Source organism: Undibacterium sp. Ji49W (assembly GCF_049340205.1).
GTDB lineage: Bacteria > Pseudomonadota > Gammaproteobacteria > Burkholderiales > Burkholderiaceae_D > Undibacterium.
This window is the reverse complement of sequence record NZ_JBMPOW010000003.1, coordinates 173,015-288,357: the sequence shown is the minus strand read 5'-3', so window position 1 is coordinate 288,357 and position 115,343 is coordinate 173,015. Positions and strand designations below refer to the sequence as shown.

General features: G+C 51.5%; 96 protein-coding genes, 4 tRNA genes and 1 pseudogene (2 of these 101 running past the window's edge). 34 read left to right on the top strand and 67 right to left on the bottom strand.

Features of this window, described 5'->3' with window-relative positions:
- The 3 genes from ACO0LK_RS05495 to lhgO all read right to left on the bottom strand — a co-directional run.
- Positions 1-438, bottom strand: partial view of an acyl-CoA thioesterase gene (locus ACO0LK_RS05495; RefSeq protein ID WP_422972925.1) — the 5' portion only. 57 nt of this gene lie to the left of the window's left edge; only the first 438 of its 495 coding nucleotides appear in the window; the start codon lies at positions 436-438; the stop codon falls past the left edge of the window.
- Positions 439-687: 249 nt separating this feature from the next.
- Positions 688-2,001: an MFS transporter gene (locus tag ACO0LK_RS05490; protein ID WP_422972923.1), complete on the bottom strand. Its 1,314-nt coding sequence runs from the start codon at positions 1,999-2,001 to the stop codon at positions 688-690.
- Between the two features lie 104 nt (positions 2,002-2,105).
- The gene (gene lhgO / locus ACO0LK_RS05485) at positions 2,106-3,314 is read right to left on the bottom strand and encodes an L-2-hydroxyglutarate oxidase (protein WP_422972921.1); all 1,209 of its coding nucleotides are present in this window, start codon (positions 3,312-3,314) and stop codon (positions 2,106-2,108) included.
- A 167-nt stretch (positions 3,315-3,481) separates the two neighbouring features.
- Here lhgO and ACO0LK_RS05480 point away from each other — a divergent pair, with 167 nt between their 5' ends.
- Positions 3,482-4,381: a LysR family transcriptional regulator gene (locus ACO0LK_RS05480; protein WP_422973049.1), complete on the top strand. Its 900-nt coding sequence runs from the start codon at positions 3,482-3,484 to the stop codon at positions 4,379-4,381.
- A gap of 194 nt (positions 4,382-4,575) precedes the next feature.
- Here the strand turns inward: ACO0LK_RS05480 and ACO0LK_RS05475 are convergent.
- Positions 4,576-4,956, bottom strand: a pseudogene (locus ACO0LK_RS05475) (DUF3363 domain-containing protein); the annotation flags it as partial.
- Positions 4,957-5,285: 329 nt separating this feature from the next.
- Positions 5,286-7,883, bottom strand: a complete 2,598-nt coding sequence (gene clpB / locus ACO0LK_RS05470) for an ATP-dependent chaperone ClpB (RefSeq protein ID WP_422972919.1) — start codon at positions 7,881-7,883, stop codon at positions 5,286-5,288.
- A gap of 110 nt (positions 7,884-7,993) precedes the next feature.
- On the opposite strand from clpB, the gene ACO0LK_RS05465 reads away from it, so the two are divergent.
- Complete coding sequence (locus tag ACO0LK_RS05465; RefSeq protein ID WP_422972917.1) at positions 7,994-8,551, top strand: hypothetical protein; 558 nt, start codon at positions 7,994-7,996, stop codon at positions 8,549-8,551.
- A 26-nt stretch (positions 8,552-8,577) separates the two neighbouring features.
- Here the strand turns inward: ACO0LK_RS05465 and pip are convergent, their stop codons facing one another.
- Complete coding sequence (gene pip / locus ACO0LK_RS05460) at positions 8,578-9,543, bottom strand: prolyl aminopeptidase (protein ID WP_422972916.1); 966 nt, start codon at positions 9,541-9,543, stop codon at positions 8,578-8,580.
- 121 nt (positions 9,544-9,664) lie between these two features.
- Between pip and ACO0LK_RS05455 the strand changes: the two genes are divergently transcribed.
- On the top strand, positions 9,665-10,702 hold the full coding sequence (locus ACO0LK_RS05455) for a phytanoyl-CoA dioxygenase family protein (RefSeq protein ID WP_422972914.1): 1,038 nt from the start codon (positions 9,665-9,667) through the stop codon (positions 10,700-10,702).
- A 4-nt stretch (positions 10,703-10,706) separates the two neighbouring features.
- On the opposite strand, the gene crcB is transcribed toward ACO0LK_RS05455, so the two are convergent.
- The 21 genes from crcB to ACO0LK_RS05350 all read right to left on the bottom strand — a co-directional run bounded on the left by crcB (position 10,707) and on the right by ACO0LK_RS05350 (position 36,627).
- Positions 10,707-11,090, bottom strand: coding sequence for a fluoride efflux transporter CrcB (gene crcB / locus ACO0LK_RS05450; RefSeq protein ID WP_422972912.1), 384 nt, complete (start codon positions 11,088-11,090; stop codon positions 10,707-10,709).
- On the bottom strand, positions 11,087-11,569 hold the full coding sequence (gene moaE, locus ACO0LK_RS05445) for a molybdopterin synthase catalytic subunit MoaE (RefSeq protein ID WP_422972910.1): 483 nt from the start codon (positions 11,567-11,569) through the stop codon (positions 11,087-11,089). Before moaE ends, crcB begins: the two co-directional genes overlap by 4 nt.
- A gap of 1 nt (position 11,570) precedes the next feature.
- Positions 11,571-11,828: a molybdopterin converting factor subunit 1 gene (moaD, locus tag ACO0LK_RS05440; RefSeq protein WP_422972908.1), complete on the bottom strand. Its 258-nt coding sequence runs from the start codon at positions 11,826-11,828 to the stop codon at positions 11,571-11,573.
- Positions 11,829-11,845: 17 nt separating this feature from the next.
- Positions 11,846-13,039, bottom strand: a complete 1,194-nt coding sequence (glp, locus tag ACO0LK_RS05435; protein ID WP_422973047.1) for a gephyrin-like molybdotransferase Glp — start codon at positions 13,037-13,039, stop codon at positions 11,846-11,848.
- Between the two features lie 280 nt (positions 13,040-13,319).
- Positions 13,320-13,868, bottom strand: coding sequence for a glycine zipper 2TM domain-containing protein (locus ACO0LK_RS05430; protein ID WP_422972907.1), 549 nt, complete (start codon positions 13,866-13,868; stop codon positions 13,320-13,322).
- Between the two features lie 176 nt (positions 13,869-14,044).
- Positions 14,045-15,394 (bottom strand): DUF3422 family protein, encoded by a 1,350-nt coding sequence (locus tag ACO0LK_RS05425; protein WP_422972905.1) that lies wholly within the window; start codon positions 15,392-15,394, stop codon positions 14,045-14,047.
- A 57-nt stretch (positions 15,395-15,451) separates the two neighbouring features.
- Positions 15,452-16,393 carry a LysR family transcriptional regulator gene (locus ACO0LK_RS05420; protein WP_422972903.1) on the bottom strand — a complete coding sequence of 314 codons (942 nt, stop codon included), beginning with the start codon at positions 16,391-16,393 and terminating at the stop codon, positions 15,452-15,454.
- Between the two features lie 270 nt (positions 16,394-16,663).
- The gene (gene yjfF, locus ACO0LK_RS05415) at positions 16,664-17,680 is read right to left on the bottom strand and encodes a galactofuranose ABC transporter, permease protein YjfF (RefSeq protein ID WP_422972901.1); all 1,017 of its coding nucleotides are present in this window, start codon (positions 17,678-17,680) and stop codon (positions 16,664-16,666) included.
- A 20-nt stretch (positions 17,681-17,700) separates the two neighbouring features.
- Positions 17,701-18,747: an ABC transporter permease gene (locus ACO0LK_RS05410; protein WP_422973044.1), complete on the bottom strand. Its 1,047-nt coding sequence runs from the start codon at positions 18,745-18,747 to the stop codon at positions 17,701-17,703.
- Positions 18,748-18,818: 71 nt separating this feature from the next.
- A complete protein-coding gene (locus ACO0LK_RS05405) occupies positions 18,819-20,366 on the bottom strand; it encodes a sugar ABC transporter ATP-binding protein (RefSeq protein WP_422973042.1) in 1,548 nt (515 codons plus the stop codon).
- Positions 20,367-20,491: 125 nt separating this feature from the next.
- Entirely contained in the window at positions 20,492-21,469 is a 978-nt protein-coding gene (locus ACO0LK_RS05400) for an ABC transporter substrate-binding protein (RefSeq protein WP_422972899.1), read from the bottom strand.
- Positions 21,470-21,719: 250 nt separating this feature from the next.
- Entirely contained in the window at positions 21,720-22,814 is a 1,095-nt protein-coding gene (locus ACO0LK_RS05395; protein WP_422972897.1) for an SGNH/GDSL hydrolase family protein, read from the bottom strand.
- Positions 22,815-22,905: 91 nt separating this feature from the next.
- On the bottom strand, positions 22,906-25,293 hold the full coding sequence (locus ACO0LK_RS05390) for a beta-L-arabinofuranosidase domain-containing protein (RefSeq protein ID WP_422973040.1): 2,388 nt from the start codon (positions 25,291-25,293) through the stop codon (positions 22,906-22,908).
- A 40-nt stretch (positions 25,294-25,333) separates the two neighbouring features.
- On the bottom strand, positions 25,334-26,368 hold the full coding sequence (locus tag ACO0LK_RS05385) for an arabinan endo-1,5-alpha-L-arabinosidase (protein ID WP_422972895.1): 1,035 nt from the start codon (positions 26,366-26,368) through the stop codon (positions 25,334-25,336).
- Positions 26,369-26,431: 63 nt separating this feature from the next.
- Complete coding sequence (locus tag ACO0LK_RS05380) at positions 26,432-28,003, bottom strand: alpha-N-arabinofuranosidase (protein WP_422972893.1); 1,572 nt, start codon at positions 28,001-28,003, stop codon at positions 26,432-26,434.
- Positions 28,004-28,042: 39 nt separating this feature from the next.
- Positions 28,043-29,992 carry a glycoside hydrolase family 97 catalytic domain-containing protein gene (locus tag ACO0LK_RS05375; RefSeq protein ID WP_422972891.1) on the bottom strand — a complete coding sequence of 650 codons (1,950 nt, stop codon included), beginning with the start codon at positions 29,990-29,992 and terminating at the stop codon, positions 28,043-28,045.
- A 157-nt stretch (positions 29,993-30,149) separates the two neighbouring features.
- A complete protein-coding gene (locus tag ACO0LK_RS05370; protein WP_422972889.1) occupies positions 30,150-30,917 on the bottom strand; it encodes an SDR family NAD(P)-dependent oxidoreductase in 768 nt (255 codons plus the stop codon).
- A 91-nt stretch (positions 30,918-31,008) separates the two neighbouring features.
- On the bottom strand, positions 31,009-32,580 hold the full coding sequence (locus tag ACO0LK_RS05365) for an aldehyde dehydrogenase (NADP(+)) (RefSeq protein ID WP_422972887.1): 1,572 nt from the start codon (positions 32,578-32,580) through the stop codon (positions 31,009-31,011).
- Positions 32,577-33,569, bottom strand: a complete 993-nt coding sequence (gene araD1, locus ACO0LK_RS05360; protein ID WP_422972885.1) for an AraD1 family protein — start codon at positions 33,567-33,569, stop codon at positions 32,577-32,579. Before araD1 ends, ACO0LK_RS05365 begins: the two co-directional genes overlap by 4 nt.
- Before the next feature lie 55 nt (positions 33,570-33,624).
- Positions 33,625-35,367, bottom strand: a complete 1,743-nt coding sequence (locus tag ACO0LK_RS05355; protein ID WP_186946683.1) for an IlvD/Edd family dehydratase — start codon at positions 35,365-35,367, stop codon at positions 33,625-33,627.
- Positions 35,368-35,523: 156 nt separating this feature from the next.
- Positions 35,524-36,627 (bottom strand): aldose epimerase family protein, encoded by a 1,104-nt coding sequence (locus ACO0LK_RS05350; RefSeq protein WP_422972883.1) that lies wholly within the window; start codon positions 36,625-36,627, stop codon positions 35,524-35,526.
- Positions 36,628-36,961: 334 nt separating this feature from the next.
- On the opposite strand from ACO0LK_RS05350, the gene ACO0LK_RS05345 reads away from it, so the two are divergent.
- Positions 36,962-37,051, top strand: a tRNA-Ser gene (locus ACO0LK_RS05345).
- 386 nt (positions 37,052-37,437) lie between these two features.
- Entirely contained in the window at positions 37,438-37,926 is a 489-nt protein-coding gene (locus ACO0LK_RS05340) for a hypothetical protein (RefSeq protein WP_422972881.1), read from the top strand.
- A 93-nt stretch (positions 37,927-38,019) separates the two neighbouring features.
- Here ACO0LK_RS05340 and ACO0LK_RS05335 read toward each other — a convergent pair whose 3' ends face one another.
- A complete protein-coding gene (locus tag ACO0LK_RS05335) occupies positions 38,020-38,496 on the bottom strand; it encodes a hypothetical protein (RefSeq protein ID WP_422972879.1) in 477 nt (158 codons plus the stop codon).
- A 310-nt stretch (positions 38,497-38,806) separates the two neighbouring features.
- Positions 38,807-40,195, bottom strand: a complete 1,389-nt coding sequence (locus ACO0LK_RS05330; RefSeq protein ID WP_422972877.1) for a hypothetical protein — start codon at positions 40,193-40,195, stop codon at positions 38,807-38,809.
- Positions 40,196-40,815: 620 nt separating this feature from the next.
- Here ACO0LK_RS05330 and ACO0LK_RS05325 point away from each other — a divergent pair.
- The gene (locus ACO0LK_RS05325) at positions 40,816-42,591 is read left to right on the top strand and encodes a GGDEF domain-containing protein (protein ID WP_422973038.1); all 1,776 of its coding nucleotides are present in this window, start codon (positions 40,816-40,818) and stop codon (positions 42,589-42,591) included.
- Positions 42,592-42,678: 87 nt separating this feature from the next.
- On the opposite strand, the gene serS is transcribed toward ACO0LK_RS05325, so the two are convergent.
- The 7 genes from serS to ACO0LK_RS05290 all read right to left on the bottom strand — a co-directional run bounded on the left by serS (position 42,679) and on the right by ACO0LK_RS05290 (position 53,987).
- Positions 42,679-43,974, bottom strand: coding sequence for a serine--tRNA ligase (serS, locus tag ACO0LK_RS05320; protein WP_422972875.1), 1,296 nt, complete (start codon positions 43,972-43,974; stop codon positions 42,679-42,681).
- 158 nt (positions 43,975-44,132) lie between these two features.
- A complete protein-coding gene (locus ACO0LK_RS05315) occupies positions 44,133-46,136 on the bottom strand; it encodes a hypothetical protein (protein ID WP_422972873.1) in 2,004 nt (667 codons plus the stop codon).
- Positions 46,137-46,139: 3 nt separating this feature from the next.
- Entirely contained in the window at positions 46,140-47,867 is a 1,728-nt protein-coding gene (locus ACO0LK_RS05310; protein WP_422972871.1) for an Hsp70 family protein, read from the bottom strand.
- A gap of 185 nt (positions 47,868-48,052) precedes the next feature.
- Entirely contained in the window at positions 48,053-49,540 is a 1,488-nt protein-coding gene (locus tag ACO0LK_RS05305; RefSeq protein WP_422972869.1) for a DUF4139 domain-containing protein, read from the bottom strand.
- Between the two features lie 58 nt (positions 49,541-49,598).
- Positions 49,599-50,906, bottom strand: coding sequence for a replication-associated recombination protein A (locus ACO0LK_RS05300; RefSeq protein WP_422972868.1), 1,308 nt, complete (start codon positions 50,904-50,906; stop codon positions 49,599-49,601).
- Positions 50,907-51,560, bottom strand: a complete 654-nt coding sequence (gene lolA / locus ACO0LK_RS05295) for an outer membrane lipoprotein chaperone LolA (RefSeq protein WP_422972866.1) — start codon at positions 51,558-51,560, stop codon at positions 50,907-50,909.
- A gap of 87 nt (positions 51,561-51,647) precedes the next feature.
- Positions 51,648-53,987 (bottom strand): DNA translocase FtsK, encoded by a 2,340-nt coding sequence (locus ACO0LK_RS05290; RefSeq protein ID WP_422972864.1) that lies wholly within the window; start codon positions 53,985-53,987, stop codon positions 51,648-51,650.
- 298 nt (positions 53,988-54,285) lie between these two features.
- Between ACO0LK_RS05290 and trxB the strand changes: the two genes are divergently transcribed.
- Positions 54,286-55,230: a thioredoxin-disulfide reductase gene (trxB, locus tag ACO0LK_RS05285; protein WP_186946698.1), complete on the top strand. Its 945-nt coding sequence runs from the start codon at positions 54,286-54,288 to the stop codon at positions 55,228-55,230.
- A gap of 27 nt (positions 55,231-55,257) precedes the next feature.
- Positions 55,258-55,893 (top strand): Smr/MutS family protein, encoded by a 636-nt coding sequence (locus ACO0LK_RS05280; protein ID WP_422972862.1) that lies wholly within the window; start codon positions 55,258-55,260, stop codon positions 55,891-55,893.
- Between the two features lie 59 nt (positions 55,894-55,952).
- Here ACO0LK_RS05280 and ACO0LK_RS05275 read toward each other — a convergent pair whose 3' ends face one another.
- The 3 genes from ACO0LK_RS05275 to ACO0LK_RS05265 all read right to left on the bottom strand — a co-directional run bounded on the left by ACO0LK_RS05275 (position 55,953) and on the right by ACO0LK_RS05265 (position 59,225).
- Positions 55,953-57,050, bottom strand: a complete 1,098-nt coding sequence (locus ACO0LK_RS05275; protein ID WP_422973036.1) for an ABC transporter substrate-binding protein — start codon at positions 57,048-57,050, stop codon at positions 55,953-55,955.
- Between the two features lie 100 nt (positions 57,051-57,150).
- Positions 57,151-57,489, bottom strand: coding sequence for a P-II family nitrogen regulator (locus ACO0LK_RS05270; RefSeq protein ID WP_186946701.1), 339 nt, complete (start codon positions 57,487-57,489; stop codon positions 57,151-57,153).
- A 122-nt stretch (positions 57,490-57,611) separates the two neighbouring features.
- On the bottom strand, positions 57,612-59,225 hold the full coding sequence (locus ACO0LK_RS05265; RefSeq protein WP_422972859.1) for an NAD+ synthase: 1,614 nt from the start codon (positions 59,223-59,225) through the stop codon (positions 57,612-57,614).
- A gap of 25 nt (positions 59,226-59,250) precedes the next feature.
- Between ACO0LK_RS05265 and ACO0LK_RS05260 the strand changes: the two genes are divergently transcribed.
- Positions 59,251-60,432, top strand: a complete 1,182-nt coding sequence (locus tag ACO0LK_RS05260; RefSeq protein WP_422972857.1) for a GNAT family N-acetyltransferase — start codon at positions 59,251-59,253, stop codon at positions 60,430-60,432.
- A gap of 31 nt (positions 60,433-60,463) precedes the next feature.
- The gene (locus tag ACO0LK_RS05255) at positions 60,464-61,513 is read left to right on the top strand and encodes a serine/threonine protein kinase (RefSeq protein WP_422972855.1); all 1,050 of its coding nucleotides are present in this window, start codon (positions 60,464-60,466) and stop codon (positions 61,511-61,513) included.
- 108 nt (positions 61,514-61,621) lie between these two features.
- On the opposite strand, the gene ppa is transcribed toward ACO0LK_RS05255, so the two are convergent.
- The 5 genes from ppa to hemC form a co-directional block, all read right to left on the bottom strand.
- Entirely contained in the window at positions 61,622-62,158 is a 537-nt protein-coding gene (gene ppa, locus ACO0LK_RS05250) for an inorganic diphosphatase (RefSeq protein WP_186946705.1), read from the bottom strand.
- A 96-nt stretch (positions 62,159-62,254) separates the two neighbouring features.
- Positions 62,255-63,451 (bottom strand): heme biosynthesis HemY N-terminal domain-containing protein, encoded by a 1,197-nt coding sequence (locus ACO0LK_RS05245; protein WP_422972853.1) that lies wholly within the window; start codon positions 63,449-63,451, stop codon positions 62,255-62,257.
- A 4-nt stretch (positions 63,452-63,455) separates the two neighbouring features.
- Positions 63,456-64,595 (bottom strand): uroporphyrinogen-III C-methyltransferase, encoded by a 1,140-nt coding sequence (locus tag ACO0LK_RS05240; protein WP_422972851.1) that lies wholly within the window; start codon positions 64,593-64,595, stop codon positions 63,456-63,458.
- A gap of 29 nt (positions 64,596-64,624) precedes the next feature.
- Positions 64,625-65,422, bottom strand: a complete 798-nt coding sequence (locus tag ACO0LK_RS05235; RefSeq protein WP_422972849.1) for a uroporphyrinogen-III synthase — start codon at positions 65,420-65,422, stop codon at positions 64,625-64,627.
- 24 nt (positions 65,423-65,446) lie between these two features.
- Positions 65,447-66,406, bottom strand: coding sequence for a hydroxymethylbilane synthase (hemC, locus tag ACO0LK_RS05230; protein WP_422972847.1), 960 nt, complete (start codon positions 66,404-66,406; stop codon positions 65,447-65,449).
- Between the two features lie 342 nt (positions 66,407-66,748).
- Between hemC and trpS the strand changes: the two genes are divergently transcribed.
- From trpS to ACO0LK_RS05180, 10 genes are all read left to right on the top strand, one after another.
- Positions 66,749-67,768: a tryptophan--tRNA ligase gene (gene trpS / locus ACO0LK_RS05225; protein WP_422972845.1), complete on the top strand. Its 1,020-nt coding sequence runs from the start codon at positions 66,749-66,751 to the stop codon at positions 67,766-67,768.
- Between the two features lie 51 nt (positions 67,769-67,819).
- Positions 67,820-69,046: a winged helix-turn-helix domain-containing protein gene (locus ACO0LK_RS05220; protein ID WP_422972843.1), complete on the top strand. Its 1,227-nt coding sequence runs from the start codon at positions 67,820-67,822 to the stop codon at positions 69,044-69,046.
- Positions 69,047-69,949 carry a dienelactone hydrolase family protein gene (locus ACO0LK_RS05215; RefSeq protein WP_422972841.1) on the top strand — a complete coding sequence of 301 codons (903 nt, stop codon included), beginning with the start codon at positions 69,047-69,049 and terminating at the stop codon, positions 69,947-69,949. It begins immediately after the preceding gene.
- A gap of 129 nt (positions 69,950-70,078) precedes the next feature.
- Complete coding sequence (locus ACO0LK_RS05210) at positions 70,079-70,534, top strand: universal stress protein (protein ID WP_422972839.1); 456 nt, start codon at positions 70,079-70,081, stop codon at positions 70,532-70,534.
- A 98-nt stretch (positions 70,535-70,632) separates the two neighbouring features.
- Positions 70,633-71,274 carry a response regulator gene (locus ACO0LK_RS05205; protein ID WP_422972837.1) on the top strand — a complete coding sequence of 214 codons (642 nt, stop codon included), beginning with the start codon at positions 70,633-70,635 and terminating at the stop codon, positions 71,272-71,274.
- Between the two features lie 210 nt (positions 71,275-71,484).
- Positions 71,485-71,868, top strand: a complete 384-nt coding sequence (locus tag ACO0LK_RS05200; protein WP_422972835.1) for a response regulator — start codon at positions 71,485-71,487, stop codon at positions 71,866-71,868.
- A 25-nt stretch (positions 71,869-71,893) separates the two neighbouring features.
- Entirely contained in the window at positions 71,894-72,787 is an 894-nt protein-coding gene (locus ACO0LK_RS05195) for a helix-turn-helix domain-containing protein (RefSeq protein WP_422972833.1), read from the top strand.
- Positions 72,788-72,896: 109 nt separating this feature from the next.
- Positions 72,897-73,736, top strand: coding sequence for a universal stress protein (locus ACO0LK_RS05190; protein WP_422972831.1), 840 nt, complete (start codon positions 72,897-72,899; stop codon positions 73,734-73,736).
- A gap of 211 nt (positions 73,737-73,947) precedes the next feature.
- Positions 73,948-75,894: an MASE3 domain-containing protein gene (locus tag ACO0LK_RS05185; RefSeq protein WP_422972829.1), complete on the top strand. Its 1,947-nt coding sequence runs from the start codon at positions 73,948-73,950 to the stop codon at positions 75,892-75,894.
- 84 nt (positions 75,895-75,978) lie between these two features.
- Complete coding sequence (locus tag ACO0LK_RS05180; RefSeq protein WP_422972827.1) at positions 75,979-76,311, top strand: flagellar basal body rod C-terminal domain-containing protein; 333 nt, start codon at positions 75,979-75,981, stop codon at positions 76,309-76,311.
- A 37-nt stretch (positions 76,312-76,348) separates the two neighbouring features.
- Here ACO0LK_RS05180 and ACO0LK_RS05175 read toward each other — a convergent pair whose 3' ends face one another.
- From ACO0LK_RS05175 to ACO0LK_RS05115, 13 genes are all read right to left on the bottom strand, one after another.
- Positions 76,349-77,140: a sulfite exporter TauE/SafE family protein gene (locus ACO0LK_RS05175; protein WP_422972825.1), complete on the bottom strand. Its 792-nt coding sequence runs from the start codon at positions 77,138-77,140 to the stop codon at positions 76,349-76,351.
- Position 77,141: 1 nt separating this feature from the next.
- The gene (hemN, locus tag ACO0LK_RS05170) at positions 77,142-78,545 is read right to left on the bottom strand and encodes an oxygen-independent coproporphyrinogen III oxidase (protein WP_422972823.1); all 1,404 of its coding nucleotides are present in this window, start codon (positions 78,543-78,545) and stop codon (positions 77,142-77,144) included.
- A gap of 11 nt (positions 78,546-78,556) precedes the next feature.
- Positions 78,557-78,814 (bottom strand): hypothetical protein, encoded by a 258-nt coding sequence (locus ACO0LK_RS05165; RefSeq protein ID WP_422972821.1) that lies wholly within the window; start codon positions 78,812-78,814, stop codon positions 78,557-78,559.
- 59 nt (positions 78,815-78,873) lie between these two features.
- Positions 78,874-79,419 (bottom strand): FixH family protein, encoded by a 546-nt coding sequence (locus ACO0LK_RS05160; protein ID WP_422972819.1) that lies wholly within the window; start codon positions 79,417-79,419, stop codon positions 78,874-78,876.
- 9 nt (positions 79,420-79,428) lie between these two features.
- The gene (gene ccoG / locus ACO0LK_RS05155) at positions 79,429-80,841 is read right to left on the bottom strand and encodes a cytochrome c oxidase accessory protein CcoG (protein WP_422972817.1); all 1,413 of its coding nucleotides are present in this window, start codon (positions 80,839-80,841) and stop codon (positions 79,429-79,431) included.
- 60 nt (positions 80,842-80,901) lie between these two features.
- A complete protein-coding gene (ccoP, locus tag ACO0LK_RS05150) occupies positions 80,902-81,945 on the bottom strand; it encodes a cytochrome-c oxidase, cbb3-type subunit III (protein WP_422972815.1) in 1,044 nt (347 codons plus the stop codon).
- Between the two features lie 2 nt (positions 81,946-81,947).
- Positions 81,948-82,094, bottom strand: coding sequence for a cbb3-type cytochrome oxidase subunit 3 (locus ACO0LK_RS05145; protein WP_422972813.1), 147 nt, complete (start codon positions 82,092-82,094; stop codon positions 81,948-81,950).
- Between the two features lie 48 nt (positions 82,095-82,142).
- Positions 82,143-82,760 (bottom strand): cytochrome-c oxidase, cbb3-type subunit II, encoded by a 618-nt coding sequence (gene ccoO / locus ACO0LK_RS05140; RefSeq protein ID WP_422972811.1) that lies wholly within the window; start codon positions 82,758-82,760, stop codon positions 82,143-82,145.
- A 35-nt stretch (positions 82,761-82,795) separates the two neighbouring features.
- Positions 82,796-84,235 carry a cytochrome-c oxidase, cbb3-type subunit I gene (gene ccoN / locus ACO0LK_RS05135; protein WP_422972809.1) on the bottom strand — a complete coding sequence of 480 codons (1,440 nt, stop codon included), beginning with the start codon at positions 84,233-84,235 and terminating at the stop codon, positions 82,796-82,798.
- Between the two features lie 226 nt (positions 84,236-84,461).
- Positions 84,462-86,384, bottom strand: coding sequence for a SurA N-terminal domain-containing protein (locus tag ACO0LK_RS05130; protein ID WP_422972807.1), 1,923 nt, complete (start codon positions 86,382-86,384; stop codon positions 84,462-84,464).
- A gap of 83 nt (positions 86,385-86,467) precedes the next feature.
- A tRNA-Asp gene (locus tag ACO0LK_RS05125) sits at positions 86,468-86,544 on the bottom strand.
- Between the two features lie 26 nt (positions 86,545-86,570).
- Positions 86,571-86,646, bottom strand: a tRNA-Val gene (locus ACO0LK_RS05120).
- A gap of 51 nt (positions 86,647-86,697) precedes the next feature.
- Positions 86,698-86,970 carry an HU family DNA-binding protein gene (locus ACO0LK_RS05115; RefSeq protein WP_186946728.1) on the bottom strand — a complete coding sequence of 91 codons (273 nt, stop codon included), beginning with the start codon at positions 86,968-86,970 and terminating at the stop codon, positions 86,698-86,700.
- A 505-nt stretch (positions 86,971-87,475) separates the two neighbouring features.
- On the opposite strand from ACO0LK_RS05115, the gene nadB reads away from it, so the two are divergent.
- The 5 genes from nadB to ACO0LK_RS05090 all read left to right on the top strand — a co-directional run bounded on the left by nadB (position 87,476) and on the right by ACO0LK_RS05090 (position 94,580).
- A complete protein-coding gene (gene nadB / locus ACO0LK_RS05110; protein ID WP_422972804.1) occupies positions 87,476-89,083 on the top strand; it encodes an L-aspartate oxidase in 1,608 nt (535 codons plus the stop codon).
- A gap of 229 nt (positions 89,084-89,312) precedes the next feature.
- Positions 89,313-89,984 carry an ABC transporter ATP-binding protein gene (locus ACO0LK_RS05105; RefSeq protein WP_422972802.1) on the top strand — a complete coding sequence of 224 codons (672 nt, stop codon included), beginning with the start codon at positions 89,313-89,315 and terminating at the stop codon, positions 89,982-89,984.
- Entirely contained in the window at positions 89,981-92,110 is a 2,130-nt protein-coding gene (locus ACO0LK_RS05100) for an HlyD family efflux transporter periplasmic adaptor subunit (protein ID WP_422972800.1), read from the top strand. Before ACO0LK_RS05105 ends, ACO0LK_RS05100 begins: the two co-directional genes overlap by 4 nt.
- A complete protein-coding gene (locus ACO0LK_RS05095; protein WP_422972798.1) occupies positions 92,107-93,348 on the top strand; it encodes an efflux RND transporter periplasmic adaptor subunit in 1,242 nt (413 codons plus the stop codon). The genes ACO0LK_RS05100 and ACO0LK_RS05095 overlap by 4 nt, the downstream gene beginning before the upstream one ends.
- Positions 93,345-94,580, top strand: a complete 1,236-nt coding sequence (locus ACO0LK_RS05090) for an ABC transporter permease (protein WP_422972796.1) — start codon at positions 93,345-93,347, stop codon at positions 94,578-94,580. The genes ACO0LK_RS05095 and ACO0LK_RS05090 overlap by 4 nt, the downstream gene beginning before the upstream one ends.
- 107 nt (positions 94,581-94,687) lie before the next feature.
- Here ACO0LK_RS05090 and nadC read toward each other — a convergent pair whose 3' ends face one another.
- The 4 genes from nadC to ACO0LK_RS05070 all read right to left on the bottom strand — a co-directional run bounded on the left by nadC (position 94,688) and on the right by ACO0LK_RS05070 (position 100,886).
- A complete protein-coding gene (gene nadC / locus ACO0LK_RS05085) occupies positions 94,688-95,554 on the bottom strand; it encodes a carboxylating nicotinate-nucleotide diphosphorylase (RefSeq protein ID WP_422972794.1) in 867 nt (288 codons plus the stop codon).
- Positions 95,555-95,595: 41 nt separating this feature from the next.
- On the bottom strand, positions 95,596-96,735 hold the full coding sequence (nadA, locus tag ACO0LK_RS05080; RefSeq protein ID WP_422972792.1) for a quinolinate synthase NadA: 1,140 nt from the start codon (positions 96,733-96,735) through the stop codon (positions 95,596-95,598).
- Between the two features lie 123 nt (positions 96,736-96,858).
- Complete coding sequence (locus ACO0LK_RS05075) at positions 96,859-98,910, bottom strand: M13 family metallopeptidase (RefSeq protein WP_422972790.1); 2,052 nt, start codon at positions 98,908-98,910, stop codon at positions 96,859-96,861.
- A gap of 38 nt (positions 98,911-98,948) precedes the next feature.
- Entirely contained in the window at positions 98,949-100,886 is a 1,938-nt protein-coding gene (locus tag ACO0LK_RS05070; protein ID WP_422972788.1) for a CocE/NonD family hydrolase, read from the bottom strand.
- 275 nt (positions 100,887-101,161) lie between these two features.
- Between ACO0LK_RS05070 and ACO0LK_RS05065 the strand changes: the two genes are divergently transcribed.
- A complete protein-coding gene (locus ACO0LK_RS05065; RefSeq protein ID WP_422972786.1) occupies positions 101,162-101,596 on the top strand; it encodes a hypothetical protein in 435 nt (144 codons plus the stop codon).
- A gap of 113 nt (positions 101,597-101,709) precedes the next feature.
- Here the strand turns inward: ACO0LK_RS05065 and ACO0LK_RS05060 are convergent, their stop codons facing one another.
- Both ACO0LK_RS05060 and ppnN read right to left on the bottom strand, forming a co-directional pair.
- On the bottom strand, positions 101,710-102,666 hold the full coding sequence (locus ACO0LK_RS05060) for a chemotaxis protein (protein WP_422972784.1): 957 nt from the start codon (positions 102,664-102,666) through the stop codon (positions 101,710-101,712).
- Positions 102,667-102,728: 62 nt separating this feature from the next.
- Entirely contained in the window at positions 102,729-104,099 is a 1,371-nt protein-coding gene (gene ppnN, locus ACO0LK_RS05055; RefSeq protein ID WP_422972782.1) for a nucleotide 5'-monophosphate nucleosidase PpnN, read from the bottom strand.
- 228 nt (positions 104,100-104,327) lie between these two features.
- Between ppnN and ACO0LK_RS05050 the strand changes: the two genes are divergently transcribed.
- Positions 104,328-104,404, top strand: a tRNA-Met gene (locus ACO0LK_RS05050).
- A gap of 170 nt (positions 104,405-104,574) precedes the next feature.
- Here the strand turns inward: ACO0LK_RS05050 and ACO0LK_RS05045 are convergent.
- Positions 104,575-104,949 (bottom strand): VOC family protein, encoded by a 375-nt coding sequence (locus ACO0LK_RS05045; protein WP_422972780.1) that lies wholly within the window; start codon positions 104,947-104,949, stop codon positions 104,575-104,577.
- 624 nt (positions 104,950-105,573) lie between these two features.
- Between ACO0LK_RS05045 and ACO0LK_RS05040 the strand changes: the two genes are divergently transcribed.
- Positions 105,574-105,801 (top strand): hypothetical protein, encoded by a 228-nt coding sequence (locus tag ACO0LK_RS05040; RefSeq protein ID WP_422972778.1) that lies wholly within the window; start codon positions 105,574-105,576, stop codon positions 105,799-105,801.
- A 41-nt stretch (positions 105,802-105,842) separates the two neighbouring features.
- Here the strand turns inward: ACO0LK_RS05040 and ACO0LK_RS05035 are convergent, their stop codons facing one another.
- On the bottom strand, positions 105,843-106,643 hold the full coding sequence (locus tag ACO0LK_RS05035; protein ID WP_422972776.1) for a LytR/AlgR family response regulator transcription factor: 801 nt from the start codon (positions 106,641-106,643) through the stop codon (positions 105,843-105,845).
- Complete coding sequence (locus tag ACO0LK_RS05030) at positions 106,640-107,677, bottom strand: sensor histidine kinase (RefSeq protein WP_422972774.1); 1,038 nt, start codon at positions 107,675-107,677, stop codon at positions 106,640-106,642. The genes ACO0LK_RS05035 and ACO0LK_RS05030 overlap by 4 nt, the downstream gene beginning before the upstream one ends.
- A gap of 197 nt (positions 107,678-107,874) precedes the next feature.
- On the opposite strand from ACO0LK_RS05030, the gene argH reads away from it, so the two are divergent.
- From argH to ACO0LK_RS05000, 6 genes are all read left to right on the top strand, one after another.
- Positions 107,875-109,269 (top strand): argininosuccinate lyase, encoded by a 1,395-nt coding sequence (gene argH, locus ACO0LK_RS05025; protein WP_422972772.1) that lies wholly within the window; start codon positions 107,875-107,877, stop codon positions 109,267-109,269.
- A 365-nt stretch (positions 109,270-109,634) separates the two neighbouring features.
- A complete protein-coding gene (locus ACO0LK_RS05020; protein ID WP_422972770.1) occupies positions 109,635-110,783 on the top strand; it encodes an ABC transporter substrate-binding protein in 1,149 nt (382 codons plus the stop codon).
- A gap of 164 nt (positions 110,784-110,947) precedes the next feature.
- Positions 110,948-111,829 (top strand): branched-chain amino acid ABC transporter permease, encoded by an 882-nt coding sequence (locus tag ACO0LK_RS05015; RefSeq protein ID WP_422973034.1) that lies wholly within the window; start codon positions 110,948-110,950, stop codon positions 111,827-111,829.
- Between the two features lie 4 nt (positions 111,830-111,833).
- Positions 111,834-112,712 (top strand): branched-chain amino acid ABC transporter permease, encoded by an 879-nt coding sequence (locus ACO0LK_RS05010; protein WP_422972768.1) that lies wholly within the window; start codon positions 111,834-111,836, stop codon positions 112,710-112,712.
- Positions 112,713-113,474, top strand: coding sequence for an ABC transporter ATP-binding protein (locus ACO0LK_RS05005; RefSeq protein ID WP_422972766.1), 762 nt, complete (start codon positions 112,713-112,715; stop codon positions 113,472-113,474).
- A gap of 8 nt (positions 113,475-113,482) precedes the next feature.
- Positions 113,483-114,196 (top strand): ABC transporter ATP-binding protein, encoded by a 714-nt coding sequence (locus ACO0LK_RS05000; RefSeq protein ID WP_422973032.1) that lies wholly within the window; start codon positions 113,483-113,485, stop codon positions 114,194-114,196.
- A gap of 97 nt (positions 114,197-114,293) precedes the next feature.
- Here ACO0LK_RS05000 and pmbA read toward each other — a convergent pair whose 3' ends face one another.
- Positions 114,294-115,343, bottom strand: the 3' portion of a protein-coding gene (gene pmbA / locus ACO0LK_RS04995) for a metalloprotease PmbA (protein WP_422972764.1). The gene runs 303 nt beyond the window's last position; 1,050 of the gene's 1,353 nt are visible here — the last part of the coding sequence; its start codon lies off the right edge, out of view — the gene reads right to left on this strand; its stop codon occupies positions 114,294-114,296.

Genomic DNA, 115,343 nt, shown 5'->3' with positions numbered 1-115,343 from the left:
ACGCAGTTCCTTTCGAACTACGGCGGCGGCATGACGCCGCTTTTGCTCAGGAGAAAACGGCCGTAGAGCGGGCACGGCAACAGGTATACGGTCGTCGTCAACCGCCACCATCGTAAAGAAACAACTGTTGGCGTGACGAAGGGCCTGAGTCCTGATGTTCTCCGCCATTACCTTGATGCCCACCTCCATGGAGGTGGTTCCAGTGTGATTGACTGAGGCAAGAAAGGTGACGAGCTCTCCAACATAAATGGGCTGTCTGAACATCACCTGATCCACAGAAAGCGTCACCACATAGCGTCCGGCATATCGACTCGCGCAAGCATAGGCAACCTGGTCGAGAAACTTCAGTACGCTTCCACCGTGAACATTCCCTGAAAAATTGGCCATATCAGGCGTCATCAGTACAGTCATTGTCAGTTCATGCGCGGGTACGTTCAATTTTTTCCTTTGTCAAGATCGGCAACACTTCCGTTGACTCAAAGATCTGCTTCGTACTTTTTGTCGGGTCCATTGCTTTTCCCATTGCCATAGTTGCACTAGGCTTAAACGTAGGCTCAAGACAACGCAACATGACTTCCATTTCGGAAATTTTTCCTTTGTGACAGGAATCGACATACAGACCGCATGCTCAGCAAACGCAGCATGCGGTGCTAAAAAATATAGCGGATATTCCTGCCACCGTTCCTATCAATTTTTGTGGCTGCCGAAGCGGTATCCTTGATCGAAAACGGAGGCAATCACCACGATTGCACCCGAAACAGCCAAGATAAGTACGACACCAATGGTTGAATGCGAGTCAGATTTCGCAACCATGGCCAGTGCCCACAGTGGTGCAAGTCCACCAGCAATAGCTGTACCAATTTCCCGACCTGTTCCAACACCTGTCGAACGGCCCTCTACCGGAAATTGACGGCTGAGAAAAGACCCCTGTGGAGCAAACATCATCGGAGCGAGAATGCCAGTTCCAATGATGATAGCCGCGTAGATCAACATGTTCTCACCGCTACTCAGCATCGCCATAAAAGGGTAAGCAAACAAAGTCGAAAGCGCACCACCGACCATAAGTAGTTTCTTACTACTATATCTGTCGCATAACCAACCGAAAATGGGAACGGCGAATATCGCAACGAGACTGGCAAGAGTCACCGAGAGTGAAGTGACACTGGCAGAAAGTCCCCCGAACTGCGTTAAATATGCAAGTGAAAATGTTTTGAAGATATAGCTCAAAGCGTTGTAGCCAATCGCGACGAAAAACACCACGAAAAGCCCCCTGAAATTGGCTGCATACAATTCCTTCAGTGGGTTTTTCCTCCGATGGCTTTCTTCTAGTGCATCGTATTCTGGCGTTTCCGGCAGACTCTTGCGAACCCAAAGTCCAACCAAGACCAAAACGAAGCTGAGTATGAAGGGAATGCGCCAGCCACCGGCGAGTATGAATGCATCCCCTTTAAGGGTAAGCAAATACACTGTCATAGAAGAAAGTAGTAACCCAAGGTTCAGCCCAAGCGCGGGCCAGGCACCCTGGCGCCCCTTCTTGTTGCTTGCCGCATGCTCATAGGATGTTACTGCTGCCCCAGCGAGTTCTGCTCCAGCTCCGAGTCCTTGAATTATTCGAATGACAACCAGTATCAGCGGTGCCCAAATCCCAATGGTGGCGTAGGTTGGAATTAGTCCAATAGCGGTGGTACATATGCCCATTAGGCAGAATGTAATGAATAGCATCTTCTTGCGTCCATACCTATCACCAAAATAGCCGAAGAATATGCCCCCAAATGGGCGAGCGACGAAACCGATAGCGAACGTGGAAAATGCCTGGAACGACGCCGTTGCCGGGTTCGAGGAATCGAAAAACACCTTGCTGAAAACGATAGAAGCCATCGTCGCATAGAGGTAAAAGTCATACCACTCCAGCATTGAGCCGACGATTGTCGCTGCCGCCACTTTTCTAAGTCGCTTGGTAGCTTGCTCCTGAGTTTCTTGTTCAGTTTTGAAAACGTTCATTGTCTGTCTCCTACTTTGATTTTTTAATTAATTTCTACTTCTGCTTACCGCTGCTATCGTGCAGACAGATGAGCAGTTTTCTGGCCGAAAATAAGTCCGATTGATTAGGGCTTGGACATAACCTCCCTAACGATGTACTCTGCGATCGCCATCGATGATGTCGCACCCGGTGACGGGGCATTTCGGATATGCGTGATATTTCCCTGCTGCGTGATCACAAAGTCATCGACCAGCGAACCATCACTTTCCATGGCTTGGGCGCGAATGCCACGTACTGCCGGCACAACACCAACATTGGCAAGTGAAGGTACGTATTTGGCCGCTTCACGTATGAAAACCGATTCGCTCAACACGGTCTTCATTTCCCGGATAGTGGCCGAAACATTGCGCAAGGCAAACTTCCAAAAACCCGGATAGGCCATGAATTCAGCGATGTCGCGAAGACTGATGCCGCTGCCGTCGTAGTTCTCGCGTCCTAGCGAGATGAATGCATTGGGGCCGATCGTCATTTGGCCGTCAATACGCTTCGTGAAGTGCACCCCGAGGAAGGGGAAGCGGGGATCAGGGACGGGATATATAAGACCTTTGACATGCATCTTAAAGGCCTCATCGATAACATAGTATTGACCGAAGAACGGTACGATCCTAGGGGTGGCCTTGTCACCGGACTGCCTAGCCAATCGGTCGGACTGAAGGCCGGAACAGGCAATGACGTAATCGAAGGAATGTGCGTATGTTTCGCCGCTTTCTAATTCGACAAGCACTTGGTTGCCCTGCTCAATCAAGCGATAGACCGGCGAGTTCAGCTGGATGGTGCCGCCCCGCTCGTCAATTTCCAGAGCAATTCGGCAGGCGATCTGACCGTAACTGACGATGGCGGTATGCGGCGAATGCAAAGCGCGAATACCAATGCAGTTCGGTTCGATCTCGCGCAGCTTGTCAGGGCCAATCAGGCATACGCCTGGTACTTGATTCGCCAGAGCCTTGTTATAGATGGCCTCCAGCCGCGGAAGCTCCTCTTCGTTGAGCGCCACGACAACCTTGCCGCATTCGTCGTAAGGAATGGCGTTTTCAGCACAATAGTTCTTGACAAGTTCGACTCCACGACGACACAGGCGGGCTTTCAGACCACCCGGCTCGTAGTACAAGCCGGCATGCACCACTCCCGAGTTGTGGCTGGACTGATGCTTTGCGACAGCTGCTTCCTTTTCGAAAACCGTCACTGATATGTCTGGGTAATCAAGCAACAGCTGCCTGGCCACCGCCAATCCGTTGATTCCGCCACCGATGATGGCATAGCATTTTTTGTTCATAAGCAACTTTTTCCATTAGGACCAGCCCCCCCCACTTTCATTGGCAATTTCATCAATTGACGATGAGCCGCGAGACAATTCGGCAATGTTAGTTAGAGGATGTGATTAAAAAAAGCGAAATTATTTATATTGACTTATTCGCTAAAAGCGAACAATATTCGAAGCCTATGACCCTTAAGCAACTGGAAGCCTTTTACTGGGCTGCAACCTGCGCAAATTTCGCCATTGCCGCCCAACGCCTACACCTCTCGGTATCTTCGTTATCCAAACGCATTGCAGAATTGGAGCAGTCGCTGGGCGTGCCCGTTTTCGACAGAAGCGGACATCGTGCAACCCTTACGGATGCTGGACATGGGTTGTTGCCACGAGCGCTGGAAGTAATCGATGCCGTCGCTAACATCCGCAGAGGATTTACACCCAACGCAGACCTTGTGGGACGTTGCACATTCGGCGTAGGCGAGCTCAGCGCCCTGACATGGCTGCCGCATTTCGTCGCTCAGGTGCGAACATTTCATCCGAGGCTGATATTGGAGCCTCATGTTGACGTCGGTGCTTCCCTGGAAGTTCAAGTCGACAAAGGTGAGATTGATTTCGCCGTCATCGCCGGACGCTCGTCCCGCCAAACCATTCTTTCCCAACCAATCACGCAGGCGCAGTTTGTTTGGATGGCGGCACCAAAACTGGTGGGTGACGGCGAAACGATGGTCAGTTTGCTTGGAAAGGGATTGCCAATCATCGCACTACCACCTTCAGCGGGTACTACCCGCCTCGTTGACGATTGGCTACTGGCCCATCAAATTGCATCTATCGAGCGGATCAGCTGCAACAACTGGGGGGCGATCGCCGGTATGCTGGTCGCATCAGTTGGCGTGGGCATTTTGCCCACTGGGTGGGCTGACAAATTGGTGACCCAGAAGAGTCTTTGCAGGGCACCGGATGACTCCACGCTAACTCCGCTTCCTTACTCTTTCCAATGGCGACGTGGAGACTCCCGTCCGCTCATCGATAGGATGCGGTTGTTGGTGGCCAATATTGCAAACTTTTCCACTGACACGCATTTGCCATAAATGCGGTTCAAAAGAAATAGTTCGATCTTCAGCATACGATATTATTTTGACAAGCATGTGATTTTGCTTTCAATCCGTTTCCGAAAATACGTCGGATTTAAAGGAGCCGCTGATTTATTCACTTTCCGAAAAATCACGACCTTAAAAATCAAGAAGTAGTATTTGCGTTAAGTGCTGCTAAATCGTTAGTTGATCTACTGCCCGCGCATTCGGCCGAACTCCCAGGATACGCCACCACCATCGCGAACGATGGCAGTCAGGGCCTGCCCCAGTCGCTGCTCAATCACTGGCTTCCACGGCACCAAACTGAAGCCCATGCCGCCGTCAAGCATGGCGAAGCGACCGCTGGCAAGTTGTACGCTGCGGCTGTAGATGCCGGTCACGCGCTCTCCATGGATCGCTGGTCGATGTATCAAACCGGTTTCCGTAGCGATGGTTTTGGCGGCAGAGTCGATATCCCGGCTTCGTAATGTTGCCAGCAGATTGCGCGCCAAGATCACACGCTGGCCGCGTCGCTCACCCAACCCCTGTTCTATCAAAAAGTCTGACCGCCGCCGCAGTGCTTCGCGCACCTCTCGGCGAGCCTCTATTCAAGAAAGTTACGGCCATTGGACTGTTTGACATCAGTGTGGTCAGCAATTCAACCGAAGACGTTGGATTCCTGGCACTGCCATCGGCGTTCTCGAAGTGTAGTAACTCAATGGTTACGGAAAGCACCGTCATATGGTGAACCCGCTTGCTCCCTAGGGAAACTCGCTGTGGCGAGTCTCAGCGAACGTCAGCCAAATTCGGTGCTAACGTCATGGTGAAATAAAAAAAGGGCAGCATTTGCATGCTGCCCCAACTTGCTTCCTACATTCAGATAGACCATAGCCTGGTCTCAAAGTTCAATATTTCTATTCAATCAGACACTGGCTTTGGTGAACACCAGTTCATGTTCTTTGGCGTCAATGGCAATCACATCCTTGGGTCCGAACTGGCCTTGCAATATCATTTTCGACAAGGGGTTTTCGATTTCCTGCTGGATCGCGCGTTTCAGCGGTCTGGCACCATACACAGGGTCGAAACCAGCCTCGGCGATTTTGTGCAAAGCGGCGTCGCTGACCTGCAAGCCCATGTCCATCTGATGCAGACGTTGTTCCAGCGTCTTCAACTGTATCTTGGCGATCGCACCGATGTTTTTGGCATCCAGTGCATGGAACACGACGATCTCATCAATACGGTTGATGAATTCCGGACGGAAATGGGTTTTGACTTCACCCATGACAGCCATCTTGATCACTTCAGGGTCACTGCCTTCCATGGCCTGTATCTGGTGCGAGCCAAGATTGGATGTCATGACGATCACCGTGTTTTTAAAGTCCACGGTACGGCCCTGTCCATCGGTCATACGCCCATCATCCAGCACCTGCAACAGTACATTGAAAACATCGTGATGGGCTTTTTCCACCTCATCGAGCAAGATCACACTATACGGCTTGCGACGTACTGCTTCGGTCAGGTAACCGCCTTCTTCATAGCCGACATAACCTGGTGGCGCACCGATCAGGCGGGCTACCGAGTGTTTTTCCATGAATTCACTCATGTCGATACGGATCAGCGATTCTTCCGTATCAAACATAAAACTTGCCAGTGCCTTGCATAGCTCGGTTTTACCCACACCGGTAGGACCCAGGAACAGGAAGGAACCATACGGACGGCCAGGGTCGCCCAGACCTGCGCGCGAACGGCGAATCGCATCAGATACGGCAACAATCGCTTCATGCTGACCGACTACACGCTGATGTAATGCATCTTCCATCTGCAAGAGTTTTTCGCGCTCGCCCTGCATCATGCGTGACACTGGAATACCAGTCGCCCGCGAGACAATTTCGGCAATTTCTTCAGCACCAACCTGGGTACGCAGCAATTTCATCTTGCCATGGTCTTGCTGGTTTTTATCTGCCTGGGTATCAGCCTGTTTCAGTTGTGCTTCCAGTTCAGGCAGGCGGCCATACTGCAATTCGGACATGGTTTGCCAGTCGCCCTTGCGTCTTGCATCATCCATTTGCAGCCGGATTTTTTCTATCTCTTCCTTGATATGGGTACTGCCCTGCACGCTGGCTTTTTCTGCCTTCCAGACTTCTTCCAGGTCAGCGTATTCGCGGGCCAGTTTGTCGATTTCTTCTTCGATCAATACCAGACGTTTTTTCGAACCTTCATCTTTCTCGCGCTTGACGGCTTCCTTTTCTATCTTCAGTTGTATCAGGCGACGGTCCAGCTTGTCCATGACTTCGGGCTTGGAGTCGATTTCTATCTTGATCTTGGCAGCAGCTTCATCAATCAGATCAATCGCCTTGTCCGGCAAGAAGCGGTCGGTGATATAGCGGTGTGACAGTTCTGCCGCAGCAACGATGGCCGGATCGGTAATATCGACACCATGATGGACTTCATATTTTTCTTGCAGGCCACGCAGGATCGCTATCGTCGCTTCGACACTCGGCTCATCCACGATGATTTTCTGAAAGCGACGTTCCAGTGCAGCATCTTTTTCTATGTATTTGCGGTATTCATCGAGGGTGGTGGCACCGACGCAATGCAGTTCACCACGCGCCAGGGCGGGTTTCAGCATATTGCCGGCATCCATCGCGCCCTCTGCCTTGCCGGCACCGACCATGGTGTGCAATTCATCGATAAAGACGATAGTCTGGCCTTCATCCATGGCGATTTCTTTCAGCACGGCTTTCAGGCGTTCTTCAAATTCACCACGGTATTTGGCACCTGCCAGCAAAGCAGCCATATCCAGCGACAAGACACGTTTGGATTTCAGGCTGTCTGGCACCTCACCATTGACGATACGCTGCGCCAGGCCTTCGACGATGGCGGTTTTACCGACTCCAGGCTCACCGATCAAGACCGGATTATTCTTGCTGCGACGCTGCAAGACCTGGATAGCACGACGGATTTCATCATCACGCCCGATCACAGGATCAAGTTTGCCCAGACGTGCGCGCTCGGTCAGATCAAGCGTATATTTTTTCAGGGCTTCACGCTGGCCTTCGGCGTCCTGGCTATCCACATTGCCGCCACCGCGCACGGCAGCAATCGCCTGTTCCAGCGCCTTGCGCGTCAGGCCGTTTTCGCGCGCCAGCTTGCCTGCTTCCGATTTGTCTTCGGTCAGGGCCAGCAAGACCATTTCACTGGCCAGGAACTGATCGCCACGTTTCTGGGATTCTTTATCAGCCAGGTTCAGCAAGCCTACCAGCTCACGACCAGCCTGGACCTGACCATCGGTACCGGATACCTTGGGCAATCTGTCCAGGGCTGACTTCAAGGCATTGCCAAGGGCGATCACATTCACGCCTGCTCTTTGCAACAGCGAACGGCTGCTGCCATCATCCTGGTTGATTAAAGCCAACAATACGTGCACAGGTTCTATGTATTGGTTATCATTGCCGACTGCCTGGCTTTGCGCGTCGGCAAGGGCTTCCTGCAATTTCGTGGTTAATTTGTCGAGCCGCATGACTCTCTCCTGAAGAATTAGTTAGTGACACAATTTGGGGCAGCAGAGCCAATTTCAAGAATATTAAAAAAACAGATGCACGCTTGTTTGCTTTACATCAAAAGAAAGACATGGAATTACAACAATTACAAATGAGTTATCTGCCCGACCAGGACAGACTGCTGATCAAATTTTCCTTTGGCGAGAAATCATCTTCGTCCAGGCAAGAAATTCACTTGCTGTTTACACGCCGCCTGACCATGCAATTCTGGCCTACCTTACTGGAAGCCATGGCCAAACAGGTAAAACTGGGCAAGCCAGGGGCAGCCCATGCCAGTGCAGAGATGGTGCAGATGGAACATGAAGCGTCTGTCGCCCAGATGAAGGATGGCGGCAATTTTGATGCACCTTTCGCCAGCAAGGCCGAAAGCTGGCCCCTGGGCGAACAGGCTTTACTGCCAGACGACATCCAGTTTCACGTGCATGCTACAGCAGCATTTCGTATGGAATTTATTGTCGCTGGCGGCAAAAAAAACTTTGAAGTCGCCATGGGCCGCCGCCTGTTACACGGTTTTTGCAAACTGTTTCAGGATGCAGTGGAAAAAGCCGATTGGGGATTTACACTGGAAATGCTGGGTAACAACAGCGGTAGCGCACCCGAAGATGCGCCACCACGCTTGCTCAATTGAAGGCGTAAACTTGTTACTCAAACTTGTTACTCAAACTTGCCAGATTGCCGGAATTGCTCGGTAGCACGTACCAGCGCTTCGGCTATGCCTGGTTCTGAACCGGAATGTCCGGCATCTGCAATCATTTGCAGACTGGCTTCCGGCCAGGCCTGATGCAGGCGGTATGCACTGACCGGTGGGCACACCACATCATAGCGCCCCTGCACGATCACGGCTGGCAGATGGCGTATGCGCTCAATGTCCTGTATCAGTTGATCTTCACGCATGAAAGCCGCATTCAGCATGTAATGCGCTTCCAGCCTGCCCAGACCTATGCAGATGGCGTCTGACTCAAAATCAGCAATGGCTTCAGGTTGCGGCTTGAGGAAAATACAAGAACCTTCATAACGGCTCCAGTTACGGGCAGCTTCGATGTAGACCGCTGGATCATCCGAAAACAGGCGCTTCATATAGGCGGTCAGCAAATCATGGCGTTCGCCTTCCGGCACTGCATCAGCAAAACGCTGATGCACTTCGGGGAAGAAAAATTTCATGCCGTTCACGAACCATTCCACTTCGGCCTTGGTGCACAGGAATATGCCCCTGAGCACAAAGCCAAGACAGCGCTCAGGATGCGCCTCACCATAGGCAAGTGCCAGGGTCGAACCCCATGATCCGCCGAAGACCAGCCACTGCTCTATCCCCAGCATGACACGGATTTTTTCTATGTCGCTGACCAGCAAGGGGGTGGTATTGTCGCGAAACTCGCCCAGGGGCAAGGATTTACCGGCACCTCGCTGATCAAACAAAACGATGCGGTAATGTGCCGGATCAAAAAAACGCCGGTGATTGGGTGAAGTGCCAGCGCCCGGGCCACCATGCAGGAACAGCACTGGCTGACCTTGCGGATTGCCACTTTCTTCCCAATACAGGGTATGGGTATCATCCACCTTCAGCATGCCGCTACGGTTAGCTTCAAGGGCCGGGAATAAGGAAAAAGTATCAGCAGTCATGGATAAAAGATGTAAGTTTATACAGAAGTCTCCTGATTATACTCAGAATGACCATGTTGATCTCAATTTGCTATTTTTTACACAGTTTGCGATCATATTTCTTTTTTTACCAGTGTTCGCCATGCCCCTGTCCGACACGTGCACAAATCCTGGCTGCCCCGATACCGAAGTGCGCATCAAGCTGCCGCATCTGAAAGATTACTGGTCACGCATGATGGCAGCGCGCCGTGGAGAAAAAATCGACCATACCACGCACTTTCACACTGACAGGTTGATGTTGCATACCCTGGGTGTGGGTCTGGAACAGGTGACGCAGTTCATCCTGAATGAAGTACCCGATTTCGCAGTTTTTGAAGCCTGGCTCATCCACACTGCGGGCATGCCGTCGACGGACAGTGTGGCGCGCATCAACGCCCTCACCCACCAGACGGCACTACCCGCCAGCATATTGGCATGGCAAGCGCAACTGGCCAGCATGCCAGATGTGCTGTCGAAAGACGATTTGCAACACTGGGATGAACAGGGTTTCGTGATACTGCGCGAAGCGGTACCGGCGCAAGATAGTGCTGCGGCAGCACAAGTGATCTGGGACACACTAAACGCCAGGGAAGATGATGTTGAATCCTGGTATCACGGTGAACATACAAACATCATGGTGCAATTATTCCAGTCCTCGGCTTTTGATGCCAACCGTAGTTCTGCGCGTATTCACAAAGCCTTTGCACAATTGTGGCAGACAACGGACTTATGGGTCAGCACCGACCGTTGCGGCTTCAATGTACCCGAAAGATCAGGGCACAGCTTTCGTGGGCCAGACCTGCATTGGGACATGAGCCTGCATCAACCCATTCCATTTGCCACACAAGGGATTTTATATCTGACAGACACACCGCCCGAACAAGGTGCGCTGACGCTGGTACCTGGCTTTCAGCATAAGCTGGATGCCTGGCTGGCCAGTCTGCCTGCTGATGCCGATCCGCGAGAACAGGACTTGCATACGCTAGGTTCCAGGCCCATAGGCGGCAAGGCGGGCGACATGGTGATATGGAATCAGTTACTGCCGCACGGCAGTCGCCCCAACCGCGGTACCAAACCCCGCATTGTGCAGTACATTAATATGCTACCCAGTACATTGCCAGTTCAAGAGATTTGGCGCTGAACAGCTATGCAAACAATGCACGGTAAGTAGCAAACCCGGCAAAACAGCAAAGGATGGACCCGACCAGATGTGCACCACTATGCATGAGCGCCCAGCCATAGTCGCCACGATGCAGCAAGCTCATGGCCTCGGCTGAAAATGTGGAAAAGGTAGTCAGGCCACCAAGAAAACCCGTCACCAGAAACAAACGCCATTCAGGCGACAACTGCGGGTTCGCAGAAAAAAAAGCAACGCACAGGCCTATGATATAGCCGCCACCAAGATTGGCGATCAAGGTACCCAATGGCAATAAGGGATAAGTGGCATTCAGCCACAAGCCCAACACCCAGCGTAGCCAAGCCCCCAAAGCAGCACCCAGCCCTACTGCCAGTGCGCCTAGCCAGGTCATGCATGGTCTCCTGCAAGCGTTTCAGTTCCTTGCATCCATTTTTGTAAAGCCTGGTCATCGGTTTCCCTGGCATCGACCCAGCGCGCACCGTCCGGCGTCTGTTCTTTTTTCCAGAAAGGTGCCTGGGTTTTGAGATAGTCCATGATGAATTCGCAGGCGGCAAAAGCCTCGCCACGGTGACGTGATGCCACAATCACCAGCACGATTTGGTCCAGCGGCAAGAGTGCACCGACCCGGTGGATGACCAGCACGTCCATCAGTTGCCAGCGCTGCCGCGCCTGCTGCTCGATCTGTTCCAGTGATTTCTCGGTCATGCCGGGATAATGTTCAAGTTCCATGGCCTGAACGGCCTGCCCCTCATTCATATCACGCACGACACCGACAAAGCTGACCAGGGCACCGATGGCCGGTTTGCCCTGACGCATTTGTGCCATCTCTGCATTCAGATCAAAGTCTGCTGTCTGCACCCTTACTGTCATGTCACCCCCCGGTTACCGGAGGAAAGAAAGCGACTTCTGCCCCTGCGCTGATGTGTTTGTCAGGCGCGCACATTTGCTGGTTGTATGCCATGCGCAAGGCACGATCCGGCGCCAGCGCCTCGGCCCAGACATCGCCACGCTGTATCAGCCATTGCCGGACATCAGCCACGGTCTGCACCTCTGGCGGCACGTCGACCTGCTCTGAAGACGAGCCCAGTTTTTCACGCACACTTGCAAAAAATCGTAATTGAATATACATAATCAATCTAAAAAAACTTAGCCCATCAGGCTGCTGAAAGGAATGAATTTGACCACATCACCCGCATGAATGCTTTGACCTGGTGCAAGGTCAATCAAACCGTCACCCCAGACTGTCGATGTCAACACGGCTGAACCCTGATTGGCAAACAGATCCAGACCACCCTCTGCATTCATGCGTGCACGCAAGAATTCATTGCGGCGGTCTGGTTTCAGCCAGTTAAAATCTGCACGCACGGTATATGACTGCGGGCTGACTTTTTGCACGCCCTGCATACGCAGCAAGAAGGGACGCACGAATAACAGGAAGGTCACGAAACTGGATACCGGATTGCCAGGCAAGCCAATAAAGAATGCCTTGCCCACTTCGCCAAAAGCCAGCGGTTTGCCTGGTTTGATGGCGATCTGCCACATATCCAGGCGGCCTTCGGCCTCGACCGCAGGTCTGACATGATCTTCTTCCCCGACCGATACACCGCCAGAGGTGATGATGACATCATGTTCCTGACTGGCCAGCCGCAGTGTGGACCGGGTGGCATCCAGCTTGTCTGGCACGATGCCATAGTCGGTGACATCGCAACCCAGGTCTTGCAACAAGGCCGTCAGGGTAAAGCGGTTGGAGTTATAAATTGCCCCCGGCTTCAAAGGGTCACCCGGCATGGCCAGTTCATCACCGGTAAAAAAGACTGCCACCTTTGGACGGCGCAACACGGGCAATTGCGCCAGCCCGACAGACGCAGCCAAACCCAGTTCCTGCGCCCTTAATCTGGTCCCTGCTGCCAGAATAGTCGATCCAGTAGCAATATCTTCGCCCTGCCTGCGTATCCATTCGCCAGCTTTGGGTTGGTGTTTGACGGTCACAAAATCACCATCAGCAACACATTGTTCCTGCATGACTACGGCATCAGCGCCAGTCGGGATGATGGCACCAGTAAATATACGTGCTGCGGTGCCAGCCTCCAGCGCTTCGCCAATATAACCGGCGGGAATACGCTGGCTGACGCGCAGGCGTGTTTCTGCATTGACACAATCAGCAGCGCGCACGGCATAACCATCCATCTGGGTATTATCCAGAGGCGGCACATCCAACAGGGAAGTCTGGGTCTGCGCCAGCAAACGACCATTGGCGGCCAGCGTAGAAACTGTTTCAATGTCCTGAATAGGACGAACAGCAGACAATAAAAATTCCAGCGCCTCAGCCACAGTGAGCATAGGTTTTGACATGAAGTATTCCCGGATTGAGCAAATTGTTATCAGGCGATATTGTAGCCTGTATGCCTCTGTCCGGTGACTGATGCAGGCATTCACAAAATACGGCACCAGACAAATAACTGTTTGACAAGAAAACGCCACGCTATTGCATAAAAATCCACAGCATACTCACAAAGCAAAACCCCCGGCACTACCTGAAGTGCCGGGGGTTTTGTATATTTTTTATATTTTTTTTATTAACTTATTTTTTATCAACTATAGATTAAGGACATGACCAGACTCAGGGAGCCAATGCCAATTGGCCGTTCTGGAAGCTAACCCTGACCCTGTCGCCCATACGATAGTAATTATTCGGCTCCACCAACAAGGTGCGTTGTTCGCCATTTTGCAGGCGCACTGTCAGTTCCAGCTTGTTTTTGGGTGTGGATGAACGCTCCATTTCATTGCCCAGCACGCCACCGGCAATCGCACCGCCTATGGTTGCCAGGTCACGCCCACTGCCCTTGCCAACCTGATGACCAAGCACACCGCCGATCAGTGCGCCGACTGCCGCACCAGCACCGGAAGAACCGCCGCTGCCGACATTAACTTCGCGTATGCCGACGATAAGGGCCGTATCCACATAGGCATTCTGATTCTGGTACTGATTTGGATAAGGTGCCTGATTTTGCCCATACCCTGGATACTGAGTTGGATATTGCTGGTACTGATTCTGATTGGGGTATTGGGTTGGATATTGCCCCTGCGTATTGGCAGGATAACGTTGCACCGCACATCCTGCCATCGAGCAAATGAGTGTAATTGAAGTCAGGATAGTAAGCTTGCGCATGATGTACTCCGAAAAAAGGTGATGTACTCAATCAACGCGACAGACAATAGTTTGTTGACTCGACGGGCGCAAAAACAACGCCTGGTAACAATCCCTTGCATTTCGAAGGTATTTCTTAGCAACCTTGCAACACCTGATATCATTTAAATTGCATCAATAGCAGCAAACCCTGCATTTCAATGCGCATGCATTTTCTTGTGCATGTGGCGCAGGCTCAGCCATACCGCACCCACCACCAGCGGCACCATGATGCCGGTAAACAGATCGGTATTCAGATTCACCCCAGTCTGCTTGATGGCTTTGCCGACGTAGGAAAACAGCCCGGTCACATAATAGGAAATGGCGGCGACCGACAAGCCCTCCACCGCCTGTTGCAGGCGCAATTGCTGGGCGGCACGGGCATTCATGGATTGCAATATCTGACGGTTCTGTGCTTCCTGCACAATGCCAACACGGGTGCGCAACAAATCATTGGTATTCGCAATTCTTTGCGCCAGCGCTTCCTGCCGGTTAAGCATGGCAACGCAGGTATTCATGGCGGGTGTCAGGCGTCTGTCCATAAATTCTTCTATGGTGGGGATACCTTCTATCCGGACTTCGCGCAATTCTTCTATGCGTGCTTCGATAATTCTGAAATACGCCTGGGAAGCAGAGAAACGGTAGCTATTGTCCAGCGCCAGTTTTTCTATGCGCGCAGCCAGACGCATGATCTGGTCCAGCAGATCATGGACTGATACGCCATCTTGTTCAGGCGCATTTTCCTTACCGGATTCACCGGCCTTGACCATGGCTGCCGACAGCGCGACCAGTTCATTTTCTATGCTGTTCAATGACGTTGCTGCCTGCTGGGCATAGGGAAGACCGAGCAGGGCCATCATGCGATAGGTTTCAATTTCCAGTATCCGCTGTACCAGACGCCCAGCCTGCATGGCGCGCATGTCAATATCACGTATCACAAAGCGACTGAAACCATCGGCCTGAATGGCAAAATCCGACCACAGCTCGCCCCCTTGCATGACATGGCTGCCCGCCAGCACATTGCCCTCAAACACCCGCGCCAGGCTGCGCGCAAACTGCTCGGTACTTTCGCCATTGCGGCACAAGGCAACATGCGCGGCCACCAGCATTTTCCCCTGTAGACGCAATAACCATTCACCCGGCAACTGGGTTACCGGCATGTCATCAAACATATCCCCCAGGGCCGGTACTTCGGTCAGGCTTTCAGCAAAGGTATAGGTGGCAAATTCGGCATGACATTCCCACTTCAGACGAAAACGTCCAAAGTCGTGATAAAAATATTTGACGGTACCAGCCGGTGCTGCCACAGCAAAATGCGCGCACAGAGCAGCCAGCAAGGCATGCTGTTCATGCGCTATGGATGTAACGGCCTTGCTTTCGGCACCGGAATACACGGCAAGGTGCGATATGCGTTCAGGCGCCTGCAATTTCAAAAAAGGACGGGAATGAATTTCCGAGGCAAGCGGAACCCGCAATTGATGATTAAGTGTGGAATAAATAATGGACATGAACGTCGGAAAAGTAAGTGTCAGCAATGATTATGAATAAGCATAGAGCATGCCAGATTAATACAACTCTGCAGCCACAGTCCGTACGGCCTGCAACAACAGGCCGGCACCGGGTGACAGCAAATGATCGCGCTGGCGGATAATGCCAAAGGCATCCATCTTGCACGGCAGTTCTATCGGCAAGATGCTTAATACATTCAGGGACGCATAGTAGCGCGCTACATCCACCGGCATGACGTGCAGGCTATCGGTCTGCTGCAATAAGGCGGTGATCAGCAGCAAAGCCGTGGTATCGACCACATTCACCGGCGGTTCCAGCCCTGCCCGCCTGAACATCATGTCGAAGCGGTGGCGCAGGACGCTGCCTTGCAGTGGCAATATCCAGGGGCAGGTATTTATATCCTGCAATTGCAGATTGGGATGTTCCAGCAAAGGGTGACCGATACGGGCCACGGCACAGGCGGGCTCTTCGGTCAGTTCTTCATAGCTCAGGCTGGCACTGTTTTCCTGATCAAGGATGCGGCCTATCATAAAATCCAGATTGCCACGTTGCAGGCGCTCCAACAGGATATTACTTTGCTCCATGTGCACGCCTATGCGCAACAGCGGGGCCTGCTGCTTGATACGGGCAATGGCCTTGGGCAGCAAGGCCATGCCAGGTGTCATGATGACACCGACCTCTACCTGCCCCAGCAAACCAGACCTGAGCGCCACGATATCGTCATGGGCAAGGGCCAGGCTGTTCAGCGCCATGCGTGCATGACGTATCATGGTTTCGCCAAAGATGGTAGGTTCCATACCGCGTGGCAGGCGATCAAACAACTGCACGTCCAGCATTTCTTCCAGGTCTTTCAGTTGCTTGGACGCTGCCGGTTGCGTCATGTGCAGGGCTTCGGATGCGCGGTGGATATTGCGGTGCTCATCAAGTGCAATCAACAGCAATAATTGCCTGGTCTTCAGACGTGCGCGCAAAAACCAGTTAGGGTTGGGTGTATCCATAGATGAGCAATGCCGTAATCAATATTGAATTCGCCGGGGCATGTTGCCACATATTTTTAGGGATTTTTGATATTCCTGAAATATATTATGCTGCGTGGACCTGTATGGACATGTATGGGCCTGAAATATGCAGGACTTATAGAAGAGTAAAACACGCATTCACAAGCCCCACATGATCATGGCGATATGTGATTCAGACTTTTGCCTTGTCTTCACTTATTACTTTCACTTCTCACATTGATTTTTCAGATACCTGTACCAGCTACGATATCAGGCCTTCCCCACAGTTGCAGACGGCACGGGGGTTTTTCCCGCACTGATCACCATGATTCTTTGCACCAGGCAGAATATAAACAATAAGCCGCCTATGACAATCTTCGTCCACCACGAGCTTAGTGTGCCATCAAAGGCAATCAGGGTTTGTATGGTGCCCAGTACCAGCACGCCAGTCAGCGCACCAGCCACATACCCGACGCCACCTGTCAGCAAGGTGCCACCGATGACCACGGCAGCAATCGCATCCAGCTCCGTGCCCTGCGCATGCAAGCCATAGCCGGACAGCATATAAAACGAAAACAATAAACCAGCCAGTGCCGCACAAAAGCCACTGAACGCATAAATCATGACCTTGGTCCGGGCGACCGGCAAGCCCATCATCAGGGCGCTTTGCTCATTCCCGCCTATGGCATATACCGCGCGTCCAAATTCGCTGTAGTGCGCCAGGTAAATGGCCAGACCCAGCATCAGCAAGGCAATCACCACACCCGGCGAAACAAACACATCAAGAAACGCCAACTGGCTTTGCGACATGCTGACAAACCACGGGTCATCAATGGTGATGGAATTGATGCTGATCAGATAGCACAGCCCACGTGCCAGGAACATGCCGGCCAGGGTAACGATAAATGCCTGCAATTTGAAAAAATGAATCATGCCCCCCATGGCAGCCCCAAACAGGCTGCCCAGCACCAATACCAGCGGCACCACCAAGATAGGCGGCCAGTGCCACATCTGCAACATCCAGGCAGTGATCATGGTACTCAGTGCCAGCACTGAACCGACCGACAAGTCGATACCGCCCGACAAAATGACAAAACTCATGCCGATGGCAATCACCAGCAAAAAAGCATTATCGATGAGCAGGTTGCAGATTACCTGCAAGGATAAAAACCCGGGATAAGCCACGCCCCCCAGTACCAGCATCAGCAACAACAGGCCAACCGTCACCAGCGAGATAAAATACGCGCTATGCGTGAGCTTGCGTAAAGTCAGAAAAAAAGGATTCATGTCGAAGCAGTCTTCGTAAGCTAGGAAGGACGTTTGACACGTGCCACGGCACGTTGCCAAATGCCTTTGAATTCGGCGGATTGGGACAGGCACACCACGAATACAACGATGGATTTGACCACCATATTCACCTCTGGCGGCACACCCATGGCATAAATCGTATACGTCAGCGTCTGTATGATGAGCGCACCTATCACGCTGCCTATCAGGCTGAACTTGCCGCCATTCAGCGATGTACCACCCAGAGTCACTGCCAGAATGGCATCCAGTTCCAGCAAGAGCCCGGCATTATTTGCATCGGCACTTTTGATATTGGCACTGATCATCAAACCGGCAACACCAGCACACAGGCTGCAAAACAGGTAAACAAAAAATATCAGGGCAGCGGTCCTGATGCCGGCCAGCCTGGCTGCTACCGGATTGACGCCGATAGCCTGTATGAACAGGCCCAGCGCCGTTTTACGCATGATCAATGCGGTCAGCAAAAACACCACGGCAACTATCGTCAATGAAAACGGCAAACCAAACAAATAGCCGCTGCCGATGAAGAAATACGGCTGGTAGTACACGGTGACGATTTGCCCATCGGTCAGTAACTGTGCCAACCCACGCCCCGCCACCATCAGTATCAGCGTCGCCACAATAGGTTGCAGGCCCAACAAGGCCACCAGCGCACCATTCCAAACGCCACACAACAGGGCCGCACCCAGCGCTGCACACAATGCCCATACCATGGGGGTGTTGCTGACGTATTCGGGTATGCCGTTTTTCATGCTCAGCGTGCCTCCTATCAGCATGGCAGCGACAGTGCCAGACAGGGCCACTACAGCACCGACAGAAATATCAATGCCGCGCGTGGCAATCACCAGTGTCATGCCCACTGCGGTCAACATTAGCGGTGCCGCACGGTTCAGGATATCAATCACGCTGCCGTACAGATGGCCATCCTGCAATCGCAAATGAAAGAAACCGGGGATCCACAGCAAATCAATGACACACAACACCAGCAATGCCAGTATGGGGCGGGACAAGGGATGTTGCAGCAGGATGGATAATCTGTTTTTCATGGACAAGGTCGGTACAGGGCCAGATGGCAATGGCGGCGCAGATGATGTATCGGCTTTTGCTGACATGGTCATCACGCACCCCCTGCTATGACTTCCAGAACCGATGTTTCATCCAGTTCGCCTTTTGCATATTCGCCGCAAATCTTGCGGTCACGCAGGACCAGCATGCGGTCGCTGCAACGCAAGACTTCCGGCAATTCGGATGAGATGAACAAGACTGCGAGGCCCTTGCGACACAGGGTGGACACGAAATCCATGATTTCCTGTTTGGCTTTCACATCAATGCCACGGGTAGGTTCATCCAGTATCAGCAAACCTGGCGATGTCAACAGCCAGCGCGCCAGCAATACCTTTTGCTGGTTACCACCAGACAGCGTGCCTATGGGCGTATCGATATCGGCAGTTTTAATGCCCAGCCTTTGTACATATTCCAGCGCCAGCGTCTGTTGTTCTTTCATCGGCAGGGCACGCAAGATACCGGTCCTGGCCTGCAAGGCCAGCATCATGTTTTCACGCACGGACAAAGACAGTATCGCGCCTTCATGTTTGCGGTCTTCAGAACAGAAAGCAATACCGGCAGCAATGGCATCCCTGGGCGATGAAAAATGTCTATCTTTGCCGCCTATACGGATATGCCCGCTATCCGCCTTGTCAGCACCAAACAGCAGGCGTGCCGCCTCGGTACGACCGGCACCCAGCAATCCACAAAATCCCAGTATCTGGCCCGCATTGATGGTCAAATCCATAGGCAGGATGGCACCCTTGCGCCCCAGGCCATGCGCCTCTAAAAAAATGGCAGCCTCACTGCCTGCAGATGTAATTCCATCGGCATCATCCATACTGGATTGCAACTGTTCAGCCTCGTCCGGTGCGCCTATCATTTTATTCACCAGCGCCAGCCGTGACAGATCCTGGCACAGGTATTCACCTTCCAGCATGCCATTGCGCAGCACCGTAATGCGATCAGAAATCGCATAGGTCTGTTCTAAAAAGTGGGTAACAAACAGGATAGCCATGCCCTGTTCACGCAAGCGCTTCAACACGCTGAACAATAACTGCACTTCGGCCTCATCCAGGCTGGAAGTCGGCTCATCCAGTATCAACACCCTGGCCGACACACTGATAGCCCGCGATATCGCCACCATTTGCTGTATCGCCAGGGAATATTGCGCCAGCGGTGCGGTCACATCGATATCAATCTGCAATTGCGCCAGTATGCCAGCCGCCTGCTCGCGCATGCTGCGCCAGTCGATGCGACCGAAACGTTTGGGATAGCGACCGATGAAAATATTTTCAGCGACCGACAGATTGGTACATAGATTCACTTCCTGATAGACGGTGCTGATACCCAGGTCTTGCGCATCAGAAGTAGATTGCGGCTGCACCGCCTTGCCATCCAGCAAAATGCTGCCACCATCCGGTGTATAGACACCAGTCAGTACCTTGATCAGGCTGGATTTTCCGGCGCCGTTTTGTCCCATCAGGGTATGCACCTCACCGGCAAACAGGCGCAAGCCAGCCTGGCTCAGCGCTTTTACGCCGGGGAAACTCTTGTCTATGCCACGCAGTTCCAGCACAGGCGTGGCAGATGCTCCGTTATCGGATACGCTCATAATCATCAACAGTTTGGGGTGCTGCAAAGGCTGAACTGTGCTGCTGCCCTAAGCCAGACATACTACCGGCAGGCGATACAAAAAGGGAGGACATCGCCTCCCCGCGCATCTTCAGCAACAGCCTGCAGGTTTCAGTATTTGCGATTAGGGAATTCTTTGGCAGCAACTTCAGCCGGGAACACGCCTTCTTCTGTCGTAATCCGCTTGGGTACAGGCTTACCTGCCAGCACATCACGCGCCACCTGCATCAGTTGCGGACCCAGCAAAGGGCTGCATTCCACCGTGACATTGAGCTTACCAGCGATCATGGCTTCGAACGCACCTTTCACACCATCAATCGAAATGATGATTATGTCAGTACCTGGCTTCATACCTGCTTCTTCTATCGCCTGTATGGCACCAATCGCCATGTCATCATTGTGCGCATACACCACGTTGATGTTCTTGCCCTGGGATTTAAGGAAGGCTTCCATGACTTCCTTACCCTTGGCACGGGTAAAGTCACCGGTCTGGGAACGGATGATTTTCAACTTGGCATTACCAGCTATTGCCTGCTCAAAACCATTCTTGCGGTCTATCGCTGGGGCAGAACCCACGGTGCCCTGAAGTTCAACGATATTCAGAGTGCGATCCGGGGTTTTCTTGGCACGTTCCAGCAACCAGCGGCCAGCACGACGACCTTCTTCAACAAAATCGGAACCAATAAAGGTCACATACAGCGATGTATCGGTCACATTGACCGCCCTGTCGGTCAGAATAACCGGTATCTTGGCAGCCTTGGCTTCACGCAACACGGTATCCCAACCCGTTTCAACCACAGGTGAGAAAGCGATGACATCGACTTTTTGGGCGATGAAGGAACGGATGGCCTTGACCTGATTTTCCTGTTTTTGCTGGGCATCCGCAAATTTGAGGTTAATGCCATCTTTTTTGGCCGCATCTTTGATGGACAAGGTATTGGCGGTACGCCATTCGCTCTCGGCACCCACTTGCGAGAAACCCATCACGACAGGTTTGGCTGCCAGAGCAGATGCGCTACCGAATCCGGCTATGGCGATAATGGCAAGCTGGATTGCATTGCCCAAGAACGATCTACGGCTGAATGTCATGCTGGTCTCCTGAGTATTTGTTTTACCCTGCTAGGTGCCCTGCTGAATCTGAATACATGAGTGCATGACTGCACAACTACAAATTCAGCGAGCCTATCTTATTTTTCTAGTGTAAAAGAAACAGCCATAGCCATCCAATGATTTATTTTTAAGTTGCGATATCTTTTTTGATATCACATCCCAAAAATAATTACCCGGGGAAATACCGTATTTACAACTTTATTCATGCCGGTCCACCATGACTACCAGATCACCAGTGCATCTTTTCCCGCAGAAATGCGCTTAGCTTGTCGGCATTGCGGATATGCTGTGCCACCCGTGGATGTGCAGCATAGCCGGTAAATTCGAAGAATATGGTATCCATCTTCTCTTCCGGATTGGCCTGTTTGAGGCGGGCCACAGCGCTGCTGACATAGCCAGGCCATTTTGAACCTGGCCTCATCGCATCCATGCTACCCAATGCACATACGATATAGGCAGACGGATAGGTGGCACGGATGGTTTTCACAAAATCCATATAAGCCTGTACCCGCTGCTCATCATCAGGTTCTGGCCGCAAGCGATGTTCACGATCAATGAGCCAGGCGTCATTCTGGAAAAGATTGATGACGACAACATCGGGCGTCCAGCTTGAAAAATCCCAGCGACTCTCATTTTTACCAACGGCACTGAGCTGATTGTAAAACTGCGGCATGGTGAAGGGAAACCAGCTGATCATCAAGCCTATGCCGCTCTGTGAAGTGACGTGCAGTTCCGCATTTAAATTACGGGCCGTAATGGCGTCATAGGTCATGAAGTTATTTTTGTCTTTGGCAAAATTGTCCGGACCATTGTCAGGGGCTTCATTACCTGCCCCAGAGGTAATAGAATCACCAAAAAATTCTATACGCCGGGTAGGCCGCGCTGGCGGTGTTAGCAACGTCTCCGACTTTGCCAGTTCCAGGCCCTTGAATGCGGTGGCCCCCTCTTCTCCTTCGGTACGCTTGGTCAGCAGGAATTTATGCGGGCCATTTGGCAGATTGGTGGCGACGGCATATTTGCGCTCCCCTTGCACGGCCCGGATAATCAGCGGATGCTCATAGTCATCGTCAATGAAGGCATTGAAATAATTATTACCAAACTGATCATCCAGCACCACCGTAAGCGACGGACCGGTAAAATTGGCAGAGATGCTGGTACCGGGCCAGCTCAGTTGTGGTGCCTGGCGGTTACTGAAATCGATACGCCCTGTATATTGCGGCCTAGTATCTGAGGCAGGGATAATGGTGTCAGCCCAAACCGCGTAAGCACTCAGCACACCAAGTAAAAACAGCGTTGTGATTTTTATTGAAGGTAATAATTTCATATAAGGCCGTTTTTCTTTTTATAGTTTTTATAGGAGCGGCTTTGAATATAGCCGACAAATCTTATATCACGACTACCGCCCCATATGAAAATCAGGGCTTACGCAATAAGCGCAAGCCATACAGACCACCCGCCATCGATCCAGGCCGTGCAACAAAGCGCACTGTCAGTTTGCCCGCTGCATTAGCCACGACATCAGCCGGAAGCGGTATGTCCAGATCATAAATATCTTCGGCATGATCGGCTGTTAATAGCAATGTCTTGAGCAAATGATCGTTGATATAGATATCAAATTTCCGCCCCGCATCGGTTCTTGCAAAACTGAGACGCAGGCTGCCAGCCTTACCCTCCTTGTCATTCAGTTCGTAACTGAACCAGCCACTGGCATGACGCCAGTGCCGCCCCAGATGGATACCGGCGTCAGCACCCTCGCCCTTGAAAAAGTGATCTGATTCAGGCTGTTGTTCGCCCGGTGCAACCTGGTCTATGGTCTGCGCATCCAGGGCCAGGCGTCCGGCTTCGGCGGCCGCTGCTTCAGACCGGCGGCTGGCAAAGTTTTCTGGACTGGTTTGTGGCCAGTAAATCGTATATCGGGCCTCATGCAGACGGAAGAATGGAAGTAAGGTAACAATCTGCTCACCTTGTACACCCTGCCCCGACATCATCACCGGCGCAGTAAATTGCAGCGACTTGCCTTTGATTGGCTTTATCTTGCGCATGAAATTATCCACGTCATCCACCAACACGGGGGCGGCTTCCAGCGGACATACCGGCCCTTTTGCAATATGCCCCATGCGGCTATCGTCGGCGAAAAAGTTCAGGTTTTCGTTGGCAAACTTATTTGCAAACAGACTGGTTCTGGCAGCCAGCACAATGGGGCCATGCAGAATCGCATAATAATTGCTGGCATCCGGCATGCGTTCCAGCGTGGTGGTCATGGGCAGGCGGATATCGATCTGATCACCTTTTTGCCAGGTCCGTTTGATCTCGATATAACTGCCCGGCGTGGCTGTTAGCTTGACAGGCACACGATTGACACGCAATTCCAACTTGCCCGCAGCCACCCATGCCGGATAGCGTATCTTGAGCGTGAAATCCTGCCCTTTATTAATAACGATGCGGGTACGTCCCTTATCCGGGAAATCTGTGCTTTGTATCAGTTCCACCTTCTTTTCACGCCAGTTCAAGGTGGAAGGAATAAACAGATTGACGTACAGACTGTCAGCATCATGGGCATAAATGAATTCACCATACTTGGCATGGCTTTCTATGCCTGAACCCACACAACACCACATCGCCTGGTCCACCTGCGAATACACGCGGTAATGGTTGGGGCGCATGGGCGTGAAATACACCAGTCCGCCCGTGTCAGGATGCTGCGATGACAAAATATGGTTGTACAACGCACGTTCGTAATAATCGCTATAACTGGCTTTGGGGTCACTCAAAAACAATAGCTCGGTCAACTTCAGCATATTGTAGGTATTGCAGGTTTCCGGCCCTTCCACTTCATTGATCATGGACGAGAAATTCTTATCGTCATGAAAATGTTCCTTGACGCTGTTGCCGCCTATCGCAACCGTGCGATTGTCATGCACCACCTGCCAGAAAAATGCCGCTGCCTGTTGCCAGTCCGCCTGCCCGCTCAAGTCACCTATGCGTTTGAAACCGATGACTTTGGGGATTTGGGTATTCGCATGCAGACCATTGAGTTTATCTTCCTTGCGCAACAGTGGCTGCAAGATCGCCTGGTGTGAAAAACGGATGGCCAGGTCCAGGTATTTTTTATCGCCCGTCATTTCAGCCACATCGGCAAAGACTTCATTCATGCCGCCATGTTCACTACGCAGCATGGTTTGCATTTGTTCCTGGTTCAGGTGTGTGGCGAGTTCGCCAGCCCAGTCTGCCAGTGCGATCAACATCTCACGCGCATCCTGATTGCCTGCATAACGATAGGCATCGCGCAAGCCGGCATAGGTTTTATGCAGGTTATACCAGGGCACCCACTTGCCATTGACCGAAAAATTATCTGCCTTCAGCTTGCCATCCGCGATGGCCTGCCAAACCGCTACACCACCGGGGATACCGCCAAGGTAACCTGTGTGTTGCGCTTGCTGGCATTTCTTCAGTTCTGCAACAAAATAATTCAGGCGATCCAGCACCTGCTTGTCACCAGTAGATGGGACCATCAGCGCCAGGGCTGACAAGTAGTGCCCGCCCATATGCCCGTCCAGCCCGCTGGATTCCCAGTTGCCATAGCTGGCAACCGGCACCGGTAAACCGGCTTCACGCCGGAACGGGGCCAGCAACTTATCCGGGTCCAGGGCCATCAGATAGTGCAGATTATTGGTTTGTGCTTTTAGAAAAGGACTCGCCGTCAGTCTTACATCGCCAAGGGGAAACAATTGCGCAGCAGATGCCCAGCCTGATGCAAAGCCCGATACCAGCATGGACAAAGTTGTCAAGGCCAGGCACTGCATCCACGTCAAGAGCAACTTCTTCAATCCATTAATTTTCATATTATTTGGCAGGCAGCTTCACGCTGCGATAAGTGTTGAGCTGGCTGGCATCTACCACCGGCCACAGGTCGGCATCCCACTGCATATCGAGAATTTTCAGTTTTTGCAGGTAGTTGTCGGCTGTTTCATAGGCATGTAATACCAGATAATCCTTGCCATCCATGTGATAGGCGCTATTGTGTCCGACCGCCTTCCAGTCCTGGTTGCCAGCTAAAAACAGCGAGCCACCACCTTTCGCCATATCCTTGCCTTCCTTGTCCAGATAAGGTCCAGTCACGGTTTTAGAACGCCCTACAACCAGATGGTAAGTGCTTTTTTCTTTTTGGCAGCACAGCCCCCAAGAAACGAACAGGTAATAATAATCGCCTCGCTTGAAAATGAAGGGTGCTTCTATTTCTGCCGGCCCGCCCGATTCATCCGGGGTAAATGCTGGCCGCGCGCGCTGCGCGATCGCATGCCATTCCTGCGGTTCTGCCAAGCCTGTCCATGCCGGATTCAGCTTCACCAGCTTGATGCCGGTCCAGAATGAACCAAAGGCCATCCAGGTCTGGTCCTTGTCATCGGTCACGATATTCGGATCGATGGCATTCCATAAATCACGTCCGGGTATGGATTGCAGGATCATGCCCTGGTCTTCCCAGCGATAGTCTGGCGAGCGTGGATTGAGTGTCTTGTTGACAGTGACTCCGATACCCGATGTCAGTTGACCAAAACCGGAGACGGAATAATACAGATAGTATTTCCCATCATGAAACTGGATGTCCGGCGCCCAGATAAACCCTCGGAAGCTAGGTGCCGCCTTGCGTGCCCAGGTCGGCTCGCCAGCAAAAATCCGTCCCTCCGGTCGCCAGTCATGCATATTGCTGGAACTGTAAAAACTGATTCCTTGCCCAGTACTGAACAGGTAATAAATTTCCCCCTCTTTCGCCATCACCGGGTCATGCACCACCACTTCCGCAGCCTTGATCTGTACATGCACAGAAAATAAAAATACGGCAAACACGGTGACAACCAGTTGGAGAAAGCGGCGCTTCATACTATACCTTACCTACTTTTAGACAATCCCCTGACGATACACCGTCAGGGGATTGCAGCTCAACTATTCAAGCGACACGACGATCACTGCCTTGGCAGGGACATTCACAGTCAGCTTGCCCGCCTTGGCAGTGGCATTAAAGCTGGCTGGTTGTATGGCCTGCGGTTGCGCAAAGGTGTTGTGTGCATCCATGGTCTTGGCTGTCAGCACGCGGCCTTTGGCGGCAGTCAGTTTTTCACCGGCGACATCAATATCAATACTGACATCCTTGTTGGGATTGGTATTGACCAGCGACAGATACAGCTTGCCATCTTGCCCACGTGCCGCAGATGCGCTGACTTCGGGGATGCTGGTGCCACCGAAACTGTATTCAGGGTTATTCGCAATCGTCAGAGGCAAGGCTGTCGCATTTTGAAATGGCACATACATTTCAAATGCATGGTAAGTCGGCGTCAGCAACATCTTGTCTTTTTCTGTCAGGATCATGGCCTGCAAGACATTCACCATCTGGGCAATATTGGTCATGCGTACACGCCCAGCATGGGAATGGAAGATATTGAAATTCAGCGCCGCCACCACTGCATCGCGCAAACTGCTTTGCTGATACAGAAAGCCAGGATTGGTGCCGGGCTCCACGTCATACCATGTACCCCATTCATCCACATCGAAAGAAATCTTGTTTTTAGGATCGTTCTTGTCCAGCTTGGCAACGTTGTTTTTGATCATCGTATCCATGCGTAAGGTGTTTTTCAGCGTGGATATCCATTGATCTTCACCAAAACCAATGGCCAGCCCTTTCTTGCTCCAGTTACCGGTTGGCAGGGTATAGTAGTGAAAACTGATGCCATCAACCCGCGTACGAATGTTTTTAGACAGGTAATCAGTCCAGGTGGTATCGTCATCATGCCCACCACTGGCGATGATTTTTGGCATGTAAGGCTTGGGGGCTTTCAGGAAACTGACGGTTTGGTTGTACAGATTGGTGTAATACTCCGCCGTCATGTTGCCGCCACAACCCCATGCTTCATTACCGACCGCAAAGAAGGCAACCTTGAACGGCTTGTCACGCCCGTTTTTGCGACGCAGTTCGGCCAGCGTCGATTTGCCGTCACCGGTCATGTATTCCATCCATTCTGCCATTTCCTGTGCCGAGCCGGAACCCAGATTGCCGTTCACATAGGCATCTGCACCCAGCAGGTCAACCAGGTCAAAAAATTCATGGGTACCGACAGCATTGCGTTCCTCCACATTGCCCCAGTTGGTATTCATCTTGACCGGACGGCTTTCACGCGCGCCTATGCCATCACGCCAGTGGTATTCATCCGCGAAACAGCCGCCTGGCCAACGTACCAGCGGTACATGCATCTTCTTCAAGGCACCGATGACATCATTGCGCCAGCCCTTGGTGTTGGGAATGGGTGAATCCGGCCCCACCCACATGCCTTCATATACGCCTGTACCCAGATGCTCGGCAAACTGTCCGTAAATATTCTTGTTGATTACAGGCCCGGCTTTTTTTGCATCAATGCTGATGCTGACTTCATTCGCTGCATAAGCCGGCATGGTCATCGCAGAAAATGCGAGGACTACCGCAGAAAATACACCCGCTTTAAAACTGGTTTTTAGTGTTTGCATTGTTGTCTCCTGGTTTTTATAAGATATTACTGTTCCAATTTACTCAAAAACTGCCACAAAGCCGCCATGGGTTTTGATCGTGATCCGGGTGTCTTTCGCGGCCTGCACAGGCTGCTGTACAAACGCCCTGCTGCTATCGCCATCGCTTATCATTTGTGCTTTCTTGTCGCCGATAAATGACAGATCCAGATTGACTGTCTTATCGCTGTCTGTCGCATTGATAGCCGCCACATACCAGGCTTTGCCGGCGCGACGGGCGATTACCACAAACTGCCCCGGGTAACCATCGACGAAACGGCTGTCGTCCCATGTCACTGGCAGGGTCTGCAAAAAGCTCTTGACATACGCGGGTACGGTGGCCATGCCTTCGGGTATTTCAGCAAAGTGCTGGATGCCAGACAAAAACAGCACCGATTCCGCCAGCTCAAAGCCATTGCGGGTCTTGCGTTCTATCTTGGGAATATCGGCAAACACCATGGGGGTAAAATCCATGGGGTCAAACAAATTACGCGCAAATGGCAGCATGGCTGCATGGGTGGCAACAGCATCCTGATCTTTTTGCCCGAATGTCGTAAATTCCAGCCCCTTGACGGCTTCCATACTCATCAAGTTAGGATAGGTACGCGCCCAGCCGCGTGGCAAGGTTGAGCCATGAAAATTCACCAGCAAACCTGCATCGGCTGCGTCTTTGAGTATGGCGATGTAATACGCCATCATGGACTGACCATCACCGGCAAAAAAATCTACCTTGACACCCTTGACGCCGATATCGCGCAAACGGGCAAATTCCTGCTTGCGCTGTGCAGCGGTCAGCAATTGGCTCTTGGGGCTGTATTTGGTCGTATTCCATGCGCCGGAAGAGTTGTACCAGACCAGCACACCGACATTCTTCGTCGCACCGTATTCCACCAGTTGCCTGAGCTTTGCGTAGCCTATTTTTTTATCCCAGTCGGCATCAATGAGGGTGTATTCCCAGTGCATGTCGGCGGCATAATCGATGAATTTTTTCTGTACATCAAAAGTCGTAAAATCATCCTTGAGCAAAGCCCAGCTCCAGGATGCATGACCAGGCTTGATGATGCTGGCATCCATTTTGATGGCGGGCGCTGCCAGGTCAGAACCCAGATTCGAATTCATGATGACTGGCAAACTGCCTACACCAATGATGCGCCAAGGTGAACGCAACAGATCCTTGCTCTCTGCCAGCAAGTTACCCACGGTCTTACCATCAGTAAATACCTCTGCCGCCATGGGCGTACCAAGCTGATAAACACCGCCAGGTGAAGCTGCCTGCAAACGCGATGCATGCCAGTTGCCATCCATATCTGCTTCGGTCAGCACAACCCAGCTATCACCGCTATTGAACAAGGCAGGAAACACCCAGCCAGCCTTCGACGGTGAGACAGTACCCACCGGGATATTCATCAGATAATGTTCTTCATAAGACGGATTGGTATTGGCAAAACCTGTCTGTGCCACGGCGATAGGTTGCAGCCATGCCCTGGCTTTATCATCCAGTGCAAATGAAGTCGTTTCCCTGACGAATTTCTTGAATTTGATGGCCGGGTCACTGACGACATAACGGAAAGCCACCCCGTCATTCGATACTCTGAACACCACATCCATTTTTTGATGATGCGCATTTTCAATCGTCACTACCTGTTCATTCGCAGCATAGTGATTGATGCGGCGCTTACCCACCAGCATTTCATAAGTATCTGTCACAGACTTGACGGGAGAGGTCTGCGCCAGCTTCAACTGTTGCGTAAAATCGGCGGCATCCAGTTGCAGGCCCAATGCTGATGGCAGTATCACTACCTGGCTATCACGCGCCACGCTATACACCAGTTGCTGCTGCGCCGACAATTCGACTTTCAATTGCAGGTGCTGGTCCGGGCTGGACAAGGTCGTCGCTGCCAGCGCGCTTGCTGCAAAGCTGGTACCAGCCAACAAACCCAACAGCATACCAAGGTTAGATCTGATTATCATATTCATTCCCATCTGAAGATAAGGCATGAGTTCACCCCGCCGCCTGTTTTTAAACAGGCGGATCACAAAAATTCGGGGGCAACAGGTATTGCTAGATGCTATACAGTCTCGGTCTGACAGCAGCGAGGATCAAACCAAGGAAATCAAATGCAATAGATCAAACCCAGCCGCCATCGACGATAAATTCCTGCGCGGTACACATGGCACCATCATCCGCCGCCAAAAACAGCACCATGGAGGCGATATGGGCAGGCATCAGCTTGCTGGGAAGACACTGGTTACGTTTGATTTCCTGCTCGCCCGCTTCATCCACCCACAAATCAATCTGGCGTTGTGTCATCACCCATCCAGGTGACACGGTATTGACCCGTATGCCATGCGCGCCAAATTCGCGCGCCAGGCCACGTGTCAAGCCAACGACGGCCGCCTTGGCGGTGGCATACACAGGGTAACCCGCACCCTTGATATGCCAGGAAATGGAGCTGACATTAATGATGGAACCCGCCCCTTTTTTCTTCATGCCCGGCAATACGGACTGGCAGGTAAAAAACATGGGGCGCTGGTTGATGGCGATACGTTCATTCCAGTATTCGACACTGACTTCTTCAGTCTGATGGCGCTGATCATTGGCCGCATTGTTGACCAGCACATCAAAATCACCGATCTCTGCCGCCAGTTCAGCCATGGTTTTTTGCAATGCCGGGATATCAGTGATATCGCAATAACGGAACAAGGGTGCTGGCAAACCGGCAGCCGCCAGTTTGCTGCACAGCGCTTCGCTGGCATCTTTGGCGATATCCACAAATGCCACCTTTGCCCCCTGATGGGCAAAAGCCGTGACCAGTTCTTCGCCGATACCGGTGCCGCCACCGGTAATAAACACTGTCCGTCCCTTGAGGCTGACGTAGTGTGCCAATTGAGTCATGCTATCTCCTGCTTCGTGTTTTATGGTGCTGCTATTTTAAATCGACTAGTGCACTTATCAAATCGAATACTGTGCCTACTTCATTTTCTATTTATTTTTTGCCTAATACACCATCATGCCGACGCCATATATTGGCGGCATTGTCATCACGCAAGCCAACTGGCAATAAAGCCTGCGGCAAGTTCTGGTAGCAAACCGGGCGCAAGAAGCGATGTATGGATGCTGTTCCCACTGAAGTACTGCGGCCATCCGACGTAGCCGGAAACGGACCCCCATGCACCATGGCCGTTGCGACTTCCACACCGGTTGGAAAACCGTTGGCCAGTATCCGACCTACCTTGCGTTCCAGCACCGGCAACAATGCGCTGGCCTGTTCAAAATCGGCTTCTTCTATCTGTATCGTGGCTGTCAGTTGCCCTTCCAGTGCTTCAGTCACGGCGCGCATCTGGTCCACATCGCGGCAAACAACCAGCAATGAGGTCGGGCCGAACACCTCGTTTTGCAATGCGTGCCGGCTCAGGAAGGCATCTGCACTGGTTACAAACATGGCGGGATTGGCTTTGCCTTCTTCGACATCGACCCTGACCAGAGTGTTGACTTCTTCTGCTTCGGCCAGGGCTTCTACCCCGCGCTGATAATTGGCTGCGATACCGGGCGTCAGCATGGGTGCGGGTGATACACCGGATATGATCTGGGTTGCTGATTTAATGAATCTGTCCAGGTCTGGACTATCTACCGCTAGCACCAGACCGGGGTTGGTGCAGAACTGACCAGCACCCAGGGTCAGTGAGGTCACGAAATCTTTGGCAATCTCTTCTGCCCTTTGCGCCAATGCCTGCGGGAACAAAAACAGTGGATTGATGCTACTCATTTCTGCATACACGGGTATAGGTTGCGGGCGCGCCGCTGCCACAGCCATCAAGGCCAGGCCCCCAAAACGTGATCCGGTAAAACCCACAGCCTGTATGGCAGGATGACGCACCAGTTCCTGACCGATTTCATTGCCTGTACCTGTCAACAAAGAAAACACACCAGCAGGCAAACCACACAACTGCAAAGCCTTGACTATGGCACGGCCAACCAACTCGGACGTACCTGGGTGAGCAGGATGCACTTTCAACACCACCGGGCAGCCTGCCGCAAAAGCTGCCGCCGTGTCACCACCGGCCACAGAAAACGCCAAAGGAAAATTGCTGGCCGCAAATACAGCAACTGGCCCCAAGCCTATCAATTGCATGCGCAAATCGGGGCGTGGTGGCTGACGCTCAGGCAAGGCGCTGTCGATACGGATATCCGGCCATGAACCTTCACGCAAAAGATCGGCAAACAATTGCAACTGGCTGATGGTACGACCGCGTTCGCTTTCCAGTCGTCCGCGCAACAAACCGGTTTCGGCCATCACACGCTCAATCAGGCGATCGCCCAAGGCCATGATCTGTTGACCTATGGTCTCCAGCAAAACCGCTCTTTGTTCGCCCGTGCAGGCACGAAACGGATCAAATGCCGCCTGCGCCATGCTGCATGCGGTATCGATTTGTTGCTTGTCCACCGTATAAAAAGCCGGGGCCATGCTGAGCATTTTGGCTGGATCAAATGCTAGGAAAGAGTTACCACTCCCCTTTTCAGCAATGCCACCTATCAGGGCTTCGCCAGTGATATTCATAGGGCTTTTACCTTGGTAAATTCTGTCTTGCTGACAGCCAGTCGATTGCGCAATGCTGGCCCGAATGCTGGCGCTTCAATTTCAAAGGTTTCGCCAGCCTTGACGCTGACGCCATCGGCAAAGCTCAGCGTCGCCGTGCCAAAGAAATGGATATGCACGTCGCCCGGGCGATTGAACAAGGAATATTTGAAGTGATGATATTCAAGATTGGCAATGGTATGCGACATGTTTTGCTCGCCACTGACAAAGCTCTTTTCCCATCTTGGTTTGCCATCCACATCATAAATGCGGGATGTACCGGCAACATGCTGTGGCAGATCACCTACCAGCAAAGCCGGACCCAAGCCGCAGGCACGCAATTTTGAATGGGCCAGATACAAATAATTCTGACGTTCAGTCACGTGATCAGAAAATTCATTGCCTATAGAAAAACCGATTCGATAAGGCTGACCGTTATCACCTATGACATACAGACCAGCAATTTCTGGCTCTTCACCGCCATCCAGCGCAAAATCAGGCATATCCAGGCTTTGGCCACTGGCGCGCACGACATAACCATCTCCTTTATAAAACCATTCAGGCTGCACGCCCGCCTCACCTTCTGCCGGTTTGCCACCTTCCACACCCAGGCGGAACATTTTCATGCTGTCGCTCAGACTTTCAACATCGCCACCAATTTTCTTGTGCATGGCATCGCGTGCATCGGCACTGCCCAGATGCGTGAGGCCGGTACCAGTAACATAGCAATGCGCATGATCGCGATGATCGAGTGGCGGCAACAGCCGCCCTTCTTTGGCGATGTCTTCGTATTGATAGACCGTGCTACCCAGTGCTGCCGTCGCCAGCTTTTCCAGACCTGTGTCAGACCGGATTGCAGTCTGCGCCAACATATAGGTACTGGCATAGCCATCTATCACACGTACCTGATCCTGTTCAAGCGCACCGACCAAACGTGTACCGGCAGCATTGGTAAATTGTACGATTAACATAATTTCTCCTGAAGCGATTTACTGACTCGATGATGGGAATGCCCGACTGCAAAACTTAATGCGAATGCTTGGGCACTTCAGCACCCCGGCTACCCACCAGGAAATCAAAATCACATCCCTGATCCGCCTGCAAGACGTGATCAATATACAGTTGCTGATATCCGGTTTTATGAGATGGTTGCTGCTTCTCCGCCCGACTGGCCAGACGTTGCTGCATTTCTTCATCGGTAACATCCAGATCCAGTTTGCCATTGCGGCAATCCAGCGTAATCATGTCACCATCCTGCACAATGCCCAGCGGGCCGCCGGCCATGGCTTCCGGTGCCACATGCAATACCACCGTGCCGTAAGCGGTGCCGCTCATGCGGGCATCTGAAATTCGCACCATGTCCTTGACACCCTGCGCCAGCAATTTAGGCGGCAAGCCCATATTGCCCACTTCCGCCATACCGGGATAGCCTTTGGGGCCGCAATTTTTCATGACCAGCACTGAATCCGCATCGACATCCAGATCAGGATCAAGTATGCGTTGCTTGTAATGTTCAAAATCTTCAAACACCACGGCCTTGCCGCGATGCTGCATCAGCGCCGGTGTGGCAGCAGACGGTTTCAATACTGCACCACGCGGCGCCAGATTGCCGCGCAAGATGCAAATGCCGCCATCGGCCAGCAAGGGGTTATCCAGTTGCCGTATGACTTCATCGTTATATACCGGTGCATCCTGGCAGTTTTCCCAGAAGCTTTTGCCATTCACCGTCAAGGCATCCTTATGCGGAACCAGGCCACCTTCGCCCAGGCGACGTACAACACCAGGCAAGCCGCCTGCGTAATAGAATTCTTCCATCAAGAAACGACCAGATGGCATCAGATCGACGATTGTGGGCGTGCCACGACCGACCGTGGTCCAGTCTTCCAGCTCCAGCGGCACGCCGATGCGGCCAGCTATCGCTTTCAAATGGATAACGGCATTGGTGGAACCACCAATCGCCGCATTCACGCGTATGGCATTTTCAAATGCTTCACGGGTCAATATTTTGGACAGGCGCAAATCTTCACGCACCATTTCAACGATGCGTATGCCTGACATGTGTGCCAGCACATAACGACGGGAATCGACTGCCGGAATCGCCGCATTATGTGGCAAGGTCGTGCCCAGCGCCTCGGCCATGCAGGCCATGGTAGATGCCGTACCCATGGTATTGCAGGTGCCGGCAGAACGCGACATGCCAGACTCTGCCGCCATGAACTGATGCATGGTGATGGAACCAGCCTTGACCGCTTCATGCAATTGCCAGACCGCAGTACCAGAACCAATATCCTTGCCATCCAGCTTGCCATTCAGCATGGGGCCGCCGCTGACAACGATGGTTGGAATGTCACAGCTTGCCGCACCCATCAGCAAGGCAGGCGTGGTCTTGTCGCAGCCGACCAGCAACACCACCGCATCCATAGGGTTGCCGCGTATGGATTCTTCCACATCCATACTGGCCAGATTGCGCGTCAGCATCGCCGTCGGGCGCAAATTGGATTCACCATTTGAAAACACCGGAAATTCGACCGGAAACCCGCCCGCTTCCAGGATGCCACGTTTGACATGTTCCGCCAGCTTGCGGAAATGGGCATTGCAGGGTGTCAGTTCAGACCAGGTATTGCAGATACCGATAATCGGTTTGCCTTCAAACTCGTGATCAGGTATGCCCTGATTCTTCATCCAGCTACGGTACATGAAACCGTTTTTATCCTGAGTTCCAAACCATTGCGCCGAGCGTAAAGTAAGCTTTTTCTTTGTTTCAGACATCCGGTATCTCCTTGTTTTTATGACGCAGGCTCGCAACCGACACACGCACCCGCGCTTAATACAGAGATACTAAAGACTACAACGATGTCTTTCCAATGACTTTTTATTTGCAATTGATACTGCAATTGATATCGCAGACATGAAAATAGTGCATCATCAAGTCTGTATCGAGAATCGATAAATGGAGCTAGAACGATATTCCTCACCAGGCCGCAATATCGTTGAAGGAAACTGTGGCTGATTCGGCGAATCAGGAAAATGCTGCGGCTCTATACAAAAACCACTATGCAGAGCATACGTCTGCCCCTTGCCGGCGAGGCTACCATCCAGAAAATTGCCGCTATAAAACTGCACGCCAGGTTCGTCCGTCCATAGTTCCAGCACGCGACCAGATACAGGCTCATGAACACGCACCGCAAGGCTGGTTTCTTTTCCCGCCGACTTGTTCAGGACAAAATTATGGTCATAACCCTGACCATGCGCCAATTGCGAATCATCATGGCCTATGCGTGCACCAATAGCAGTCGCCCGACGAAAATCAAAGGCAGTACCCGCCACCGGCACCAGCGCACCGGTTGGTATCAAACCGGCATCCACAGGTGTATAGGCATCCGCATTAATCATGACCTCATGCCCCAATATTGAGCCCTGCCCTGCCAGATTGAAGTAAGCGTGGTGAGTCAGATTGACTGGCGTTGCCTGGTCAGTGACAGCGTGATAGCGAACGTGAAACTGATTATCATCATCCAACTCGTAAGTGACCGTTACATGCAGGTTGCCGGGGTAACACTGCTCACCATCTTCACTGAAGTAACGCAGGCCAAGACCAACACTATGCCGGGTTTGAAACGGTGTCGTATCCCACTTCACCCGGTAAAAACCGCCACTACCGCCATGCAGATGATTAGCACCATTGTTGCGATCAAGCTGATACGTCTTTCCATCCAGCGCAAAGCGCCCTTGCGCAATGCGATTGCCATAACGCCCTATCAGCGCCCCAAAAAATGAAGATTCACCCAGATAAGGCTGCAAATCAGAAAACCCCAGCGTCACATCCGCCAGCACGCCGTTCCGGTCAGGCACATGCAGTTCAGTAATAATGCCACCAAAATCCATCACCTTGACCAGCATGCCCTGGCGATTGCGCAGCGTGTACAGACTAATGACCTGCCCATCATCCAGATGCCCAAAAACGCTTTGTTGAAGACTTGGCTCCTGGACTTCCTTTTGGGTTTCATTAGTGAATTGTTCAGCGGACATCATGAGAATCTTTTATATAAGACGAGGACTAAAAATCAGCTTGCCAGAAAGGCCATATACGCAGATAGTATTCGGACAGGCGAAATTGCCCTACTCCATCATAAGCTGCACCAGAAAATCCATCCAATCACTTTTTCAGTATTTTCGATATCGATTTTGGTATGGCATTTTGAGCACGTTCAAACCAAAGCCTTCCTACATGCCACGACCAAGGTCATCCAATCTGCCTGAGAGGCCTTCGGCGTTTGCGGCACAGGGGGGAAGTAGTCATTTTGATTTGAGCCATTTCTTTGCTATAATCACTGACTTCGCTTACTAAGCGAACAACCAAGCCGGAGAGGTGGCAGAGTGGTTGAATGTACCTGACTCGAAATCAGGCGTAGTAGCAATACTATCGGGGGTTCGAATCCCCCCTTCTCCGCCAAAATATGAAAAAGCCCTTGATTTTCAAGGGCTTTTTTTTCTGGAACCCATCCTCACAGTACACCTGTGTGCGTAATCCATAAAATCGACTCTAAAAGCAGACGGCTATCTTGCGCTGCCACCTCTATCATCGCCCTTAACAGGCAATCGCAGTACAAACACTCCATGAGTCATATCGCACAAACTTTCTAGTTCTTTACTTCTTCCGTGCTCACTCAATGAAACACAGTATGCAAACACCTTTTTAATTGTTAAAAGGTCTTGCACGAAATAAAGCATTGCAATTTTAATATTTAATACTTATATTATCAAAATTGAATGCAATTTAATTATTTCTATGAGGTTGTAAAGGCGCTTTAGAAAATGATTTATTCCTAGGAGATAAGAATGTCACAAATTTGTCATGTCGTTACTACCTGGATCACAACAAACGTAACCGAGCCTGTGGAAAATTGGGTATCACAACAACAAAAACAATGTAAAAAATGGCCGTGGCCTCTGAACTGGATTTGCCAAATGGTCATGGTGCTTGTTAAAGTAATTGTCTGGATAACAAAGGCTGTTACTACCGTTGTTACTACAATTGTTTGTACTGTCATCACATTAGTGATCGGTATTATTTTGTGGATATTCTCAACCCTCATAGATGCATTTTGCCAAAAATGTAATGCCACTGCCTGGGTCAAATACTGGTTTTTAACATTAGGGAAAATCAAGTACATATCTCAAGCGCCATCGCGAACCGTACCAGGTAGTGTCGACTATGTTTTTGATTGCGGCTGCAAAAGGGATGGGGGGCCGAGAATAACCGTGACAGCGACGACCGATGATGACGCTGCTGTTAAGGCAAAAGAGGCCTGCAACAAATTGTGTTAGGTGTAGCTATTCCAATCCATTGTTTCTGCTTACAAATGCAATGGATTGGCTCATACTTGCGAAGCGCCAAAATTTAAGCCACAACATTTCCCCCTAAAGGAAATTATTGTAGTCATACATATACTCCTCAGTCTCCCCGATTTGCCATATGTGCCCATCCAGTCTATCCACAGTCACAATGCCCCCACCTTCCATAGCACTTGCGCTATCAGGAGTCTCCAATTGAAAGCACCAATACATTGGATTCGTTAAGACTTCTTTTCGCGCCATTGATCTGACCGCCACATCCCTATTTCCAGCATGTTCTCTTGCGACTGCCTCTGCTTCGGCTTCAGATATCAAATTTTTGTCTTTATATTCAACTGGAACATTAACGCTTTTAATCCTGTTGTTTCTGAGATGAGTAACGATTGCAACACCAACAATTCGTCTTACGCTTAAACCCAGGAAACCGGAATAGAACTGATCTTCTTCAAACAATAATTTCGGCTCGAAAATCTTGAGTTGTTTCAAAAGACCAGAAGAACCACTTATATCTTCCAGCAAATATATGTCGCATATTTTTTGCATACTTCATCAATTTTCAAGGAAAGGTTTTTCCGCGCTAAATACTGGCAAGATCGTGCACAAGAGTAATTAACACACTAATACTGCGCCTGATCTTCCTTATTTCGGTGCATTGAAGCGCATAGCATATTGCATGCAATGCAACCCTCTCAATAAATCACGTAAACATTCATGCATTGTTTTTTTGAGTAATATTGAATTTTTACCTTCGTTACTTAAGCAGAATTTCCTTGTTTAGTTTGCCGTCAATCAACTGTGCTTGACACGATCCTCCTCCGACAAAAAGGTAAGCAGCCTAACTTCCCCTGAGTCGTCAGACCGAGGGTGGAGCGAGAGTGACACTGAGCAGATCGCCCACCTCATTTTCGTCGCACCAGAGCTCTCCATTCGAATGCCTGCGCAGCAGATGACCGTTGTCATCCGACACCAGGCAAACGATTTCGAAAGTCTGGTTGCCTACCGTAACGACAACTTTTTTCGATGAAAATGTACGTGCATTATCCCAACCATATAAGCCAACTTGCCCAGCATTACTCACGGAAAGATAACTTTCCACCCCCGGAACTTTGAAGTAGTCTTTTCCCTTGGAGCTGTACAACTCCAGTATCATCGGCGAATCGGCAGTGGGAACATTGGACACCATGGGAAGCGTCGCCACCGCCCAATCGTGCTGGCCAGCAGACATCCACCATTTGTCTGATGGTCGACTGGGCACGGACAACGCAACTTTGAATGGCGATACCGTAAACTGGACGGAAAACCCGCTCTTGAAGCTGTTGCGCTGGACGATCTGCTCCTCCAGCGAGCCCGTCCAGCCAGTGTTGCCAGTAAAGTCGATCGGGAGCACTCCCAATGGACTCCCTGTTGTATTGTGCAGATAGCCCGCGATTTCCAGGTTCACCACCTGGGCGGCGGTTCCTACGTAGGCACCTGCGGCGCGGCTGAGGAAGTTCAGATAGATTTTGTCTCCTGCCGCCTTGGTGGAAGCACGCCTCAAGTATTCTTTTACTGCTGTGGCCTTGGCTGCATTTTGCTGGTCCCAACTACCAGTGTTGTATTTCTTCCAGCCATTTTGTGTGTCGAAAATGGCATTGCCCGACGTCCCGTCTATATTGTATCCGTTCCACTCCAAACCCGACCCGGTGTTACCAGTCAAGCGCGGCCATCCAGGACGAATCAGGATGATCTTCTTGCGGCAGTCTTTCAGCGTGGGAATATTTTCGTAGAACTCCCAGTAATTGGGATCATAGAGCTTCATGAATTGGTCGCGAAACTCATGATCGGGTCTGCTTGGGAAGAGTACGATATCCTCATGCTGGACGTTCATCAATATGAATTCAAACGGATTGGCGTCCAGAAATTCGATACATGCTTTCTGGACCTGCAGGAAGTCGATGTGCTGGGGTATACCACCATGGAAGATAGGGAAATGATCAAAAATCGAGGACCCCTGGGAGGAATCGATACCCGGTAAAAATGGGGTTTTATTAAAACCAATGGGAACGTACGCATAGGCGCATCTAATGTCGAGGAAACGGATACCACGCATCAACTGGTCAGAGATGCTTAATTCCTGACATTGTGTCGGGCCTCCTCCGTATAACGCACAAGATTCATGTGTACCAGGAATGCTCATTGCCGAAATTAATGTGTTGTCGTCAATACCCTGCATCCAGTTCGTTGAGTTGAGCACGGTCGTCATTCTGATACTCCTGTGTGTATGTTTATTTGGTTGAAAACCAGGGATTAAGTAGGAAACCCCAGCAAATTTGTTGTGTAGAAGACAGAACCCAATCCCATGTGGAATTGCTCTTTGCACATGAAATATTACACTTTTTCTAGCCTAAATGACAATACAAAAAACATGCAAACTGTCTCGAGGCCGGTATTGCACCCTTGATAGAACAGCAACCCACATAGAAACCTTCATGATTCTCGCTACAGCGTGGTTACAGGCGTGGCGTAAGGACCGGAAAATTCACTATTTCAAGATAAATTACTTGAAGCGTGGATGCGACCAGATACCAGCACAGATACTTACGCAGAATTTGCATTTTTAGTTTGCCGTCAATCAACCGTCCTTGACATGAAGATGTCACAAAGCAACATTACATTTAGGTGTGTGAAGTACCGCCTGTAGATTGTGACGGCGGTGCTGGTTGTTTGCTATTGCTTGTTTTATGGGAATTCGCCTCGATGGAAAGTAGTTTAGCGGGAGATACTGTGGATTATCTGTCTACGCATACGTCTCAGTCTGATAGCCAGTCTGGCATTCAGGCCGGCTTACCTGTCAGCCAATTGGGCTCCCATACTGATGCGCTGATGCTGACGCAATTGCAGCGCATTATTGATCAGCGTTTGCTGACGGCACGTTTCCAGCCTATCGTGCAGATGCATAATGGCGATATTCTGGGTTATGAAGGTTTAATACGGGGGCCGTCTGACAGCCCTTTGCATTCGCCGGTGAATCTGTTCAAAGCCGCCTGGGAAAACAATCTGACGGTGACGGTAGAGCATTTGTGTCGCCATGTCGTGCTGGAGCAATTTGCTGCCCAAAATCTGCCGGGCAAACTGTTTTTGAATGTCAGCCCGGAATGTCTGCTGCAAAGGGATGTGCGCTATGGCGAAACGCTGGATTACATCCATGAACTGGGCATCAACCCTGAACGCGTCATCATAGAACTGACCGAATACCAGCCCACCCACGATTATGCGCTGCTGTGCGAAGCTGTTATCCATTATCGCGAGATGGGTTTTGAGATTGCCATTGATGATCTTGGTGAGGGTTTTTCCAGCCTGCGCCTGTGGTCAGAACTGAAGCCGGAATACGTCAAGATCGACATGCACTTCATTCAGGGTATAGATCATGACCCGGTGAAGGCGCAGTTTGTACGTTCCATACAAAGTATTGCCGAAAAATCCGGCACCCGTGTAGTGGCCGAGGGTATAGAAACACAGGCAGAATTGATGGCCGTGCGCGACATGGGTGTGGCCTGCGGCCAGGGTTATCATATTGCCCGCCCGCACCCGACACCGGCGCGTGCGGTATCTGCCGAAGTGGCACGCATTCTGACCAGCAATCAGTACCAGGCGGGGCGCCGCTCCCTCAGCACGTTTGAACAAACCGCCACCGTTGAAAAAATACTGAAAACCCCGCCAACGATTTCTTCACGCATGTTGAACAATCAGGTGGATGACGTTTTTTTGCAAAACCCGAAACTGCAGATCGTGCCGGTGGTGGATGACGGCATGCCGGTGGGCATAATCAACCGTTACCACATGATCGATCGCTTCGCCCGCCCCTATCAGCGTGAACTGTATGGCAAAAAGCCTTGCACGGTGTTTATGGATGCGCACCCTATCATCGTCGATAAAAATACCAGCATGCAGGATGTCAGCCACATCATTGTGGAAGCCAATCCTGATCATCTGATCAACGGTATCATCATCACTGATCAGGGCCGTTATATAGGCCTTGGCACGGGCCCAGACCTGATGCGCGAGATCACGCAAATGCAGATCAATGCGGCACGCTATGCCAATCCGCTGACGCAATTACCGGGTAATGTACCCATCAATGAACATATTGATCAGTTGCTGCAAAAGGAACAGGCATTCTGTGCCTGCTATTGCGACCTTGATCATTTCAAGCCCTTCAATGACGTATATGGCTATCGTCGCGGCGACGACATCATACAGATGACCAGTGAAGTGTTGAAACAGCATTGTGATCCGCAGATGGATTTTATCGGTCACATTGGTGGCGATGATTTCATTATTCTGTTCCGCAGTGAAGACTGGGAAGTGCGCTGCCAGGGCATACTGCACAGCTTTGCGCAGGCCATCTTTGATTTTTACAGCAATGAAGACCGTGAAAGAGGCGGTTATCTCAGTGAAGACCGTCAGGGTAAAAAAGTATTTTATCCGCTGGTCAGCCTGTCGCTGGGTGTAGTGAAGTCACGGGCGAATAAATATTATTCACACCACCAGATTTCTATCGCCGCGTCAGATGCCAAGAAGCAGGCGAAAAAGATACATGGTAACAGCCTGTTTGTAGATAGGCGTTCCGAGATGGAATTATTGCTGGCGCAAGCCTGAAGGCGTTCTGAAACAAGCTTAAAACCCCGGCATTAAAAAACCCGCATGGTCAAAAAGACGATGCGGGTTTTTTATCGGCTTGCAGAATCAGACAGCGATCTGCAATTTTTCTATGCCGCCCATGTAAGGGCGCAAGGCTGTCGGGATGACGACAGAACCATCAGCCTGCTGGTAGTTTTCCAGCACAGCAACCAGTGTACGGCCAACTGCCAGGGCAGAACCATTCAGGGTATGTACCAGTTCCGGCTTGCCCTGGGCATTGCGGAAACGCGCCTGCATGCGGCGTGCCTGGAAATCAAACATATTCGAGATGGATGAAATCTCACGATAGGTATTTTGTGCCGGCAACCAGACTTCCAGATCGAAAGTCTTGCAGGCGCCAAAACCCATGTCGCCGGTACACAGGCTCAGCACGCGGTATGGCAGTTCCAGTTTTTGCAGCACGGCTTCAGCATGGCCTACCATTTCATCCAGGGCTTCCATGGATTTTTCCGGGTGGACGATCTGTACCATTTCCACTTTGTCGAACTGATGCTGACGTATCATGCCGCGTGTATCACGGCCATAGCTGCCCGCTTCAGAGCGGAAGCATGGTGTGTGTGCTGTCAGTTTCAATGGCAGTACATCAGCCGCCAGAATTTCATCGCGCACGGTATTGGTCAAGGTCACTTCAGAGGTAGGGATCAGGTACAGGGTTTCGCCCTCGCCTTCCTGGCCACCTTTTTTAACGGCAAACAGGTCTTCTTCAAACTTTGGCAACTGGCCAGTACCACGCATGGAATCGGCATTCACCATGTAGGGCGTATAGACTTCGGTATAACCATGTTCCTGTGTCTGCATGTCGAGCATGAACTGGGCCAGTGCGCGATGCAAGCGAGCCATGCCGCCCTTCATGACAGAAAAACGGGAACCAGTCAGCTTGACGGCTGTATCAAAATCCAGGCCCAGGGCAGAACCGATATCGACGTGGTCCTTGATTTCAAAATCAAAGCTGCGTGGCGTGCCAGATTTGCGCACTTCAACGTTACCGCTTTCATCATTACCAACCGGCACCGATTCATGCGGCACATTGGGAATGGTTTGCAGGAAGGCTGTCATTTTTGTCTGTATTTCAGACAGACGCACTTCTGATGCTTTCAACTCTTCTGGAATGCTGGCAACTTCAGCCATGATTGCGGAAGCATCTTCGCCCTTGCTTTTGAGATTGCCGATCTGTTTGGACAAGGTATTGCGCTTGCCTTGCAGTTCTTCTGTGCGGGACTGGATTTGCTTGCGTTCTGCTTCCAGTGCGTTAAAGCTGTCCACATCCAGCTGAAATTTACGGGTAGCCAGGCGTGCTGCCACGTTGGCGATGTCTTTGCGCAGGAGTTGAATATCTATCATGGTCTGAATACGGGTTAAATACTGATTGAATGCTGATTGAATGCCGAAACAACAGGCTAGTCAGCTATTGTATCAAGGGACGGGCATTTTCCCTAAAATTAGCCCATTGCAAAATGGAAAAGCCTGGGTTTATCAGCTACAAAGGATCAATAAAGCAATCAAATAGCCGATGTACAAGCTGGCAACTTTTCCTTGTCGCAGAGTTGCTGCAACCAGATTTTGGCCTGTTTATTATAGTTTTTGGTGGCTTTTTTATACCATTCCACCGCAATTGAAGGCTGCTTGTTGAGGCCGCCCACACCAAGTTCATAAGCTCGCCCGTAAAGGCCCTGTGCCGTACCATTGCCTTTTTGTGCGGCTCTGGAAAGCCACAAGACAGCCTTGTCTTCGTCTTTTTTCAAGCCGAACTGACCAAACCAATATAACTGGCCAAGGGTACTTTCTGCCCCAACCTGCCCCTGTTCTGCCGACAAGGTCAGCATTTTGACGGCTTCGGCCTTGTTTGCTTTTACACCTATGCCTTTTTCATACAGGGTTGCCAGTTTAAGCTGGGCGATGCTGCTGCCCTTGTCTGCGGCTTTTTTATACCAGTTAAAGGCTTCTACGGAATTTTTAGCTACCCCTTCGCCATTGAGCAAATCGTCACCTACCAGTACCACTGCACTTTCCTTGCCTTGCTCTGCCGCAAGCGAAAACCAGCTGTGGGCTTTGGTCGCATTTTTTTCTACTTTATTACCAACAAAGTAAAGCCAGCCCAGTTGATATGAGGCTTCCTTGTCACCTTTGTCTGATGCCTGCGTCCACAGTTTGATGGCTTCATCCACATTTACCTGCAAGCCATTACGGCCCAGGAAATAATCCGTGGCGTGTTGTGACAGACCCGCGGCCTTGCTATGGTCATAGCCCGGCTTCTGTGGCGTGTATTGCGTATAGTTATTGGTCGACAAAGCCCCGCTAAATACAGACAACAGCTTAATGATCGCAAAAAGCAGGAAGAAGGAAATGGCCTTGTTGTCCATTAGCCAGTTGGATGCAGGTGCTGGCGGCTTACCGATGACGCTACCTATGCTTTTTGGCTGTCCATCATCCGATACGGCAGACACGTCACGGTACTGGGTCATTTCGTTGTAGGTTTTACGCCAGTCACGAATATTACCAACCTTGGTCACCAGCGACATCCAGTTTGGAAACAGTGTGAGCATCTGTTCCATCTGTGGCAAATTAATCTGCAGATAATCGACACCAGGAAATTCATCCGACCTGGCCTTGCGGATAAGGGCTAACTGTTTATTCTGGATTTTTTTACTTTTTTCATCAAAAACAGCCATTTCCGTCAGGGCACGATCCAGAGTGAAAGCACGTGGATCCAGGCTAAACAGGCGCTGCTTGTCCTTGTTCCATTCAAACTGACGCAAGGCAGCGTCAAACAATTCGCCATCACCGGCATGCCAACCGGCCAGAATATAACGGGCCATGTTGCATTCAAACAGATGGCGCGCCTCTACCTGTATCAGGCGCTCATCATTCAATGCTGCTTCCAGCGCAACGCTGGCATGGTCTGCTGTAGCTGCGGTATCAAGCAATTGCTGACGCATTTGCTCAAACACGGCTTGCGCCATGGCATCGGGGCTGGGCAAGGCAGGCGTATTGGCTTGTGCTGCTGCTTTGATGCGTGCCAGCGCCTCTGCGTCTGGCCATGGTTTGATGTCTGTATCTGGCTGATCTGGTTCTGGTTCGCTTACTTCAGGCGAAAGTCTGGTTGCCGGTTCAGCTTTCTGTTCTGCCAAGACCGGCTGAGGGACTGACGATACAGGCTGTTCGGATACCGGTATGACAGGCGGCTCATGAATGAATGTCTCTATGTTTTCATGTGCAGTAGCATCTTCAGTGTCAACCTCAGTGTCAACCTCATTGCCAACTATAAGCTCTCCTTCAGCCTCGCTTTCAATTTCGTCCTCAACACTTTCCCATCGCGCATACATGCTTTTGTTTTGCAGCCACTGCAAGGCATGTTCATAGGATTCGCGCAGCGCCTGAAAACCGGCAGGATCATTCTCCTGGTCGATTTTTTTTAGCGCTTTGGCATAGGCACGTTTGACATCACGCTCCTCTGCGTCGCGGGTAAGTTCATATTGCTTGAAAAAAGAAGGCAGATACGACATGGCTTAATTCGGTTGCGGGTCAAAGTCGGTATGCAAATGCGTATCCTTTTCGATCTGATGCAAGAGCTCGGAGAATTTTTTCAATGCCGGGTCAATCAGGCGCGAGTTCTGGCTTTCAATTACGCCTTCAAATTCACTGATCTGCACCGCCAGCCAGTTGCGTGCATTGCCGCGCAAGGTTTCGTAAATACGGTCGGCGCGTGCCAGTGCAGTACGCACTTCCAGCGTATCGCGCGGGTGCATCTTGATTTTTTCCAGTTCAGCAAAACGTCGCTTGATTTCTTCATCAGTCAACATGCCGGGGTTACCCTGAATGACGATGGAATGGGTTTCCTGGGTCTTGACCAGCGTTGCCTGCACTTCCAGCAAGCCGTTGACATCATAGGTAAAACGCACGTCAACACCGTTTTCATCACGCGGCAAGGGTGCCAGCTTCAGGTTCAGTGTCCCCAGATGGATATTGTCCTTCACCAGACGAGACTCACCCTGGTAAATTTCCAGCGTCAGCCTGACCTGCCTGTCTTCGATGGGAAAGAAGCGCTGTACACGACTGACCGGCACCGCGGTATTGCGTTCGATCACAGGTGAAAAATGTCCCTTGGCATTACGGCCATCTGCCAGAGAAATAGCGACTTCCACGCCGAGCGAATAGGGTGAAACATCCGTCATCACCACTTCATCCAGCGCGGCATCTTTCATCTTCAGGCCAGCCTGTACGGCGGCACCCATGGCCACCACTTCATCGGGATTGATGTCACTGGCAGGGAAACGGCCAAACATCAGCGTCACCAGGCGCTTGATGATGGGCATACGGGTGGCGCCACCGGCCAGCACGATGCTGTCCAGTTGATTGCTGCGTAGATTGGTGTCACGCAGGGCGCGCTCTACCGGATCACGCATACGCTTGAGCAAGGGCGCGCAGATTTTATCCAGCGCAGCTTCATCCAGCTCCAGTTCCAGGTCACGCTGGTCTACATGTATTTTGACTTTGGCAGTCTGCTCTGTAGTCATGGCACGCTTGGCATTTTCAGCCGCTGCGGTCAGTCGCTGCATGAAGGCGGCGTCATTACGTTTTTCCGCATTCAGATCATGGCGCTGGAAGAACAGGTCAACGATGGCATTGGTAATGTCTTCACCACCGAGGTAATTATCACCTGCCGACGCCCTCACTTCCATGACGCCTTCAAACAGTTCGAGTATGGAAACATCAAAGGTACCGCCACCCAGATCGAATACCAGAAAGCGTGATTCACCATCTATCTGATGCATGCCATAGGCCAAAGCCGCCGCCGTTGGTTCATTGAGCAGGCGATCAACCTTCAGCCCGGCCAACTGCCCTGCGGCCCTGGTCGCCTTGCGTTGCGCGTCTGAAAAATAGGCGGGAACGGTGATGATGGCTTCGGTTACTGGTTCACCCAAGAAGGCTTCTGCATCCGCCTTCAGCGCTTTCAAAACGAAGGCGGACAACTCTTCAGCACGAAACTCGCGCTTGCCCAGTTGTATTTTCTTGTCGCTACCCATGTAGCGTTTAAACACCGCCACCGATTTATCAGGATGTGTTTGCAAACGCTCTCTTGCGGCCTTGCCGACCAGTATAGTCCCATCCTGATCCAGGCTGACGCAGGAAGGTGTCAGAGTATCGCCCAAACCATTTGCTATCAATTGCGCCTTGCCATCACGCCAGACAGCAACCAGGCTGTTGGTGGTTCCCAAATCGATACCAATGATCATACGCAATCAACTCCAAAGAAGTAAAACGTGTCTGTGCCAAACCGACAAAGCCTGAACAACTCGTCAAAGCTTCATAAAATAAACCAGAATCCCTGTTTGTGGCAAACAAAACAAGCAAACGGGGTCCATTTCTGCCTTATCCTAAGGCAGAAATGGACCCCGTTGAATAACAAAACTAAGATTTATCAGTAACGAACGACGCTACGGTAAACCAGCTTGGTGCTGCCTTCGGCCGGTACGCTGATCTTCCAGACTGCGGCGTTGCTGGCCGCTTTGACATAAGGATGGCTGCTACTCAACACTTGCCAGTCACCTGGCATAGGCTCTTGCACAGTCACGACGACGGCTTCTTTCTTGGCGTTTTTCAACACCAATTCATACGCGCTTTCGAATACATAATTGTATTTCCCTGTGCCAGAGAGCTTCTTGAAGTCTGTCTGTTTCTTGTCTGCCGTCACATCAAAAGCCTCACCCAGTTTCAGGCGTACTTTTTCATTCTTGGGCGTGTGGTCAACACTATCTTCACCGATGAACTGGGCATTGCCTGAAGCGTCTTTTTTATACACGCGCACGATGCCTTTTGGCAGTGGCATACCCAGTTGCGAAGCTTCTTTATTGTCGAACTCAACAAAGACACCTATCTTCATTTTCTGGCCAAGGTCACCGTAGCTGCTTTGGTAGTAATAATCATTGCCGGCCAGTAGCAATTCCTTGCGTGCCGGGACGCCGGATGCAGTCAGCAAGGCGACCTGCTTGGTCTGGTTTTCTGCGATCGTGGTTGGCCGGTCCAGAGTATACAAATGATACTCAAACAAAGACTCTTCGGCCATCGCCTTTCTTGCCAATAATGGCTTGGCGCTATCCATTCTGACTGCACTACCTGCTACTTCCACCCTTTGTGTCACTTGATTGACGTCACCAGCCACCAGTTGCAATTTTGCATTGCTATAAGTCGTGCCACTGGTATTACCCAAGGTAACCCAACCCGAGATATCGAGCTTGTCATCTGCGGGATTGAGCTCCACCACATAATCAGCTTTCCATGAAAGGCCGCCGGTCAGATAACTGAGTTCCACGTCCTGCTGTTGTGCGCCAGTGTTATCCAGTGCCATCACCAGCGTTGGCCGGTCACGCAGATTGGCCGGTACATCAGGGTAAATAATGCGGCCACCCGGCAAGCCGGTTTCTATGCGGTCACCTATCTTCAATACAATGCCGCTATTGGCAGACAGGACTTGTGCAGATTCGGTAGTCTCAACGCCTGTCGCGGGATTGGTGCGGACGATATTCACATTGCGACCTACATATTTTTCCAGCAATTTTTGCGGAGTCAGCAAGTCGAAATTGAAATTCTGCTCAACGACAGACAAACTGCCGGGCGCAGTCAGGCTGCGCAGCAAGGCGGTTTCTGGACGCATCTTTGCACTGACATCACGAAAAGCCAGCGCTGTTGCGCCACGCTTCAGTTGCAGTTTGCGCTGGTCTTTGACCAGGGCCAGGTTTTCATTGTAGATCGTGACAGCGACTTCTTTTTGCTCCGCCAGGGTACTGCGCTGCTCTTCGGTCTGGGCATACGCGCTTCCCACCAGGGACAATAACAACAGGCTTGATGTAAATGAGCTCACAGCAAATGGGCGAATAGCAAATGGGTATACAGGAAATAAGTTTTGCATGACAAATCCTTGAAATAATTGGCACAACGGATATAGCTATTGATGGATGCAAGGACTTCTACTTGGCCTGATCATCCAGGCTGCGCAGATAGGCCAGCTTTTCTGCAATTTTGATTTCCAGACCACGTGGTACCGGGTGGTACCATGATTCACTTTCCAGACCTTCTGGCAGATAGGTTTCACCGGCGGCGTAGGCATCTGGTTCATCGTGTGCATAGCGATACAATTTGCCGTAGCCCAGTTCTTTCATGAGCTTGGTTGGCGCATTGCGTAAATGCTCGGGCACTACGCGTGACTTGTCTTTCGCGATCATGGCCCTCACCGCGTTGTAGGCTTTATAAACGGCATTCGATTTGGCGGCGCAGGCCAGATAAATAACGGCTTCGGCCAATGCCAGTTCACCTTCGGGCGAACCCAGCCTTTCATAGGTTTCTGCCGCATCCAGGCAAATGCGCAGAGCACGCGGATCGGCCAGGCCGATATCTTCTGACGCCATGCGCACGATGCGCCTGGCCATGTAGCGTGGGTCGGCACCACCGTCGAGCATGCGCACCAACCAGTACAAGGCAGCATCAGGATTGGAACCACGCACTGATTTATGCAGGGCAGAAATCTGGTCATAAAAGGCGTCGCCACCTTTGTCAAAGCGACGCAGCGCATCGCCCAGGCATTCCCCCAGCAAACCCTGGTCGACGGTATCGAGATGTTTGGCGACCGCTGCATGGGCAACGATGTCGAGATTGTTCAGCAATTTGCGACCATCACCATCGGCACTCGATACCAGGCTGGCCATTGCTTCTGGTGTCAGCGTCAAACCATCCAGTTCACGCTCGCAGGCGCGCACTACCATGGCTGCCAGGTCTTCATCCGTCAGCGATTTCAATACATACACTGAGGCGCGTGACAGCAAGGCGCTATTGACTTCAAAAGAAGGATTTTCAGTAGTGGCGCCGATGAAGGTGAACAGGCCACTTTCCACATGCGGCAGGAAGGCATCTTGCTGGCTCTTGTTGAAACGATGGACTTCATCGACAAACAGGATGGTTCTGCGGTGTGAGGTTGCCTGCAAGATCTGGGCGCGTTCTACCGCTTCACGGATATCCTTGATACCTGACAATACGGCCGACAGAGCGATGAATTCACACAAAAAAGCGTCTGCCATCAGGCGTGCCAGCGTGGTCTTGCCAACACCTGGCGGCCCCCACAATATCATCGAATGTGGTTCGCCCGACTGGAAAGCCACGCGCAGCGGCTTGCCTTCGCCCAGAATATGCTGCTGGCCGATGACATCATCCAGCGTGGCCGGACGCATGCGTTCAGCCAATGGTGCAGGTTTCTTGCGCGGATTGTTGTGCAGCGTATTCATTTACTGGCGAAATACGTCGGCACCGGCGGGTACGACAAACTTGAACTGATCAGGTTTCAGCGTCGGATTCTTTTCCAGATTTTTCAAGGTCAGTACAGAGAACTGGCCGAAGTTGTCACGCAATTCCAGCGCCACAGGCAGGCCATCTTTCATGCCTATGCCTATATGTTCGAACTGCGTATCCTTGGCCTTGGGTGTGGCTTCCAGCCATTCCAGCCCCTGTTTATTGCCGACTTCCTTGAAGCTGAAGTTTTTATCCAGATCGGCTGCACCGGCACTGCCAAACAGAATGGCTGCGGGACTGGAACCGAGGGCATTGCCCAAGGGACGAATAGTGACCTGATTCAGGTCCTTGTCGTAGATGTAGAGTTTGTCGCCATCGGCCTGCAAAATTTGTTCATACGGTTTGACATACGCCCAGACAAACTTGCCAGGGCGGGCAAAGATAAAATTGCCGGTGGCAGTCTTGCTGATCTTGGAGACGCCATCGACCACTTTGACCTGCTGCTGCGTAAATTCACCCCTGGCGCTTTTGTTATTGGTAACAAATGCCTTGAACTGTTCGACGGCGGCTGCCGATGCCAATGCAGGCATCAGCGCAAATGCCATCGCACCTGCCGCCAGTTTTGCCATCATGCTAGTGTGTTTCTTCACTGAGTATCCTGTTCTGCTGTTCTGCTGTTCTGCTGTTCTGCTGTTCTGCTGTTCTGCAATTTTTTCGCTACGCTGTCTATTCTGCGCTTATTCCGTATTCCCGGCGGGAACCAGAATTTCACGGTTACCATTCGACTGCATGGTAGATACGACACCGCTTTGTTCCATTTGTTCCAGCAAACGGGCGGCGCGATTGTAACCTATACGTAAATGTCTTTGCACCAGCGAAATGGATGCGCGACGGTTCTTGAGTACCACGGCCACGGCCTGATCATACAAGGCATCAGCTTCACCACCGACTGCACCCGCACTTTCGCCACCTGCCTCGCCGCCCTCTTCCAGCGTGCCGCCTTCGAGTATGCCTTCGATGTAATTCGGTTCGCCCTGTGATTTTAAATATTCAACCACGCGATGCACTTCTTCATCGGATACGAAAGCACCGTGGACGCGAATAGGCAAGCCTGTGCCTGGTGGCATGTAGAGCATGTCACCCATACCAAGCAGTGCTTCCGCCCCCATCTGGTCAAGAATGGTGCGCGAATCTATCTTGCTGCTGACCTGGAAGGCGATACGGGTAGGAATATTCGCCTTGATCAGGCCGGTAATCACGTCCACCGACGGCCTTTGGGTCGCCAGGATAAGATGCAGACCTGCTGCACGGGCTTTTTGCGCGATACGGGCAATCAGTTCTTCCACTTTTTTACCAACGACCATCATCAGATCAGCCAGCTCATCAATGATGATGACGATGGTAGGCAGTTTGTCCAGCGGTTCTGGTGCATCCGGTGTCAGACTGAATGGATTGGGGATGTGCACTTCCTTACGTGCAGCCTCGGCAATCTTGGCGTTATAACCGGCCAGATTACGCACACCCAGCTTGGACATCAGTTTGTAGCGACGTTCCATCTCGCCCACAGCCCAGTTCAGAGCATGGCCGGCCTGGCGCATATCGGTTACCACCGGTGCCAGCAAATGCGGTATGCCTTCGTACACCGACATTTCCAACATTTTTGGATCGATCAAAATCATGCGTACGTCATTCGGATCTGACTTGTACAGCAGTGACAGAATGGTGGCATTGATACCCACAGACTTACCGGAACCAGTCGTACCCGCCACCAGCAAATGCGGCATCTTGGCCAGGTCAGCACAGATGGGGTGACCGCCAATATCCTTGCCCAGCGCCACCGTCAGGCTGGATGTGCTGTCGTTATAGACTTTGGAACCCAGGATTTCGGTCAGCCGCACGATCTGGCGTTTTGGATTGGGCAATTCCAGGCCCATGAAATTTTTGCCGGGAATGGTTTCGACCACGCGTATTGATGTCAGCGACAGGGAACGCGCCAGGTCACGCGCCAGATTGACGATCTGGCTACCCTTGACACCAGTGGCCGGTTCAATTTCATAACGGGTAACCACAGGGCCAGGATAGGCGGCAACCACTTTGGCATCGACACCAAAATCCGAGAGTTTTTTCTCTATCAGGCGGCTGGTAAATTCCAGCGTCTGTACACTGACAGTTTCCTGCACCGGTGGTGGCTCATCCAGCAGGGACAAAGGTGGCAGATTAGTATCCGGCAGTTCATTGAACAGGGATACCTGCTTTTCTTTTTCCACCCGTTCAGAACGCTGTACGGCAACCACTTGTGGCTCTATGCGTATTGGTGCTGCTTCGACGATCTTGGCCCGTTCCTGCACCACGACTTCTTCGCGCTTGACGGCGGCAGTCTGGCCAACGCGACGGTCTTCAGCATCTGCATGTTTGTTTTGCACAAAGACAAACACAAATTCAATGCCGCTGCCTATGCGTTCAGCAATCGTAAGCCACGACACATGGAAATACAGGCTGATACCCAAAGCAATCATCAACAGCAACAGCAAAGTTGCACCGGTAAAGCCTATGGTGGCAAAGGCGGCATTGCCTATCAATTCACCCAGGACACCGCCAGGTGCCAGCGGCAAGGCGACTTTCAGGCTATGCATGCGCAAAAATTCCAGGCCCATGCTACCAGCCAGCAGCAAGGCAAAACCGATGGCTTCAGCCAGGATTTCGGGGAAACCGACTTCAGGCTCAGGATCCGGGTTGAGCTTCACTCTTTGCGACAGCTTGTGATAAGACTTCCAGACCTGGCGACTGGCAGCGACACACCACCACCATGCAGAGACGCCAAATACATAGAACAAGACATCAGACAACCAGGCCCCGAACTTGCCGGCAATATTGTGTAACTTGGGAATGTCGATGGACCTGGACCAGCCAGGATCACGCGTTGAATACGTGGCCAGTATCAGCACCAGGCAAACGCATAACGCAGCCAGCGCTATCCACCTGGCTTCCATCAACAACACGACAAAGCGGTTGGGTGGTGCGGCAGGTGCTGCTGCGGGTTTATTGCTTCGCGTATAAGCTTCGTTACTTGTAGTCATAAAACGGGGAAAACCTCATCCAGACAGCCATCAAAAGCTGACAAGATAGCATGATAGCCTGTCTGCGCCAAACAAGTGGGCTGTAACAGTTGAAACAAAGTTGAGCTTCCAGAACTACACCCTGCCCCAATGCTGCCTCACGACCCTGTCATGGATAGTCTATAATTTAGAGTTATCACGGAATAGCGATGCAAAATTGGCAAAAATACTTGAAATTTGCATGAAAATCGCCATCTCTACTGCATATTAGTCATCCAGCATTTCGCTTTATTCGCTTAACTTTTTTATCAGGTCTGCTATGTCCACACCCAAACACGCTCATGTATTAATTCTTGGCTCTGGCCCCGCAGGTTATTCTGCTGCCGTGTATGCAGCCCGCGCCAATCTGAAACCCGTGCTGATCACCGGTGTCGAGCAAGGTGGCCAACTGATGACAACCACCGATGTCGAAAATTGGCCCGCCGACCCTATGGGCGTGCAAGGGCCGGAATTGATGCAGCGCTTTCTGCAACACGCAGAGCGCTTCAATACCGAAATCATTTTTGATTACATCCACACCGCCAAGCTGGATGAAAAACCGATACGCCTGATCGGCGACCAGGCACAATACACTTGTGATTCACTGATCATCGCCACCGGCGCATCAGCCCAATACCTGGGCCTGCCGTCTGAACAGGCCTTCATGGGCAAAGGCGTGTCTGCCTGCGCTACCTGTGACGGTTTCTTTTATCGCGGCAAGGAAGTAGCCGTCGTTGGTGGCGGCAATACAGCGGTAGAAGAAGCGCTGTACCTGTCGAATATCGCCAGCAAGGTGACAGTGATCCATAGGCGTGACAAGTTCCGTGCCGAAGCGATTCTGATCGATCGCCTGATGGCCAAGGTAGCTGAAGGCAAGATTGAAGTCAAATGGAACCATACGCTGGATGAAGTGGTGGGCGATGAGTCAGGCGTGACCGGTATCAAGGTCAAGGCAGCCGACGGTACAGTTACCCCTATCACCCTGCATGGTGTATTCATCGCGATTGGTCACAAGCCGAATACCAGCATTTTTGAAGGCCAGTTGGAAATGCATAATGGCTACATCAAGACACGTACCGGTACCGAAGGCATGGCAACAGCCACCAATGTACCAGGCGTGTTTGCTGCCGGTGATGTGCAGGATCATGTGTATCGCCAGGCCATCACCAGTGCAGGCACAGGTTGCATGGCTGCGCTGGATGCACAGCGTTTCCTGGAAGAATAAGACCAGCCAGGTCAGGGAAAGTATCACATGTCGTCTTTTAAAAACCTTGCTGACCTGAAGTCACTCAGCCAGCAATTAAAGCAGCAGGAAGAAAGCCGGCAACGTGCAGAAGCAATACGTCTGGAGCGGGAAAAGAAAGCCAGGGAAGAGGCGAATATTTTTCGTTCCAGCGTGGGCACGATAGCACCTCTGAAAATTGCTGCGAAACACAACCCGATACCAACCCGCCCCGAGCCCCTGCCCTTCCAGCATCTGGCAGATGAGCAGGCGGCATTGCAGGAATCGCTGTCAGATGAATTTGATGCCGATTCGCTGCTGGAAACGGACGAAAATCTCAGCTACACCCGTACCGGTGTTGGCCAGGATGTCGTCAGAAAGCTCAGGAAAGGTCATTGGGTGATACAGGCCCAACTGGATCTGCACGGCCTGCGCCGCGATGAAGCCAGAGACAGCCTGGGAGAATTCTTGCGCAAGTGTATGCGCAATGGCACACGTTGCGTGCGCATTATCCACGGCAAGGGTTTGGGATCAGTCAACAAGGAACCCGTGCTCAAGCAAAAAGTCAGGAACTGGCTGATACAGAAAGATGAAGTATTGGCGTTTAGCCAGGCAACTGCGGCGGATGGTGGTTCTGGTGCCCTGATCGTACTGCTGAAATCCTGAACACCAGAACACCCGAACATTGAGCCCCACACAATAAGGGCTCAATGTTGCAATACAGCTTAATTACGGAACTTCTTGTCTTTCGAAATAACGGTCATGTCAACATACTTGGAACCGTTATGATTGGAAGGCGAGAAGCTGATGTCATAGCCGCCAAGATCGTAGCTGCCACGATTGATTGTTTCCAGCGCAGACACCAATTTTTCGCGTGTCAATGCAGGCCCTGCACGTTTCAAACCTTCGACAAATACCTTGGCAGCGATATAACCTTCAAAGCTTGAGAAGTTCAAATTTTTGACGCCTGCCTTGTCAAGATTTTTGGTGTATTCGGCCACGAGTGGAATCGATCCTGACCATGGGAAGGGCGTCACCTGAGATACGACGACACCTACACCATCCTTGTCCAGGGTATCGGCCAATGCCTGACTGCCGACAAATGACACGTTGTAGAACATGCCGGTGTAAGAAGCCTTGTGCATTTCCTTGATCAGTGCACTACTAGCTGCGTAGGTACTGATCTGTATGATGGCATCGGGACGCTTGGGCAATAACTTGGCAACCGCCGCAGTGACATCCGTACTGTTTCTTTCAACAGTGACCGTTTCAGAAAGTTTGAGATTTCTTTTCTTCATTGCCAGTTCAACACCGGCAAGACCTGCCTTGCCGTAGGCATCGTTCTGATAAAAGACGGCAATGCTTTTTGTTCCCAGATTGGCGAGCTGGTCTACCAGATGTTCGGTTTCGTCAAAATAACTAGCCCGGATGTGAAAGATCTGGCGATTGAATGGTTCCCGCAAAGACTGGGCACCACTGAAGGGGGCAAAGAAAGGGACTTTTGCTTGTGAAAAAATCGGCAAGGCGGCATTGCTGGTTGCAGTACCTACATAACCAAACAAGGCGAAGACACCATCAGTTTCGATCAGGGTCTTGGTATTGGCAGCAGCGAGGTCTGCCTCATACTTATCATCCTTCTGGATGATTTCAATCTTGCGACCATACACACCACCAGTCGCATTAACCTGATCAAAATACGTCTTGGCGCCCAGGTTCAACTGTATGCCAAGTTGTGCTGCCGGTCCGGAAAACGCAGCGGACTGGCCCAATAAAATCTTCCTGTCTGTGACACCGGTTTCTGCATGGGCATGTGCGATCGCCATCAGTACCAGTGCCACCCCAATTTTTGCTTTTACTTTTGCTCTTGAAAAATCTGCAAATCCAAATTTTACTAACTGCTTTACTGTATTCAACTTCTTCATATTAAACCGCATCAGACCCCGTCTCGCCAGTACGAATTCGTATCACCTGCTCAACATTTTGTACAAAAATTTTGCCGTCACCAATCTTGCCGGTGTGGGCTGCCTTGATAATCGCGTCTACAACATTGTCAGCAATGTTGTCATCGACGACGACTTCCACCTTGATCTTGGGCAGAAAATCGACGACGTATTCTGCGCCGCGATACAGTTCTGTATGCCCTTTTTGACGACCAAAGCCTTTTACCTCAACCACGGTCAATCCAGTGACGCCCACGTCGGCCAGAGCTTCACGTACTTCGTCGAGTTTGAACGGTTTGATAATAGCGGTAATCTGTTTCATTTCCCTCTCCTTAGTTAATACGAAATAATTTATCGTGCACGTTAAAAGCTGAACGAGCATGCTCTGCCTGGCCCGAATCTCCGGGCACAGGTTTGCACACCTGTTTCAACTATTACTGTTCACTAGTCTCTGAACTTCGAAGTAATAGGATAACGCCAGTCACGCCCGAAAGCACGGTGGGTAATCCTGATACCTATGGGCGCTTGACGCCGCTTGTATTCATTAATCTTGATCAGACGGGTGATGCGTTCCACATCTTCCGTCTTGTAGCCGGCAGCAACGATTTCTGCACGCGCCTTGTTTTCTTCCATGTACATGGCCATGATGCCATCCAGGATGTCATATGGCGGCAGGGAATCCTGATCCTTTTGATCAGGTCGCAATTCAGCTGACGGCGCCCTGGTCAATATCCGTTCGGGTATCACGGCTGACAGGGTATTGCGATAAGCACACAGGCGATACACCAGGGTTTTGGCAATATCCTTGATTACGGCAAAACCACCAGCCATGTCCCCATACAGGGTGCAGTAACCGACCGCCATTTCACTCTTGTTACCCGTCGTCAAAACGATGGAACCGTATTTATTCGACAAGGCCATCAACAAGGTGCCACGTATCCTGGCCTGGATATTCTCTTCTGTCGTGTCTTCTTTCAGCCCGGCAAATTCTTTGCTAAGTGTAATACGGAAGGCATCAAAACAGTCGCTGATGGCAATTTCATCATAACGCACGCCTATGCGTGCCACCATGTCGCGCGAATCTATCCATGAGATGTCCGCTGTGTATGGCGATGGCATCATGATGGCCCTGACCTTGTCTGCGCCTAGCGCATCGACGGCAACGGCCAGCACCAGGGCCGAATCCACACCGCCTGACAAACCCAGCAAGACACTGGGGAAACCATTCTTGCCGACGTAATCACGCACTCCCATCACCAGTGCCTGATACACCTCTGCTTCGAGTGACAAAGCGGGTTCAATACGTGTCAACAGGGGTTGGGCCCCATCAAATTCGATGATATGCAAATCTGCTTCACAATGTTTCAGTTGCGCACATACCTGGCCCTGCGCATCCATGACAAAAGAATTGCCATCAAAAATCAGTTCGTCCTGCCCGCCCACCAGGTTTGCATACACCAGTGACAGGCCTTGCGAGATCACATTGCTGCGCATCACGTCATAACGCTGATGCTGCTTGCCCATATGATACGGTGAGCCGTTAGGCACCAGCAATACTTGCGCACCAGCCTGTCTAGCCAGCGCAGGGGCATCGGGCAGCCAGGTATCTTCACAGATATTGATGCCAAAATGGATGCCTTTTACTTCAAATACACAGGCCTGGGCAGAGGATGAAAAATAACGTTTCTCATCAAACACCATGTCATTTGGCAAATCGCGTTTGAAATAGACCGCCTCGACAACGCCATCTTGCAGGACAGAAACAGCATTATACCGTCTGCCATCCGATTCCGCCGGATGACCGACCAAAACAGCAAGTCCCGGAAATAGCGTAAGCTGTTTGCCAAGCGCTGTTAATGCCTGTGCAGTTTCAAGGTAAAACGCCTGTCGCAGTAACAAATCTTCAGGCGGATAACCAACCAGGGATAGTTCCGGGGTCACAAGTATGTCTGTGCCCTGTTCCGCAGCGCGGCGGGCATACTCTACAATCTGTGCAGCATTACCGGCAAGATCACCGACAACACTATTCATCTGGGCAATGGCTACTTTTACTGTCATAGTGGCAAATCTGTTTTAATCGAAAATGAAATTTGAATCTATTGCACCGCATTATCGCATGCGCATTGTCACTTCACTGTCTGACATAGCGCAGTTTCAATGGGATACGCTGATTGCGGCGCAATCGCATCCCAATCCCTTTTTATCTTATGCATTTTTACATGCACTGCATGAATCAGGTTCGGCATCCGCCAAAAGCGGTTGGCAACCCAGTTTCATCACCATCTGGGAAGGCGAACAACTAATCGCCGCCCTGCCCTTGTATGAAAAAAACCATTCTTACGGCGAATATGTATTTGACTGGGCCTGGGCCGAAGCGTATCAGCGCTATGGTTTTGCCTATTATCCCAAATTGCTGTCGGCACTACCATTTACGCCGGTCACCGGCAATCGCCTGCTGGCAACCACGCCGCAAGCGCAGGATGCCCTGATAGCAGCCCTGCAAGAGCTGCAAAAAGTTGGTGAATTTTCATCCAGTCACCTGCTGTTCCTGCCGGAAGAGCAGGCACAGCGACTGGAACAGGCGGGTTATCTGTTACGTACGGGCGTGCAGTTTCATTGGGAAAACCGGAATTACCGCTGCTTTGAAGATTTTCTGGATGGGCTGGACAAGAAGAAGCGCAAAAACATCCACGCCGAACGCCGCAAGGTCAGCGATGCCGGTATACAGTTTCAGCATATCAAGGGCAGCGACATGCGGGAAGAAGATTGGCTATTCTTCAAACGCTGCTATGACCATACCTATAGAGAACACCACTCTACCCCTTATCTGAACCTGGATTTTTTCTTGCGAATAGGCAATACCATGCCGGAAAATATCCATCTTATATTTGCATTGCATTCGGGCAATAGAATTGCTGCCTCGTTATTGGTACATGACGACGATACGGTGTATGGCCGCTATTGGGGCTGTCTGGAGCATCACCCCTGCCTGCATTTTGAAACTGCGTATTACCAGGCCATAGAATTTTGCATACAGGAAAAAATTCGCATCTTTGAAGGCGGCGCTCAGGGTGAGCACAAGATGGCACGCGGCTTTTTACCAACCAAAACCTGGTCTGCCCATCATCTGAGTCATCCGGATTTTGCAAATGCGGTATCCGAATTTCTTAAACGCGAAACTGGTGGAGTCGAGTTGTATTACAACGAACTCAACGAACACTCACCTTACAAATCTTCACAGTCTGATACGGAGGTACCTACTTGAAATTTTGCCTAGATCAGGGCATCCTGTTGCCATGCAAAATAATTTCATTTCCACACCGAACTTGCCTCCGGCCCAGTTACCGACCAAGCGTGTCGGCCGCTTTTATCTGAGCGAAAGAATAGGTATGGGATCCAATGGTGCCGTCTACCTTGGACACGATCCCGTCATTGACCGTGATGTTGCCATCAAAATATTTAGTGCAGGCAATAATGCTGCCGACAAGAAACAGCGTGAACAGCAATTCATCAATGAAGCCCGAGCTGCTGGTCGCCTGTCTCATCCAAATATTGTGACGATTTTTGATGCATCCAGTGAAGGTGGAACCACTTTCATTGCGATGGAATTTCTGCAAGGCAAAGATTTGCGGCATTTATTGGCTGATGGCAAACAGTTTGACATCATAGAAACGGCCAACATCATACAAAAAATTGCCGATGCGCTGGAATACGCTCATGGCAATGGCGTAATACATCGCGATATCAAGCCTGCCAATATCTTCGTCCTTCCCAGCCAACAGCCCAAGGTGGTCGATTTTGGTATTGCCCGCGCCCCCAACCGGGTGCTTGATGAGACCCGTGAACAGGCGCATACCCTGTTCAACAACAACATCATGGGTACCCCGAATTACATGTCGCCAGAACAGGCAAACGGGAAACAGGTCACTGCATTGACGGATGTGTACTCACTGGGTGCCGTGATGTATGAGATGCTGACTGGGCAAAAGCCTTTCCAGTCGCAGGATGTAGACAAATTATTGCAACAAATTGTAAGTAAGCCACCTAAAAACCCATCGGAAATCAGCGCCAATATTCCGGATTCTTTGTCCAGAATCGTCATGAAGGCCATGCAGAAAGACCCTGCGGCACGCTATGAAAGTGCCGCAGAAATGTCGCTGGCGCTGGAAAAATTTCTTGAACGCGACAAAAAACTGAAACGCAAACGCAAGAAACAGGGCAATGATACCGATAAGGAAGTGGATGACGCAGGCCACTCGAATTCCTGGCTGAGCTGGGTTGCCGTGATCCTGGCAGCGCTGGCAGTGGCAGCTTATTTCCTGAATAAATCACAAATGCTGGGCTAGCTGGCTGAAAGAGCCAAGGCCATGGATGTGGCAATGAAAAAACCACTGAAGGTTAACGAAAAAATGGGGTGATATGAATCACCCCATTTTTTCTAAGCAGCAAGCAGATTAAGCTTCTGCTTTGTTGTAGTTTTCTACGCCAGCCATGATTTCGGCTTTTGCGTCATCCGGGCTACCCCAGCCTTCAATTTTCACCCATTTGCCTGGCTCCAGATCTTTGTAATGTTCAAAGAAATGCTGGATTTGGCGCAAGCGCAGATCATTCAGATCTTCTGGCTGTTGCCAGTGTGTGTAGATAGGTAAAATCTTGTCTACCGGCACTGCCAGTACTTTGGCGTCATCGCCGCCTTCATCCTTCATTTTCAGGACGCCGATGGCGCGGCAACGCACCACCACGCCAGGGATCAGCGGGAAAGGTGTGATGACCAATACGTCTACCGGATCACCGTCACCGGCGATAGTGCGTGGAACGTAACCGTAGTTGCAAGGATAATGCATGGCTGTGCCCATGAAACGATCCACGAAGATCGCGCCACTTTCCTTATCCACTTCATACTTGACCGGATCACCGTTCATTGGGATTTCGATAATGACGTTGAAATCATTAGGCAGATCACGACCTGCGGGGACTTTATTCAAGCTCATGTTGCACTTTCTGTATAAGTATCAATAGAAGAAATCAATCTGGACAAGATTATATCGGCTTTCGACGCATAATTGTGCGTCGCAGCAGGCACATGCTTATAGCATGGTGGCAATTGCACACTGACGATAATGGCTGGCTGCCTCTTCTGCCTGGCCAAGCGCTTCATGCAACTGTGCTAGCTTCAGATTGGCTTCACGCACGGTACGTGGATCAATCGCATCCGACAGTGCCTGCTCCATATGTCGTTGTGCCTTACCCCACAATTTTTGTCTCAGACACAGTGTACCAAGTGTCAGTGCCAGTTCGGGGTCGGTAGGATGTTGCTCTGACCATTTTTCACAATGTTCAATTTGCGACAACAATGCGGCCGAACCTTCCGAGGCAGCAGCATCACGGTAGGCACGCATCAGGCGTTCATCCCAGTCTTCGCTCAGGGCTTTTTCAACTACACCACGGGCATCATCAAACAAGCCGTGGGAATTGAAGGCACTGGCGGCGACAAAGGCAACAAAAGCCGATTTACGTTCTGCCTGGGGGATTTCAAACCATACCCGACGTATCGATTCGGCATCATGCCCCTGATTGGTCAGCAAATCTTCATAGGCCAGTTCGCGCAGGCGTTGTGACAGGGCGGGATGCAAGGCACGATGCTTGTCCAGCGTGCGCACCAGCTTCAAGACTTCCTGCCATTTTTGCGCCTGCTGATTGGCTTTCAGTGCCCATCGCAATACCTGGATATGACGCACACCACTGGAATTCAATTCACGCACGGCTTCCAGCGCCTTGCCGGACTGATGCTGATCCACCAGCAATTCTGTCATGCTGACCAGACGGGCGACTTTAAAGTGCTGATCAGCTTCGATACCAGAAAACCAGGAATCGCGACGTTCAAACTGGCTCATGTGATGGGCGGCACGGGCACCAATCAAGGATGCCACACTGGCATTTTCTGGCAATTCGGTAGCGCGCATGGCGGCTTTTTCTGCATGGCCAAAACGCCCTTCAAACAAGGCTTTCAGGGCTTCACGCAAAGCCTTGTTACTGTCTTTTTCACGCTTGCTCTGGCGATACAGGGCAACCTTGCGCGGCATCTTGCGGGTCGTGACGATGGCACGTATCACCAGATACAACAACACAAACAGTACCAGCACCAGAAACAGGAAAAAATTCAATGACAGATCTATCCGGTAAGGTGGATAAAACAAAACCACATTACCGGGGTTATAACGCGCACCGACAGCAAGACCTACGGCAAGCGCAAACAGAATCAGAAGCCGGATAAAAATTCGCATACTGTTAAGGCTTCACTTTATAGTTACGTACTGCATTCAGACTCTCGGCCAGGGTCGGCATTTCTATCGACAGATTGCTGCCCTGTACCTGGCGCAACAGGGCCTGCACGGTCTGGGTCTGCTTGGCACGGGTATCGAAATATTTGGCGATAGCATCCTGGGCGGCAATCATGTCGCTCCTGAAAATACTTTCGTTGCGCGACAACAGTGCCAGACGCGCATTCAGCAATCTCAACTTCAGGTTTTCACGCGCAAAATATGATTGGGTCGGCGTCAGCAACAAGACATCGGGCGTTTCCACATTCCGCACGCGTATCAGTTGTCGCACCTCATTCCACATCTCGCTGGAAAAACTTTGCCAGGTATCCTGCAAGCGCATAGTCCAGGTATTTTCTACAATCTCTTCTACCGGCTGCTTTGCTGCGTTAGTGCCTTGCTGCGATTTAGGCAAAGATTTCGGTAAAACCCGCAAAGGCGCTTTCGGTGGCGTTGCAGATACCACAGATTTTTCATCTGCCCATAAAGGGATATGGTCTATCTGTGCAATCACGCTGTCCAGACGCAGGGCCACACCGGGCAAATCCAGCGCCGGCAAGGATTTCAGTCTTTCTATGTCTTTCGCGATCGCACGACGGATGGAAATGAATTGCGGTTTTTCTGATTTAGCCAGACGACCATCGGCATTTTGCAATGCAATCAACGCACCCTGTACATTGCCAGCCAGTTGCAATTGCTGGCTGGCGGTCGCCAACACCTGTTCTATTTCAGCCAGTGCCCAGTCATCACGATTCTTGGACAGGTCCTGATACAGCTGTTCCAGCGCCAATTGCTGGCTTTGCGCCTCAGACTGCTTGCCTTCCAGCAGAATCACCTTGGATTGAATTTCCTTGGCGGTTTCCTGCACATTACGCGCCAGCACCTTGGTTTCACTGCTATTGGTATCGGCACTCAACAGGCGACGGGCGACTTCTTCCCGCAGGCTGGTGATCTGGTTTTGCGACGACCACCAGTTAACTGCCAATAATACGGCCAGCACGCCGGAAGCCAGATAAGCCGGATTACCCCAGGCCATGGACCTGGTGCTTTCCTGTGGCGCAGGAACTGTCGGCTGGCGAGCTGCTGGCTCGACAGGATTTGCCGTCATTGCGGCTTCAGAATTTGGTTGCTGTTCACTCATAGCCGAGATTGTAACGCGACAAGCAGTTGTTCGTCGCCAGAAGCTGTTAAGGTAATAGATTGAAATCCTAGGGATTTCGCGGTTTCTTCAATACGGCTGTGTGGCACCAACAATTGTTGCCGTTGCATTTTTGCCACGCCATCAGGCAAGTCCAGTATATCAATATCATGCATCAGATTGCGCAATGCTTCAGAACTGGTGACAACCCACTGGTTTTCCTGTTCCAGCAAAAGCCGTAATTGCTGTGTCCTGCCCGCATCCAGTTGCGGTGCCACGCGCCGGTAAGCAGCCAGTTGTGTGACTTCGATACCGCGTGCGCGCAATGCATCTGCCAGTAATTCGCGTCCGCTTTCACCACGAACGATCAAGACTTTCTTGTCTCGCAGGGCGGCGCAGTCGAGTTCATCGAGCAAGGTTTCGGAATCCGTCTTCAGTTGATTGCGGGGCCGGATAATGGTCGCCGTCTGGTCATTCAAACCATATTCTGCCAGACGCAGGCGACTACCCTCACCCATCACCGCAATCGGGATTTCTTTTGGATACTGACTGACATGGCGAAAGAAGGCATCAATCGCATTCGGGCTGACAAAGGCCAGCAAGGCATAATCCTGCAAATGGGCGATTTCAGCGATCAAATGGCTTTCATCCGGCAAAGGCTGGATTTCGAGCAAGGGAAACAGGGCATAGTCGCGCCCCATGGCCTGCAAACGGCGCGCAAAGTCCTCTGCCTGGGCAGCGGGCCGGGTGATGATCACCGCCCCTCTGCCTTCGCCAACGCGATCAATGTGGTTCATATCGCCCATATTGTGCAGAGATGATTATTCCGTGATCTGGGCTTTGCATACCGCCAGAATGCCTTCGGCATCCTGCGCCGACAAGGCCCTTGCCAGTTCTTGCCCCAGACTCAGTGCCTGATCTGCATCACCCGACGCTTCTGCGCGTGCAATGCGGCTGCCATCCGGCGTCGCCACCATGCCGCGAATGAACATTTTGCCCTGACCGACAGTCGCAAACGCTGCCAGCGGGATTTGACAACTACCGCCAAATGCCTTGGACACCGTACGTTCTGCAGTCACCGCCTGGTCAGTTTCAGTATGGTTCAAGGCAGCCAGCATGGCTTGCAGCTCTGGACGGTTGTCCGGTATTTCTATCGCCATTGCGCCCTGGCCTGCGGCTGGCAGGCTCTGTTCCGGGTCCAGGCAGGCACGTATTCTTTCTGGCAAACCCAAACGCTTGAGACCGGCTGCAGCCAGGATAATGGCGGCATATTCGCCGCTATCAAGCTTGCGCAGGCGGGTATCCAGGTTGCCACGCAAGGGACGTATGACCAGATGCGGGAAACGTGCCGCAATCAGAGCCTGGCGTCGCAGGCTACTGGTACCTACCACGGCACCGGCAGGCAGACTGTCGAGACCGGCATAATCATTTGAGACGAATGCATCCCTTGGGTCTTCACGCTCCAGTATCGCCGCCAGGGTAAAACCCTCCGGCAAATCCATGGGTACATCCTTGAGCGAATGCACGGCCAGATCAGCACGACCTTCGGCCATGGCGATTTCCAGCTCTTTCACAAACAAGCCTTTGCCGCCGACCTTTGACAGCGCTCTGTCCAGAATCTGGTCGCCACGTGTTGTCATTCCTAGTATTTCTACCTGCCAGTCGGGATACAGGGCGATCAGGCGATCGCGTACATGTTCAGCCTGCCACATCGCCAGACGACTCTCACGTGAGGCAATAATCAATTTTTTAGCGCTAAGGTTGGTCACTGAGCTGGTCATTGAGCTGGTCAAAATAAAGCTACTTTCAACTGTGTAAAAATGAACGGCGATTTTATCATTTTGAGAAATGACTTTATAAGTAATTCAGATGACAAGATGATAGTTTTAAGTAAATTAAGGCAAAATTTGGCATGAATCAAGGATAGAAAGCAGATGAATCTGGTCAAACTTGACACATCAAGCCTGAAAACGGCATCATAGCCGCAGAAAACGCCTTGATATACATCATGCCGCTCATGATACAGCGGCATTTTTTACGCAATAACGTATACTTGGTCTCTGCGCATTTTCACGACATTATTTCAACGCATTATTTCACAGCACCAACCACCTGGATTTAGCATGCTCCCTGGCACAGAAAACAAAAAACACCTGATCTTGACTGGCGATCGCCCTACTGGCCCCCTGCACCTGGGCCATTTTGTGGGCAGCCTGCGCAACCGCGTCAAATTCCAGCATGAATATGAACAATACATCATGCTGGCCGATGCCCAGGCGTTGACAGACAATATGGAAAACCCGGCCAAGGTGCATGACAATGTCATGGAAGTGGCGCTCGATTATCTGGCTGTCGGCATAGACCCTGCCAAGTCAACGATACTGATACAGTCACAAATTCCTGAACTGACCGAACTGACCTTCTATTATCTGAATCTGGTTACGGTAGCACGCCTAGAACGCAATCCGACCATCAAACAAGAAATCGTCTTGCGCAATTTCGAACGCGACATCCCTGCCGGCTTTTTGACTTACCCGGTCAGCCAGGCTGCCGATATCAGTGCCTTCAAGGCCAGCCTGGTGCCGGTCGGCGAAGACCAGATACCGATGATAGAACAGACCAATGAAATCGTGCGTCGCTTCAACCGTCTGGCAAACAAAGATATTCTGGTGGAATGCCAGGCGCTGGTGCCTGAAATTGGCCGCCTGCCTGGTGTCGATGGCAAGGCCAAGATGAGCAAGTCACTGGGCAATGTCATCAACCTGGGTTTCACACCTGCCGAAATCAAGGCAGCGGTACGCAATGTCTACACTGACCCGCTGCATCTGCGTGTGGCTGATCCTGGCCATCTGGAAGGCAATGTTGCCTTTATCTACCTCGATGCTTTCGATGAAGACAAGGCCGGCCTGCAAGAAATGAAAGACCATTATGTACGCGGTGGCCTGGGCGACAGCATCGTCAAGGCACGTCTGGAAGGTATCTTGCAGGATTTACTGAAGCCGATACGCGAACGCCGTGAAGAATTTGCCAAAGACCGTGGCCAGGTTTTGCAAATACTGAAAGAAGGTACACGCAAGGCGCGTGAAATTGCTGCCCAAACTACCGATGAAGTCAGGGCCGCCATCGGCTTGAAACACTTCTGATCTGCGGGGGATTCGAACCCCCGACTCCCCTATTTTTACGGCGATGACTTTATGAGCGCAACTGATTTCCGACTGACACTCAGTTCCGCTCGCGCCCTGCATCTGGCCGCACAGGGTTTGTTGCATCCCCCTCCACGCAAGGCTGGCAAACAGGATGTGCTGGCCTGCATACGCAATATGTCAGCACTACAAATTGACACTATCAGCGTGGTTGCGCGCAGCCCCTATCTGGTGCTGTGGAGCCGCCTGGGCAATTATCCACATACATGGCTGCATGAATTGCTGGAAGAAGGCCATCTGTTCGAATACTGGTCGCATGAAGCCTGCTTCTTGCCGATAGAAGATTACGGCCTGTACCGGCATCAGATGGTGTCACCACAGGGTCTGGGCTGGAAATACAATCACAAGTGGCTGAAAGAAAATGCTGCGCAGGTGGAAACCGTCCGTCGGCATATCCATGCGAACGGTGCCAGCCGATCGGCAGACTTTGAACGTACCGATGGCAAAAGCGGAGGCTGGTGGGAATGGAAACCAGAAAAACGCTCGCTGGAAGTCTTGTTCACCACCGGTGAAGTAATGGTCGCCAAACGGCATAACTTCCAGCGCATTTATGACCTGCGTGAGCGCGTGCACCCCAAATGGAATGACAAAAAACATCTGAAGCCCATCCTGCATTGCGAGCGCACGCAAATCCTGCAATCAGTCCGCGCCCTGGGCATCTGCAAGGCAAACTGGATCAGCGATTATTTCCGCATGGGCAAACCCGATATCAGCAACCAGCCAGCACAACTGGTCAAAGAAGGTTTGCTGATACCTGTCACGGTTGATCAGCACGATGCCCTGTTTTATGTGCATCCGGATCGCCTGGATTTGCTGGAACAGGCAAGCGAGAATAAACTGAAAGCCACGGCAACCCGCATCCTGTCACCTTTCGACCCGATAGTCTGGGATAGAAAACGCGCCATAGACCTGTTTGATTTTGATTACAAGCTTGAATGCTATACGCCAGCGCCGAAACGGCGCTATGGCTACTTCACCCTGCCCATCTTGCGCAAGGGTACCCTGATAGGACGCATGGACGCCAAGGCTCACCGCAAGGAAGGCCTACTGGAAATCAAGGCCCTGCATCTGGAACCTGACACACGGGTTTCTCAGAGCCTGGCAAGCGACCTGGCAAAAACCTTGCGCGAATTCGCCCAATGGCATGAATGCAATGATATCCAGCTGACATGGAGCAATTCGCCAGAGTTGACTCCCTTATTACAGGCACTGATTTAAATGCATACACGATTCGTATTATTCATCGGCCTGCTGCTGGCCTGCGGCATGGCAACAGCCCTGGATGAACCAGAAAAAGTCAGCTTCCCCAGCCTGGACCAGCAAGATGGACAGACAGTCCAACTGGATGCCTTTTGGTTTCGTGCCAGCAGCAATGCTGCCACTACTGTCACTACGGCCACTAATGCCACCGTCATTGCCCTGCATGGTTGCGGTGGTCTGTACAGCATCCGCAAGGGACATGAACAGGAACTGAATGCCAGGCACAACAATATGGCCAGGTTATTACAGGAAAATGGCTACAACGTGCTGATGCCCGACAGTTTTCGTCCACGTGGCGTGAACAGCATCTGCAGCAGCACCTACAAAAGCCGTGACATCAGCACCAATAACCGTCGCCTGGATATACAGGCTGCCTTGCAATGGCTGGGCAGACAAACTACCGTTGACACAAAAAACATTGCCCTTCTGGGCTGGTCAAATGGTGGTTCTACCACCCTGAATGCCCTGAATACAGCCCACAAGGCAGCAGGCAAGGACGACATTTATCCCAGGGCTGCAGTGGCTTTTTATCCTGGTTGCCAGGGCTACCTGAAAGCACGTCCCGCTTATCGACTGGCATCCCCCTTGTTGATACTGATCGGTGCCGAAGATGACTGGACACCTGCCGCTCCCTGCGTGAGTTTTGAAAAAATGCTCGCACCCTCGCCTGTCAAGGTCAGTGTCTTTGCCGACAGTTATCACGATTTTGATGCCCCCGACCTGCCGCTACGCAAACGCATGGATGTACCGAATGGCGTGCATCCGGGACAGGGAGTGACGACAGGCAGTAATCCTGCCGCCAAAGAACTTGCTTACAAGGAAATGCTGCTATTTCTTAAACAGCAGTTGAATGCTCAATGAGCATCAATGAATAAAAATGACTGCCTGGTAATTGCTGAATAATTCATCAAATCCCTTGTTTGAAATCAAAGCCGGTGCAACAATCAGAAAGCATACTGGCTTCAGGTTCAACGATGAAAGGCAAGGGATATGTACTCCAAAATCTTGTTACCCACTGATGGCTCAGAACTGTCGCACGCGTGTGTTGCAGCAGGGCTTGAGTTTGCACAACAATTAAAGGCTGATGTTGTAGCCGTATTTGTCGCCAGCAATTATCAATACCCATTGTATGTTGATATCGTGCCACCCAATGGCCCGACTGAGGACGAATACAAGGCAGCAATGCGTGCCATGGCCGAAAGTTATCTGCAACCTGTAAGAGACGCTGCAGTCGCTGCTGGACTGCGCTACCAGGAAGTCATACAGTTCAACGATTCTACCGCCAAAGAAATCGTGCATACCGCGCAGGAATATGCATGTGACCTGATCTTCATGGGGTCCCATGGGCGAAGCGGGCTAGGACAGTTCCTGCTGGGTAGCGTTACCACCAAAGTCTTGTCTCTGTGTCAAATTCCTGTTTTAGTGCACCGTATCAAAAATCACTGACCACAGGCTAGCAGGCCTTACAGTACAATAGCGTTTTTACCTTGCCTTGGCACAACACCAGACAAGGTTCACCATGTTTAACGCCTTGTACATAAACAATGACCCGCATTCTGATTGCTGACGACCATACCATCATGCGCGAGGGCTTAAAACGCATACTGGACGGGATAGAAGATATCCAGGTCATCGGCGAAGCCGTTGATGGATTTGATACCCTGGAAAAAGTCCGCAGCATGGAATTTGACGTCTTGCTGATGGATTTGTCCATGCCAGGTCGCAGCGGTGTGGACCTGATACGCCAGATCAAGGATGAATACCCAAAACTGCCGATACTGATACTGACCATGCATGAGGAAGAACAGTATGCCGTCAGAGCCATACGCGCCGGCGCACGTGGCTATCTGACCAAGGAAAGCGCAGGCACACAACTGGTCACAGCCCTGCGCAAGGTGGCATCCGGGCGACCTTATATCAGCATAGAAGTGGCCGAACAGCTGGCCATGAGCGCCATGCCCGCCGATGACAGCCAGCCACACACCTCTCTTTCTGACCGTGAATTTGAGGTATTCAGCCATCTGGTCAAGGGCAAATCGATTACTGAAATTGGTGAGCTGCTGCATTTAAGCGTTAAAACCGTCAGCACCCACAAGACCAGAATCATGCAAAAAATGAATATGAATAATCTGTCTGACCTGGTGCAATATGCAGTTGCCCACCACCTGCTGCAACCGCAAGCCTGATTGTCCCCGCGCAGCCTGAGCTGCGCACTCCCCCGCTGCAACCTCGCCTCCCCAACTCCTCTCCCCCAACTTCGGGTCTAGGAATATTCCTACCCGTCCGGCTGTAAATCTGACACTTTGAATCAGCATTGGCTGATTTAAATCAAGGTCCATGTTCACGATAATAGAGGTTAAGCAAACACAGCAGCACTGACCACTTAACTGAACACCATGAACCTGTACATCGTAGAAGACTCAGCCCTGATTCAACAGCGCCTGATCCAATTCATAGAAGAAGTACCAGGCATGCATGTCGTCGGTGTAGCGGGCGATATCAGCCACGCATTGCAGGGCATTCTGGAAGAACATGCCGACGCCATGATTCTCGACATTCAGTTACAGGATGGTAATGGCCTGCAGTTGCTAAGGAATATCAAACAAAGTAATCCAGAAATTAAAGTTGTTGTACTGACCAACCACGCAACTGAAGACAACCGGGTACATGCCATGCGTGCAGGTGCAGATGGCTTTCTCGATAAATCTACTGATTTCGCTCTGCTTCAAGAATATCTGCTGCGCTGGCAGCAACCAGATTCAAATCATCAAATCAATTAATGTCGTTTACCTTAAGGGGAATACCATGACTACAGCAGCATTCACAACCGGAAAATCCAGTCCGTCATCCACAGCGACAAAGGGAGTATTTCCATCCGTTGCCAGTGAAGCTGGATGGCGTTGCCACGGCAACCTCTGGTCAAATCTGCATGAGGTATGTGAATTGCTGCGCATACCTGCCCCGGCAGCATCTGCTGACGAAGAACAGTTGTTCCAGCACGTGCGCTTCAAGGCTGGCCAAAGGGTGCATACTATAGGTCAGGACTTTGAAACACTGTACATCGTCAATTCCGGTTTCCTGAAAACGGTACTGATCGACGAATACGGCAATGAACAGGTATTGAGCTTTCCCATGAAAGGCGATTTGCTCGGCATTGACGGCATCCATAACCAGCATCATGCGTCCGAAGCAGTGGCACTGTCTGATTGCGACATCATCCTGCTTCCCTATAAAACCTTCTCTGCTCTTGGCCGTAGCTATGCCGAACTGGAACAAGCCATGTTCAGCGTCATGAGCCGTGAACTGGTGCGTGAGCAGTTGATGATAGGCATGCTCAGCGCGCTCAGCGCCGAAGCCAAGGTCGCACGCTTCCTGACCAATCTGGGCGAACGCTTCAGTCAACTTGGCTATTCCGGCAAATCATTCAACCTGCGCATGACCAGACATGAAATTGGCAGTTATCTGGGCCTGACACTGGAAACCGTCAGCCGTACCCTGTCAGCCTTCAATGAACTGGGTCTGATCAGTGTCGACCAGCGTCAGATCGCACTGCTGGACATTCATGCACTGAAAACCCTGCGCCGCCTGCCACCCGCAAAGGCACGCATCAAAGAAAAAGTCAGTGAAAAAGTATCGGCTCTTGTTGGCAAGAATTTATTACCACAATGGAACAAAGAGGTTGCCGTTGCTTTAAATTAGTATAAGCTTTCATTGCAGATATGCTACGTTTGTCGGCATACACAGGTGAAGATGACCGCTTGTCCGGGCTTGACGTTTTTCCACGATAGTTCAATCAAGGAGTACAGTGATGACATATAAAACCATACTGGTTCATGTAGACGAGTCAGAAAGATCCAATTTTCGCGTCAAACTGGCTGCGGAAATCGCCAGGGCTGAAGATGCACATCTGATAGGCACTGCCGTCACTGGCGTATCCCGCTTTATCTATCAGGATGGTAATATCAGTGCAAATGATCCCAATCTGACCATACACCTCAAGTACCTGCGCGAACGTGCAGAAAAGGCCGTCGACAACTTCAACAAACAGGTCGGGGCAGCGGGCCTCAATTCCTACGAAAGCATGATCGCCAACGATGAGGCCGGTGGGGGCATAGGCTTGCAGGCACGCTACAGCGATCTGTTGATCATCGGCCAGACCAATCGCGATGAACCATCGCCGTCTGTGCTGTCAGATTTTCCTGAGTACCTGATCATGAATTCTGGCCGCCCGGTACTGATCGTTCCTTATGTCGGTGATTTCACCTCGGTCGGCAAACGTCCGCTGATCGCCTGGGATGCCAGTCGTGAAGCGACCCGTGCCATCACCGATGCAATCCCGCTGTTGAAGCGCGCCGAACTGGTACAGGTTGCCGTGTTCAATGCCAAGTCTGTACCTGATGCGCATGGTGAACAGCCAGGCGGCGATATTGCCCTGTACCTGGCAAGGCACGGTATCAAGGTAGAAGTATCTGTCCACAAAACCAATACCGATATTGGCAATGCCCTGCTGTCGCTGGCGCATGACGTCGACAGTGACATGCTGGTCATGGGTGGCTATGGCCATTCACGCTTCCGTGAAATGATCATGGGCGGCGTCACCAGAACCATACTTGAAAGTATGACTGTGCCCGTGCTGATGTCACACTAAGTCAATAACAGGTGGCAGGCCTGCTTGCCACCTTGTGGACGATAGCAAGGCAAAACCATGCTTGCGGCTATCGCCCTTCCTCCCTCGTCAGACACTTCTGGCAATTAAATCAAGTCACATATCAATCAGGCGCGGATTCCGCTTTAAAATAGCGTCCATCTGTTCCACATTCCTTCTTTGTGATTTTACTCTTTCATGGCAACTGATTTTCATGGCAACTGATTATTCCCGGCTGTACCGTGCACGCTGGCTGGCCGCGCTGCTCTTGCTGATATCAATGCTGCTGTGGGCAGGACATGGCAGTCTGGCCTATGTGAAGGTCGCATCGCCGTTGCCGGTACATACACTGCTGGAAACCGTCACCGTTGTCATATTCACGTCCGTCTTTATCGTATGCTGGAATGCATTTGGCGGCGCACGTAAAAAAAGCAGTGTCATCCTGGCAGTGGCCTTTCTCTGTACCGCCATACTGGGCTGCATGCATGCCTTATCGTTTCAGGGCATGCCGGGCTTTCCGGATGCCAGCGACATGCACAAATCCCTGCTGTTCTGGATACTGTCGCGCTCATTCATCGCCACTACGCTGCTGGGCCTGGCATTGTCGCCAGAAGATTCGGATGTCAGCCCGGTACAGGCCTATCTGGTGCTGATCGCCGGCTTGCTGGCGACAGCAGGCTGGACTTACACCGTCTTCGCCTTTTCCGACCTGCTACCGCTGACCTACATCGACACGGTTGGTCAGACCTCATTCAAGATTGCCTGTGAAGCGGGCTTGATAGGCATCAATCTGATCACTGCCTACCTGTTGAATCGCGATATCAAGCAGAAACAGGGTGCAGAAAAAAACATGCAGCGACTTCAAATAGATCGCGCTTCCCTGTTTCTGGCAGCGATGCTTCTGGCGATTTCTGAAGTATATTTTGCCCTGTATGCAGACAGCAGTGATCTGTTTGTCGTCATTGGCCACGTGTTTCAACTTTTTGCAGCAATCGCCATCTATCGTGGCATGGTGGCGGTAAATATCCATACACCCTACACCAGCCTGGCAGAAACCAGCCAGAACCTGGCGCGCTCGGCAGAAGAACTGAGCTTGCAGCGTGAACGTCTGAGCCGCATGATCGATACCGCCATAGACGGCATCATTACTATCGACGACACCCAGACCATCATCCTGGCCAACCCGTCTGCTGCCACACTGTTTGGTTACGAAGTCAGTGATTTGCTGGGAACCTCACTCAATACCGTGCTACCGGAAAGACATCGCAAAGTGCATGGGGAACATGTCAGAAAATTTGGCGAAACCGGCGCCACCCGACGCCGGATGGGTGGCAACTTCGAAGATTTCTATGTCACAGGCGTGAAAGCCAACGGCGATGAATTCCCGATAGAAGCCTCAATCTCCAGCCAGTTTGAAGCCGGCAAACGTTATTACACCGTGATCTTTCGCGACATCACCGAACGCAAGGTCGCCAAAGAGAAAATGGCCTTGTACCATGATGAATTGACCCAACTCTCTGCCACCCTGCAAAGCATACGGGAAGAAGAACGCAAACATATCGCCCGCGAATTGCACGATGATCTGGGTCAGTTGCTGGCCGCCCTGCGCATGGATTTATCGCTGCTGCAACGAGACGATGTACTAAACAATAAATCTCAAAAAACCGTCAGCAGCATGGATCAGTTGTTACTGACTGCCATCACCACTCTGCGCCGTATCGCGACCGACCTGCGCCCACGTGCGCTGGATGAAGGTGGCCTGTATTTTGCGTTGCAGACCTTACAGAAAGATTTCGCCAGTCGGCACGGCATCCATTGCGAACTGGTGGCAAATGAAGAACAACTGGCACTGGACGATGCCCGCAGCACGACCATTTTCCGTATCGTCCAGGAGTCTCTGACGAATGTAGTCAGGCATGCCGATGCCACAGAAGTGGATATCAGGTTTGAAAGAAATGCGGATCTGCTGCGCTTCACCATCAGTGATAACGGCAAGGGTATGGATGCAGACGACACACGCAAGGCACGCTCATTTGGCCTGGTTGGCATGCGCGAAAGAGTCAAAGCGATGCAGGGTGAATTTACGGTTGATAGCAAGCCTGGTGAGGGCACTTGGCTGAAAATTCAGTTGCCATTGGCGGCAACATCTGACGATCTGTAACGCTTGACCATATCTGTTCAAATTGTGTTTCCGGTATAATCCGGTTTATTCAAGTATATCAAGCTTGACCTTCAGGGAAATGCCATGTCAGTTTCAGCACTCAATAGCGGCTTGTCCGGCCTCAAAGCCTATGCCAGTGCACTCGACAGTTCTGGCCATAACGTGGCCAATGCCAGTACCGCGGGCTTCGTACCGCAACAAGTCAGCTTTCAGGAACAACCCGCAGGCGGCGTCACCGCCACGATCAGCAAAGAAGGTGCCAGTCTGGCATCACAAAACCCGGCAGACAGTAGCGGCACTGACCTTGCATCAGAAATCGTGCAATCCATACAATTCAAAGCGGGATTTGATCTTTCTGCCAAGATTATCAAAACAGCAGATCAGGTACTGGGTACCCTGATTGATATCCAGGCTTGAACGTGGCGGGCTGTAACAGTTAAAAGTATTTTAAGATTCATGCCGCCGGCACCACGCACAAAAAGGCTGGCATGTTTTTCATATCAAAATACCACAAGCCCAACAAACCTACCCCCATCAGAAAACAAGCCCCTGCCAACCTGAATGCACGCATTGTGGCAGTCTTGCTGGCGCGTTGAAACACGGTTTGTGTCAATAGCAAATGCGGCAGAGCACTAAGTCCAAACAAGACCATCAGCGCAGCGCCTGACCAGGCGTCACCTGACAGCAATGAAAACGGTGCCACCCCATACAGCAAACCACAGGGCAGACAGCCCCAGCCCATGCCCATTAAAAACGGATAATCTGCCGCTTTGTTTAAAGGTGTAGTCAAGCTGTTCAGCACACGCTGCCACGCGCTCATCAATTGCTGCATGAATCGCAAATGTGGCATCAGCCCCAGCAAACGCAAGCCAAGAATAATCAATGCCAGATTGCCAATCGCAAACATCCACTGCTGTACAGGAAGAATTGGCTTGAATACCAGCCCAGCTGCGCCTATGCCACCCAGCACGGCACCCGCCAGCCCGTAAGTAAAAATGCGGCCACCGTGCAATAGCATTTGATATTGCACGCTGTAGGACCGGGTACCAACATTCGTCACCGCAACAGACTTGAAGTCGGTATTTGCGACCAAGGCAATCGGAATGACTTTTTTTGCCCCATTTTTACCGCGCTTTTGCCCAGCCTGGGTCAGCAACATGGATATTCCACCACACATGCCAGCACAATGTATGCCGCCCAGTGCTCCGGCAGTCAGTACGGCAATCACCAAGGGCAGGGTTAGCATGTCAGATCAGTTTTGAATAACTGGCGGTGGTCTGGCGCGTCAGATAGTGATCGAATGCCATGCCAACGGCACGTACAAACAAACGGCCCCTGGCTTCGACAGTGATGGCGCTGGCGCTCAGATTGATCATTTTTTCCTGTGCATAGTCGGTCAGCTGCGCCAGTTCATCTGCGAAATATTCTGCGAAAGAAATCCCGTATTGCCGTTCCAGCGCACCAAAGTCAACGGTACTGCTACACATCAGGCTCATGATGATTTGCCGGCGCAATAAATCATCCATGCTCAGATCAATCCCCTTTTCCACCGGCAGTTCACCCTTGTCGAGACAGGCATAATATTCATCCAGCGTACGCAGGTTTTGTACATAGGATGGGCCGATCTTGCCTATCGATGACAGGCCCAGCCCGATCAGGTCACAATCAGAACGCGTGGTATAGCCCTGGAAATTTCTGTGCAGGCTGCCATCGGCCATCGCCCTGGCCAAACTGTCATCCGGCTTGGCAAAATGATCAAGCCCGATATATACATATCCCTCAGCCTGCAAGCGACGCAGGGACATCAAAAAAATCTGCAAGCGCTGCTCGGCCGATGGCAAATCTGCTTCGGCGATACGGCGCTGCGGTTTGAAACGGGTGGGCAAATGGGCATAGTTGTAAAGTGCTATACGGTCTGGCGACAATGCGATGACCTGATCCAGCGTTTCAGAAAAACTGTCCAGATTTTGTTTCGGCAAACCATAAATCAAGTCAAAATTGATCGACTGGAAACCGGCTGCCCTGCTGGCCTGCACGGTATTGTCCACCAGTTCAAAGGTCTGCAGGCGGTGGATCGCTTTTTGTACATCAGGATTAAAATCCTGCACCCCCAGGCTGGTGCGATTGAAACCCAGTTCGGCCAGCACTTGCAAGGTAGTCGCGTCAACGGTACGCGGATCGATTTCTATAGAAATTTCAGCATCCTCAGCAAAATCAAAATGCGCCCGCAGCATTTGCATCAAATGACGCATTTCTTCATGACTGAGAAAGGTCGGTGTACCGCCACCAAGGTGTAATTGACTCAGCACTTCCCGGTCATGCAGGTGTGCCGTCACCAGCTTCAATTCTTTTTCCAGATACTCCAGGTATTTGGCCGAACGCCCATGGTCCTTGGTGATGACCTTATTGCATGCACAGTAATAACAAAGCGAAGCGCAAAAGGGAATATGGATGTAAAGTGACAGCGGAGGTTTAGTAGCAAGACGGCTGCGTTCCTTTAAATACCGGATATAGGATACTGCATTGAAACCGGCATGAAACCTGTCTGCTGTCGGGTAAGATGTGTATCGTGGGCCCAGCTTGTCGAAACGGCGTATCAAATCTTCGGGAATCTCTGGCAAAGAAAAACCGGCTGGTTCATTCATTTTCATGGTTGTCTCGATTAATGTGCCTTCTGCACAAGTAAAGCGGTCAAACCACTAGACAGAATTCCGAGCAACCAGAAAGCAAAAAAGCCAACTGTGTACACACCTGACTCGTGCATTTGCAAACGATGATCCAATATGATCAGTTCCATCGGATCAACCAGACTGAAAAACAATCCAGTCGCTGCACAAGCCATCAAAAAAGCTGGCCACAACACGATCATCAACATCGGTCGTAACAGCGGTTTATTGTGGCTATTATTGTGTTGTTCCAATTCTGTCCCCTTCTAGTGATTATTCAGCTTAACGTCAATAAAGCTTTAGGGATACAGGCTTATTTTGACGCATGTAACTGCACTGGCTTTTGTTCTGGGTCAAACCAGTCACCGGTCATGCGCCAGTCACTGGTTTCAAGTTTGAGATGAAACAATTTTACCGAACCCGCCGTAAAATTAGACAGCGTTTTCATGTCCCCTTCATAATTGCCGGGACTGGTTTGCTTCAAAGGCAAGCGACGTATCACTTCGGTGACAGTATTGCCACCGATTGCAGCATTGGCCAGGCTCAGTTGTATGGTATCGGGCAGCGGTCCTTTGCCAGTAAGCTGTAATTGCATTTTACCGATCAAAAAATCCGCTTTTATACTGGCTTGCAGTTGCAGTTCTCTGGCTTTGGCATCACGTTGTATATCTTTGTTGATCATCAGGCCCTGCTTGTAATAATCTTCGGCAACGACCTTGTCAGCGCCGCGCATTGCGATATAGCCGGTAATCAGGCTGGCGCACACCACGACGGCAGGTCCACCAGCCACCAGCAGCAGCCATGGCTCTTTATACCAGGCATCGCGCTGGGTTTTAGGGGGCATTAAAGCGGCGTCCATGAACTTCTCCTATCGTGGAACAATAAATACAGCTTTTTCGGTAACATTGATTTCGGGCGCATCCAGATCCTTTACGACGAAGCGTATGCGGTTGGAACCTGCTTCCAGCACCTTCGCAGGGACGCGCACCCGGATGGGGAAAGCCTTGGTCGTTGCGGCCCCCATATCAATATCAACATTATTCAGGATGACAGCACCGGCAGCACCCTTCACTTCTACGCTGTAGCGGCGTGGTGATTCTTGCGTATTCATTACTTGCAGGCGGTAGACATTTTCTATCGCGCCGGTTTCAGTAATTTTTGGCATACCACGATCGCGCAGCACATCCACTTTCAAAGGCATATGCATCGCCAGCGAAACAGCAGCCAGCAAGATGATCAGGCCAAGTATGCCGCCATAAATCAGGGTACGCATGCGGAACACCCGCTTCCACATGGCCTTGTCATCAAGTTTCTCGGTCAATGCATGTTCAGTGGTATAGCGTATAAGTCCACGCGCATAGCCCATTTTATCCATGACCTGATCACAACCATCAATGCAGGCACCACAGGCAATGCATTCATATTGCAAGCCATCGCGGATATCAATTCCGGTCGGGCAGACCTGCACGCAAATGCCGCAATCAACACAGTCCCCAAGGCCTGCTGCCTTGTAATCGACCTTCTTGTTCCTAGACCCACGCGGATCACCACGGGCTGTGTCGTAGGTGACGATCAGCGTGTCCTTGTCAAACATGGCACTCTGGAAGCGCGCATACGGACACATGTATTTGCATACCTGTTCACGCATCCAGCCAGCGTTGCCGTAAGTGGCAAAACCATAAAACAGGAACCAGAACGTTTCCCATGGTCCCAGCGTAAAATTACCCAACTCAATTGCCAGGTCGCGTATTGGCGTGAAATAGCCAACAAAGGTAAACCCTGTCCACAGGGCCAGGGTAATCCAGAGAAAATGCTTGACGAATTTAAGTGAAAACTTTCGCGCCGACATCGGCGATGCATCCAGCTTGATCCTGGCATTGCGCTCGCCTTCAATCTTTGCCTCTATCCACAGAAATATCTCGGTATACACTGTTTGGGGACAGGCATAACCGCAGAACAGGCGCCCTGCCACCGCAGTGAACAAAAACAGGCTGAGTGCAGAAATCACCAGCAAAATAGCCAGATAAATAAAATCCTGCGGCCACAGGACCAAACCAAAAATATAAAACTTGCGTGCTACAAGATCGAACAGTACAGCCTGTCTGTCATTCCAGTTCAGCCAGGCCGTACCATAAAACAGTATCTGGGTAAAAAATACCAACACCCAGCGCCAGGAAGAGAACCAGCCTTTCTGCGCACGCGGATAAATTTTCCGACGCTCTTCAAACAAAGCCAGTTCGGCTTCTTCTATCGGTACCGGGATGATGGGTATATGCTTCATTGTGATTCTATTTTTTAATCCAGTTTCCTGTTTGACTCAGTACAGAGTTAATTGCACGTCTTATTTGCCTGACGAAGCAGCATCAGATGCGGCGGCTGGTGCTGGTGCTGGTACTGGTGCTGGTGCAGAGGTAGTGGCAATTTGCTGAATAGTTCCAGTATCTGCACTACTGACCTGCGCTGTCACACCGTTATTAGACAAACCCCATACATAGGCGGCCAACAGATGTATCTTGCCTTCGCTCAACAAGGTTTTATGGGCAGGCATCTGGTTGTTACGACCTTTGTTGATGGTTTCCATCACCGTTTCAATACCGCCGCCATACAGCCAGACCTTATCTGTCAGATTAGGCGCACCCAGGGCCTGATTTCCCTTGCCGTTACCACCATGGCAGGCTGCACAGGCAGCAAACTTGGCTTTGCCGATTGCTGCCTTGATCGGATCATGAGCAGACTCCGACAAGCTCAACACATAATTAGCCACATTACGTACATCATCATCCGTACCCAATGCAGCACCCATAGGTGGCATCTGACCATGGCGACCTTCACGTATAGTAGTCAGGATAGTCTGTGGATCGCCACCATACAACCAGTCAGTATCAGTCAGGTTAGGATAGCCCTTGCCACCCTGGGCATCAGAACCATGACATTGCGCGCAGGTATTGAGGAACAGGCGCTGACCAATTTCTCTGGCTTGCGGATCTTTGGCAACTTCTTTGATATCCATGGCCAGGTATTTGTTGAAGATCGGACCATACTGCGCCTCGCCATCCTTCATTTCCTTTTCATAGGCACCGGCCTGGCTCCAGCCAAACGTGCCCTGCCATTTACCAAAACCAGGGTACACCACCAGGTAGCCGGCACTGTAAATAACCGTCAGGTAGAACAACCACATCCACCATTTTGGCAATGGATTATTCTGTTCCATCAGATCACCGTCCCAGACGTGGCCAGTGGTTTCTGCTGGCAAGGGCTTGCCATCACTACCGACTTTGACCTTGACCTTGGATTGCGACCACAACAGCAAGACGCAGGCAAGCATGGACAGGGCAACAATTATGGCGATCCCTGTACTCCACCATTCGCTAAAAAAATCTGCCATGGCTAATTTCCATTCTCATTATCAATTGGCAAGCGCGCCAGTTTTTCGAATTTTTCCTTGTTACCGGAACTAAAAGCCCAGTAAATAATTCCCAGAAAAACGATAAGGCTGATGACTGTCACCACGCTGCTCAGTATTGTGAAATTCATGTTATTTCTCCCCGAAAGGCTGAACCGCGAGGGTTCAGCTTTCCTGTATCAATTCTTGTTCTTGATGGCTGTACCCAGTACTTGCAGATAGGCAATCAGCGCGTCCTGTTCGGTCTTGTTGGCCAATTCAGCAGGACCCGCCTTGATCTGCTCTTCTGTGTATGGAACACCCAGGGTTTTCATCGCCTGCAGTTTGGGCGTAATGGAAAGCGGGTCAAGCTGGGTCTTGGCCAGCCATGGATAGGCCGGCATATTCGATTCCACCACCACCGAACGCGGATCGTTCAAATGATCCTTATGCCAGTTGTCGCTATAGCGACCGCCTACGCGTGCCAGATCAGGACCCGTACGCTTGCTGCCCCATTGAAAAGGATGGTCATACACAGACTCACCCGCAACGGAATAGTGACCATAGCGTTCGGTTTCGGCACGGAACGGACGTATCATTTGTGAATGGCAGCCATAGCAGCCTTCACGCAGGTAGATATCCCTGCCGGCAAGTTGCAGCGGCGTGTACGGCAGCATACCCTGAACTGGCTGCGTGGTGGATTTCTGAAAGAACAGCGGAACGATTTCCACCAGGCCACCCAGACTGATGGTCAGAATCACCAGCACCAGCAACAGACCCACGTTACGCTCAATCAGATCATGAGTAAAATTACGCATCAAATTTCTCCTTTGATTTCTCTGCTATCTCTGATTTATGCATGGGCCGCAGCAGCAGGCAATGCAGGAATCGCGTTATTGATGGGTTTGGCAGCCATGAGCGTTTTTGCGACGTTGTAGGCCATGACCAGCATGCCACTCAGATACAGCAAACCACCAAGCATACGTATCACATAGTAGGGATAGGTTGCTTTCACGGTTTCGACAAAGGAGTACGTCAGGGTGCCATCCTCATTCACGGCACGCCACATCAGGCCCTGCATGACGCCAGCAATCCACATGGATGCGATATACAGAACCACACCGATAGTCGCTACCCAGAAATGCACTTCGATCAGGCGTTTGCTATACATCTGGGTCTGACCAAACAAACGTGGGATCAGGTAATACAGACTGCCGATGGTAATGAAACCTACCCAGCCCAGTGCGCCGGAGTGAACGTGACCAACTGTCCAGTCAGTGTAGTGCGAAAGCGCATTCACGGTCTTGATCGCCATCATCGGGCCTTCAAATGTAGACATGCCGTAGAAGGACAGTGACACGATCAGGAAACGCAGGATAGGGTCAGAACGCAGCTTGCTCCAGGCACCCGACAGCGTCATGATGCCGTTGACCATACCACCCCAGGATGGAGCCAGCAAAATCAGTGAGAACAACATGCCTATCGATTGCGCCCAGTCAGGCAAGGCGGTGTAATGCAAATGATGCGGACCCGCCCACATGTAGGTGAAAATCAGAGCCCAGAAGTGAACGATGGACAACCGGTAAGAATAGACAGGACGTTCAATCTGTTTCGGGATGAAGTAATACATCATCCCCAGAAAGCCTGCTGTCAGGAAGAAACCTACGGCATTATGCCCGTACCACCATTGCACCATCGCATCCTGCACACCTGAATAGGCGGAATAGGATTTCATGAAAGACACAGGGATGGCAGCGCTGTTGACGATATGCAGCAACGCAACCGCAATAATAAAGGCACCGTAAAACCAGTTAGCCACATAAATGTGTTCTACCTTGCGTTTGACCAGGGTACCAAAGAAGACCACGGCATATGCCACCCACACCACAGCGATCAACAGATCGATAGGCCATTCCAGTTCAGCATATTCTTTACCCTGGGTATAACCCATAGGCAGGCTGATGGCTGCAGCAACGATGACCAGTTGCCAGCCCCAGAAAGTGAATTCAGCCAGGCCGTCAGAAAACAGGCGCACATTTGATGTGCGCTGGACGACATAGTAGGAGGTTGCAAACAAGGCACAACCACCAAAGGCAAAGATCACGGCATTGGTATGAAGGGGGCGCAAGCGACCATAGCTGAGCCACGGTATCCCCCCGAGAAATTCCGGCCAGGCAAGTTGAGTTGCAATCACCACGCCCACGAGCATGCCGACTATTCCCCATACCACTGCCATGACAGAAAATTGCCGTACAACCCGATAGTTGTATGTGTTTTCTTTAGTTATCGTCATGATCTCACTCTGTTGTAAAAATACACTGCAAGAATAACAATCGCACTGCCGGGCTACATTGATTCAAATCAAAAGTTGCCGGATTCAAATACGATTACGCGGGAAAGACAACACATGTCAGCATAGATAAAATTATATGAAATACAAAAAAAAGACACCCGAAGGTGTCTTTTTTTCTATTCTGCTAAAAATGCTACAAAATACGTCAGGCCATGCGCTTATTCGCTTATTGCGCCGTTGGTGCAGCAGGTGCAACCAGGGCTGCCTTATTCACTGTGACCTTGGCTTTTTGCTTCAGGACGTCGATGTAAGAATACAGATTTTGCTGCGCCAGTATATTCGCCTGCTGCTGCGCTTCCGCAGCGCGTCGTGCTGGGTCAGGTGTACCAGCGCTGACCTTGGAGATACGGAATACGATGTAACCGGCATCACCCAGACTGGTACCAACAAAGGCTGGCAGTTTGCTGGTATCAGCACGCATCAGATCAACGAAAGCAACATCTGGAATATCCTGATTTTTCAGACGTGATACCACTTTGGATTCAGTAAATCCGGCGGTGGAATCAGCAAGCTTCAAAGCTGCAAGTTTTTCCTTGCCTTCTTTTTCAGCCAGTGCAGCGGCTTCTTTGTGCGTGACCTGGGCCACGATGGATGCCTTTACTTCTTCAAACGGACGCCTGGATGCTGCCTTGTATTCCACGATGCGACCAGCTATCAAAGTATTTGGAGCCACCTCCACTGCTTCCGTATTGTGCTTTTTCTTCACGACGTCATCAGCAAAAATCGCTTTCAAAAACTTGGCGTTATTGGTTTCCACCGTCGCTGGAACACCAGGCTTGCTCTGACGTGTCAAACCGTTTACCGTTTCTATCTTCAGCTTCAGTTTTTCTGCAACTGGCTTCAGGCTGTCTGGCTGTTCATAGACCAGATTACCAAAGGCTTCAGCAGCTTCGGCATAGGCTTTGACTGCTTTCTGTTTTTTGATGTCAGCCGTGATTTGCGGTTTGACTTCATCCAGTGTTTTGATCGCAGCTGGCTTGATGCCAGTCACCATGATGATGTGGTAACCAAAGTCGGTCTGCACCGGCTCGCTGATTTCGCCCTGCTTCAGTTTGAATGCTGTTTCATCAAACTGCTTGACCATGGCACCGTGACCAAAAAAGTCCAGATCTCCACCTTTTTCGGCAGAACCAGGATCCTGGGAATTTTCTTTCGCCAGTTTGGCAAAGTCTTCCGGCTTTTTACGCAGTTGCGCCAGAATGCCATCGATCTTTTCTTTCGCCTTGGCTTTGTCAGCACTGCTGCTGTCCTTGCCTGCTGCAATCAGAATATGGCTGGCACGGCGCTGCTCATCTGTACCGTAGAGTTTCTTGTTTTGCTCATAGTAAGACTGCACATCAGCATCAGATACCGTTACCTGTGCTGCCAGTGCCTCACTGTTCAGAATCACATACTCAGCATTGATCTGTTCAGGGATTTCATACTGCGCAGCATTCTTGTCGTAATAAGCCTTCAACATGTCGTCGGTGATTTTGACACGGGATGCGAAATCATCACTCTTCAACATCATTGCCTGCACTTCACGTTCCTGCTCATTGATAGCTGACAGGCGCTCGGTAACGGCTTTAGGTACGAAAGCACTGCCTTGCACGGCACTCAGCAATTGCTGCAAGGTCATGTCCTGACGCAGACGCTGCTCATAGCCGGCCGGGCTCAAACCCTGTGCCGCCAGCAAGCTCTTGTAGCGTTCGGTATCAAAAGTGCCATCCGCCTTGGTCAGGCCGGATTCTTTCAAAATCGTCTGCTGCAGGGTCGCATCAGAAATCATGAGCTTCTTACGCACCACCTCGGCAGTCATCGCCTTGCGGGCAATCAACTCGTCAAGGATGTTTTGCTTGGCTTCAGGCGTGCTCAGCAATTTGGAATCAAACTGCGGGCCATACATCTGACGCAAACGGTCGAGTTGGTCACGCGTTGCCTGATCCAGTTCCGATTGTGTGATGGAGGTACCGGCAACGGTCGCAACGGCAGTATCACCACCACGCGAACGGGTATAACTTTCTATGCCAAAAAATGCAAAGGAAGGAAAAATAATCAGCAGCAAAAGAAATTGCATCAACCGCTGATGGGTACGAATATATTCAAACATGTTCAACCGATCACATGGCTAAGTATGACAAAACGCTCACGAATACAAAAAAAGGCGAACTTTCGTTCGCCTTTTCGATTTTCTGGCGGAGCGGACGGGGCTCGAACCCGCGACCCCCGGCGTGACAGGCCGGTATTCTAACCAACTGAACTACCACTCCTTTTTTACTGCTGTATGTTTGCTGTGTGGTGGGCGCTGAGAGGCTCGAACTCCCGACCTAAGCCTTGTAAGGGCTCCGCTCTACCAACTGAGCTAAGCGCCCCACTCGTACAATCAAACACCGTAGCGCTAGTCACCGCGCCACGAAAGAGCATTAGTTTACCGCATCTTTCAATGCTTTGCCAGGTTTAAATTTAGGAACCTTGGCAGATTTGATCTTGATGGCTTCGCCAGTACGTGGGTTACGGCCAGTTCTGGCGGCACGTTTACCGACGGAAAAAGTACCAAAACCAACCAGAGTTACTGTACCGTTTTTCTTCAAGGTCGATTTTACTGCACCAATCAGGGCATCCAGCGCACGCGACGAAGCCGCTTTAGAGATATCCGCTGTTTTAGCAATATGATCGATCAACTCAGTCTTGTTCACTTATAGCCCCCTCACAAAAATTTGAATTTCGCAATGATGTATTCGATTATTTTATTGGTCGTGCAAGCATCACCGCCAGCAGGAAATCTGCATCCGGTATTAGAGCAAGCCGCAAAGCCTTGTGTCAAGCGGTTTGCACGCTTTCTGACCAAGTTTGGCGAAATGTGATTTACTTATTCGTTTTTTCAGCTTGCTGGCAGTAAAGTTACTGTGCAAAAAATCAGTTAGCTGCGCGTTTTTGCTATATGGAAAAGCTACCCGCTTTGCCATACTGATTTAGAATATGACAGACCTGAAAAACAAGAGCCAGAAATCAATGAGACCCGGAAGCGCATCTGCCGCCCTCCTTCATGCAGACAGCAAGCTGCACCAGTATTCCTTCTTAGGCATATAGTATGGCTTTAAGTTATAGGCAAAACTCAGTGCCGGGCATGATGTGCCAACCAGCACACCCATACTGACATCGCCTGATCACCACACCACTCACCTATATTCATATCAGATAATGAAGAATTTTGACGTAGCAATTGTTGGTAGCGGACTTGCCGGCCTGTCTGTCGCCCTGCATCTGGCACAGACACGTAAAGTCGCCATCATTTCCAAGCGCGAATTACTCGACGGTGCCAGCAACTGGGCACAGGGTGGTATCGCAGCCGTACTTGATTCGCATGACAGCCATGAACAACATATTTCCGACACACTGATTGCAGGCGGCGGACTATGTGACGAAGGTGCCACCCGCTATATCATCGAACACGGCCGCGAAGCCATAGACTGGCTGATAGAACAAGGCGTTCCCTTCACCCGCGATGAAGACGCAGAGCTCGGCTTTCACCTGACCCGTGAAGGCGGGCATAGCCAGCGCCGTATCATTCATGCAGCGGATGCCACAGGTCATGCAGTTCAGGTGACACTGGAACAAAAGGTACGCAATCACCCCAACATCAGCCTGTTTGAACATCACTATGCAATCGATGTCATTACATCGGCCAAGCTGGGTGACACCTCCCCCACGCCACACTGCCTTGGTCTGTACGTGCAGGATGTTAAAACCGGCGAAGTACATACCTTCGCCGCCCAGCACACGGTGATGGCAACAGGTGGTGCCGGCAAGGTCTATCTGTATACCACCAATCCGGACACGGCTACCGGCGATGGCATCGCCATGGCCTGGCGTGCTGGCTGCCGGGTAGGCAATATGGAATTCATACAATTTCACCCGACCTGCCTCTACCACCCTTTCGCCAAATCATTCCTGATTACCGAGGCGGTACGTGGCGAAGGCGGCATACTGAAATTGCCAGCCGAAGCCGGCGCATCCGCCGGCAAACGCTTCATGACCAGTCATGATGAGCGCATGGAACTCGCGCCACGCGACGTGGTCGCCCGCGCCATCGACTTTGAAATGAAAAAACGCGGCCTGGATTATGTGGAACTTGACATTAGTCACCAGCCGCCTGAATTCCTGAAAGAACATTTCCCCACCATTTATGCGCGCTGCCTGGAACTGGGCATAGACATCACCAAACAAGGCATACCGGTCGTGCCTGCGGTACATTTTACCTGCGGTGGCGTGGTGACTGATACCGATGGCCGCACCGATCTTCCCGGCCTGTATGCCGTAGGCGAAACTGCCTATACCGGCCTGCATGGCGCCAATCGCCTGGCCAGCAATTCTTTGCTGGAATGCCTGGTAGTTGGCCGCGCTGCTGCCAAACATATCGAAGCACAGGAACGCTCCAGTGTGATTGCCTTGCCTGATTGGGATGAAAGTCGCGTATCCGATGCAGATGAAGAAGTCGTCATCGCCAATAACTGGGATGAATTACGTCGCTTCATGTGGAATTATGTCGGCATCGTGCGCACCACCAAACGCCTCGAACGTGCCAAGCACCGCATACGTTTATTGAAGGAAGAGATAGACGAATATTATGCCAACTTCCGCATCACGAATAACCTGCTGGAATTGCGTAACCTGGTGGAAGTCGCCTCATTGATCGTCAATAGCGCTCTGTCGCGCCGCGAAAGCCGTGGCCTGCATTTCAGCCGCGACTACCCGGATACCCTGCCCAAAGCCCTGCCTACGGTACTCTCGCCCAAGCGCAAAAAATAAGTCACACCTGCCTCGCCATCAAGCTGCGTGCTCGTGCATCTTGATGGCAACATCAACAGCCCCCCCTGCCCTCAGTCATCTGATTTTTTATCGCGCAAGCGGATAGACGTTTGACAAATAAACTTGGCACAGTGATACTGCCCGACGCCGCCTTTATTTCATGCCGTACATCGCAAAAAAAAGAAGCGCTACGATCAGACTGATTGTCCATACACAGATAAAAATTCGAATGATAAAACTGAGTCAGGTACGCAAAACCTATAAGCAGGGTGGCAATGAAATCCGGGCACTGGATGGCATAGACCTGCATATCGCCACTGGTGAATTTGTCGCCATCATGGGCCCTTCCGGTTCGGGCAAATCGACCTTGCTGAACGTACTTGGCGCACTGGATAAACCTGATCAAGGCAGTTACCTGTTGAACCAGGATGAAATCAGCGCCATGGATGACGATGCCGCTTCGGAAGTGCGGAACCGCAACATAGGTTTTGTGTTCCAGTCTTTTCATTTGCTGCCGCGCCTGACCGTGCTGGAAAACGTATTACTACCGCAACGCTACAGCAAAGCGCCCGATGCGCAGGCAGAATCGCGCGCGCGTCAGTTACTCGAACGCATAGGCCTGGGGCAGCGCATGGACCACAGACCCGGCGAATTATCTGGTGGCCAGTTACAACGTGCGGCAATTGCCCGCGCCCTGCTGAACCAGCCCGCCCTGCTGCTGGCAGACGAACCTACTGGCAATCTCGATTCCAAAAGCGCCGCCGACGTACTGAGCCTGCTGGGTGAACTTCATGCCGGTGGACAAACCCTGGTGCTGGTCACCCATGACCCCGCAGTAGCGGCAAAAGCACAAAGAACCATCCACCTTGCCGATGGCCGTGTTGCAGAGGTGGTCGCATGAAGAAAAGTTCAAGTATATCCATGCGCACCTTTGCAGCATGGTGTCTGCCAGCGACACTACTGATCGTCAGCCCCCTGCTGGCGATCACATCGCTGGCGCAGACCAAGACATCTTCGCCATCAGCAAGCGCTACGACATCGGCAAGCACAGCAAAAATCAGGCCCGTGCTACTGACAGGTGAAGTCATCGCCAAAGATTCCCAGGCCATCTTTGTGCCGCCATCCAACTCATCTCCTGTCGTCTTGCGCAATTTCGTGGCAGAAGGCAGCAAGGTCAAAAAAGGCGATTTGTTGTTGCGCATAGAAACACCCAACAGTTCCAACATCGAACAACTGATCATAGGCATAGACCAGACACGCGCAAAAACCGAAGCCGAAGTCGCCAAACTGGAAGTAGCCGCACTGGAAGCGGAAAAAAATCTGGTCAACGCCAAAGCCGCACTGGCCAAGGCGCTGGTCGATGCAGCACTGCCAAAATCACAGATTACAGCACTGGATTTCGATAAATACCAGGCAGAGAAAGAACGCGCCGAACGCGATCTGAAAGTCAAGCAACTGGCCTTTGATGACGGCACTGCCGCAGTCAACAGAAGAAAATCTGATGGTGATCTGGAACTGCAGAAGCAGCAGGTCAACGTGGCTTACCTGAAAGCACAACTGGCGCGTTCAGAAGTACTCGCCAGTCAGGATGGCATCGTCGTACACGGCTACAGCGCCTGGCGCGGTGAAAGACTGGAAGAAGGCTCCAGCGCCTTTCCTGGCAATGTCGCTGGCCAGGTCATGGGGTCCGGGCAAATGGAAGTCAAGGCCTGGGCACTGGAAGCCGACAGAATCTACCTGGCCGAAGGCCAGCCGGTACAACTAACATTTGATGCACTGCCAGGCGTGACGATCCAGACCACCATCACCACCATCTCGCACGCACCGGAAGAACATACGCGCTGGGGTTATGGACGTTATTTCAGAGTAGATATCAAATTACCGGCGCAATTGGGAAATTACGTCCTGTCACCCGGCATGAGCGTACTGGTAGAACCCTTGCAGGCAGCAAAAAAATCTGCATCCGCATTACCACTGGCAACCAAGGCAGCCAAGGGAGCGAAAAACGAAACGGCCAGTGAAATTACCATAGAAGGCGACATACAGTCACGTGTAGTCACCCCTATCGGGCCACCCTCCATTCCCTATATCTGGCAATACACCCTGGCACAAATGGCGCCGGAAGGCAGCATCGTCAAAACAGGCGACGTACTGGTGATGTTCCAGGCATCCGAAGTGCCAACTCAACTGGCCAACCAGAAAAGCCAGTTGAATGAAAAGCAGCGGGCCATGGAAAAACTCAAGCTGGAGCATGCTGAAGCAGAAAAAGCTGCTGACCTGGCTGTTGCCGAAGCACAAAGCAATGCTGAAAAAGCCGTCAGAAAAGCTACCATGCCGAAAGAACTGATACGTCGCATAGACTATGACAAACTGGTGATAGAAAAATCCCTGAATGCTGATCTGGCGGCCTTATCAGTCAAATTGCGCGCTACCCAGATTCGTGCCCGCAAGGCCGAAAAAATAGGACTGGAAACAGAAATCGCACAATTGCAAGGCAAGATAGATGTGCTGGTAAAAGGTCAGAAAAACCTCACCGTTGTGGCCCAAAAGCCAGGCATGATGATCTACAAAACCAATTTTAGTGATGACAAATTCGCTGTCGGTAGCCAGGTATGGGTGGGCATATCGGTAGCCAGCATTGCCGATCCGGAAAAATTATTTGTCTCGGCCAAAGTGCCGGAAGCACAATCCAATGCCATACGGGTGGGGCAAAAAGCACGCATCAACATTCCCGGCGCAAACCTGACCCTGGCGGCCCGCGTGACTGGTTTAAGCACGGTATTCCACAGTAAATCCACCACCCAGCCCATCATCGTACGTGATGTGGAGTTGGAGTTTGAACAGCCCCCCAAAGGCTTGAAACCAGGTGCAGCTGTGCAGGCGATACTCTCAACGGTCAACTCAGCAGCCAACTCAGCGGCCAACTCAGCGGCCAACTCAACAGCGAGCTCAACTGCAAGTCCAACTACAGCGACAACCGGTGGTGCCAGCCAGGCCATCAAAGCGGGTGCGGAGAAAAAATCATGAGCGTAAAAATAATCTCCTGCCTGGCGCTCACCCTGATGACATGCGCAGCATGCAGCAACCAGCCAGAATCGGCACAAGTTGCCACTGAAAATTTTGCTGCACGCAACTGGAAAGAAAGCATCGTCGTCGATGGCGAAATCATTGCCGCCAACAAGACGCCGCTGACTGTGCCAGGCGAAGGCTGGGATAGCCGGACCCTGATAGAAATGCTGCCAGAGGGTAGCCTGGTCAAGAAAGGCGAAGTCATTGCCCGTTTCGACGCCCCCAGATCACGCATGGAACTGTCACAGGCCGAGCTGGAATTATTGCGCAAATCCCTGGCCGAAGAAGGCATACAGGCCAGTGATACCAGCAGCCGTTCCAGCCTGCTGGCCGACAGTGCCAAGGTACAAACTGATCTGCGCCTGAGCGAGCGTTATGCAAACGCCGACCTGGCTGTTTTTTCACGCAACAAAATACTGGATGAGCTGCAAGACGCTGGCTTCCTGAAAACCAAGCGCGGTTACCTGGACTGGAAAACTGGCCAGGTGCAGGCACGTAGCGCAGCAGAACAGGCGGTACTGGGCTCGCAAAAAGAAAGCGTTACTCTGAATGCCAATCAGCACCGCAAGAACCTGAATGCACTGGATTTACTGGCCCCACACGACGGCGTATTTTTATTGCAGTCTAGCTGGGACGGCAGCAAACCCCAGATCGGTGCCAGCAAGCGCCCACGGGAAGAATTTGGTTCCCTGCCCGACCTGGAACAACTGGTCGCCAATTTCAATATCGAAGAAGGCCGCACTTTTGGCCTGAAACTTGGCCTGCCCGTGAAAGTACGCCTGGCTGGCAGCGGCAAGGAAATTGAACTCAGCATCACCAAGGTAGGCAATAGTGCCAGCGCCATGTCACGTGAATCACCGGTGAAATTTATCAACTTTGAAGCGGCATTCAAAAAAGAACAGGCGCAGGCACTGGGACTCAAGCCCGGTCAGGCACTGATAGGCACCGTCAGCCTGATCAACCAGGCCAATGCCATGACCCTGCCTAATATTGCGCTGGTGCAGGATGGCCCCAATTTTGCTGCCTATGTCAAAGAAGGTGATCAGGTCAAAAAGCAGGCCGTCACCCTGGGGCTGCGCGGCCCGGCCCGCAGTGAAATCAAGACCGGCATCAGCAACGGCGCGCAGGTGGTATTGCTGCCTGAAACAAAAGACAAAGACAAAAACAAAGAAACAGCCAAGGAAAAGAAATCATGAACCGTGCCCTGATCCTTGAAGCCGTCAACGAACTGCAAAGACGCAAATTACGTACTGGCCTGACCTTGCTTGGCATGATCTTCGGCGTCGCCGCCATCGTTGCCATGCTGGCCGTAGGTGAAGGTAGCCGGCGCGAAGCATTGCGTCTGGTGGCTGAACTGGGGCTGGACAATGTCATCGTCGAAAGCAAGCAAATCGATGACAAACGTCTCAAAGAAATTCGCACCCGTTCGCTGGGCCTGTCTGCCGCCGATGCCGACGCTGCCCTGTCTGTCGTGCCGGGTGCCAAAGCGGTGGCACTCAAGAAAGAAATCAAGGTGGATCAGCTTGCCAGCGGCAGCCTGGTCGTCACAGCCCGCGCTTTTGCGGTATCCAACAGCTATGCCGAACTGGGTGGACTACAACTGGGCCAGGGCCGCTGGTTGAATGAGGATGACGATGCCAGCCTGGCACCGGTGTGCGTGCTGGGGCCACGTCTGGCACATAAATTATTTGGAGACAGTAACCCCATAGGTGAACGCATCAAACTCAATCACGCCTGGCTGGAAGTGGTGGGCGTACTGGCTGACCGTGCGCTCAGCAAGACCGAATTTGAAGGCGTGAAACTGGGCCTGGATGATGAACGCCTGTTCGTGCCATGGCAAACCGGACGTGCCCGCTTCCACTTCACCATGCTGGAAGATGAAGTCGATGGCATCAGCCTGCGCCTGGATGGCAAAACACCGCCTGATATCGCCGCCCGCGTCTTGCAAAACCTGATAGAGCAAAGACATGCCGGTACCGACGACACCAATCTCATCGTCCCCATGGGCCTGTACCGCCAGAACCAGCAAACCCAGCGTATCTTCACCATCGTGATGAGCTCTATCGCTGCCGTTTCATTGCTGGTAGGTGGCATAGGCATCATGAACATCATGCTGGCGAACGTGCTGGAGCGCCGCCGTGAAATCGGTCTGAAACGCGCCCTGGGCGCACGCCGGCGCGATGTGATTGAACAGTTTCTGGCGGAAGCCCTGGTGATTGCCTTTAGCGGTGCCATCCTGGGTGTGATCCTGGGTGCCATTGCTGCTTACAGCATTGCGGCCCTGGCAGGCTGGTCAGTCGCCTGGTCACCTGTCAGCCTGATCGTTGCAGTCAGTCTGTGTGTTGCTGTTGGTCTGGGCTTTGGGGTGTTTCCGGCACGGCAGGCTGCGGCGCTGGATCCGATTGCGGCATTGAGGACAGATGGGTAAGCGGATGGGCAAACAAAAAGCAGGCAAGAAGCTTCGCCCATTACAACTAAAGCTGCTTGCATTTAGTTGAAAATTGGCGAAGCGCGTTACATGTTACCTATGCAGCTTCAAACAATACGCAAAGAATAATCCGTCGCCTTGATATCCTTGGTCAGGCTACCGATGGAAATGCGGTCCACGCCAGTTTCGGCGATCGCCCTGACAGAGGCATGATCAATCCCGCCAGATGCTTCCAGCAAGGCGCGGCCAGCGGTGATAGCCACGGCTTCGCGCATCATGGTGGTGTTGAAATTGTCCAGCAAAATAGAGACGGCTCCGGCATTCAGTGCGGTCTGCAATTGCTCCAGGGTTTCCACCTCTATTTGTATAGTCACACCGGCATTCAGGCTCAGCGCCTTTTGCATTGCTTCAGCTACGCCACCGGCAGCGGCGATATGGTTTTCCTTGATGAGGATGCCATCGTATAAAGCCAGGCGCTGGTTCTTGCCACCGCCTACACGGACAGCGTATTTTTGCGCCAGACGCAGACCCGGCAAGGTTTTACGGGTATCCAGTATGGCGGCTTTGGTGCCGGCGATAATGGCAACGTATTTGCTGGTGGCCGTTGCCACGGCGGACAGTAATTGCAGGAAGTTCAAAGCAGAACGTTCGGCTGTCAACAAAGCCCTGGCAGGTGCCTTGATTTTGCAGACGACCGTGTTTGCCTGCATCTGCGCGCCTTCAGCGTATTGCCAATCGACTTCGATGGTTTCATCCAGTGCCGTCATGACGGCATCAAACCAGGGGGCGCCACACAAAATGGCGTCTTCGCGCACGATGACTTGCGCCTGCACCACTTCGTCGGCTGGCACCAGTAAGCCAGTCAGATCGACGGCACCAACGTCTTCGTCCAGTGCATCGCTTATATTGCGCTCAAATGCTGTTTGCAAATCCGTGTCAAATGGAAAATGCGTATTCTTTAAATTGCCAGGCATCGTTAACTAACCTCAGTTTTATTTTGTGGTGTTTGCGGTATTCAGGCCGGGCCTATGCCGGAAAACAGTTTGGCTTCTTTCGCCAGATCACCTGAGGGACGCACATTGGCTTTTTTGGCGGCAGCAAAATCCAGCATGCGGTCTATACAGACCTTGGCTTTTTGCCCGACTGTCGGGTCAACCTGGATTTCATTGTTGCCGTTTTCCAGCACCTGCACCAGATTGCGCAAGCCATTCATGGCCATCCATGGGCAATGCGCACAACTCTTGCAGGTCGCGCTGTTGCCAGCGGTAGGGGCAACGATAAAGCGTTTGGTTGGTGCAGCCATTTGCATTTTGTGCAGAATGCCATTGTCGGTGGCGACGATAAATTCATCCGCATCCATGGTCTGCGCTGCATGAATCATTTGCGAGGTGGAACCCACCATGTCTGCCAGGGCAACCACGGCAGCCGGGGATTCAGGATGGACCAGGATTTTTGCTTTCGGATGTTCAGTCTTAAGCACATCCAGCTCTATACCCTTGAATTCATCATGCACCAGGCAAGACCCTTGCCACAGCAACATGTCGGCACCGGTCTGTTTCTGGATATAGCCACCCAGATGTTTGTCTGGTGCCCAAAGTATTTTTTTACCCTGCGCATGCAGGTGCGCGACAATGTCCAGGCCTATGCTGGATGTCACCATCCAGTCAGCGCGCGCCTTGACTGCGGCACTGGTGTTGGCATAGACAACTACGGTACGGTCAGGATGGGCATCGCAAAAGGCGGCGAATTCATCAGCCGGGCAACCCAGGTCCAGCGAGCAGGTTGCATCCAGGTCTGGCATTAAAATGGTTTTTTCAGGGCTGAGTATTTTTGCGGTCTCGCCCATGAACTTGACACCGGCCACGACCAGGGTTTTGGCGGGGTGGTCACGGCCAAAACGCGCCATTTCCAACGAGTCAGAAACGCAACCACCAGTTTCTTCTGCCAGATCCTGTAATTCAGCATCGACATAATAATGCGCAACCAGGACCGCCTGTTTTTCTTTCAACAACTGACGTACCCTGGCTTTCAGCTCCAGCCTTTCGATGGCGGAAGGCGCATCGGGCACGCGTGCCCATGCATTGGCGGTACAGCTACTGCCCACATCCATTTGCGGACGTTCAAATTCGACAACTTTGGTTTCCATATGGTCCATATAGCCTACATATATGGAGTGCAGCCAGACATTGTGCTGCACTCTGATGACAAGAAATATTGACAGCTCAAAGGCGATTCGGTATCTGCCTCCAAGCTGCATTCCAGGCCATAGTATACGCTCTTACCAGATATTTACCCGGGTCGCTGTCGGCCTCAGTGGAGAACGCTCTCCCTTGCACTGGAAAGCGTCTGAAAATTCTGGCATGTTTGCCAATGGTGCGATGACGCGGTATTTGTCTGGCGAATGCGGATCGGTTGCCAGTGACATACGCAACATCTCATCACGTACCAAGCTGCGGAAGCTTTGCGCATTGGCAACAAAAAAGCGTTGATCTACAGTCAGACCATCTATCTCTTTGGCCTGTGGCTTGTGCTCCAGCGACTTGTGCAGCGCTTGCAGGGCGATTTTCATGCCACCCAGATCGGCAATGTTTTCACCGGCAGTCAGCTTGCCATTGATATGCAATTTATCAATCGGATTAAATTCGTCAAACTGCTTTTCTATGGCCTTGACGCGTAGCAGGAATCTTTTCTCATCCGGTTTGGTCCACCAGCTTTTCAGATTGCCTTCTGCATCATACTGACGCCCCTCATCATCAAACGCGTGCGTCAGTTCATGGCCAATGGTGGCACCGGTATTGCCATAATTGGCAGCCGGGTCAGCATTCACATGGTACAAAGGCGGCTGCAGTATGCCCGCAGGGAACACCATTTCATTCATGGTGGGATTGTAATAGGCATTCACCGTCTGAGGTGTCATACCCCATTCGTTCCTGTCTATGGGCTTGCCCAGCTTGGTCAGGTTACGTTTGAATTCAAATTCGGACGCGCGTGCGATATTGGCGGCGTAGGAGCCGGTGTCGATCTGCAAACTGCTGTAGTCACGCCAGGTATCGGGATAGCCTATCTTGACGATCAGGGTATCGAGTTTTTTGTATGCCTGCTGCTTGGTCGTATCTGACATCCATTCCAGCTTGCTGATGCTGTCGCGCATGGCCAGCTTGATGTTGCCCACCATTTCCAGCACGCCTGCCTTGGCTTCAGGACCAAAGAATTTAGCAACATACAATTCGCCCATGGCTTCACCCGCCATGTTATCAATCGTACTCAAGACGCGTTTCCAGCGCGGTTGCAATTCTTTGGTGCCAGCCAGGGTTTTGCCATAGAAATCGAATTTCGCGTTGACAAAATCTGCACTCAGATCACGGGCATTAGCGTTGGCAAGTTGCATACGCAAATAGATTTTCCACTGATCCAGACTGACACTCTGCACCATACGCCCTGCTTCGGCGATGAACTTGGGGTGTGCCAGATTGAACTGTCCGGGCTGGGCCAGACCCAGTGCATTGAAATAGGCAGCCCAGTCGGTTTTCTTGTCGCTCTTTTGCAAGGCACTCAAATCTGTCAGATGATAACTGGCCTGCGGATCGCGCAGTTCCACTTTGGTCAGCGAAGCCTTGGCCAGGCGAGTCTCCAGCGCCATGACAACCGCTGCATTACGTTTTGCCTGATCTGGCGCATCGCCCAGCAGGCCAAAGATATGTGTCACGTAAGTCTGGTATTTGATCCTTATATCTTTGGTTTTGGCATCGTTTTTCAGATAATAATCACGGTCAGGCAGACCCAGGCCACCCTGCATGATTTGTGGAATATAACGTGTCGTATTTTTTGCGTCCTGGTCGACTGCAAAATTAAATAATGGCATCACGCCCTGTTTGTGCAGACCGGCAATCACCGTCAGCAATTGCTGGCTATCCTTGATGACATTGATTTTTGCAAGTTGTGGTTCCAGCGGTTTTGCACCCTCTTTTTCTATCAGCGCCTCGTTCATGCCGCTCGCATAAAAAGCGCCGACCAGTTGCGCCGACCGGCTTTTGCCTTCACCTTTGGCAGCAGCCTCGGCAATCTGTTTCAGGGCGGCCAGATTTCTTTCTGTAACTTCATCGTAAGCGCTGTAACGTGCGCGGTCTGCCGGTATGGGATTGGCTTTCAGCCATTCACCATTTGAGTACTGGAAGAAATCCTTGCAGGGATCGGCCTTTTTATCCATAGCCATGGATTCCAACACCAGTTGATTGGAGGTGGCAGTTTGCGCCATCGCCAGATTGACCACGCATGTCAGTCCCACCAGGCTGGCCAGCAGGCTACGCTTGAAAATATTTTTTGTTTTCATCTTTTTATTTCCCTCTTTTTCTTTTTAATTTATAGCTTTTATTGTGGCAATACCTGTACTGCTACCCCTGAATACTGGCCGGGCGAACGATACACTCTCTGCGTCGCCTTCTGGAAATCTTCAGGATTGGCCTTGGGAATATCCATGAATTTTTGCGGATTCAAATCCACCAATGGAAACCAGGTACTTTGCACCTGCACCATGATGCGATGGCCACGGCGGAAGGTATGCTGGATATCCGGCATGTTGTAGCTGATTGCTGCCACCTTGCCTGGCACAAAAGGCTCGGGCTTTTCAAAACTGTTGCGGAACTTGCCGCGTAAGGGTTCGCCCCTCACCAATTGCTGATAACCCGCCATGGTGACTGAAGGGGGTGGCACATCATTGGCCCGTTCACGCACCACCTGCTTGTCCGGATAAGTGGGTGGATAGACATCGATCAATTTCACGATCCAGTCAGCATCCGTGCCGGACGTGGACACAAACAGTTTTGGATTGACTGGCCCGACCAGGGTCACGTCTTCGTCCAGTGGCGCGGTCTGATACACCAGCACATCTGGCCGGGTGGAAGCAAAACGCTGGTCAGACACCACATATTCACGCGGCGCACCGGTTGCAGCATAGGAAATAAAAGGCACAGGCTTTTTGGGGTCACTGATGTATTCATCAAAGGTGTTGAATTCAGTCTGTGGTTCCTTCCAGCTCAGGCTGCCATCATTGCCAAAATACAGGGTGCGTTTTTGTGCCTGCTGTGGCGGCCAGGTAGCATATTCACGCCAGACATTGGTGCCGGTTTCAAACACGGTCACCTCTGGCAGGGCCTTGCCGGACGCACCTTTCAAATGCTGCTCAAAGAAAGGGAAGACGATATTCTTGCGGTAATACTCGCCTGTTTTGGTCTCAAAATTCACATTCCCCAGCGACTTGCCCTCTGCCCCGCCCCAGGCACCATGTGACCATGGCCCCATGACCAGTCCGTTGTAATACCCCTTGTTATTGTTTTTGATACTGTGATACGTCGTCAGTGGCCCTTGCGGATCTTCCGCGTCATACCAGCCACCGACAGTCAGCACGGCAGCCTTGATGTTTTTCAGATGGGCGGCGATATTCCTGCTTTTCCAGAAATCGTCATAGCTGGTATGTTCTATCGTCGGTATCAGTAACTCGCGCTGTTTGTCTGTCAGTTGTGCCGTGATGTTTTTCAGGCTCATGTGCTTGAGGAAAAACTCATAGCCGTCCGATGTACCAAAATCAAATGACTCCCAGCGCTTGGGCAAGGTGGTAGGATTTTTTTCTATCGTAAAGCTGGAATAAAATCCAAAATTGGCCGCCAGCATGAAGGCACCGCCATGATAGGAATCATCCCCCATGAACAGGTCAGTGACCGGTGCCTGTGGCGACGCTGCCTTGATCGCCGGATGCGAGTCGATGATACTGGCCGAGGTATAAAAGCCAGGGTAAGAAATACCCCAGATACCCACCTTGCCGTTATTGCCCCTGACGTTTTTCAACAGCCATTCAACGGTGTCGTACATGTCCTGGCTTTCCACACCCTCACCAGCCTGTTTGCTGGTTTTGACGTGTGGTGTCATTTCCTGCCAGACGCCTTCTGACATATAGCGGCCACGCACGTCCTGCTTCACGAAGATATAACCGCTCTGATCAAATTCTTTCGATGGCCCCAGTGATTGTGGGTAAAAATCCACGCCATAGTTGGATTGACCGGCGTCATACACTCCGCTGCCGTAAGGCGAACGATTCATCAGGAAGGGATAAGTCTTGCTACTGTCCTTGGGAACATAGACAACCGTGAACAGGCGCACGCCATCACGCATGGGGACTTGATATTCGTACTTGGTATATAACTCGCGTATGGCAGGCTTGGGCACTTCAGGAGCATCTGCCAAGGCAGATTCGGCATAAGCCGGAAAGCTGGCAACCAGGGCAAGCGCGCACAGTGCTGCACATTTTTTCATCAGAAGTTGCATAATATCCTGTATAAACGGGGTCTGGTTCAGGGTTTATTTAGTCGCTCAATTCAGAGCTTAACTAATGGCCAAATTTGCGGCTTAGTTTCAGACATACATGAAACAGTACAACCCGCAATATGTGCCCTCTGTGTCATTGCGATGTCGCCTTTGTCACGGAAGCCCAAGAATAGTAACTGAGTGTAATTCCGGCAATAAGTTTCCAGTTTTCGTCCTAAGCTATAAAATCACCCTGAAATTTGTCATCACATTGTCAGAATATCATGAACATGCTTAAAAGAATTCTTCTAGTCTGTAGTTTGCTGGCCGTGACCTTCCCGGCCATGGCGCACTCCAGCCACTTCCGCCCTCGCGTCAGTCTGGGCATTTCCATTAATCCGTTCCCGATTTATTACGGCGCGCGTTATTCCTACGGCCCACGCTACTACCCGTATGACTATTCCTACCCGTATTACAGCAGCGTGGTGATTGCTCCCTCTGTGAGTTATGTGGCACCGGTCACCCGCTACACCGAGGTAATTGAAGAACGCACCTATAGCAGCGACAATGAAAGCAATGTCATCAGGCTGCCAGATACCAACCCACAAAACAATGCCGGCAAAGACTGGCTGTATTGCCATCAGCCTGACGGCTTTTACCCTGCGATCAAAAATTGCCCGGGCGGCTGGCAACGCGTGCCGGCAGCAAGCTCCCGGTAGTTACCAAGGCGAAAGAATAAAAAAGGGTGCAATGATGAATTGCACCCTTTTTCGCTTACATTCCAAGCATTTGCACCACTCGTGCCGGAAAAATATTTCTTTCTTGCAACTTCTTATTTTGCCAATACGTTACGTATGGTCGCAGCCAATTCTTCAGCAACAAACTTGGCGACATAGGCATCTGCACCCACAGTCTTGATATGGTCTTCGTTGGTGGCACCAGACAATGAAGAATGAATCACCACCGGCAAGAACTTGAAGCGGTCATCACTCTTGATTTTACGTGTCAGGGTGAAACCATCCATTTCCGGCATTTCCAGATCCGTCAGTACCATAGACACCTTGTCGCGCACGCCCTTGCCTTCTGCCTGCGCTGCCGTCGCCAGGGATTGCAATTTCTCCCATGCCTCCTTGCCTGTCTTGGTCATGATGAAATGGGCACCCATTGCTGTCAGTGCCTGTTCGATCAAACCGCGGGCAACCGCAGAATCATCGGCTGCCAGAATGGCAGAACCCGGTATCATCTGCAGCTTGGCACCGATCGTATCCGGATCGACATCCTTGGTATCAGACGGCGTGATCTGGCGCAAGATCTGCTCCACATCCAGCACCTGGGCCAGGCGGGTATCTTCGGTATCCCCATCCAGACGGGCGATACTGGTCACCATACCACCTGCCGCACTGTTTTCAGCGGACAGAACCTGGTTCCAGTCCAGACGAACGATTTCTTCCACCGATTCCACCGCAAAACCCTGGGTAGTACGGGCATATTCAGTGACCAGCATGATATTCAGGCCAGTTTTTGGCTTGAGGCCCACCACTGCCGGCAAATCAATCACAGGAATGATTTGCCCGCGCAAATTCACGACTCCAAGCATATGCGGCATCGCACCAGCCATGCCCGTAATGGCTGGCATGGCTACAATTTCGCGCACCTTGAAAACATTAATGCCAAACAACTCGGATCGCTCGCTAGCGCCATCTGTACCCAGACGGAACAGCAAAAGCTCAAATTTGTTCGACGCGGTGAGGTTGGTACGTTCGTCAACTTCCTGCTGTACGGAACTCATGTCTGTTTTCCTCAAAAGTGATAGGACCTGGCCTATTATCCTACGGTTTGACTGCCACGCAATTACTTTATAACACGGTAGCAAGGGGTATAAGCCTTGCCTGGCAACTTCATGCGACTTTGCGCAACAAAGGATGCCAGCAAGGTATCCATTGATGCCATTATTTCACTATCGCCACGAATTTCAAAATGTCCATGTTTTTCTATCGCCCGTATGCCCTGGTTTTTGACATTACCAGCCACTACCCCTGAGAATGCACGACGCAAATTGGCTGCCAGCAAATGAGTTTCCTGGTTTTTGTGCAAAGCCAGATTACGCATGTTTTCATGCGTAGGTTCAAACGGTTTCTGGAATTCCGCATCAATCTTCAATAACCAGTTGAAATAATAGGCGTCACCCCTGGCCTTGCGGAATTCGCGTACTTTCTTGATACCGGCATGTACTTCCTGTGCCACACGGGCCGGATCATTCACAATAATCTGGTAGCTCTTTTGTGCTTCCGGGCCCAGCGTTGCGGCGATAAACTGGTCAATCTGGCGGAAATAATCTGCCGCGCTTTCCGGACCGGTAAAAATCAGCGGGAAAGGCAGCTCGGCATTATCCGGATGCAGCAAAATCCCCAGCAAATACAAAATCTCTTCCGCCGTACCGGCACCACCGGGAAACACAATGACAGCATGACCAACGCGCACAAATGCTTCCAGACGTTTTTCGATATCCGGCAAGATCACCAGATGATTCACGATAGGGTTAGGCGCTTCCGCCGCAATAATGCCAGGCTCGGTAATGCCCAGATAACGGCCAGTGGTCACCCTTTGCTTGGCATGCCCTATGGTCGCCCCCTTCATCGGACCCTTCATAGCACCAGGCCCGCAGCCAGTGCAGATATCCATGCCACGCAAACCCAACTGGTAACCTACCTGCTTGGTGTAATCATATTCTGCCCCCGAAATCGAATGGCCGCCCCAGCACACCACCATATTCGGATTCACTTGCGGACGCAACAGATTGGCGTTGCGCAAGACATGAAACACCGCATCGCTGATGCCTTCCGTGGTGCCCAGATCAAACTTCCTGACGTCGCCGATTTCAGCGTTGATAAACAGGATGTCGCGCAACACCGCAAACAGATGCTCCTGTATGCCCTTGATCATCACCCCGTCCACAAAGGCGCTGGCAGGCGCCCCCTTGACATCGAGTTTGATACCGCGTTCGCGCTGTATGATGGTGATATCAAAATTCTTATAGCGTTCCAGCAATTCCTTGCCATCATCCAGACCACTACCGCAATTCAGTACGGCCAGCGCACAACTGCGAAACACCTGGTACAAGCCACCATGACTATGGTCCAGCAATTGCAGCACTTCTGCCTTGGATAACACTTCCATCCGGCCTTCCGGGGAAATCTGGGTGTCGATTACTTCAAATTCCATGACTACTTTTTCACTCCTGAAAATAGCGCACAGGCTTGCTGCACATGACTGTACCGCCAAGCATCCGTGTATCCATTATGCATGGATTTACATCCAACTTCCGCAATAGCGATGTTTTTTTGATGCAATAATTTGCGAACAATTGTTGCGGTGAAAGATCGTATAAAAATATTTACACATATAGATTGTAAGCCGCGCCAATGCGATGTACAATTCGCCTCCTTCAGACGCGGGGTGGAGCAGTCTGGCAGCTCGTCGGGCTCATAACCCGAAGGTCGTAGGTTCAAATCCTGCCCCCGCAACCAAATTGACAACACGCCACCGGCTGCAATCAGCAGTTTTTCGGTGGCGTTGTTGTATTAGGCATTGATTTATCATCTCTAGCAGACACATCACGCATCATGCAAATCAGGCATTAGGGCCAGACAAGAGCGCATCGCCAGGTTTAGCTCCGTTAATTTCCAGATTGGCGAGGTCAAGCCTCGGGCTCATGGTACACCGCTTCAATATTGTGGCCATCCGGACCAATGACAAAAGCCGCATAGTACCTGCCCTGATATTGCGGGCGCAAACCCGGCGCGCCATTGTCTCTGCCCCCGGCTTCGAGCGCTGCGTGATAGAAGGCATCAACTTGCTGCCGACTCGCAGCCCGAAAGGCCAGATGAAGATGCGCCGGCTTTTCTTCGGTTTGATAGAGGCAAAGTGAAACTTCGTCGTTTGCAGAAAGCTCAACGCCATAACTTGGCACGCCCTCAGATACAACTGCGACGCCGAACGGTTCCAGCGCATTGAGGAAGAAGGCTTTGCTCGCAGCAAAGTCGCTGACTCCGAATTTGACATGATCAAACATGGCTACCTTTCATTAAGTATGTGCACGCACGAGAAACGCCTTACATTCAAGCAGCGTTGCTTAACTGCGTCAACCGCCACCTACAGCAATACCAATCGCAGACCCACAGCCAGAAAGCTACGGGGCCAAGGGCTATTACAAAACAACAAAAAGACATGACGCTTATAAAGAACAAACTCGTATAGTCAATCCAATGCCGATGATTCAATATTAAATTAGATTAATTGTCATTGTAAATTCCCGAGCGCCATCCCGGTGTTTACTTAAATTTTGGCTATCAAAGTCACAAGCTCCCCAGCCATACTTTATTTCAAACCCGTATGGCTATTTTGCTGCAAATTGTTGATTGGCATGCTATTCTCGCGCCTCAGTTTTATGTGTGGTCGCAGTCCGTTATGCGGATATGGATACATAGATGGAAATCTGGATCAAAGCAGATGACTGTATTTTTTTCTGGCGAAGATATATCCAGAATTGTCGACGCATTATTGTCGACGCATTACTACGCCCTCTAACAGTAACGACCAACAGTCGCGACCGGAAGTTTGGCAATTTTTGACAAATGCCTTTTCATTTTTTAGACAACAACAGCCCAACACTTGCCAGCATCACTCATTTAGCATGATGAAAGACAACAAAGATAACGCCACCCTGGAATTGCCGGGCTTTGGCGAGCCAATGCCGGTAGCGTCCGAGCCGAGAAAAATACTCAAGCTGGTACCGCGTCAGCAAGGTAAAAAGCAAGAGCAGCTGGAATTGCTGGAAGTATTGGGGCCGACTGACTGTAGTGGCTTGCCGGCTTGGGTGTTCGATGAAAATACAGATCTGACCGGTTTGCCGGTCTGGCGCTAGTCCGGTATCAAACCACCAACACGGCTGCGACAATTTTATTTTTACACACGTACCAGCGCCTTGATGACCGGCCATTGCCGGCGCGAGATCGGTAGACGTTCGGCAGCACCGGACACTATCACCTGCCAGGATTCGGATGCCTTTTCCTGACCTGCTTCTGCATCAACCACTTGCACTGCCCTTTCCACACCACTGATGGCCGCACGCGTCACCAGAGCATTGCGATGCACCCTGACCAGCAGGTCGCCGAGTTCGGTTTCGATGGATGTCAGCGATTCTTCCACCAGATATTCACGCTGACTGGTATGCAGGGTGACGTATTTCTGTTGCGCTTTAAGGAATAGCACGTCAGTGACCGGCACCAGCAAAATACGCCCTCTTTCCAGTACTGAAAAATGCTTGCGTCTGGTAAGTGCACTCTCACCCGTCAGCGGTAAAGCCGCAGGATGTCCATCGCGGATCTGTTCGGCGGCACGCCGGATGGCGTCCTGCAAACGGCTGGCACGTACGGGCTTCATCAAGTAATCCAGGGCATGCACTTCAAATGCCTTGACGGCAAATTCGTCATACGCAGTTACAAAGATGATGGAAGGTGGACGAAAACCAGCCTGATGCTGACCCAGGTGCTGTGCCAGTTCTATGCCGCTCATGCCGGGCATCTGCACATCGAGCAACAGGATATCGGGTTGCAGACTGGCGAGTTGATCCAGTGCTGACATCGCGTTTTCTGCTTCACCCAGTACAGATGTCGGACAATCCACCTGTATGTCAGACAGCAAGGTCATCAGCCTTTGCCTGGCGGGTGCTTCGTCGTCAACGATCAATATCTTGGGAATCTTCATCTCTTGGCTGGAAAATGCAGTCTGATTTCAAATTGGGCGTCCCTCACACCGTGTTGAAGTTGCGCTTCGATATCATAGAGCAAACTTAATCGCTGCCTGATGTTTTCCAGCGCCATTTGGTTACCAGATGTTAAATTGACGTTGGCATGATACGGGTTGGTAACAGTTATTTCGATCTTGTCCAGCACCCGGCCCAGCTCCACTCTGATCAGCGCAGGAGTAACCGAAGGCTCAACCCCATAATGCACGGCGTTTTCCAGCAGGGGCTGCAAGAGCAATGAGGGTATTTCGATTTCCTGCATTTCCTGCTCGCTCAGTCGATCACTGACCCACTCTATTTGCAGTCGGTCACCCAGACGTATTTTTTCGATTGCCAGATACTGCTCACACAAACGCAATTCATCTCGCAGGCTGGTCATAATGCGGTTGTCGCGCATCAGCACACGAAACAGGTCGGCCAGATCTTCCAGCATCAACTCTGCACGACGCGGCTCGGTACGGATCAGCGCCAGCGCCGTATTGAGGCTATTGAACAGGAAATGGGGACGTATGCGCGCCTGCAAAGCCTGTAGCCTGGCTTCGCCCAGTGCGGGTGAAAATGCACGGGCACGCAATTCAAAATACTGCTGAAACACCAGGCCCAACAAGAAGCAGCTAAACATCGCAAAATTGATATCAAAGCGCGGGAAGCTGTATTCAAACCATTCCATGTTTTTCAGGTACAGCAAGAACAGGCCGGCAATCGCCGCTGGCAGCAAGCCGCATAACAAGCGCTGCAACCACGGCTGAAAGGGGAAACGCATGGCCAGCCTGCGCAGATTGCATAGCAATAACAGGGATACCAGGCTGATGGTTTCCAGCAGGATGGCACTTTCCAGAAAATTTTGCAGCATCACGCGCCAGTCATCGCCACGTGCCGACAGCACCAGCAAACCCAGCACATTGACAGCCACCAGCACACGGGATATCACGCCGACATTGCAACAATCGGGGATCAGGGGCTCATTTTGTGGCAAGGGATTTTTTATCGTCATTCTTGTTTCATTGAGATGGAACACAAGCGCAAGAGGCACTGACTATGCCTGCATGCCGGGTCAAATTGCATAAAAAAACTGCAAAACCTGTCATTTTGCACCAGCCAGACTCCAAGTCCCGGGCTATTGCAGGCCAAAATCTGGGATAATCTGCACCAATCTTTAAGCAAACGCAGCCAAATTGGCAAACTATTACTATGACATCACAATTCAATAAAAAAAGCGAGGCATGGTCTGCCCGCTTCTCGGAACCTGTCTCAGATCTGGTGAAACGCTATACCGCGTCGGTGTTTTTTGACAACCGCATGGCTGCTTTTGATATACAGGGGTCGCTGGCCCATGCAGAAATGCTACAGGCTCAACATATCATCAGCACCCAGGATTATGCCGATATACAGCGTGGTCTGACACAGATACAGTCAGAAATCGACAGTGGCAAGTTTGAATGGCTGCTTGATCTGGAAGATGTGCACCTGAACATAGAAAAACGTCTGACCGAACTGGTGGGTGATGCGGGCAAACGCCTGCACACCGGCCGTTCACGCAATGACCAGGTCGCGACCGACATCCGTCTGTACATGCGCAGTGCCATCGATAATATCGTGGTATTGCTGGCTGATTTCCGCAGCGCCTTGCTGGACCTGGCAGAAAAAAATGCCGATACCATACTGCCGGGCTTCACCCATATGCAGGTGGCGCAGCCAATCACCTTTGGCCATCACATACTTGCCTATGTTGAAATGTTTGGCCGTGACAGTGAACGCATGCTTGATTGCAGAAAACGTGTCAACCGCCTGCCGCTGGGCGCAGCCGCCCTGGCTGGCACCACCTTCCCCATCGACCGTGAACGCGTCGCCAAAACGCTGGGCTTTGATGAAGTCTGCTATAACTCGCTGGATGCCGTATCCGACCGTGACTTCGCCATCGAATTTTGCGCTGCTGCTGCACTGATCATGACGCATATTTCCCGCATGTCGGAAGAGTTGGTGATCTGGATGAGCCCACGCGTCGGCTTCATCGATATCGCTGACCGTTTCTGCACCGGCTCATCCATCATGCCGCAAAAGAAAAACCCTGATGTACCCGAACTGGCGCGTGGCAAGACTGGCCGCGTCAATGGTCACCTGATTGCCTTACTGACCCTGATGAAAGGCCAGCCACTGGCCTATAACAAGGACAACCAGGAAGACAAGGAACCACTGTTTGACACCGTCGACACCGTCATCGACACCCTGCGCATATTCGCTGACATGGCCGGCGGCATCAGCGTCAAGCCGGAAGCCATGCGTGCCGCCGCACTGCAAGGCTATGCCACCGCCACCGACCTGGCCGATTACCTGGTCAAGAAGGGCCTGCCTTTCCGCGATGCCCATGAAGCCGTGGCACTGGCCGTACGCACCTGCGTAGACAAGGCATGCGACCTCAGCGATATGTCACTGGAAGAATTGCGTGATTTTTCCAGCCTGATCAATGAAGACGTGTTTGAAGTACTGACACTGGAAGGCTCGGTTGCGGCCCGTAACCATATCGGCGGTACGGCGCCAAACCAGGTAAAGGCAGCAATTGCCCGCGTGCGCAAGCAACTGGCATAAATTATCATCGCTGCACAAACAACAGTCCCAACACATACCAGCCTGCCTGTTCACACAGGCGCTGGCGTGTGCTGCCATTCTCCGGCACGGTATTTCCAGACTGGAAAAAAGGCCTTTTCAGTAGTACTACTTAAGTAATGGATATTGCATCGCAGCATGGCGTTTTATTGCTGCTGAGGTTGCCAGCCCATACAATCCTCCGTGACAATAAACAGCTAATAAGTTTAGCGATCTCGCCTCCTCTGCCTGTGGACATGCAAATTTGTTCCTGACAGCAACGGATATGCCTGGACAGGAGCAACTCCAGACCATATGTCCGACGTCGAGAATCGCAAGAGTCATCATAATTTTTCAGGAGATCAACCATGTCATACCGTCTTAAATTGTTAGCCGCTGCCACGCTCTTGGCCTATTCCACACTGAACCAGGCTGCTGATATCAAAATCGGCGTTGCCGAGGCCCTGACTGGCCCAGCCGCCAAATATGGTGTTGCCATCAAAAATGGTTTTACGCTGGCAGCAGACCAGATCAATGCCAAGGGTGGCGTGAACGGCAACAAAATACAATTGGTCGCTGAAGATGAGCAGGGTAAAAAGGAAGACGCCATCAATGTCTTCAAAAAACTGCTGTTCCAGGAAAAAGTATTGATGATTTTTGGCCCTACCCTGTCGAATTCAGCCTTTGCCGCTGACCCGATTGCCAATGCCACCAAGACTGTTGTATTTGGCACCAGCAACACTGCTGACGGCATCACGAACATGGGACCATTCACCTTCCGCAATTCCGTCATGGAAGCCGACGTATTGCCTGTTACCACGCGCGCAGCGGTCAAGCAATTCAACATCAAAAAAGTAGCTATCCTGTACGGCAATGATGATGCGTTTACCAAGAGCGGTTACGACGTTTTCAAAAGCGCACTGGCTGAACAAAAAATCCCGGTCACGGATACAGAAACCTATGCCAAGGGTGATGTGGATTTCAAGGCACAGTTGACCAAGATCAAGGCATCCAATCCTGACGCCATCGTTTGCTCTTGCCTGGCTGAAGAAGCAGCGAATATCATCCTGCAAACCCGCTCCCTGGGCATGAAGCAGCCATTCGTCGGCGGCAATGGTTTCAACTCACCAAAACTGTTTGAAATCGCCAAGGATGCTGCCGACAATACACTGATGGGCAGCCCATGGTCTGCTGAAAATCCATCCGCTGCCAACAAGAGCTTCATGGCTGACTACAAGGCAAAATTTGGTTCAGACCCTGACCAGTTTGCGGCACAGGCATTTGATGCCATGCACATTGTTGCAGAAGCCTTGAAAAAAGTCAGCCTGAGCGGTAGCCTGGAAAAAGATCGCCTGGCATTGCGTGATGCCTTGCCAGCCGTGAAGATTGAAGGCGCAACCGGCAAATTTGCATTCCGCCGCGCTGCACCGAAAGACGGCAAGGAAGCTGGCTATGACGCCCAGCAAGATGCCATCGTCAATATCGCCAAAGGCGGCAAATTTGTATTGCTGAAATAAATGAATACCTGCCCCTGCGCCCCTGGCAAGCCGGGGGCTGGGGCAGATTTTTTACGACTTCTCTTGCCGGGATGATTGTCATCCCATAGACATATGCACATGCGCTGGTGGCCTGCCTGCATCTGCACATGAAAACGAAGCCATCCTACTTCATCTGGATACCCATGCTGGCACAACAACTCATTAACGCTCTGACCCTGGGCAGCGTGTACGCGCTTTTCGCCCTGGGATTCACGCTGGTGTTCGGCGTCCTTGGCGTCATCAATTTATCGCACGGCGCAATTTTCATGCTGGGCAGCTATATTGCCCTGCTGTTGGTCAGTTCTTTCCAGATGTCCTTGTGGGTAGCCATGCTGCTGGCCATGCTGGCCTGCGGATTACTGGGTGTCGTCGTCGATTTTCTGGTCTTGCGACCATTACGAAAACGCAATGCCCCCCATCTTGCCCCGATGATTGCCACCATAGGTGTGGCCATCATGATCACCAATATATCCCAGGGAATTTTTGGCGCAGAAAACAAACGTTTTCCGTTTGGGACCATACCTGAAGAAAGTTTTAGCCTGGGCAACCTGCACCTGACCGCAGTACAGCTCGCCATTGTCATCATCGCCTTCATTCTGATGCTGGTGCTACTGCAAGTCATGCGCCGCACCCAAATTGGCCGCGCCCTGCGCGCCATTGCCGAATCGCCCAAGGCCGCTTATCTGCTGGGCATTAATGTCGAAGGCCTGTTTTTCCTGACTTCTTTTGCCGCAGCAGCACTGGGCGGCGCTGCTGGTGTGCTGGTCGGCCTGTCGTTCAATGCGATCTCTCCATTCATGGGGCAACCGATGCTGCATAAAGGAATTGCTGTCATCATCCTGGGCGGCATGGGCGATATACGTGGTGCCATGATAGGCGGCCTGTTCCTGGGCTTTGCTGAAGTGATGAGCGTTGCTTATCTATCGAGCGATTTCCGCGATGCTGTGGCTTTTGGTCTGTTATTTATCATCTTGCTGGTACGCCCTTCCGGTATGTTCGGCAGAGTACTGGAAAGAAAGGCGTAACGCTATGCTTGAATGGTGGGATAGTTTTTGGGCTATTTATAGCACAGTCATTTTTGGCATAGGCATCAATGCCATGCTGGCGCTTTCGATTTACCTGACCTTGTCTTGCGGCTTGCTGTCACTAGCCAATGCGGCATTCATGGGTATCGGTGCCTACACCGCATCCATGATCAGCATGCAGACGGGCTTGCCATTCCCGCTGGCCCTGCTGGCTGGTGCCATCATGCCGGCCATCGTCGCCCTGGTCATCGGCATACCAACATTGCGCCTGTCTGGTGTCTACCTGGCTATGGCGACGCTGGGCTTTGGTGAAGTGGTACGTGTCATCGTGTTGAATATGGAAATCACCGGCGGCCCCATGGGTCTGAACGGCATTCCACAAAAAACCGAATGGTGGCATATCCTCATCTTGCTGGCGGTGATTCTGTTTGTACTGGCCAGAATGCGGCGCTCAAAAATAGGCCGCGCCTTTGAGGCGATCAAGGAAGATGAAATTGCAGCCCGTCTCATGGGTGTCAATGTCGGCGGCTACAAACTGCTGGCGTTTGTGATGGGTGCATCCATCGCAGGTATTGCTGGCGGCTTGAATGCGCACTACACCTTCACGATAGGACCAGGCAATTATGCATTTGAAAACGCCGTGGACATCCTGACCATGGCAGTGTTCGGCGGCACCAGCAACCTGATCGGTCCGCTGATCGGCAGCAGCAGCCTGACTCTGCTACCGGAATTCATGCACTCGTTAAAGGATTTCCGCCTGGCAGCCAACGGTTTGATACTGATCCTGGTCATCCTGTATTTACCCAAAGGCATCTGGGACCCGGCAAGAATCAGAAACTTTCGCAAAAAGTTAACATCGTCACGTTCCGGAAAGGTTAGCTAAATGCTGGAATTACGTTCTGTCAGTAAAAATTTTGGTGGCCTGCGCGTATTGCAGGATGTCAGCTTCACCATGCCTCAAGGCAGTATCTATGGCTTGATTGGCCCCAATGGCGCTGGAAAAACCACCATCGTCAACCTGATTACCGGCCTGTTACGCCCCAGCAGCGGAGAATTACGTTTCAACGAACATGATCTGACCACAGTGGCCAGCCACAAGATCACGCAACTGGGTGTTGCCCGCACATTCCAGAACATCCGTATTTTCAAGGAAATGAGCCTGCTGGAAAACGTCGTGGTCGGCATGCATGAACATCTGAACTATGGTGTCGCCAGCATGTTATTCAATCTGGGGGCCTACAAAGACGCAGAAAAAAAAGCCAAAGACCGTGCGCACGAATTATTGTCATGGGTCAGGCTCGACCATAAAGCACATATGCTGGCAGACAACCTGTCGTATGGCGAACAGCGCAAACTGGAATTTGCCCGCGCCCTGGCCACCCAGCCCAAACTGCTGTTACTGGATGAACCGGTAGCTGGCATGAACCCGGCTGAAAAGACGGAACTGATGGCCGAAATCCTCAATATACGTCAGCGTGGTTTTTCGATTTTCATGATAGAACACGACATGCGCTTTGTGATGGAATTATGCGACCGCATAGCTGTACTCAATTTTGGCAAAATCATTGCCGAAGGCACACCGGAAGAAGTGCGCAACAATCCCGATGTGATTGAAGCTTATCTCGGCAAGGAGGATGCAGAATGAGCCAGAGGATGAGCCAAATCCTGCGCGTCCAGGACCTGCATGTCAGCTACGGTCATATCGCTGCCGTCAAAGGCATCAGCCTTGCCATTAACACGGGCGAAATCACCGCCCTTGTCGGTGCCAATGGTGCTGGCAAAAGCACGACCCTGCTGGCGATTTCCGGCTTGCTGAAATCAGCCTCAGGCAAAATTTTTCTGGAAGATGAAGACATCAGCCAGCAGTCACCCCATCACATCGTGCAAAAAGGTGTGGTGCAGGTGGCTGAGGGTCGCGCCATTCTAACCACGCTGACTGTCAGGGAAAACCTTGAGCTGGGTGCCTACACCCGCAAGGACAAGACACAGATAGGCCAGGATATGGAATGGGTCTTTACCCTCTTCCCTGTCCTTAAAAACCGGGCAACTGGCCTGGCGGGCAACTTATCGGGTGGCGAACAACAAATGCTGGCTATAGGCCGCGCCCTGATGGCAAAACCCAAAGTTTTGCTGCTGGATGAACCTTCAATGGGGCTCGCCCCACTGGTGGTGCAAGAGATTTTCCGCATCCTGAAAGAAATCAATCAGACCGGTCTCAGCATCCTGCTGGTGGAACAAAACGTCAGGCAGGCACTGAAAATCGCCAAACATGGCTACGTACTGGAAAATGGCAGCATCGTCCTCAGCGACACAGGTGCCAACCTGCTCAGCAACCCCAAGGTTATTGAAGCGTATCTGGGTGCATAAGTAAGACAGATAAGCAGGACAAATAAACAGCGCCACATCAACAAAAAAGACCATCTAAACATCAGATGGTCTTTTTTTGTATGGTGAACTATGGTGATCAGCTACCGGCGATCGTCATGTTTTCGATCAGGATGGAACCGGTCTGCTTGGTACCTCTGATCAGGGTATCGCTGCCGATGGCAACAATCTGCCTGAACATGTCGCGCATATTGCCTGCGATGGTAATTTCTTCAACCGCATATTGAATCACACCGTTTTCTACCCAGTAACCAGAAGCACCACGTGAATAATCGCCCGTCACATAATTCACGCCCTGTCCCATCAGTTCGGTCACCAGCAAGCCACGCCCCATTTTTTTCAGCATGCCGGCAAAATTATCCGACCGCCTGGTCAGTGACGACGTCATAGCCAGATTATGCGAGCCGCCAGCATTGCCAGTAGTCTGCATGCCCAGCTTGCGGGCTGAATAGGTGGACAGGAAATAGCCCTGCAACACGCCATTGCTGACAACATCGCGTTTCTGCGTCTTCACGCCTTCATCATCAAATGGTGAAGAACCGACTGCGCCGATAACGCTGGGATCTTCCAGCACCTGTATGTGGTCAGGGAAAATCTGTGTACCAAGAGAATCCAGCAAGAAACTGGATTTGCGATACAAAGCGCCACCCGAAGTAGCCTGCACCAGTGCGCCCAGCAAACCCGCCGCCAGTGGTGCTTCAAACAGGACCGGGCATTTGCGGGTATCAAGCTTGCGTGCGTTCAGCCTGGCCAGTGCACGTTCAGCCGCATAACGGCCTATGGATTCCGGGTCAGCCAGTTTTTTGGCATTGCGCTGCGATGAATACCAGTCATCCCTTTGCATTTTTGCGCCCTTGCCGGCAATCGGCGCAACAGAAATGGTATGGCGCGAAATGGGGTAACCACCGATGAAACCACGCGAATTGGCAGCCACAAAATGCGATTGCTGGGCATGTACGCTGGCACCCTCGCTATTCGTGATACGTTTATCAACAGCAAATGCTGCTGCTTCTGTGCGCTTTGCCAGTTCTATGGCTTCTTCGGCACTGATCAGCCACGGGTAGCACAGCTTCAGGTCTCGCGGTGCCATTTCCAGCAATTCTGCTTCTGGCAAGCCGGCACAATCATC

What these genes read in the sequence shown, in the direction of transcription:
- ACO0LK_RS05270 (WP_186946701.1), bottom strand. Translation starts at nt 57,489, where the DNA reads ATGAAACAGATTACCGCTATTATCAAACCGTTCAAACTCGACGAAGTA.
- ACO0LK_RS05000 (WP_422973032.1), top strand. Translation starts at nt 113,483, where the DNA reads ATGAGCCAAATCCTGCGCGTCCAGGACCTGCATGTCAGCTACGGTCAT.
- ACO0LK_RS05065 (WP_422972786.1), top strand. Translation starts at nt 101,162, where the DNA reads ATGAACATGCTTAAAAGAATTCTTCTAGTCTGTAGTTTGCTGGCCGTG.
- ccoP (WP_422972815.1), bottom strand. Translation starts at nt 81,945, where the DNA reads ATGGCAGATTTTTTTAGCGAATGGTGGAGTACAGGGATCGCCATAATT.
- yjfF (WP_422972901.1), bottom strand. Translation starts at nt 17,680, where the DNA reads ATGAATCCTTTTTTTCTGACTTTACGCAAGCTCACGCATAGCGCGTAT.
- ACO0LK_RS05035 (WP_422972776.1), bottom strand. Translation starts at nt 106,643, where the DNA reads ATGAAGATTCCCAAGATATTGATCGTTGACGACGAAGCACCCGCCAGG.
- ACO0LK_RS05185 (WP_422972829.1), top strand. Translation starts at nt 73,948, where the DNA reads ATGGCAACTGATTATTCCCGGCTGTACCGTGCACGCTGGCTGGCCGCG.
- ACO0LK_RS05090 (WP_422972796.1), top strand. Translation starts at nt 93,345, where the DNA reads ATGAACCGTGCCCTGATCCTTGAAGCCGTCAACGAACTGCAAAGACGC.
- ACO0LK_RS05010 (WP_422972768.1), top strand. Translation starts at nt 111,834, where the DNA reads ATGCTTGAATGGTGGGATAGTTTTTGGGCTATTTATAGCACAGTCATT.
- ppnN (WP_422972782.1), bottom strand. Translation starts at nt 104,099, where the DNA reads ATGGAATTTGAAGTAATCGACACCCAGATTTCCCCGGAAGGCCGGATG.
- pip (WP_422972916.1), bottom strand. Translation starts at nt 9,543, where the DNA reads ATGACTGCTGATACTTTTTCCTTATTCCCGGCCCTTGAAGCTAACCGT.
- ACO0LK_RS05290 (WP_422972864.1), bottom strand. Translation starts at nt 53,987, where the DNA reads ATGACTACAAGTAACGAAGCTTATACGCGAAGCAATAAACCCGCAGCA.
- ppa (WP_186946705.1), bottom strand. Translation starts at nt 62,158, where the DNA reads ATGAGCTTGAATAAAGTCCCCGCAGGTCGTGATCTGCCTAATGATTTC.
- ACO0LK_RS05385 (WP_422972895.1), bottom strand. Translation starts at nt 26,368, where the DNA reads ATGAAGCGCCGCTTTCTCCAACTGGTTGTCACCGTGTTTGCCGTATTT.
- trpS (WP_422972845.1), top strand. Translation starts at nt 66,749, where the DNA reads ATGCTCCCTGGCACAGAAAACAAAAAACACCTGATCTTGACTGGCGAT.
- clpB (WP_422972919.1), bottom strand. Translation starts at nt 7,883, where the DNA reads ATGCGGCTCGACAAATTAACCACGAAATTGCAGGAAGCCCTTGCCGAC.
- ACO0LK_RS05265 (WP_422972859.1), bottom strand. Translation starts at nt 59,225, where the DNA reads ATGACAGTAAAAGTAGCCATTGCCCAGATGAATAGTGTTGTCGGTGAT.
- ACO0LK_RS05005 (WP_422972766.1), top strand. Translation starts at nt 112,713, where the DNA reads ATGCTGGAATTACGTTCTGTCAGTAAAAATTTTGGTGGCCTGCGCGTA.
- ACO0LK_RS05175 (WP_422972825.1), bottom strand. Translation starts at nt 77,140, where the DNA reads ATGCTAACCCTGCCCTTGGTGATTGCCGTACTGACTGCCGGAGCACTG.
- moaD (WP_422972908.1), bottom strand. Translation starts at nt 11,828, where the DNA reads ATGTATATTCAATTACGATTTTTTGCAAGTGTGCGTGAAAAACTGGGC.
- ACO0LK_RS05160 (WP_422972819.1), bottom strand. Translation starts at nt 79,419, where the DNA reads ATGGACGCCGCTTTAATGCCCCCTAAAACCCAGCGCGATGCCTGGTAT.
- ACO0LK_RS05335 (WP_422972879.1), bottom strand. Translation starts at nt 38,496, where the DNA reads ATGCAAAAAATATGCGACATATATTTGCTGGAAGATATAAGTGGTTCT.
- trxB (WP_186946698.1), top strand. Translation starts at nt 54,286, where the DNA reads ATGTCCACACCCAAACACGCTCATGTATTAATTCTTGGCTCTGGCCCC.
- ACO0LK_RS05130 (WP_422972807.1), bottom strand. Translation starts at nt 86,384, where the DNA reads ATGTTTGAATATATTCGTACCCATCAGCGGTTGATGCAATTTCTTTTG.
- ACO0LK_RS05045 (WP_422972780.1), bottom strand. Translation starts at nt 104,949, where the DNA reads ATGTTTGATCATGTCAAATTCGGAGTCAGCGACTTTGCTGCGAGCAAA.
- ACO0LK_RS05195 (WP_422972833.1), top strand. Translation starts at nt 71,894, where the DNA reads ATGACTACAGCAGCATTCACAACCGGAAAATCCAGTCCGTCATCCACA.
- ACO0LK_RS05315 (WP_422972873.1), bottom strand. Translation starts at nt 46,136, where the DNA reads ATGTCGTATCTGCCTTCTTTTTTCAAGCAATATGAACTTACCCGCGAC.
- ACO0LK_RS05215 (WP_422972841.1), top strand. Translation starts at nt 69,047, where the DNA reads ATGCATACACGATTCGTATTATTCATCGGCCTGCTGCTGGCCTGCGGC.
- moaE (WP_422972910.1), bottom strand. Translation starts at nt 11,569, where the DNA reads ATGACAGTAAGGGTGCAGACAGCAGACTTTGATCTGAATGCAGAGATG.
- ACO0LK_RS05355 (WP_186946683.1), bottom strand. Translation starts at nt 35,367, where the DNA reads ATGTCTGAAACAAAGAAAAAGCTTACTTTACGCTCGGCGCAATGGTTT.
- ACO0LK_RS05020 (WP_422972770.1), top strand. Translation starts at nt 109,635, where the DNA reads ATGTCATACCGTCTTAAATTGTTAGCCGCTGCCACGCTCTTGGCCTAT.
- ACO0LK_RS05105 (WP_422972802.1), top strand. Translation starts at nt 89,313, where the DNA reads ATGATAAAACTGAGTCAGGTACGCAAAACCTATAAGCAGGGTGGCAAT.
- ACO0LK_RS05380 (WP_422972893.1), bottom strand. Translation starts at nt 28,003, where the DNA reads ATGCAAACACTAAAAACCAGTTTTAAAGCGGGTGTATTTTCTGCGGTA.
- ACO0LK_RS05340 (WP_422972881.1), top strand. Translation starts at nt 37,438, where the DNA reads ATGTCACAAATTTGTCATGTCGTTACTACCTGGATCACAACAAACGTA.
- ACO0LK_RS05235 (WP_422972849.1), bottom strand. Translation starts at nt 65,422, where the DNA reads ATGAACCACATTGATCGCGTTGGCGAAGGCAGAGGGGCGGTGATCATC.
- ACO0LK_RS05405 (WP_422973042.1), bottom strand. Translation starts at nt 20,366, where the DNA reads ATGATTATGAGCGTATCCGATAACGGAGCATCTGCCACGCCTGTGCTG.
- ACO0LK_RS05425 (WP_422972905.1), bottom strand. Translation starts at nt 15,394, where the DNA reads ATGTCCATTATTTATTCCACACTTAATCATCAATTGCGGGTTCCGCTT.
- lhgO (WP_422972921.1), bottom strand. Translation starts at nt 3,314, where the DNA reads ATGAACAAAAAATGCTATGCCATCATCGGTGGCGGAATCAACGGATTG.
- ACO0LK_RS05310 (WP_422972871.1), bottom strand. Translation starts at nt 47,867, where the DNA reads ATGATCATTGGTATCGATTTGGGAACCACCAACAGCCTGGTTGCTGTC.
- hemN (WP_422972823.1), bottom strand. Translation starts at nt 78,545, where the DNA reads ATGAAAATGAATGAACCAGCCGGTTTTTCTTTGCCAGAGATTCCCGAA.
- ACO0LK_RS05220 (WP_422972843.1), top strand. Translation starts at nt 67,820, where the DNA reads ATGAGCGCAACTGATTTCCGACTGACACTCAGTTCCGCTCGCGCCCTG.
- argH (WP_422972772.1), top strand. Translation starts at nt 107,875, where the DNA reads ATGACATCACAATTCAATAAAAAAAGCGAGGCATGGTCTGCCCGCTTC.
- ACO0LK_RS05420 (WP_422972903.1), bottom strand. Translation starts at nt 16,393, where the DNA reads ATGGATACACCCAACCCTAACTGGTTTTTGCGCGCACGTCTGAAGACC.
- serS (WP_422972875.1), bottom strand. Translation starts at nt 43,974, where the DNA reads ATGATAGATATTCAACTCCTGCGCAAAGACATCGCCAACGTGGCAGCA.
- ACO0LK_RS05325 (WP_422973038.1), top strand. Translation starts at nt 40,816, where the DNA reads ATGCTGACGCAATTGCAGCGCATTATTGATCAGCGTTTGCTGACGGCA.
- ACO0LK_RS05070 (WP_422972788.1), bottom strand. Translation starts at nt 100,886, where the DNA reads ATGAAAAAATGTGCAGCACTGTGCGCGCTTGCCCTGGTTGCCAGCTTT.
- nadA (WP_422972792.1), bottom strand. Translation starts at nt 96,735, where the DNA reads ATGGACCATATGGAAACCAAAGTTGTCGAATTTGAACGTCCGCAAATG.
- araD1 (WP_422972885.1), bottom strand. Translation starts at nt 33,569, where the DNA reads ATGTTAATCGTACAATTTACCAATGCTGCCGGTACACGTTTGGTCGGT.
- ACO0LK_RS05205 (WP_422972837.1), top strand. Translation starts at nt 70,633, where the DNA reads ATGACCCGCATTCTGATTGCTGACGACCATACCATCATGCGCGAGGGC.
- ACO0LK_RS05350 (WP_422972883.1), bottom strand. Translation starts at nt 36,627, where the DNA reads ATGTCCGCTGAACAATTCACTAATGAAACCCAAAAGGAAGTCCAGGAG.
- ACO0LK_RS05245 (WP_422972853.1), bottom strand. Translation starts at nt 63,451, where the DNA reads ATGCGAATTTTTATCCGGCTTCTGATTCTGTTTGCGCTTGCCGTAGGT.
- ACO0LK_RS05260 (WP_422972857.1), top strand. Translation starts at nt 59,251, where the DNA reads ATGAAATTTGAATCTATTGCACCGCATTATCGCATGCGCATTGTCACT.
- ACO0LK_RS05075 (WP_422972790.1), bottom strand. Translation starts at nt 98,910, where the DNA reads ATGAAAACAAAAAATATTTTCAAGCGTAGCCTGCTGGCCAGCCTGGTG.
- ACO0LK_RS05060 (WP_422972784.1), bottom strand. Translation starts at nt 102,666, where the DNA reads ATGAGTTCCGTACAGCAGGAAGTTGACGAACGTACCAACCTCACCGCG.
- ACO0LK_RS05430 (WP_422972907.1), bottom strand. Translation starts at nt 13,868, where the DNA reads ATGCGCAAGCTTACTATCCTGACTTCAATTACACTCATTTGCTCGATG.
- ACO0LK_RS05300 (WP_422972868.1), bottom strand. Translation starts at nt 50,906, where the DNA reads ATGAATACGCTGCACAACAATCCGCGCAAGAAACCTGCACCATTGGCT.
- nadB (WP_422972804.1), top strand. Translation starts at nt 87,476, where the DNA reads ATGAAGAATTTTGACGTAGCAATTGTTGGTAGCGGACTTGCCGGCCTG.
- ACO0LK_RS05455 (WP_422972914.1), top strand. Translation starts at nt 9,665, where the DNA reads ATGCCCCTGTCCGACACGTGCACAAATCCTGGCTGCCCCGATACCGAA.
- ACO0LK_RS05145 (WP_422972813.1), bottom strand. Translation starts at nt 82,094, where the DNA reads ATGAATTTCACAATACTGAGCAGCGTGGTGACAGTCATCAGCCTTATC.
- ACO0LK_RS05275 (WP_422973036.1), bottom strand. Translation starts at nt 57,050, where the DNA reads ATGGCGATCGCACATGCCCATGCAGAAACCGGTGTCACAGACAGGAAG.
- ACO0LK_RS05095 (WP_422972798.1), top strand. Translation starts at nt 92,107, where the DNA reads ATGAGCGTAAAAATAATCTCCTGCCTGGCGCTCACCCTGATGACATGC.
- ACO0LK_RS05400 (WP_422972899.1), bottom strand. Translation starts at nt 21,469, where the DNA reads ATGACATTCAGCCGTAGATCGTTCTTGGGCAATGCAATCCAGCTTGCC.
- ACO0LK_RS05040 (WP_422972778.1), top strand. Translation starts at nt 105,574, where the DNA reads ATGAAAGACAACAAAGATAACGCCACCCTGGAATTGCCGGGCTTTGGC.
- ACO0LK_RS05375 (WP_422972891.1), bottom strand. Translation starts at nt 29,992, where the DNA reads ATGATAATCAGATCTAACCTTGGTATGCTGTTGGGTTTGTTGGCTGGT.
- crcB (WP_422972912.1), bottom strand. Translation starts at nt 11,090, where the DNA reads ATGACCTGGCTAGGCGCACTGGCAGTAGGGCTGGGTGCTGCTTTGGGG.
- ACO0LK_RS05390 (WP_422973040.1), bottom strand. Translation starts at nt 25,293, where the DNA reads ATGCAGTGCCTGGCCTTGACAACTTTGTCCATGCTGGTATCGGGCTTT.
- ACO0LK_RS05015 (WP_422973034.1), top strand. Translation starts at nt 110,948, where the DNA reads ATGCTGGCACAACAACTCATTAACGCTCTGACCCTGGGCAGCGTGTAC.
- ACO0LK_RS05240 (WP_422972851.1), bottom strand. Translation starts at nt 64,595, where the DNA reads ATGACGGCAAATCCTGTCGAGCCAGCAGCTCGCCAGCCGACAGTTCCT.
- ACO0LK_RS05410 (WP_422973044.1), bottom strand. Translation starts at nt 18,747, where the DNA reads ATGAAAAACAGATTATCCATCCTGCTGCAACATCCCTTGTCCCGCCCC.
- ccoN (WP_422972809.1), bottom strand. Translation starts at nt 84,235, where the DNA reads ATGACGATAACTAAAGAAAACACATACAACTATCGGGTTGTACGGCAA.
- hemC (WP_422972847.1), bottom strand. Translation starts at nt 66,406, where the DNA reads ATGACCAGCTCAGTGACCAACCTTAGCGCTAAAAAATTGATTATTGCC.
- ACO0LK_RS05190 (WP_422972831.1), top strand. Translation starts at nt 72,897, where the DNA reads ATGACATATAAAACCATACTGGTTCATGTAGACGAGTCAGAAAGATCC.
- ACO0LK_RS05370 (WP_422972889.1), bottom strand. Translation starts at nt 30,917, where the DNA reads ATGACTCAATTGGCACACTACGTCAGCCTCAAGGGACGGACAGTGTTT.
- ACO0LK_RS05180 (WP_422972827.1), top strand. Translation starts at nt 75,979, where the DNA reads ATGTCAGTTTCAGCACTCAATAGCGGCTTGTCCGGCCTCAAAGCCTAT.
- ACO0LK_RS05365 (WP_422972887.1), bottom strand. Translation starts at nt 32,580, where the DNA reads ATGAATATCACTGGCGAAGCCCTGATAGGTGGCATTGCTGAAAAGGGG.
- ACO0LK_RS05395 (WP_422972897.1), bottom strand. Translation starts at nt 22,814, where the DNA reads ATGAAATTATTACCTTCAATAAAAATCACAACGCTGTTTTTACTTGGT.
- ccoG (WP_422972817.1), bottom strand. Translation starts at nt 80,841, where the DNA reads ATGAAGCATATACCCATCATCCCGGTACCGATAGAAGAAGCCGAACTG.
- ACO0LK_RS05280 (WP_422972862.1), top strand. Translation starts at nt 55,258, where the DNA reads ATGTCGTCTTTTAAAAACCTTGCTGACCTGAAGTCACTCAGCCAGCAA.
- ACO0LK_RS05200 (WP_422972835.1), top strand. Translation starts at nt 71,485, where the DNA reads ATGAACCTGTACATCGTAGAAGACTCAGCCCTGATTCAACAGCGCCTG.
- ACO0LK_RS05210 (WP_422972839.1), top strand. Translation starts at nt 70,079, where the DNA reads ATGTACTCCAAAATCTTGTTACCCACTGATGGCTCAGAACTGTCGCAC.
- ACO0LK_RS05490 (WP_422972923.1), bottom strand. Translation starts at nt 2,001, where the DNA reads ATGAACGTTTTCAAAACTGAACAAGAAACTCAGGAGCAAGCTACCAAG.
- ACO0LK_RS05255 (WP_422972855.1), top strand. Translation starts at nt 60,464, where the DNA reads ATGCAAAATAATTTCATTTCCACACCGAACTTGCCTCCGGCCCAGTTA.
- ACO0LK_RS05330 (WP_422972877.1), bottom strand. Translation starts at nt 40,195, where the DNA reads ATGACGACCGTGCTCAACTCAACGAACTGGATGCAGGGTATTGACGAC.
- ACO0LK_RS05465 (WP_422972917.1), top strand. Translation starts at nt 7,994, where the DNA reads ATGGAATTACAACAATTACAAATGAGTTATCTGCCCGACCAGGACAGA.
- ACO0LK_RS05030 (WP_422972774.1), bottom strand. Translation starts at nt 107,677, where the DNA reads ATGACGATAAAAAATCCCTTGCCACAAAATGAGCCCCTGATCCCCGAT.
- glp (WP_422973047.1), bottom strand. Translation starts at nt 13,039, where the DNA reads ATGCTCACTGTGGCTGAGGCGCTGGAATTTTTATTGTCTGCTGTTCGT.
- ACO0LK_RS05305 (WP_422972869.1), bottom strand. Translation starts at nt 49,540, where the DNA reads ATGCAAAACTTATTTCCTGTATACCCATTTGCTATTCGCCCATTTGCT.
- ccoO (WP_422972811.1), bottom strand. Translation starts at nt 82,760, where the DNA reads ATGCGTAATTTTACTCATGATCTGATTGAGCGTAACGTGGGTCTGTTG.
- nadC (WP_422972794.1), bottom strand. Translation starts at nt 95,554, where the DNA reads ATGCCTGGCAATTTAAAGAATACGCATTTTCCATTTGACACGGATTTG.
- ACO0LK_RS05100 (WP_422972800.1), top strand. Translation starts at nt 89,981, where the DNA reads ATGAAGAAAAGTTCAAGTATATCCATGCGCACCTTTGCAGCATGGTGT.
- ACO0LK_RS05480 (WP_422973049.1), top strand. Translation starts at nt 3,482, where the DNA reads ATGACCCTTAAGCAACTGGAAGCCTTTTACTGGGCTGCAACCTGCGCA.